Source organism: Sphingomonas fucosidasi (assembly GCF_036663855.1).
GTDB lineage: Bacteria > Pseudomonadota > Alphaproteobacteria > Sphingomonadales > Sphingomonadaceae > Sphingomonas > Sphingomonas faeni_B.
Window position 1 is genome coordinate 1 of record NZ_JAXOJR010000008.1, and the last position, 115343, is coordinate 115343.

Genomic DNA, 115343 nt, shown 5'->3' on the forward strand with positions numbered 1-115343 from the left:
CGAAAACCATCCGTACCGCCCGCTCGCGGACTTCGGGCGCAAACTTGTTCGTCGTCTTGCTCGTCATGGCTCCACCTTCTCAGGAGTTGGAGCCTCCGACAAACCCGGCGCGGTTCAAGCCACCTCCAACTTTCGGTTTAGGTGTTCGCTGTCGGCCAGCCGTTTCGGTCCAGTTTCGTCTTCATATACCGAGGCTGCATCCTTGTCGCGGATCCTGGGATGTAGGTCTCTAGGCTCTCACCCTTGCGGTCTACCGCTCGCCCAAGATACCGGGATGCGGTCTTCGACATGGACCACTGACATGCTCAGGTGCCGACGGTTCGAGGTCGGCGGTGCCCCAGGGCCCGGCGTGTGAAGCCGATAAACCCGCCCGCGTCACTCTGCACGGTTCACCGACAGGAACGTCACGGCCCCGTCCTCGAGCCTTGCGCACGTCAGCACACCGGTTTCATAGGCCCCGGTATCGACACCGATCCGATTGGCGAGGTGCTCCGGGCTGCTGCCGATCCAGGTATGACCATGGACCACGATCTTCTCATGGCGGTCTGATGAACCGAGGAATTCGTCTCGGATCCACAGCAGGTCGGCTTCGGATTGATTGGCTAGCGGCCTGCCCGGCACGATACCGGCATGCACGAAGGCATAATCGCCAACGGTCAGCATAAGATCGAGCTGCTCGAGAAAGCGTAGATGCGCGACCGGCATGCGTTCGAGCAGATCGTCTCGCGCGCGCAAATGCTCCAAAGCGGCGGCCTCGGGCGACGGCGGTGTGACCCCATAGGACTGCAGCGTTTCCACGCCACCGAACCGCATCCAGTCGCGCGTCTGCGCAGGATCGCGAACATAATCGAGCATCACGGCCTCGTGATTGCCCTTGAGAAAGCGCACATCATACGGGGCATGACGCTTGAGCCAGCACAGCGCGTCGAGGACGCGCGCGGTGTCGGGGCCGCGATCGACATAGTCCCCGCAAAAGATCAGGATTGGGGTCGCCGCATCGCTTTTTGCTGCGACGTCCTGCGCGATCTTCGCCAGCAGCGCACGCAACAGGTCGTAGCAGCCATGGATGTCACCGATGGCATAGACCAGCTGGACGTCGACACCACCAACGGACCGCGGCGTGACCGGGGACGTGTTCGCCGTCGACATCACCAATCGCTCCCGGCCGAGCGCTGCTCGTCGATGAGATCGAGAAGCTGCAGCCGCAAGTCGCGATAGCTGTCCAGAGTGTCGTCCGGGCGGTCGGTTGCGCGTCGCTGCACGTTGGTCCAGCGCCCTTGGATGCGCGCCAAGGCGTTCCTGTCGACACCGGCACGACGCGCCGCGTTATAGGTTGCGCGAAGCTGACGATGCGCCGCCAACAGGCTTGGGCGCAGGCACCATGCGCGCTCCTCGTCTTGCAGGTCGTCACAGCTGTTCGCCAACGGCGGCGCGCGGCCGGCGTCGGATCGCGTACGCGACACGGCGGGCTCGACGCGACGCTCGGTTTTGCGAAGAGGGGGCGGTGCCGGTCCAACCGATGCTGCCGACGAGGGCAGGGCGGGCGGCGTTGCGGGCGCCGTATCCGAAGTCGCCTGCGCCGTATCGACGGCTCCGACATCGACGGTTCCGACATCGACGGTTCCGACGGGAGAAGGCGGGATGGCGGCGCTCTTTTGCACGGGCAGGGTTTTCCGCGCCGCCGTCGTCGCGATCGGCCGATTTGGAGACACGTCGCCCACGAACAGCGCCACGCCGGCGGATGCGCCCGCCAGCACAAATACGCCAAGGCCCAGGAGGGTCGGCACAAACCATCGCCGCCGCCGAGCCGGCACCGTCTTGACGATGTCGGTCTGAACTCTGCCGGTCGCTGGAGGCGTACCGCGGCGGTTCGCGAAAATTGCGTCGAGATCGTGCGCCACGTCGGCCCGTCGGGTGGCCGACAGCGGGTCTCGCGCCTCGTGGGGATGCTCCATCATTTCCTCGTCGTCGGTCGATGTCCAGTTGGCCGCCGTATTGCCGCACCGATATGAACGGAGCGCTAATCCCGGCTCGACTTCGTTTTAGCCGATTACGTCGTCAGCCCAGGCCTTTACGGACGCGCTTCGAAAGACGGCTCGCGATGAACATGATGCAACCCACGGCGAGCGATCCTCCCCATACTATGAGGACGATGGTAAGTGCGATCTTCAACATGTCTATTCTCCTGGATGGGAGACTATCCGGAAGGGTCGACACGCCGCCTGAACATGGTTGTTATGCGGAGTTCAGGGTCATCGCTAAGGTTGGGTTTCGCCGACATTCCGAATGGTGCCACCCGCGGGCCCGCTGATAAGGCCGCTCGGTCGCACTGGCCGAGTGGCAGTCGGCCAAGGGACAAGATCCACCACGTCACAATCTACCCATAAGGGTAGCTTCGGTGCGCACCCTTGCGTGTGATCGCCGCGTCGAGACGATCGTCAGCGCTGTTTCTTTGTCGTGCTCGCGGTAAAGTCTGGGTCCTTGTTCGCGACCCAGTCGACGAACTTGCGCACTGCGCCGTTTGCCAAGATGCTTTCGACGTCCATCCCATAGCGCTGAAGCTCGGAATTGGTAAAATTGGCCGTCAACGTCTGCTGGCAGATCGGATGCATGGGGACAACATCCCGGCCGCCCCGGCTTTTGGGAACGGGATGATGCCAGACGATGGTCTCGCCGGTCGGCCGGCCGCAAAGCCAGCATTGTACCGCGACGGCCGGCACCGGATCTCCACGATCCGGATCGTCATAGGGGCCGTGTCTTGAATGCTTGCGCGCCATGTGTCCAACCAAATTCCTGATCCCGCTATGGTCTTTAGCGATCGAACAGGAATTTTACAGCGCGGTCGGCGTCGACCGGGTCTGGCGGGGCCGCATCATCGCGGCGGGCCAACGGCGGTGACCGGTCAGGATTTCGTCCTGGCGCTCGTCCGATCGATCGCCTCCTGCCACCCCGCCATCAGGAGCGTGCGTGCGTCGCCGGTTATCGCCGGGTTGAACACGCGGTCCTCTTTCCACGCATTGGCGATGTCGTCGGGACCGTTCCATACTCCGATCGCCATGCCGGCGAGAAACGCCGCACCCGCCGCCGTCGTTTCGATATTTGCGGGCCGAACGACGTCGGTATCGAGCATGTCCGCGAGAAACTGGCAGAACCAGTCGTTCGCCGCCATGCCGCCGTCGACACGGATCTGGCGGGCGTCGCGCGCACCATCGGCGACCATCGCGTTCATCAAATCGGCGGTCTGGTAGGCGACCGATTCGAGCGCGGCGCGGGCGATGTGCGATCCGGTCGCGGCGAAGGTGAGCCCGGTGATGCTCGCGCGCGCGTCGGGGTCCCAGTGCGGTGCGCCGAGGCCGACGAACGCCGGCACCATGTAGACGCCGTCGTTCCCGTCGAGCTTGGTCGCCATGTCGTTTGTGTCGGACGCCTGATTGATCAGGCCGAGCCCGTCGCGCAGCCACTTCACCGCCGCGCCCGCAACGAAGATCGAGCCTTCGAGCGCATAGGTGATCTCGCCGTCGAGCTGATAGGCGATCGTGGTGAGCATGCCGTTCTTGCTGGTCACCGCGTCCTTGCCGGTGTTGAGCAGCACGAAGCAGCCGGTGCCGTAGGTCGACTTGGCGTCGCCGCGCTGAAAACAGGCCTGGCCTACAATCGCCGCCTGCTGGTCGCCCGCCATCCCGCCGATCGGCACGGACGTGCCGAGTAGGTCGGCAGTGGTCTCGCCGAAGATCGTGCTGTTGTTCTTGACCTCGGGCAACAGGCTTTCCGGGATGTCCAGCATCCGCAGCATGTCGGTGTCCCATGCGCCCTTGTGGATGTCGAACAGCAACGTGCGCGAGGCGTTCGACGCGTCGGTCGCATGAACCTTGCCGCCGGTCAGCCGCCAGAGGAGGAAGCTGTCGATCGTGCCGAAGGCAAGTTCGCCCTTGTCGGCGCGGGCCCGGACACCGTCGACATTGTCGAGGATCCATTTGAGCTTGGTACCCGAGAAATAGGGATCGAGGATCAGCCCGGTCCGCTCGCGTACCAGCGGTTCGTTGCCGTCCGCCTTCAGGTGCGCGCAGAGCCTGGCGGTACGGCGATCCTGCCAGACGATCGCGTTGTGGACGGGCTTGCCGGTCTTGCGGTCCCATACCACCACCGTCTCGCGCTGGTTGGTGATGCCGATCGCGGCAACCTTGCCGCCGTCCGCTTCAGCCGCCTCTTTCAAGGTTGCGACGGTGTCGCGCCAGATGTCCTCCGGGTCATGCTCGACCCAGCCCGATTGCGGATAATGCTGGGCGAATTCGCGGCGTACCGTCTGGCGGGGGACGCCGTCGGTGCCGAACGTCATGCTGCGGGTCGAAGTCGTGCCCTGGTCGATCGCCAGGATGATGGTGTCGGTCACGCTTGCCCTCCTCGACTATTATGGCCAGCGACAGGGCCGTTGCGCAATGGCAAACGCTTGAACGACCGGAGTTGCCCGTAACGCGTAGTGCATCCGCGGTCTCGACAGCGCGCCTAACGTCGGGGCTACCCGGTTGGCCTGAGCCAGCTTCCTCGATACACAGGCGGAATGACGAAGCGACGCGCTAAATCCTCGCCTTCGCGCTCGCGGGGGCGAGGAACGCGGCGGACCCCGTCATCTGAACATTGGCTGTTGCTGCTCGGTGTCGTCGTCCTGGGCGCAGCGATCTTCGGCTCGCTCACCGACCTGCCATGGTCGGCGGCGACCCGAGACCAGCGACGGCCGCAACGCCTGACGATGGCGCAGGCCCGGGCATCTAATGCGCTGGTCCCGATTGCGACGCGGAAGCGCCGCTTCGCGGGGCGGTTCCGTTTCAAGGGTGGCCCCGCCGCGCGGGAGCAGGCGACCGAATGCCTCGCGACGGTCGCGCTGTACGAAGCCGGCAACGATCGCGACGGGCAGCGCGCGGTGATCCAGGTCGTCCTCAACCGTGTCGGCGCGCCGGGATTTCCCAAGACCGTGTGCGGCGTCGTGTATCAGGGCGCGAACCGCAAGACCGGGTGCCAGTTCTCCTTCTCCTGTGACGGATCGCAATTGCGCCGGCCCGAGCATGATGGATGGGCTCAGGCAAGGCGCGCTGCTCGTCGCGCCCTGAGCGGGTATGTCTACGCGCCGGTCGGTCGGGCGACGCACTACCACACCGACTGGATGGTGCCGTATTGGCGAGCGTCGCTGGTCAAGGTCGCGACGGTCGATTCGCATATCTTCTATCAACGGCGATGACGCTGCGGTCGTCGTGTCGCCGCTGCGATGGTACATAAGACGTGACGGTCAGACAGGATCCGACATGCTGAAGGTTTCGATATCCCGCCTCCTCGCTACGGGGCTGCTGCTGGTGATGATAACGGGATGCGCCGGTGGCAAGTTTCGGCCAGTCAGCGATACGCCCGTCAAGCTCGGTGCCCCCTATCGCGTCCGGGGAACGACCTTCGTGCCCGCCGCCGACGCGCGATACGACGTGCTCGGATATGCCAGTTGGTACGGATCGGAATCCGGCAATCGCACGGCGAACGGCGAACGCTTCCGTCCCGATTGGGTCACGGCGGCGCATACGACGCTGCCTTTGCCGACCTATGTCGAGGTCACCGCGCTCGATACCGGGCGACGGATCATCGTACGGATCAACGATCGAGGGCCGTTTGCCGGTCGCGCGCGCATAATCGACCTGTCTCGGGGGGCTGCGACCCGCCTCGGTATCCGGGCCGCCGGTCCTGCTGCCGTTCGCGTGCGCCGCGTCGAACCGACCGAGGCCGATCGCGCGCGCCTGCGCAAGGGAAAGCCCGCAGTGACGCTGCCGCCGGTTTCCGACCGCGAACGGCTCGACCTACGATCGCAACTCACTGCCGCCGGTTTCTGATATGGCGTGTCCTGGCGTTGTCGTTCGGCGTGCGAAGTTCTTCCTGCGGCAGTGCAGCAAGACAAAAGACGTTGATTTCAAGCAGTCATGCGAACGAATCTGGCGATGCCCAAGATAGGTGTTGTAACGATGGCGTATCTAATCTTTCGCACCTGCCGCATAGAGGTGTTGTCAGAGGCTTCCGAGGGGGCGGCTTCGTGTGGTCGTGGGGGGAGATGCACTGTATTTTCTCCATAATAGGGTTGCCAAGTGCTTGACCTGCGGGTTTTTAATTGCCCGTCGTGTGGCACCGTGCGAACCGCACATCATGAGGTTCTACAACTTATGCTAAGGCCGGGCGCATGAAGGCGGCACAATTCGGCGGCGGAGCGCACAAGCATGGTGTGCCCGCATCGATGTTCGACATGCCCGCTGGGCTCCATGTCCGCTACGAGGCGCCGGATCGAGCGCTCGCCGAATGCATAACCGGTTATGCGATCTATGCGGCGGAAGACCGGGCCGCGATGGTCAACTGGTATCTGCCGTCGCCCCCGATGCTTTCGATCGTGCTCGATGCCGGTCCGATCACCGTTTCCCTGGGCAATCATCGGTTCGGGCCCCTTGATCCGGTCAGTCTTTATGGACCGACCAGTCGCGCATTCCGAACGGTGACTCATGGCGGGATCGCCGTGGGGATCGGCATAAGTGCGCTTGGCTGGGCGCGTATGACGCAGCGCCATGCCGGCGATTTTCATAATCGCGTCGTCCCGGCGAGTGCGTTGCTCGGCGCAGATTTCGTGGAACGGCTGCGTGAGGGGCTCGACGTTCTGGACGACGAGACATCGATCAAGCCGTTGCTCGATGACATGCTGGCACCATTGTTTGCGACCCCGAACCCGCGCGAGCGCCTGATCCGGGCCTTCACCGCGCTGACGATTACCGATGGCGTGGTCGAAATGAAGGATGTTGCCGAGCGCCTGGAGGTGCCGACCCATGAATTGCGGCGCGTGGCGACGCGGTATTTCGGCATGCCGCCCAAGATGTTGCTGCGCCGTGCGCGGTTCCTGCGGTCGTTCATCGGGTTGATCCGCGACGGGGCGCTTGGAGATTACTCGCAGATAGACAGCAGCTATTTTGACGCGTCACATTTTCTGCGTGATGCCGGGACGTTTCTCGGCACTACGCCGCGGCGCTTCCTGGCGGCCGAAACGATCTTCCTCCAGGCAAGCCTGCGCGCGCGGCTGATGGTCCTTGGTGCTCCCACCGCGACGCTGCACGACGGCGTGCCCCGGATACGCGTGTCTCACCCCCACCGCGACGACGACCTCCGCGTTCAGCCCGAACTCTAGCGCCGCGCTCTCAAGCCGCGCGGGCCAGAGCCTTCTTCAACTTTGCGTGCGCCGACGCTTTTATCTGGCAGACCCGTGCCGAGCCTACGCCGAAGACTTCGCCGATCTCTTCGAGATTGAGTTCCTCGACATAGTAAAGCTGAATCACTTGCGCTTCGCGTTCGGGGAGTGCGGTGATCGCCTTGATCAGGGCTTCGCGCATGTCGCTGTCGGCGAGTTGCTCGAACGCGTCGGGCGTGTCGTCGGCGAACCACGGCAGGTCGTCGGCGTACATCTCGTCGATCGAGTCGAAGCGGAGCGCATCGGCGGTGACGTAGTCGGTGCGGAGTTTCTCGATCGTCACGCCGATATGCTCTGCGATCATGTCTTCTCCGGGTGCCTTGCCCGTGCGGGCGGTCAGCGTCGAGATCGCCTCGGCATATTGGCGGCGGCGACGCATCGCGCCGCGCGTGCTCGTTGCCTGGCGGCGCAGTTCGTCGATCATGCTGCCGCGCAGGCGCGTGATCAGGTAGGTCTTGAACGGCATCCCCCGCTCGTCGAAATTCGCGGCGGCCTCGACCAGCGCGACCAGGCCGACCTGGATCAGATCCTCGACCTCGACGCTGCTGCTCATGCTGCCATGGACGTGCCACGCGATCCGGCGGACCAGCGGGAGGTGCTGTTTCACGAGCTGGTCCACGTCGCCGCCAGGGCGTTGATGCGGGCGGTAGGTGAGCGGCTGGCCCGTGAAAGGCTGGGCATCGGCGAAGGCGCCGCGCATCGGGAGCGCGCTCATGCCGCGAGCGCCTGCTGGGACGCGCCGATCACCGCGACGACCTCGACCGCCTTTTCCTCGGGCACCTCGAAGAACGACAGCACCGGCGTATCTGGCAGGCAGGTCCGCACCAGCTTGCGAATGGCGATCCGGATGGCCGGCTGGACGACCAGCGCGAACGGTTTCGCCTCGGCGATCAGCGGTTCGGCGGCGCGTTGCAGCGCCTCGACGATGCGGCGGCCGAGATCGGGTTCGATGACGTGGCGGCGCGATTGATCGGCGCGCATCGCCTGGCCGAGCAGACCTTCCAATTGACCCTCCAACGTCATGACGCGCAGCGGTTCGCGCACGCCGCACAGTTTCTGGATGATGAGCGCGCCGAGCTCAGGACGGATCGTCTCGATGAGCTCCTCGGCATCCTGCGTGCGCTGCGCCGCGACCGCGATGGCCCCGGCGATGCGACGGAATTCCTTGAGCGGGACGTGCTCCGCGAGCAGTCCCTTGAGGACCTGAGTGAGCGTCGTGATCGGCAGCGGTGCGAGCGCGGCGACAAGCTGTGCAGCACGCTCCTTCAGGCCGTCGAGCAGCGCCTGGACTTCGTCCTGGCCGAGCAGCTCGGACGCGTTCTGGCCGAGCAGGTGGTTGAGGTGCGTCGCCATCACGGTGCCGGGATCGACCACGAGATAGCCCGCTCCGGTCGCGGCATCGGCGTCGCTCGCATCGACCCAGGTCGCGTCGAGCCCGAAGGTGGGGTCCTTGACCTTCTTGCCGAACAGGTCGCCGAATGCTTGGCCGGTGTCGAGCGCGAGCATCTCGTCGGGCGACACGGTGTCCTCGCCGACGACGACGCCGTTGACGAGGATGCGGTAGACGTAGGGCGCCAAATTGATGTCGTCGCGGACGCGGACCTGCGGCACGACGAAGCCGAGTTCCTTCGACAGCTGGCGGCGGACGCCGGTGATCCGGCTCATCAGCGGCGACCCGCGACGCTCGTCGGCGAGCGGCACCAGGCCGTAGCCGATGTCGAGATTGACCTGCATCCCGTCGGTGACTTCCTCCCAGCCGATCTTCGACTGGTCGATCGTCTCGACGGGCACGACCACGACGGGGGCGGGGCGCAGTTCGATCTGGCGCAGTTTCCACGCGGCGAACCCGGCGATCGCGGCGGCGGGCAGGATCACCATGTGCGGCATGCCGGGCAAAATGCCGAGCAGCGCGAGGATGACCGCGACCGGCGTCCAGGTGCGGGGCGACCCGAACTGGCCGCCGATCTGGCCGGCAAGGTCCTTGTCGGAGGTGACGCGGGTGACGATCGAGGCGGCGGCGATCGACAGCATCAGGCTCGGCAGCTGCGCGACGAGCGCGTCGCCGATCGCGAGCAGGATGTAGTTGTGCGCCGCATCGGCGATCGTCATGCCGTGGCTGACGGGCCCGAGGATCAGGCCGCCGATGATGTTGGCGGCGAGGATCAGCATCGCCGCAACCGCATCGCCCTTCACGAACTTCGACGAACCATCCATCGAGCCGTAGAAATCGGCCTCGGTCGAGACTTCGACGCGGCGCGCCTTGGCTTCGTCGGGGGTGATCAGGCCGGCGTTGAGGTCGGCGTCGATCGCCATCTGCTTGCCGGGCAGCGCGTCGAGCGTGAAGCGCGCGCTGACTTCGGACACGCGGCCGGCGCCCTTGGTGACGACGATCATGTTGATGATCATTAGGATCGCGAAGACGAAGATGCCGACGACGTAATCGCCGCCGATCAGGAACGTGCCGAACGCCTCGATGACGTGGCCCGCCGCGGCCTCGCCCTCATGGCCGTGGACCAGCACGATGCGGGTGGAGGCTACGTTCAGGCCGAGACGGAACAGCGTGGCGAACAGGAGGACGGTCGGGAAGGCGGAGAAATCGAGCGGTTTCTGCGCGTTGAGCGCGACCATCAGCACGGCCAGGCTGATCGCGATGTTCGCCACGAAGAAGATGTCGAGCATGAACGCCGGGATCGGCACGACCATGACGAGCACGAGCAACAGGATCGCGAGCGGCAGGACCGATGCCCTGGCGTTGGAGAGGATGCGGTTCATCGCTTAGCCGCCCAACCGTGCGAGCATCATGTACGCGAGCCGCGCGGTGTCGGGGGTCGGGCGGAGGATGCTGGCGGCGGCCTGCGTTGTCCGGCCCGTGAACTTGCCCATCGCCGTTGTGGCCCAGGCAAGTGCGTCTTCGGCGCTTTCGTTGCTGCCGGTGATGACCGTGCTGCCGTCCATGTCGAGCGCCTGTGACGCGAAGTTGGTGGGCGTTGCGGTGGCGCTTGCCCCTGCGGCGGCGCCACCGAGCTTGTCGGCGAACCGGTCGTAGATCGCCGACAGGGTGCGCGGCTGGTTGTTCGAATCGTAGAAGACGTTGTGGTTGGCGCGCGCGGCGGCGGGGAACAGCGCGGCGCCGCTCGCCTGCGGGTTGGCCTGCATCGTTTTCAGGAACTTGGTCGCGCCGCCGAGACCCATGAAATGCGCCATATAGAGGTCGGTGCCCGACGCCGGGCGGTTCAGCGTGTTTTCTAGCGAGGCCTTGTTGTCCGAGGCATATTCGGCGGCCATCAACGAGGCGGCGTTCGGATCGTTTCGCAGCGCGAGGATCGCCGCCTTGGTGCCGGCGTCGCCGACCGACAGGCGGCCGCTCGACGACTGGCCGATGCTGTTCGCGGCCCAGGCCATGCCGTGCTCGGCGCCGTGCTTCTTGACGACCGAGAGCCAGCTCTGTTCGATGAACTGATAGAGGCCGGATGCGCTCGACGTGCCGGCCTTGGCATTGGCGTTGAGCCCGCTCTCGAGCTTCGCCTGGCCCAGCAGATAATCGAAATCCACGCCCGTCTTGCTGCTCGCAAGCGCGATCGCGGATTGGATCCGGCCGGTAGTGATAGGATTGACGGTCATGCCCGTGTGCGGTGCCCCTGGTTCAGGGGATACTCAGCAAGGGGCGTGCCAGTTTCGACTTTGGGGCTCTGATCCCAAGATCGGCGATACGGCGCTTTCTCGGAGCCCCGTCCCAAAATTCCGTCACCCCAGCGAAAGCTGTGGTCTCCCGCGGCAAGGATGCGCCCTATCACGGGGATACCCCAGCTTTCGCTGGGGTGACGGTCATTCTGTGAGCCCTGTCAGGCGGTCACGCTGTTACGCGTACGCCGCCCTCAGCCCCGGCCGATACCCGGCAACGGCACCGTCGCCGGTCAGGGTTTGCAGGCGGCGGCGGACATTTGCCGCCATCAAATTGGTGTAGATCCGGCACGTCTCGTTGAGCCGGTTGGCCTCGTCGGCCAGCTCGCGGATCTCGGTGCCCGCCGGCCCGGTGCCGAGCGTCGCGATCTGTTCGATCCCGGCGAGCTTGTCCGCCGTCGCGCGCTCCAGGCTGGCGACGTCGTTCGACTTCAGCGCGTCGATCTCTGCGTGCAGCGCGTCGATCACGCGGATCAGGGCATCACGCCTTGTCATTCGAAGTCCAGTCCAGGCGGAACGCCATCAGCCGATCGGCGATGGTCGCGGGGAGGATCGGGAAATTGCCGCTGGCGATCGCCTTCTTGATCTCGGTGACGCGCGACGCATTGACCGGCGCGGCGGATGCCATCGACTTGGCGAGTCCGATCGACTCCGGCGGCACCGAAGCCTGCGCCTGGGGCTGTACCGGAGTCTGCACGGCCGTCGTCGGCGTCGCGGCGGCGACGCGCGCGACGGAGCGATCTCCTGCTACTGACGGCTTCGCACCGATCGAGTCCACCATGTCCGCATCCTTTGGTTTGCGATGACAACAGGAGGAACGGCAGCATGGCGAAAAGCTTTAGCGAAATTAATCTGTCTGCCAAATTTAGTTCGACCAACCCTAGTTCGACCAACCGGGCAGCGTCGCACGGCCCGCCTCGACGGCGATCGCCTGGACCGGCGTGCGCGTCGCGTCGACCTTGACCATGAAGCGGCCGCCGGGGGCTGCGTCGCCCATCGCGACGCCCTCGCGGCTGATCGAGAAGCCCTCGGTGCCGGCCTCGATCACGATCGGATCGCCGCGCTTGATGACCGGTGCGGCCTTGGCGACGGGGACGAACGACGCGGCGATCGCGGCGGGGGCGTTCGCCGGCCGGATGACCGGCACGAAGATCCGCCACGCCGGGCCGGCGCAGGAGACGACGACCGCATCATGCTGCTCCGTGCGCCACGACAGCGACACCGTCGGACAGGTCGCGAGGCGCAGTCGCGCGTCGACCGGCGTGCGCGCGCCACCCTCGGCGCCGGTCGGGCGGCCGGTAAAGGCGGCGACCGAGCGATCGAGCGCGGCGGTATCCTGGAAGCTGGCGGCGACGAGCAGGAGCGGGAGGATCATGGGGTTGTCCTAAGCGGTTCGCCGACAAAGGCGACGGAGACGATGGCGGCGCGGCGGCCGGGTTTGGTGGCGGTGACGATCGCGACCCGCGCCGGTGCGACCGCGGCGAGCGCGGCGGCGACGGTACGCGCACGGTCGGCGGCGAGGATCGCTGCGCTGCCGGTCACGCGGTCGATATCGGCGGGCGTGCCGTCGGTCGAGCCGGTGACGGTGAGCATCACGCGGGGATCCCGCGCGGCCTCGCGCGCCCAGGCGACCAGCGCGCCGGGCGTGGTCGGCAGGATCGCCGAGCCGGGCGCGAAATCGAGGATACCGGCGGCGGCGACGGGCATCGGCGCGGGCTCCGCATCGTTTGCGCCGAAGCCTTGGCGGATGCCCTTTCCACCGATATGCTGGGTCGCCTGCAGGAGCACGAGAAAGCCGACCAGCAACAGCGCGAGGTCGGCGAGCGTGATCAGCCAGAGCGGTTTGCCGGTCGGCGCGTCGGGGTATTCGCTGGCGTTCACGCGACGGTTGCCAGGCTTGGGGCAGCATGGGGTGCCACATACCCGCGCGGCGTCTCGCGTTCGGCAAGCGCCACGAGCGGCGCTTCGATCCGGGCGCGTTCGAACGCCTCGTTGCGGCCTTGTACGCGCAGGCGGTTGGCGATCGGCATGAAGAGCAGGTTGGCGAACAGCGCGCCGTACAGCGTGGCGAGCAGCGCGACGGCCATCGCACCACCGATCGCACCGGGATCGCTCATCGTCGCGAACATCTGCGCGAGGCCGATCAGCGTGCCGACCATGCCCATCGCGGGGGCGACCTCTGCCGCGCCGGCCCAGACGTCGGCGGCGGCGACGTGGCGCTCTATGCGGGCGCGCCGGCGATGCTGGACGAGCGTCGCGACGTCGGTGGCCGAGGCGCCGTCGACGATCGCGGCGATGCCCGCGGCGACGTCCCTGTCGGTGATGACCGAGCGATCGAGGGCCATCACGCCGTGACGCTTGGCGATGCGCGCGAGCGCGGTGATCTGCTGGAGCAACGGATCGGCATCGAACCGGCCGCGGGCGAGCGTCGTGACCGCAACGAGCGCGCGACCGAGATCGCGGAAGGGGGTGCGGAGGACGACCGCCAGCACCGTGCCGCCACCTACGATGGCGAGTGCTGCAGGATCGAGGAGTTGGGCGAGCGTGATCATGTGCGTGGGGCGATGCAAGGGGTGTGCCGGATTGTGGCGGCGGCCTTTACCGTGCCGGATATGAGCGCGTCCGAAACGGCACCACCCCGGCGAAGGCCGGGGTGGCGGAGAAAGCCAGCGACAGCCCTCGCTTCCTTGTTCTGCCGCGAAGGCGGGAGCCCAGGCTGGGTCCCCGCCTTCGCGGGGAAACATAGTGGGAGTGCGAGACAGAAGTTCGGTTTGCCGCCCTTGACGATTTAACCGGCAACGTACTTGCCGCTCACCCCTGCAACACCGGCAACCGCTTGCCGTTCGCCCTGCCGCCCCCTTGCCGCCACCCGGCAAAACGCCATCCGCCACCCTAACCGCCGAAACTGGCACGGCCATTGCTTATGTCCGGTTGCGCAATTGGTGCGCCAGGAGACGGGCTTGTGTCAGGCGACACGCTTTTCGGAGTTCATGGGGCGGCACTCGAGGTGCGCTCGCAGCGCATGGGTGTGCTGGCGTCGAACATCGCCAACGCGTCGACGCCCGGTTTCAAGGCGCGCGACATCGATTTCCAGGCGGCGCTCGCCGCGGTCGAGCACGATGGCGGCACCGATGCGGCAACCAAATACCGCATTCCGACGCAGACCTCGATGGACGGCAACACCGTCGAGCTGAGCCAGGAGCAGACCGCGTTCGCCGAGAACGCCGTCCAGTATCAGACGACGCTGTCGTTCCTGAACGGGCGGATCGGCCAGATCACCCGCGCGCTGAAGGGGGAATAAGATGTCCAACCAGCCCATGACGATCTTTCAGGTCGCCGGCCGCGCGATGTCCGCGCAGCTCGTCCGGATGAACACGACCGCGTCGAACCTCGCCAATGCCGGCGGCACCGCCGGGTCCGCGGAGGCCGCGTACAAGACGATGAAGCCGGTCTTTCGCACCAGCTTCGATGCGGCCAGCGGCATGTCGACGGTCGACGTCGAGCGCGTCGTCACCGCCGGCGAAGCGCCGACCAAGCGCTACGATCCCGACAATCCGATGGCCGACAAGGATGGCAACATCTTCGAGGCGGCGGTCGATGAAACCCGCGAGATGGTCGACATGATGGAGACCGCCCGCAGCTACCAGAACAACATCGAAGTGATGAACACGGCCAAGTCGCTCATCATCGATACCCTCAAGCTAGGTCGCTGATCATGGCATCCTCCTTCGATACCACGCTGTCCAACATCGGCATCACGCGCTCTTCGACCGCGGCCGCGCCGAAGACCACGACGGCCGCCGAGTCGGGCACGCTCAACCAGAACGACTTCCTGAAGCTGATGACCGCGCAGATGCAGAACCAGGATCCGTTCAACCCGGTCGACAACACCCAGATGGTCGCCCAGATGGCGCAGTTCTCTTCGCTCGCCGGCATCTCCGAGATGAACACGACGATGAAGGCGATCTCCGACAAGCTCGGCGCGACCAGCGCCAGCGATGCGATGGGGTATGTCGGCAAGACCGTCCTGACCGAGGGCAGCACCGCGTACGGGCGTACCGGTGGCGGGATCGCGGGTTCGGTCGAACTGGCGGGTGCCGCGACCGGCGTCAACGTCACGATCAGCGATATGAACGGCGTCGCGCTGAAGACCATGCCGCTCGGCGCGCAGGCCAAGGGCACCGTCGGCTACGACTGGGACGGCAAGGATTCGACCGGTGCGGACGCCGGCAGCGGCCCGTTCACGGTCAGCATCAACGCCCAGAACAACGGCACCGCGGTGGCCGCGACGGGGCTGGTCTGGGCACCCGTCCAGTCGGTCTCGACCACCACCGGTACCACCATCCTCACCCTTCCCGGGATCGGCGAAGTGCCGGTCAGCGCAGTCCGCCAGATCGGCTGATCGCACCCTCGATTTCAAGGAGTTAAACGCATGTCCTTCTACACTTCGCTTTCCGGCCTCCAGGCATCGCAGACCGAGATGTCGACGATCTCGCACAATCTGGCGAACGTCTCGACCAACGGCTTCAAGAAGAGCCGCACCGATTTCGCCGACGTGATCGCCTCCAGCGTGTCGGTCGCGCCGTCGCAGCAGGTCGGCTCGGGCGTGATGGTCAAGGGTAACCGCCAGCAGTTCGCGCAAGGCAATCTGATCCAGTCGGCGAACGCGCTCGATCTCGCCGTATCGGGCGACGGCTTCTTCGTGGTGAAGCCCGAGACCGGCTCGTCGCAGGTCAGCTTCACGCGCAACGGCGGCTTTCTGGTCGATGCGGACCGCTTCGTCGTCGATTCGAACGGCAGCCACCTCCAGGTCTATCCGGTCGACGGATCGGGCAGCGTCGTCGCCACCGGGCTCCAGTCGGCGATCAGCCTGCAGCTGCCCGAGACGAGCGGCACGGCGGCACCGACCAAGGCGGTCACGCTGGGCGTCAACCTCAACGCCAGCTCGAAAGTGCCGACCACGGCCACGTTCGATCGCTTCGATCCGTCGAGCTACAACCAGTCGGCGCAGACCACCGTCTACGACGCGTCGGGCAACGCGATGACGCTGACCAATTATTTCAAGCGCACCTCGGTATCGACCGACGCGACCACGCCGAGCACGTGGGAAGTCCACAGCTTCGTCGGCGACCAGGAACTGTTGAGCGGCGGCGTCGCGGGGGCGACGATGACGTTCGACGGAACCGGCAAGCTGACCGACCCGACCGCACCGATCGCGTATGACGAGTTCACCACGGCCGGTTCGGCGACCCCGCAGCAGATCTCCTTCAGCTTCGGCGGCGACGCGACCACGCAGAAGGCGAGCGCGTTTGCGGTGAACTCGCGGACGCAGGACGGCAAGGCGGTCGGCCAGATCCAGGGCGTGACGATCGACGAGAAGGGCATCGTCAAGGCGAGCTTCTCGAACGGCGACACGCAGGCGCTCGGCCAGGTGATGCTCGCCAACTTCTCCAATCCCGAGGGCCTGCGCCAGCTCGGCAACAGCTATTGGTCGTCGACCGGCGTGTCGGGCGAGGCGAAGCTCGGCGAGGCGGGCTCGAACGGGTTCGGCAACCTGATGTCGGGCACGATCGAGCGGTCGAACGTCGACATCACCGAGGAACTGGTCAGCCTGATCGCGGCACAGCGCAATTTCCAGGCGAATTCGAAGGCCCTGGATACCGCCAGCCAGATCTCGCAGACCATCTTCAACATCCGCAGCTGATCGATAGCGGGGCGGGGGGAACCTGAATGGACAAGCTGGTCTACACCGCGGCGACGGGCCTGCGCGCGCACATGGCGGCGCAGGCGGCGATCGCCAACAATATGGCGAACGCGTCGACGACCGGTTTTCGCGCCGACCGCGTGGTGTTCGACCGGCTCGACCTGAAGGGCGACGGCACTACGATCGAGGCGCGCGCGCCGACCTCGGAAGAGGTCACCGACGCCGATCGTGCGCCGGGTGCGATCCAGCTGACCGGGCGTCCGCTCGACGTCGCGATCACCGGCACCACCGCGTGGCTGGCGGTGCAGGCGTCGGACGGTTCGGAAGCCTATACCCGCCGTGGCGATCTGGAGGTTGCGCCGTCGGGCGTGCTCCAGACCGGCGACGGGCACCCGGTGATCGGCTCGGGGGGGCCGATCACCCTGCCGCCCTACCAGTCGCTGTCGATCTCCGCCGACGGGACGATCTCGATCATCCCGCAGGGCGGCGACGCGCAGAACCCGCAGGTGATCGACAAGCTCAAGCTCGCCGACACCAAGGGGTCGGACACCGTCAAGGGTCTCGACAACCTGCTGCGCGTGAAGGGCGGGGGGACGCTGCCCGAGGATCTCGATGCGAAGGTGCAGGGCGGCGCGATCGAGGGATCGAACGTCAACATGACGCAGGCGCTGGTCGACATGATCGAGAACCAGCGCAGTTACGAAGTCCAGGCCAACATGTTGAAGTCCGCCAAGGACATGGATGAAAGCGGTGCATCGCTGATGCGCCTGCCGAGCTAGAAGGAACCGACGAATGTCATCCGCAGCCATGCATATCGCGCGTACCGGGCTCGACGCCCAGGATACCCGCATGCGCGTCATCTCGAACAACCTCGCCAACGTGAACACGACGGGCTTCAAGAAGGACCGTGCGGCGTTCGAGGCGCTCGCCTATCAGGTCGTCACGACGCCCGGTACGCAGAGCACCGCGGAGACCAAATACGCGACCGGGCTCAACCTCGGCACCGGCGTCCGGCTCCAGGGCACGGCGCGGATCGACACGCAGGGCGCGATGCAGACGACCGGCAACAGCCTCGATCTCGCGCTCGACGGCGACGGCTATTTCCAGGTGCAGATGCCCGGCGGCACGCTCGGCTATACCCGCGCCGGCAATTTCTCGCGCTCGGCGGAAGGCCTGCTGGTCACCAGCGAGGGCTATCAGCTGCAACCCGGCATCACCGTGCCCGAGGGCACGACCGCGATCACGATCGGTTCGGACGGTACCGTGTCGGCGACCGTGCCCGGCCAGACCGAGGCGACGCAGATCGGCCAGATCCAGGTCGCCAGCTTCCCGAACGGTGCAGGGCTCCAGGCGACCGGCGACAACTACCTCGTCGAGACCGCGGCCAGCGGCACGGCCAATGTCGGCATCGCCGGGCAGGACGGCCGCGGCAACATCAAGCAGGGCATGCTCGAAGCGTCGAACGTCAACGTCGTCGAGGAACTCGTCGACATGATCGAGACGCAGCGCGCGTACGAGGTCAATTCGAAGATGATCTCGGCGACCGACGACATGCTCAAATACGTCAACCAGAACATCTGATCGCGGAGCGCAGCATGATCCGCTTATCCTTCATTTCGCTTATCGCCATCGCGGCGATCGCCGGCCCGACGTCGGCGGATGCCAGCATCTTCGGCAAGAAGGTGCCGCCCGAGGATTTCTCGGTCGCGCGGCCGTTGCCGGTCCAGCCGGTCCCGGTCGTCGCCACAGGCTCGATCTTCCAGGCGCAGGATGGCTACGCCGCGCTGTACGAAGGCTGGCGCGCGCGGAAGGTCGGCGATCCGCTGACGATCGTGCTGGTCGAGCGGACCGCCGCGTCGAAGTCGTCGGGGTCGAAGCTCGACAGCAACGGCGGGGCGAGCATCACGCCGCCGACCACCGGCGCGCTCAACCTGTTCAGCAAGAGCGATGCCTCGATCAGCGGCGGGCGCAATTTCAACGGCACGGGGGCCGCCGACCAGGCGAACTCGCTTTCGGGCGAGGTCAGCGTGACCGTCGCCGCAGTTTATCCCAACGGCACGATGCTGGTGCAGGGCCAGAAGCGTGTCACGCTCAACCGCGGCGACGAGTTCCTGAAGATCAAGGGTCTGGTCCGCACCGCTGATGTCGACGCCAACAACCGCGTGCTGTCGACCCGCGTGGCCGACGCGCAGATCTCGTACACCGGCAAGGGCGACGTCGCCCGCGCCGGCCGCCAGGGGTGGCTCGGCCGCTTCTTCTCCGTCGTCAGCCCGTTTTGATGCGCAATCACCAGCCGTTCGTCCTGAGTAGAGACCGAGTAGCGCCGAAGGCGCGTATCGAGGGCTCGTATCGAAGGACAGGTTGGCGCGCGGAACCCATGCTTCGATACGGTGAGCTGGTGAACATGCCCCCGGCATGTTCAGGATCTTCCGGGGGAAGATCCGACCAGCTCATCTCGATACGCCGCTGCGCGCCTACTCGGTCGCTACTCAGCACGAACGGTAAAGGACTAAAGACCGTGTTTCGTTTATTCGCAGGTCTCCTCGCCACTCTCCTCGCATCGCTCTTGATCGCCGCGCCGGCCTCGGCCGACCGGATCAAGGATCTTGGCGGGTTCCAGGGTATCCGGTCGAACCAGCTGACCGGCTACGGCATCGTCGTGGGTCTCCCCGGCACGGGCGACGACAATCTCGAATACACCGTGCAGTCGCTCAAAGCCGTCGCGTCGCGCTTCGGCCTGCAACTGCCGCCGTCCGCGAACCCGGGCATGAAGAACGCCGCCGTCGTGATGATCACCGCCGAACTGCCGCCGTTCGCCAAGCCCGGCCAGCGGCTCGACATCACCGTCGCGTCGATGGGCAAGGCCAAGTCGCTGCGCGGCGGCAGCCTGATCATGACGCCGCTGCTCGGCGCGGATAACCAGATCTACGCGATGGCGCAGGGCAACCTCGCGGTCGGCGGCCTGGGCGCAGAAGGTGCGGACGGGTCGAAGATCGTCGTCAACGTACCCTCGACCGGTCGCATCCCCGAAGGCGCCACCGTCGAACGCGCGGTCGCGACCGGGTTCGACAGCGCACCGACGCTCACCTTCAACCTCGCCCGCGCCGATTTCACCACCGCGCAGAATGTCGCCGGCGCGATCAACTCGAAGCTCGGCTTCGGCAGCGCGCAGGCGATCGACGCGGTCTCGGTAGCGGTGCGCGCGCCGTTCGGTGCCGATATCCGCGCCACGCTGATGTCGACGATCGAGAATCTCGACGTCGTCTCCGCCGAGCCGTCCGCCAAGGTGATCGTCAACGCGCGCACCGGCACCGTCGTCATCAATTCCGCGGTCCGGGTCGGCCCTGCGGCGATCACGCACGGCAAGATGACGGTGCGGATCGACGAGAAGCCGCAGGTCAGCCAGCCGGCCCCGTTCAGCGGCGGCCAGACCGTCGTCACCCCGAACAGCGCCGTCGCGGTCGAGGAGGAGCGTCGCCCGATGTTCCTGCTGAACCCCGGCCCCCGGCTTGCCGACATCGTCAAGGCGGTCAACGCGATCGGCGCATCGCCGGCCGACCTTGTCGCGATCCTCGAGGCGCTGAAGGAAGCCGGCGCGCTCAAGGCCGAGTTGATCGTCCTGTGAGCCCGCTCAACGCACCCGCCACGTTGACGACCACGCCGACGGCCACGCCGACGACTGGGCCAACCACCGGCATCTCGACCGACACGAGCCGCCTCAAGTCGAAGGACAATCTCGACAAGGCGGGCCAGCAGTTCGAGGCGGTCTTCACCGGCATGATGCTCAAGAGCATGCGTCAGGCGAAGTTGAGCGATCCGCTGTTCGATTCGAAGGCGATCGATACCTTCACCGATATGCAGGACGGTCTGGTCGCGAAGTCGATGGCCGAGCACACGCCGCTCGGCATCGGCAAGGCGATGACCGATTTCCTGGCAAAGTCTCAATCCGATCTTAACGAACCCACGGCAGGTTCGCCGCCATGAGCGATCTCCTCTCGATCGGCGCCTCGGGCGTTCGCGCCTACCAGACCGCGCTGTCGACGGTGTCGGAGAACATCGCGAACACAGGGACGGTCGGCTACACCCGGCGGACGACGACGCTCGCCGAGGTCTCGTCGGTCAATGGCGGGATCAACGCGCGCAACTCGGCGACCGGCAGTGGCGTGGTCGTGGTCGGCGTCGGCCGCAGCGCCGATGCGTATCGATCGCAGGCGGTCCGCTCCGCGGGCACCGACCTCGGCAAGACCGAAACGAGCGTCGCGTGGATGAGCCGGATCGAAGCCTCGCTCGGCGACAACAAGCTCGGCGACCGGCTCACCAGTTTTTTCGGTTCCGCGCAGACCTTGTCCGCCGACCCCACCTCGGTACCGGCACGCGCGGTGATGCTCGAAGCGGCGAAGACTGCGGCGGAGGCCTTTGCCGCGACCGGCAAGGCGCTGGATACCGCCGTGACCGAACTCGATTCGTCCGCAACGCAGGCGGTCCAGTCGCTCAATGCGCTCGGCACCGCGCTCGCCAAGGTCAATGACGGGCTCGCGCGCACGCAGCCGGGTTCGTCGAGCGCGGCACAGCTCGCCGATCAGCGCGACCAGCTGCTCGACCAGATGAGCACGCTGACCGATGTCAGCACGGCATTCGACGATCTCGGGCGCGCGACGGTGCGGCTCGGCAGCGCGACCGGCACGGTATTCGTGGCGGGTAACGAAAGCTGGCAGGCGTCGTTCGCCCGCAACGACGAAGGCGCGGTGCAGTTCGCGGTGACGCGCGGCGGCGTCACGTCCGACCTGTCGCCGACGGGCGGTGCGCTTGCCGGGATGGCCGACGGCGCGCAGCGGATCGCCGCGGCGCGCGAATCGCTCAACGGCATCGCCAGCGACTTCACCGCCCAGGTCAACGCGGTTCAGGCGCAGGGACGCGATCTCGACGGCAATCCCGGTGCCGCGCTGTTCGCGACCGGTACCAGCCCGACCGACATCTCCGTTTCGCTGACCGATCCGCGCGGGATCGCCGCCGCTGGCGCGACCGGCGGCGTGCGCGATGCCTCCAATCTGTCGGCGTTGCAGACGGTCCGCACCAGCGGCGGCTTCGAGACGCGGACGACCATGCTCGTTGCCGGCAACGCGGCCGCGCTCGAACAGCGCAAGACGGTCGCCGATGCGCAGGGCGCGATCCGCGATGGCGCGGTCGCGTCGCTTGCGTCCGCCTCGGGTGTCGACCTCGATAGCGAAGCGGTCGACCTGCTGCGCTTCCAGCAGGCCTATCAGGCGTCGAGCCGCGTGATCCAGACCGCGCGCGACACGTTCCAGACCATCCTCGATCTACGGTAAAGCCCATGCAGATCGCCACCAGCCTCTTCTACGATCGTGCCGCGAGCACGATGACGTCGCTCACCGGCAGGGCGGATGCGTTGCAGACCCAGATCGCGACGACCAAGCGCTTTTCCGCGCCGTCGCAGGACAGCGTCGCCTATCAGCGGCTCGCAACGCTCGCGCGCGATACCGCCGACGACAAGGCGTATGCGGCCAATCTCGGCACCGCCACGTCGGTGCTGAAGCAGGGCGACACGAGCCTCAGCGCGATCAGCGACCAGCTCCAGACCGCGACCACCCTCGTGACGCAGGCGCGTAACGGCACGCTCAACGCGACAAACCGCAAAGCCATCGGCGAACAGCTCGCCGGGATCGTCGCGACGCTTACCGGCCTCGCCAATGGCAAGGACGCACGCGGGCAGGCACTGTTCGGCGGTGGCGACGGCACGGCGGCGGTTGCCACCGACGGCAGCTACGCACTCGCCTCCAAGCCGGTGTCGGGTATCCCGATCGGCGATGGCCAGAGCGTGCAGGCGAACGAGACCGCAGCACGGGTCTTCACGGTCGGTGGCACGACGCGCCCCGATGGCAGCATCGAGGGCGGTACCAACACGCTGGCGATGCTCGCCGCGATCGCGACCGCACTGCAATCGGATGATTTCACGCCGGATGCGCTCGATACGTCGCTGGCCGACATCAGCGCGGCATCGGATCAGGTGTCGACCGTCCAGGCCTCGCTCGGTGCGCGCGCGGCGCGGGTCGATCTGGAGACGTCGCGGCTGAAGGATACCGGCGTCGACCGCGAAGCGACCCGCTCTGCGCTGGAAGATACCGATATTCCGACCGCGGTGGTCGAGCTGCAGAAGACGATGACGATCCTGTCGGCGACGCAGGCGAGTTTTTCGAAGCTCTCCTCCCTCTCGCTGTTCGATTATCTTCGCTGACGTTTCGACGACCGATATTTTTTAGTCAGGGCGCGGCGTCTGGTAACCGGTTGGCTACTAAATCCGGTTAATTCTCTGGCTACGTACCTGCCATTGTCGGCCCAGGGGGAATTTCCAGCACCATGTTTCCGGTCATCGGCATCGTCGTCCTCCTCGTCATGGTGTTCGGAGGATTCGCCTTTACGGGTGGCGCGCTCGGCCCCGTTCTGGAGGCGATCCCGCACGAGATGCTGATCATCGGTGGCGCCGCCGCCGGCGCGCTGATCATCGGCAATTCGGGCAAGGAACTCAAAGCGCTCGGCGCCGGCCTCGGCAAGGTCTTCAAAGGGCCCAAATACAAGAAGCAGGACTATCTCGACGTCATCTTCCTGGTCAGCAAGCTGATGAAGATGCTGCGGATGGACGGGCCGATCGCGCTCGAGCCGCATGTCGAGGACCCGCAATCCTCGGCGATCTTCGCGGAATATCCAAAGCTCCTTAAAGACCACGCCCTCATCGACCTGATCGCCGATACGCTGCGCTTGGTGGTGGTGTCGTCGGGGACGCTCGACGTGCACGCGGTGGAGGAGGTGATGGACCAGTCGATCAAGACGCATCACCACGAGGAGGAAAGCGCGCATGGGACGCTGACCAGCCTCGCTGATGCCTTGCCGGCGCTGGGCATCGTCGCGGCGGTGCTGGGCGTGGTCAAGACAATGGGTTCGATCGACAAGCCGCCGTCGATCCTCGGCTCGATGATCGGTTCGGCGCTGGTCGGCACGTTCATGGGCGTGCTGCTCGCGTACGGCATGGTCGCGCCGCTCGCCAACCGGTTGCGGCAGGTGCTCGACGCCGATGCGGCGATCTACGGCGTGGTCAAGCAGATCATCATCGCCTCGCTGCACGGTCATCCGCAGCCGCTGGTGATCGAGGCTGCCCGCTCGGGCATCGCGCACAAGAACCAGCCAGGCTTCGCCGAAGTCTTCGACGGTCTTCGCGGCAAGTAGGGGGCGGCAGACAGCATGGCCCGCGCGCCCCACGGCAACATCCAGCCACCGAAGATCATCGTAAAGAAGATCTATATCGAGGGGCATGGCGGCCATCACGGCGGCGCCTGGAAGGTCGCCTATGCCGATTTCGTGACCGCGATGATGGCGTTCTTCCTGTTGTTGTGGATCCTCGGTGCGACCACCGAAAAGCAACGCAAGGGCATCGCCGATTATTTCGCCCCCACGTTGATCGACACGCGCTCGCTGGGGATCGGCGGCGGCGCGCTGTTCGGGGGCGAATCGATCCTCGACAAGAACAAGATCGGTCCGAAGGCGGGCCAGACGAGCATGGCGCAGATCGCGATTCCCGATGCGGGCAAGGGCGGTCCGTCGATCGGGACCGGCGAGCAGGGATCGATCAAGAACCGCCAGGCGCTCGCCAGCGAGGATCGCAAGAATTTCGAGGCGATGCGCAAGCGCGTGCTGAGCCAGATCCAGGGATCGGCCAAGCTCTCGCGGCTGGCCAGTCATGTGCGGTTCGTGCGGACCCAGGACGGCATGCGGATCGACCTGGTCGACGACGCCGATTATTCGATGTTCGCGCTGGGAACGACCGCGCTCGATCCGCAGGCCAGCGAGCTGATCGGCATGATCGCGGGCTCGATTTCGGGCATGCAGAACCCGATCATGATCCGTGGGCATACCGACAGCGTGCCGTATGGCGATCCGCGGGCGATGAACAACTGGATGCTGGCATCGGGCCGTGCCGAGGCGACGCGTCGCCGACTATTGTCGGGCGGCACGCCGGAAGCGCGGTTCGAACGGATCGAAGGGGTGGCCGACCGCGAGCCGCTGATCGTCAAGGACCCGCACGATCCGCGCAACCGTCGCGTCGCGATCACGCTGCTGTATCGCCGCGGTTCGTTCGGCAAGTAACCCGTTCCCCCGGGAAAACTGCAGCATGCATGAAGAAGGGACCGACGCTCGGCGGCGCCGGTCCCTTTTCGCTGGTGCCACACATCATTGCTGATGCGCGCCGGGCTTATTCGGCGGCGGTAGTGTCCGTCTTGCGCTTACGCGTGGTTGCGGCGGGTGCAGGCGCTGCATCGGCTTTGCGCGCGCCGGGCTTGCGACCCAGGCCGATCTTCTTCGCCATCGCGCGACGGCTTTCCGAATAATTCTCGGCCACCATCGGATAGTCGGGCTTGAGGCTATAGCGTTCGCGATATTCGGCGGGCGTCATGCCGTGCGTGGCCAAATGGCGGCGCAAGGTCTTGTATGACTTGCCGTCGATCATCGAAATGATGTGATCCTTCGACGCCAGCGACTTTCGGACGGACACGGCCGGCGTGTATTCAGCGACTGCTTCGACCGACGGCGATTCGGTGGTAGCACCCAGCAGTGCCGCGACGGTGTCATGCATCTTGCCGAGAAAGGCAGGAACGTCATCGGCAGAGCTACGCGTATTAGGATTGCCAAGCCAAGCAATGGTCAGCTCAGTCGCAAGTTCGACGGCGCTCAGGTCGGTGGTATCTTCGGCCATGTTCAACTCCATTGACTGACGTCGCCGTAACAACGTGCGGGACTGGGTTCAACCGCTTGCGGAACAATTACACCGCAATTTTTGTAAAAACGTGCATGAGGAGATACGGTTTACATCACAAAGTCCCCTGCAATTGCTTTAGATTAAATCGCTTGCCCGGAAACGATTGCCTGGAAACGATGGCTTTGACGGAGATCGCCGTCCTGTTCGCCAGCGCCCTCTATGCGACGGCTTCGGCAGGCCGTATCCGACGTACACATTAGTCAGAAAAAAAGAGGGTTTCATGATCGCATCTCGGACCAAGGCCATTCTTGCACGTCTCCTTGCGGGCTCGGTCGTGATGAGTGTCGGCTTTGCAGCGCCCGCTATGGCGCAGACCACCAACAATGCGCCCGGTGCAGCGGCGGCGCGGACCGAGGCGCCCAAGGCACGGCTGTGGATGAATACCGCGCTGAACGCCGACGCACGGGTCGAGCTCATCCTCAAGGAGATGACGCTCGACGAGAAGCTGCAGCTGACTTTCGGCTATTTCGCGACCAATGCCGATTGGTTGAAGACGCCGGTCAAGAACTGGGTCTATCCGAAGGACGGCCTTCCCGCGTCCGCCGGGATCGTGCCCGGTATCCCGCGGCTCGGCATCCCGAACCAGTGGCAGACCGATGCCGGTGTCGGCGTCGCCAGCCAGCGCGGGCCGACGCCGCGCCTGCGCACCTCGCTGCCGTCGGGCATCGCGACCGCGGCGACCTGGAACCCGGAACTGGCGCAGGCCGGTGGCGCGATGATCGGCAGGGAGGCGTTCCTGTCGGGCTTCAACGTGCAACTCGCCGGCGGCATGAATCTCACGCGCGAGCCGCGCAACGGGCGCAACTTCGAATATGGCGGCGAGGATCCGTTGCTGGCGGGCGTGATCACCGGGCACGAGATCAAGGGCATCCAGTCGCAGCACGTCGTCTCGACGATGAAGCACTACGCCTTCAACGGGCAGGAGACGAACCGCTTCACGATGGACCACAGGATCGGCGAACAGGCCGCGCGACAGTCCGACCTGCTCGCGTTCGAGATCGCCAACGAGGTCGGCCAGCCGGGCTCGGTGATGTGCTCCTACAACCGAGTGAACGGCCATTATGCGTGCGAGAACGACTGGCTCTTGAACAAGGTGCTTAAGCGCGACTGGGGCTTCAAGGGCTATGTCATGTCCGACTGGGGGGCGGTGCACTCGACCAGCGAGGCGGCCAATGCCGGGCTCGACCAGCAGTCCGGCTGGGCGTTCGATCGCTCGGCGTACTTTGCGGATGCCCTGCGCGAGGCGGTCAACAACGGCCATGTCAGCGAAGCGCGCGCGACCGATATGGCGCGCCGCGTGCTCTGGGGAATGGTCTCGGTGGGCGCGTTCGACACGGTCGTGGCGGGCGACCAGGCGACCAGGATCGACTATTCCGCCCACGCCGCGGTGACGCGCGCGGACGCGGAAGAGGGCATCGTCCTGCTCAAGAACAGCGCCGGCCTCCTACCCCTCGCCAAGTCGGCCAAGTCGATCCTGTTGATCGGCGCACATGCCGATGTCGGCGTGCTGTCGGGCGGTGGTTCGAGCCAGGTCTATTCGCACAACGCGCCGACCAACGGCCTGATCGTGCCCGACGAATTCCCTAGCGGTTTTCCCGGTCCCAAGACCTATCACGCGTCGTCGCCGATGAAGGCGTTGCAGGCGCGAACCGGCGCGACCGTGACGTATCTCGACGGCAAGGACGTCAAGGCCGCAGCCGCAGCGGCACGCAAGGCGGATGTCGTCGTGGTGTTCGGCGAGCAGTGGACCGGCGAGTCGTTCGATGTTCCCGACCTGAACCTCCCCGACAATCAGAACGCGCTGATCGACGCGGTCGCGCGTGCGAACACGAAGACGGTGGTCGTGCTCGAAACCGGCGGTCCGGTGGTGATGCCGTGGCTCGGCAAGGTCGGCGCGGTGCTGGAGGCGTGGTATCCGGGCACGGCGGGCGGCGAGGCGATCGCGCGCGTGTTGACCGGCGAGGTCAACCCGTCGGGGCATCTGCCCGCGACCTTCCCCGCCTCGCTCGCGCAGACCCCGCGGCCCAAGCTGGAGGGCGATCCGAAGCTCGACCGCGACGCGCATCCGATGGGCAATTACGACATCGAGGGTGCGGCGGTCGGCTATAAATGGTTCGACAAGACCGGCGCCAAGCCGCTGTTCCCGTTCGGCTACGGCCTGTCCTACACCAACTTCGCGATAACCGGCCTGACCGCGGCGACGGCGGGCAAGGGCATCAAGGCCGACTTCACCGTCCAGAACACCGGGTCGGTGCAAGGCAAGGCAGTCGCGCAGGTTTACGTATCTGGCGCAGGCTGGGAAGCGCCCAAGCGGCTCGGCGCCTTCCGCAAGGTCGATCTCGCCCCCGGCAAGAGCCAGACCGTATCGGTCACGATCGATCCGCGCCTGCTCGCGACGTTCGACGTCGCCAGCGGCGGGTGGAAGATCGCTGGCGGCGACTACAAGGTCATGCTCGCAACGTCCGCTGCGGACATCGTCCAGACCGCAACGGTCCGTGTGGCCGCGCAGACGCTCGACGCCAAGGGACGCTAAACGGGTCCGGGGTTTTGTGCGGCTAAGCGCGAACCCCAGGACGAAATACGTGTCTCCCCGCGAAGGCGGGGATCCAGACTGGGCTCCCGCCTTCGCGGGAGAACAAGGATATGGTGGCGTACGATTGTAGGCCCCAAACTGAAACTCGAGACGTCCTGAATCTCGCGTTCCGTCCGGATCAGCGCAGCCGGCGCGGGTCTACGACGACGTATTTGATGTGCTTGCGATCATAGGTGTAGGTAATCCGGACCAGCCCGTCGCGAGTCTGGATCACCGCGGGATAGGCATAGCCGTCGGGCAGCGGCTTGCTTTCCAGCGTCAGCACCTGATGCCAGCGCACACCATCGTCCGACAGTGCGAGATTGAGCGGCCAGCGCGGTCCGTCGCCGGGGCGGTCGGGCCAATGACCGCTATGATTGTACACGATCAGCTGTCGCCCATCGCGCAGCGTCACCGCATCGGTCCCGGCATTGGGGTTGGGAAGGTCGATCGCAGCCAGTGGCGACCAGGTCCGACCGGTATCCTTCGACCAACTCATCGCCAGCGCACCCTGACGCGTGCGGGCGATCAGTTCGAGCCGCCCGTCGGGATAGGACAGCACGCTGGGCTGGATCGCCTCGATATGCATCGGCGAGGGGATCGGCGGCTCGACCGTCCAATGCGCGCCGCGATCGGTGCTGCGTTCCATGCGGAGCGACCAGCGATTGGACTCCGCGGTGCCTTCTTCGCGGCTCGATGGTGCAAGCCAACTGCCGTCGCGCAGCACGACGGGCTTGTTCTTGATCGGGCCGAGGACGCCATCGGACAGGCGCTCCGGCTTGCTCCAGCTACGGCCGTCGTCGGTCGAGCGGATCATCATCCCCCACCAGTCGCGCGGGTTCGGCCCGACCTTGTAGAACAGGCGCAGGTCGCCCGGGGCAGGCTGGAACAGGACGGGGTTCCATGTCGGAAGATGGCGACCATCGGCGCCGATGCCCGCCGCCACCGGTTCGGGCGCACTCCATCCGCCGTCCCCGCCGCTGATGCTACGCGACGTCCAGATGCGGACGTCGGCATTGCCTTCGCCCGATCCGGCGAACCAGGCCGCCATCAAGGTGCCGTCGGCGAGCTGCACGATCGTCGACGCGTGCGCCTGCGGATAGGGGGCGTGCGCGTCGATCAGTTCGGCCTTGAGGATGGCATCCGAGGCGGATGGCTGCGGGGCATTGCCGGGAGCACCAGCCCCCGACAGCATCGCGGCCAGCCCGATGATTGCCACTTTCATGAGCATTTACGCGCGCCCGCGAATGGCCGCGATCCGCTCGTCGACGCGGCGTTCCAGGATCGTCAGCGGCATCGCGCCCTCCTTCAGGATGTCGTGGAACTGCTTCAGGTCGAACCGGTCGCCCAGTGCCGCCTTCGCCTTCAGCCGCGCGCGCGTCCATGCCATGTGGCCGACCTTGTAGCTGCACGCCTGGCCGGCCTGCGTGCAATAGCGCTCGACCTCGCGCAGCGTCCTTGGCCGCGCAAAGCCGGTCGTCGCTACCATGTAGTCGGTCGCCTTCTCGCGGCTCCACTGCTTCGCGTGAATGCCGGTATCGACCACCAGTCGCGTCGCGCGGAACAGGAACGATTGGAGATACCCGGCACGCTCCAGCGGCGACGCATACGCGCCGAGTTCGTCCGCCAGCTGCTCGGCATACAGCGCCCAGCCTTCCGAATAGGCCGAGAAGAAGCCGATCTTCCTGAGGGTCGGGATATCCTTCGATTCCTGCGCGAGGCTGATCTGGAGGTGATGCCCCGGTACGCCCTCGTGATAGGTGAGCGAGGGCAGCGTGTATTTCGGCCAGTCGCCGACGTCCTTCAGATTGACGAAGTAGATCGCCGGGCGGCTGCCGTCGAGCGAAGCGCGGTTGTAATAGCCGTTCGAGGCGCCGTCCTGAATCTCCATCGGCACCGCACGGATTTCGAGCGGCTGCGTCGGCACCTCCGAGAACGCCTGGGGCAGCTTGGCATACATCGCTTTCACGCTGTCGTTGAGCCCCGCGATCAGCTCGGTGCGACCCGCCGCGGTGTTCGCATAGAGCTGATCGGGCATGACGTTCAGCTTGGCGAGCCGCTCGCCGACCGTGCCGGTCGTGAACCCTTGCGACTTCAGAATCGTATCGAGCTGCGCGGTGATCTCGGCGACCTGCGCGAGGCCGATGCGGTGGACCTCGTCGGGGCTCATCGTCGTCGTCGTCGCCTGGTTCAGCGCCATCGCGTAGATCGCGTCGCCGTTCGGCACGCGCCAGATCCCGTCGCCCGGCTTGGTGGTCGGCTTCAACCGCTCGATCAGCGCGATCTGGCGGTCGAGCGCGGGATAGACCTTCTCGTCGACGATCTTTGAAGCACGCGCCTGCCAGTCGCCGCCGATGCCCTTCGCCGCAGCGCGCTTAACGAGCGACTGGACGATGCTCGATGTCGCCGCCGGCTGACCGCGCAGCTTCCGCATTTGGCCCAGCGTCAGGTCGAGCGACCAAGCGGGGGCGAGCAGGCCACGCGCGGCTTCCACCTGCTGCATCGCGCTTTCCTGGTCGAGCACCGTGCCGAACTGGTCGAGCCGCGACAGATACGCCTCCGCGTCGGGCATCGCGTTGATCGTGTGTGCGGTGTTGAGGAAATCGGGCACCTGGAAATAGGCGCCGCCCTGCTGGAAGATCCGGTAGGGGCGGATCGGGCTGTCCATGCCGAATTTCTCGGGCGCGGCGATCTGCGTGTTCAGCGAATAGCGCACCACTTCGAGGTTCAGCTTGGCCGCCGGCGACAGGCCCGCGCCGTCATAGCGCGCAAGGCTCGCGATCGACGCCTTGGTCTCGGCAACGTCGCGTGCGCGCTTTTCGGGCGTCCGCGGCGAGAGCTGGCTCTTGAGGCCGGCGAGCGGTCCCTTGTCGAGGCCGAGCGAGGTCGCAAGCTCGGGCGACCGCGCGACGCTCTTCTGGAAGATCCGCTCGAACTCCGCATTGAGCGCGGTGTCGCCGGTCGACTGCGCGAACACGCTGGACGGCAACACGGTGGTGGCGAGCGCGGCGACACTCCCCGATGCGAGGAACTGGCGACGATCCATGACGAACTCTCCCTTTAACTGGCGCGTATCTTCGCGGATCGGGACGCGAACCGCCAGAGCCGAACCGACACCCAATCGACACAGACCGAAGCGAGACCACCGAAGCCAGCGGAACTACGACTGCGATCATAGGTTAGACAGGAGAACCCAGCGGTGTCTCCATCCCCCCAGGGACCCGCCGGGTTTCGTATGCGTAGGTGAGGTTGAAGTGCGAAACGAGACAACCAGGCGTGGAGCCGACGCACGTTTACAGGCCATCGGCGAGACTCTCCGTTCGTCCTGGCAGACGCCGACCGATACGATGATCACCGACGATATTCCGATGTTGCTGACGCGTTTGTCGCAGGTCCAGAGCCGCAAAAAGCGCTAGGAGCTTCGGTCCGGGCGCCCCGCAACGCGCCCGAACCCTGAAGCGTAAACCGTCAGTTCGCCGGGACGGCCTTCATGGCCTCGATCAATTTCTTGACCTCCTGGCTGCGACCACGCGGCATGATCAGCACGTCGTTGCCGCTCGCAACCACGATCAGATCCTCGACACCCACGAGCGAAATCCGGATGCCGTCGCTGCGGACGAAGCATTGTTTCGTGTCGATCGCCAGAACCGCGCCGTTGCCCTGGCTGCGATGGGCATTGCCCTTGTCGTCGACGTCGCTGATCGCGTGCAGCGCGTCCCAGCTGCCGACGTCGTTCCAGCCCATCGCGACCGGCACGACCGCGACCCGGTCCGCCTTCTCCATCACGGCGTAATCGATCGAATCGTCCGGCGAGGCGGCAAAGGCAGCCGCATCGGGATAGATCCGCGTGCCCTCGGTCCGCGCCTTGTCCATCGCCTCGCGCGTCGCGATCAGGATGCCGGGATTGAACTGCGCCAGCGCCTCCAGATACGCATCGGCCTGGAAGAGGAAAATCCCGCCGTTCCAGGCGTGATCGCCGCTGGCGAGCATCGACTGCGCCTTGTCGAGCGGCGGCTTCTCGACGAACCGGGCGACGCGATTGACGCCGGGCTGGAGCTCGTCGCCGATCTGTATCCAGCCATAGCCGATCTCGGGCGCGTCGGGAGCGATCCCGAAGGTGACGAGCCAGCCCTGCGTGACGAGCGGCATCGCCGCCTCGATGGCCGCATGGAACGCCGCGATATCGCCGATGACGTGATCCGAGGGCATCACCAGCAACGCGTCGCCACCACCACCTGCGGCGATTGCCGCGAGCGCGATCGCCGGCGCGGTGTTGCGACCGGCCGGCTCGAGGATCAGCGCCTGCGGCGTCGCCCCGGCATCGGCCAACTGCTGCTCGACCAGATCGGCGTGGCGCGCATTGGCGACGACGATCGGCGCCGCATAGCGTTCACCCTTGGCACGACCTGCCGTCAACTGGAGCATCGTCTCGTTCGCCGTCAGCGCCAGCATCTGCTTGGGCATTTCGGGGCGGGACATCGGCCAGAGGCGCGTGCCGGAACCACCTGAAAGTATCACGGGAACGATCGTACGTACGGTCATGGAGCCTCCTGCCCGATGCGCTATAGTGACGGGCTAAGGTTCGCAATCGCCGAGTGCCCCAAGCGGTTGCACGGTCTTCAGCCTTTTTTGGGGAATTGCTGCCAATCTGTGGGTGGCGTCGGTGCTTTTGCGGATGAGCGTCGGGAACGGTGGACGATGATACGGCTCTTCAAGCACTACGTGCCCCATGTGGTCCTGATGCTCGGTCTGGTCGATCTGGTCCTGCTTATCATGTCTGCGGAGATCGGCTGGGTCGTCCGCGCAAACCAGATCGGCATGCAGGTCGAGCCGATGCACACGCGTATCGCGCAATTGCTGACCTTCGCGATCGCCCTGCAAGTGTCGCTGGTCGCGGTCGGCGCGTATGGCGTCGCGTCGTTCCTGTCGTTGCGCTTCGCCGCCGCGCGGCTTGCGGTCGCATTGTCGCTCGGCGTGATGTTCCTCTCGTTGATCTTCTTTCTGGTGCCGCCGCTCGCCCTGTGGCGGTCCAACCTGTTATACTCGACCGTCATCGCAACCGTGTTGCTGGTCACCGTTCGCGCGCTGCTCGGCAAGACGCTGGGCGGCGAAACGTTCAAGCGGCGGATCGTCGTGCTGGGCGCGGGCGTGCGTGCGGCACGGATCCAGAGCCTGTCCGCACAGCCCGGCATCAATTTCGTCGTCGCCAGGTTCGTCCTGATGGGCGAAGCCGAGCCGGCCGTTCAGGGCGCGCTGCCGCGGGGCGAAATTCCCAACCTCGCGACCTATATCGTCGACCAGAACGCCAGCGAGGTCGTGCTCGCGCTCGACGAGCGCCGCAATGCGTTGCCGATGAAGGATCTGCTTCGCGTCCGTACCACGGGCGTGCAGGTGAGCGAGATATCGAGCTTTCTCGAACGCGAAACCGGCCGCATCGATCTCAAGAGCGTCAATCCGTCCTGGCTGATTTTTTCCGACGGGTTCGCATCGAGCCGGATGCTGTCGAGCGTCTTCAAGCGCGCGTTCGACATCATCGCCAGCGGGCTGCTGCTGACGGTAACCCTGCCGATCATCCTGGTCACCGCGATCGCGATCAAGCTCGAGTCCAAGGGCCCCGCCTTCTACCGCCAGCGTCGGGTCGGTCTCTACGGCGAAGGGTTCGATATCCTGAAACTGCGCTCGATGCGGCAGGACGCCGAAGTGTCGGGCAAGGCGGTGTGGGCCGCCGAGGACGATCCGCGGATCACCCGTATCGGCCGGTTCATCCGCAAAGTCCGGATCGACGAACTGCCGCAGACCTGGACCGTGCTGAAGGGGGAGATGAGCTTTGTCGGCCCACGCCCCGAACGGCCGCAATTCGTCGAACAGCTCGACGAGCAGCTGCCATTCTACGCCGAGCGCCACATGGTCAAACCGGGCATCACCGGCTGGGCGCAGATCAACTACCCTTACGGCGCGTCGATCGAGGATGCCCGGCACAAGCTCGAATACGACCTCTATTATGCAAAGAACTATTCGCCGTTTCTGGACATGCTGATCCTGTTGCAGACCCTCCGCGTCGTGCTCTGGCCGGCGGGGGCACGATGAGCGTAGCGGTGCTCCCGACATGATCACGACGCTGGTGCTTTGGAGTCACGCGCTGGCGGCGCTGTCGTTCGGCGCCCTGGCGCTGGCGCAGGTGCGACGACCCAGCGGGCAATGGCCGCATGCCGCGTTCGTCATCGCGCTCGCGGCGACCAGCCTGTGGGCGCTCGCGGTCGCCGGCATCGATACGCGCGATGTTGCGACGCGGATCGTTATCAGTGCGCGCGACATCGCGTGGCTCGGCTTCATGCTCGCGCTCGTCCGGCGCGATCGTGCCGGCAATTATGCGCTCGGTGCCGTGTATTTCGTGGTCATGGCGCTTGCCGGAACCGCCGCGTTGCTTGCGATCGCCGGCCGGATGGGGCTCGACGCCGAGGCGTTGCGCGCAGTCGAGACCGCCCGAACGGTGTTCCGGATGATGAGCGCGGTCAGCGGCCTGGTGCTCATTCACCACCTGTACCAGGCGGCACCCCCCTCGCGGGGCGGCATCCGCCTCGTCGTGCTCGCGCTTGCCGCGATGTGGGGCGTCGACCTGTTCGTCTCCGCCGGCGTGTATTTCGCGATGCCCTGGATCCCGGTGTCGATCCTGGTGCGCGGCGTGGTGATGACCGGCGTCGCGGCGCTGCTGGTCGTCGGGGTGCATCGCAGTGGCGACTGGACGCTCGCCTTGTCGCGGCCGATCACGGCGCGCGCGCTGTCCGCGGTGGCCTTGATCGTCTACGCCGGCCTTACCGCACTCGCGACCAGCATCGCCGCCAGTTATGCAGGATCCTATGTCCGCGTCGCACAGACCGCGATCGTGTTCGGCGCAACCGCCGCCGCGCTGACGCTGCTTTCGACCCCGTGGCTGCGTGCCTGGACCAAAGTGAAGGTCGCCAAGCATCTCTTTCGTCACCGCTATGACTATCGTGCGGAATGGCAACGTTTTACCGACACGCTGGGCAAACCGGCTGTCGGCGCCGACTCGCTCCATGCCCGTGTCGTAAAGTCGGTTGCCGACCTGACCGACTCGCCGGGCGGGCTTTTGCTGGTCCATGACGGCGCCTCGCTTGGACCCGGCGCGACATGGAACTGGTTTTGTGCCGCCACCGGTCCTCAGGATGAAACGCTGGCCCGGTTTCTCGCCGGTGATGCGCGGATCGTCGAACTGGACCGTGTGCGCGCAGGCACCGCGCCGCCAGCCGATATAGCCAGCGTTCCCGCCTGGCTCCACGACTGCCCGGACGCCTGGGCGATCGTGCCGCTCATGCATGGTGGCACGCTGGCCGGCGCGATCGTGCTTGCCCGCCCGCCGGTCGACCGGGCGCTCGACTGGGAGGATTTCGACCTGCTCCGGGTGGCCGGACGGCAGGCGGCGAGCTATCTTGCCGAGGATCGCGCGCATGCGGCACTGGCCGATGCGGCGCGGTTCGACGAGTTCAACCGCCGCTTCGCGTTCATCCTTCACGATATCAAGAATCTTGTCAGCCAATTGACCCTGGTCGCGCGCAACGCCGAGCGACACGCCGACAACCCCGAATTTCGCATCGACATGGTTGCTACCCTCAAGGATTCGTCAGACCGCATGAACGCGTTGCTCGCCCGCCTCTCGCAGCACGGCCCCGTCCGCGGCGAACCGCTCCAACCGGTCGAGGTTGCGGCGATCGTCGAGCGCGTCGCGACCAGTCGGCGCGGCCAGCACCCGATCGCCGCCCGCGCTGCGCCGATCCTCGCGCTTGGTCATGCGGCGCGTCTTGAGCAGGTGCTCGGTCATCTCGTCCAGAACGCCATCGAAGCCAGCGGCGCCGACGACCCCGTCCTGATCTCGGTCGAACCGGTCGGTGACCGTATCGCGATCGACGTCATCGACCACGGTGTTGGAATGGCGCCGGGCTTCGTGCGCGACCAGTTGTTCCGCCCTTTCGTATCCTCGAAACCGACCGGCTTCGGTATCGGTGCCTTCGAAGCGCAACAACTCGTCCACGCGATGGGCGGTGCGCTGGAGGTCGTCAGCCGCGAAGGTGAGGGGACCCGGTTCCGCGTCCTGCTTCCCGCGATCGCGTCGCTGGAAGCGGCAGCGTGAGCGGCGGCCCGAGTGGCGGCCCGAGTGGCGGCCCGAGTGGCAGCGTACGGCCGGTTCTCCTGATCGTCGAGGACGACGCCGGGCTTCAGCGTCAGCTTCGCTGGGCCTATGAAGGGTATGAGATCGTGGTCGCAAGCGATCGGACGCAGGCGCTCGATGCGATCCGCGCGCATGAGCCCGCGGTCGTCACGCTCGACCTCGGCCTGCCGCCCGATCCGGACGGGGTCACCGAAGGGTTTGCCACCCTGCGCGATATTCTTGCGATGAAGCCCGATACGAAGGTGATCGTGGCGTCGGGACACGGCGCACGCGAAAGCGCGTTGCAGGCGATCGCCGACGGCGCCTGGGATTTCTACGCCAAGCCGATCGATATCGACGCGCTCGGCCTGATCGTCAGCCGTGCGTTTCATGTCCATGCGCTGGAGACCGAGAACCGCCGTCTCGCCGCGCGGATGGAAGCGGGCGGGTTCGGCGGTCTGATCAGCGCCTCCCCCGAGATGGCGGCGGTCACGCGCACGCTGGAACGGGTCGCACCTGCCAACGTATCGGTGATGCTGCTGGGCGCCAGCGGCACCGGCAAGGAACTGCTCGCGCGCGGGCTGCATGACGCGTCGCCGCGGTCGCGGGGCAATTTCGTCGCGATCAACTGCGCGGCGATCCCCGAGACCCTGCTCGAAAGCGAGCTGTTCGGTCATGAAAAGGGCGCCTTCACAGGGGCGGTAAAGACCACCGAGGGCAAGATCGAACAGGCTGCCGGCGGCACGCTGTTCCTCGACGAAATCGGCGACGTGCCGCTCGCGCTCCAGGTGAAGCTGTTGCGGTTCCTCCAGGAGCGCGTGATCGAACGCGTCGGCGGGCGGAAAGCGATCCCGGTGGACACGCGAATCGTCTGCGCGACGCACCAGAATGTCGACGCGATGGTCGCCGACGGGCGGTTCCGCGAGGACCTGTATTACCGCCTCGCCGAGATCGTCGTTCGAATCCCGGCGCTGGCCGACCGGACCGGCGACGCGGTATTGCTCGCGCGCCACTTCGTCACGCGCTACGCCGCGTCGATGAACCCCGTCGTCACCGGCCTTGCTTCCGACGCGCGCGCTGCGATCGATAGCTGGGGCTGGCCGGGCAATGTCCGCGAGCTGGAGAACCGGATCAAGCGCGCGGTGATCATGGCCGACGGCAAGCTCGTCACCGCGATCGATCTGGATCTGGACGCGAACGCATACGAGGCGGTTTCGCTCAACCTGCGCGCGGCCCGCGAACTCGCCGATCGCAAAGCGATCCGCCAGGCACTGGCAAGGACCGACGGTAACATATCGAGCGCGTCGCGGCTGCTCGGGATCAGCCGGCCGACGCTGTACGACCTGCTGAAAAGCTACGATCTTCATGCGTGACGCGACCTATCCTTTGTTGCGGCGGCGCAAGCGGCGGCGACGGTTCAAGCTGCCTGCGATGATGGCCAGCAGCCGAGCACGCGTTCTCGCGATCGCAACGCTGTGCCTGATCGTCGTCGCGATCGGCGTCGCGATCGCGATGCGATCGCCGCGGCCGGATGCGCGACGGTCGCTTGCGGATAGCCTGGCGACACTGGACGCCGGCAATTACAGCGCAGCACGCAGCAACGCGCAGGCGGCGATCGCGGCGCAACCGAACTGGGCGATCGCGCATGCCGTGTTGGCGCGTGCGTACCTCGAACTCGGCGAGGGGCTGGCCGCGGAAGCGGAACTCGCGCGCGCGGAAAACGCCGGATTGCCGGCGGGCCGCCTGTATCAACTGCGCGCGCATGCCAGCCTGTTGCAAGGCGATCCGGACGCTGCGCTCGATCAAGCTGCCGACGCATCGCCGCGCTATGCAGCATATGCCGCGCGCATCGTCGCGCGGGCACTTGCCGCACAGGGCAAGACCGTCGAGGCACGTGCAGCCCTGGAGGGGCTGGTCGCCCGCGCGCCGGACGATGCGGCAGCCTGGACCGATCTCGGCCGGCTTCGCCTGACCATCGGCGATGTCGGTGGCGCAGCCGTTGCGGCGACGCGGGCCGTTGCATTGGCCCCGCGAGATCCTGCGGCCCTGACGTTGCAGGGTGAAGTGATTCGCAGTCGTTACGGCCTGATCGCGGCGTTGCCATGGTTCGAGCAGACGTTGACGCGCGATGCCTATTATCATCCCGCGCTGATCGAATATGCGGCGACCCTCGGCGATGCGGGGCGCAATGTCGAAATGCTTGCCGTCACGCGTCGTGCGCTGCTGGCCCGGCCCGGCAGTCCTCAGGCGTTGTATCTGCAGGCGGCGCTTGCCGCGCGCGCGGGCCGGATCGATCTTGCCCGGTCGCTTCTGAGAGGCGCGCGTGGCGCGGCCAACGGGCTTCCCGGAACGCTGCTGCTGTCCGGCAGCCTCGACTACGCGCAGGGCAAGTTCGAGCAGGCGGCGACGACATGGCGGCAGCTCGTCGGTATCCAGCCGCTGAACATCGCCGCACGGCGGCTGCTCGGTGCGGCGTTGCTTCGGTCGGGCGATCCGCGCGGCGCGCTCGGCATGCTGCGGCCGATCGGTGAGCGTGCCGACGCGGACACCTACTCCCTGACGCTGATCGCGCGGGCGTTCGAAGCCGTCGGCGATCGTACGTCTGCGTTGCCGTTCCTCGATCGTGCGGCCGCAGGACCCGTCGCGCCGGCTTCGGCGTTCGCGACCGACGCGGCGATCGGCGCATTGGTGGCAGAGGCGGCGACCGCGCCGGGCGATCCCACCTACGCGCTAGGCGTGATCCGCGGACAGATCGCCCAGCGCGACACCGCCGGCGCGATCGCCCGTGCCCGGTCACTCGTCGCGGCGGCGCCCGGTGCGCCGGCCGCGCATCTTGCGCTGGGCGATGCGCTCGTCGCCGCCGGACGCTACGCCGAAGCGGCGCCGGTTTTCGCACGCGCCGCGGATCTGTCGTTCGACGAGCCGACGATGCTTCGCCTGATCGATGCCCTGAGTCGGGCCGGTCGAGCCAAGGACGCGGCGACTGCGTTGGCGCTATACCTGTCGCAAAATCCGCAAAGCCTGGCGGGGCAACGCGTGCTCGGGCACTGGCAGGTCGCGGCGGGCGACTGGGATTCCGCGATCGAGACGCTGGAGGGTATCCGACGCCGGGTCGGCAACCGCGATGGCGGAGTCCTTGGCGACCTCGCGCTCGCCTACGCAGGAAGCGACGATGGCGCGATCGCGGTCCGCTATGGTCGTGCCGCCTATCTGCTGTCGCCGATGAGTGCGGCCGCCGCCGATGCCTATGGCATCGCGCTTTCGGCAAACGGTGACGATGATGGGGCCTGGCAAATGCTGACCAAGGCCAATCGCCTCGCACCCGGCGACACGGTGATCGCGGGGCATCTTCGTCAACTGCGCTAGATGCCGGCGACCGGCCCTGTGTTGGCTAGGGTGTTGGCTAAGGTACTGGTTGGGCGCTTGTCACGACCGGATCACGCGGCCAAGAGCATGCCATGACCGACCCGCTGGACCGTATCGCCGCTGCGCTCGAACGCCTTTCGCCGCCGCCATCGCCGCCGGTCGATCTGCGCGCTCACCCGGCCTATGTCTGGCGTGACGGTGCGCTGGTCGTGGCGCGTGGGTTCGCGCCGCTACCCCTCGACAGGCTGATAGGGATTGATCGGCAGAAGACGTCGCTGGCCGCCAACCTCGACCGTCTCGCCAAGGGACATGCCGCGCAGGACGTGCTGCTATGGGGTGCGCGCGGCACGGGAAAGTCCGCGCTCGTAAAAAGCGCGATCGCCGCGATCCAGGCGGGCGACGGTAATCTCGCGCTGGTCGAAATTGCGGCGCTCGATAGCCTGTCGACGCTGTTTGCGATGCTCGCGACCATCGATCGTGCGTTCGCGGTGTTTATCGACGATCTCGGTTTCGACGTTCCTGCCGACGCGCGCGCGCTGCGGTCGGTCTTGGAAGGGGGCGCCGAACCGCGACCTGCCAACGTGCGCCTGCTGGTAACCGCGAACCGCCGGCATCTTGCGCCACGCGATATCGCCGAACAGGAAAGTGCGATCAATCCGCGCGATTCCGCAGACGATCATCTGGCCTTGGCCGACCGATTCGGTCTGAGCCTCGGATTTCATGCGATGGACCAGGAGACGTATCTTGCGATCGTCGCGGCGTACGCAGCGCTTTACGATCTGAGTTTCGAGCCGGGCGACGCCATCGGCTGGGCGACGCGACGTGGCAGCCGTTCGGGCCGGGTCGCGTGGCAGTATGTCATCGATCTCGCGGGGCGGATGGGAAAGAGCGTTTAAGTCGCCCGCTTTCCAAATGATTTCCGGCCGAACGAACGGGCCGGCGCCGAGGCGCCGGCCCTGACAACCTTAGTTGCTGTCCGAATCGTCGTTGTTGTCGTCCTTGACGATCGCGATGACGCCGATCGCTGCAACGCCTGCTGCGATCAGGATGGCGAAGATGCCGCCGCCGCCGCCGCCCAGTTCGCTCTTACCGGCGGTTGCCGACCCGACGCGTGCGTTCGCGACCGACAGGCTCGCAGGAGCAGCCGATGCCGCAACCGAGGTGGTCATCATTGCGACAGCAAGTGCGCTGCCGGTAAGGGCCTTGAGCTTCATAAACATCTCCACAATAAACGAACCGAACTGCCGCAACGCAACAGTCACACAGTGGTTCCGCTATTGAACAAACGCCGAAAAGTCCAGATAAATCTAGTTTAAGCGGCGCCGTCGACCATTTCTGCAAGTTCGAGCCAGCGCAGTTCCGCCGCTTCCTTCTCTGCGCGGGCCTGCTCGATCGCCGCGGTCAGTTTCGCGAACGTCGCGTGGTCGCGCATGTACAGATCGGGCTTGGCAAGCTTGGCCGCATCCGCCGCCATCTGCGCGTCGAGTTCCTCGATCCGCTTCGGGAGCAATTCGTAATCGCGCTGGTCCTTGTAGGTCAGCTTGGCACGCGGGGCGGCCGCGACCGGGGCGGTGGCGGAGACCTTCTTCGACGCACGCTTGCCGGTCGTCGTCGACACGCGACGCTTTTCCCAATCCTCATAGCCGCCAGCGACCACGTCGACCGTGCCCGAGCCGTCGAGCCCGAGCGTGATCGTGACGGTCCGGTCGAGGAAGTCGCGGTCATGGCTGACGATCAGCACGGTGCCGTCATAATCGCCGATCACCTCCTGCAACAGGTCGAGCGTCTCGAGGTCGAGATCGTTGGTCGGCTCGTCGAGCACCAGCAGGTTCGACGGCTTGGCGAACTCACGCGCGAGCAGCAGGCGTGACCGCTCGCCACCCGACAGCGAGCCGATCTTTGCGTCGACCATGTTCGGGTCGAACAGGAAGTCCTTCAGATAGCCGTGGATATGCTTGCGCACACCCAGCACATCGATCCACTCGCCGCCGTCGACGACGACTTCGCGGACCGTCTTCTCGGGCGCCATCAGGCTGCGCTGCTGGTCGATCACCACCGCATCCAGGGTCTGCGCCAGCTTGATCGTACCGCTGTCGGGCTGGATCTCGCCGGTGAGCAGCTTCAACAGCGTCGACTTGCCCGCACCGTTGCGGCCGACGATGCCGATACGGTCGCCTCTGGTTACACGAAGCGTCAGGTCGCCGATGATCGTGCGGTCGCCGTAGGCCTTGGTAACGTTCTTCGCGTCGATCACGACCTTCGACTTGGTGTCGTCGCTGCTCGTGGTCAGGTTCGCCGAGCCCTGCGGCCCGATCATCGACGCGCGTTCGGCGCGCATCTCGTGCAGCTTGGTCAGGCGCCCCTGGTTGCGCTTGCGCCGACCGGTGACGCCGCGAAGCAGCCAATGCTCCTCGAGCTTGAGGCGCGCGTCGAGCTTCTCGGCCTGGCGCTGTTCCTCGGCATAGACCTGCTCGGTCCACGCCTCGAACCCGCCAAAACCGATTTCCGCCCGCCGGATAGCCCCGCGATCGAGCCACAGCGTCTGCTTGGTGAGGCGCGTCAGGAAGGTACGGTCATGGCTGATGACGACGAACGCGCCGCGGAAGCGCTTGAGCCAGTCCTCGATCCATTCGATCGCGCCGATGTCGAGATGGTTGGTCGGCTCGTCGAGCAGCAGCATGTCGGGGTCCTGCGACAGCGCGCGGACGATCGCCGCGCGGCGCCGTTCGCCGCCCGATGCGGAGGCTGCCTCGCGCGACAGGTCGATGCCGAGCTGGTCGGCGATCGAATCCGCCTCGTAGTTCACCGGCGCATCGTCGCCCGCCATCACGTAATCGCGCAGCGTCGCGAAGCCGCGCAGGTCGGGCTCCTGCTCCAGGATCACGACGCGGGTGCCGGGGACGATCACCCTGCGGCCCTCGTCGGCGATCACGCTGCCGCCGAGCAGCTTGAGCAGGGTCGTCTTGCCGGCGCCGTTGCGGCCGATCAGCGCGAGCCGGTCGCGCGGTCCGATATGGATGTCGAGATTGCGAAAGAGCCAGCCGGAGCCCTGGACGAGCCCGAGGCCTTCGAATGCTAAGATTGGTGCTGCCATGTCCGCGCCACGTAGGGGGGCGAAGTGATGCAGGCAAGTTACACCTCGCAGGGCTTCGTGCTGTCGCGCGCCTGTCGCGATCATTCACAGGCTGTTCAATGCCGGGGCCCTATGCCACGGCCATGAAGATGTTGCTATTTCTTGCGACCCTGGCCGCGGCGCCTTTGCTGATGGGTGCCGCACCGATGCTGGCGGGCGACCCTCCACAGCGTCGCAGCGACCAGATGTCGGCATTGCAGGCGCGCCGGACCGGTGCCCCGTCCCTGCGCGAGATAGAGTCGCGCGTGATCCCGACGATGAAGGGCGCGCAGTATCTCGGCTCGGACTATGATTCGGGCAGCGCCATTTACACGCTGAAATTCCTGCGCGATGGAACCGTCATCTGGGTCGACGTCGATGGCCGCAACGGCCAGATCGTCGGCCGCACGGGTCGCTGAAAACCCCAATCGAGAGGATAATCATGCGCGTTCTGATCGTCGAGGACGAGCCGAATCTCGGCCAGCAGTTGAAGAATACCCTGGAGGGGGCCGGCTATGCGATCGATCTGGCGGTCGATGGCGAAGAGGGACATTTCCTCGGCTCGACCGAGAATTACGACGCGGTCGTGCTCGATCTCGGTCTCCCCGAGATCGACGGGCTGACCGTGCTCGATCGCTGGCGCAAGGAGGGCAAGACGATGCCCGTGCTGGTGCTGACCGCACGCGACAGCTGGTCCGACAAGGTCGCCGGGCTCGATGCGGGCGCCGACGATTACGTCGCCAAGCCGTTCCAGAGCGAGGAACTGATCGCGCGTCTGCGGGCGCTGATCCGTCGTGCATCCGGCAATGCCTCGTCCGAGCTGACCGCGGGCGATATCCGCCTCGACACGCGCAGCGGCAAGGTCACGCGCGCCGGCGAGCCGGTGAAGCTGACCGCGCAGGAATACAAGCTGCTGAGCTACCTGCTTCACCACAAGGGCAAGGTCGTCAGCCGGACCGAGTTGATCGAGCACATCTACGACCAGGATTTCGACCGTGATTCGAACACGATCGAGGTGTTCGTGACGCGCATCCGCAAGAAGCTCGGCCAGGACGTGATCACGACGATCCGCGGCCTCGGCTACAGCCTCGAAGATCCGGACGCCTGATCGTCCCACGATGGAAACGCCGCCGCTGACAGAGACGCCGATCCGCGTGCCGGCGGCCGTGAAGGGATCGCTGTCGCGGCGGATGATCCTGATCGCGGCGGTGTGGATCGTCGTGCTGCTCAGCGGCGGCGGGTTCGCGCTCGACCGCGTGCTGAGCCAGGCGGTGACGCGCAATTTCGACGACCAGCTCGAATATGTCCTTCGCTCGCTGCTGAACTCGGCCGAGATCGGACCCGAGGGCGAAGTGATCTTCTCGCGCGATGCCGCGGCCGACCAGCGCTTCGTCGAACCCTATTCGGGTCTCTACTGGCAGGTGTCGGGCAAGGGGCGCGAGGATTTCCCGTCGCGGTCGCTGTGGGATCGCAAGCTCGCGTTCGGCGGCCCGCACGACGACCGCAACGCGCATTTCTACGACAGCAACCAGTTTCCCGACGAAAAGCTGCGAATCGTCGAGCGCGACGCGGTCATTCCCGGCTCCCAGGTGCATTGGCGGTTCCAGGTCGCGCAGAGCCGCGACGGGCTCGATGCGCAGATCACCACCTTGCGCCGCACGCTGGTCCGCAGCTTCGCGTTGCTGGGGCTCGGACTGATCATCATGGCGGCGCTCCAGACCTTCTACGGGCTCTGGCCGCTGCGGCGGGTGCGCGAGGAGATCGCCCGGATGCGCGCCGGCCAGTCGAACCGGGTGTCGAGCGCGATGCCTGTCGAGGTCGCGCCGATGGTCGAGGAACTCAACGCGCTGATCGAGCATAACGAGCGTCAGGCCGAGGAGGCGCGGCGGCATGCCGGCAACCTTGCGCATGCGCTCAAGACGCCGTTGACGGTGATCATGAACGCCGCCACTGCGCAGTCCGACGACCTCGCCGATACGGTGATCCGGGAAGCCCGGACGATGCGCCGGCAGGTCGACCACCACCTCGCGCGAGCCCGGGCGGTCGGGCGGCGTGGATCTGCGCATAGTCGTGCGGATGTGTGGCCGAGCCTCGAATCGGTCGAGCGTGCGGTTGGGCGGCTGTACCGGCATGTCCGGATCGACGTGACGGGGCCGCGCGGGCTTCAGGTCCATGTCGAACGGCAGGATCTCGACGAGATGCTCGGTAACCTGATCGAGAACGCTGCGAAATATGGTGGTGGCAGCGTGTTCGTGACGGTCGGCGCGCAGTCGGGCTTCGTCGAATTCCTGGTCGAGGATGACGGCGTCGGCATTCCTGAAGAGGAACGTGTCCGAATCTTCGACCGCGGCGTGCGGCTGGATACGGGGAAGCCGGGGACTGGGCTGGGGCTGGCGATCGTTCGGGACGTCGCGGAAATCTATGAGGGAACGGTCGCGCTTGAGGAGAGCGAAGACCTGGGCGGCCTGCTCGTGCGGCTGAGACTACCCGCGGCCAACTGACCTTCTCACGATCCTCCCCCTGGCGGGGGAGGATCAAGGTCAGGTCACCCCCGCGACCGCGCCTGGCGGTAGGTGCCCAACACCCGCAGCCATTTCGAATGGAATCCCAGTTCCTCCAGCGCATGGTCGAGGTTCGCGTCGCCCGGCTTGCCGACCACGTCCGCATAGAATTCCGTCGCCGAGAAACTACCGTTGCGCTGGTAGCTCTCCAGCTTGGTGATGTTCACCCCGTTGGTGGCGAACCCGCCGACCGCCTTGTAGAGCGCGGCGGGGACGTTCTTCACCTCGAAGATCAGCGTCGTCATCCATTCGCCGCCGACCGGCTCCTGCGCCGCGGGCGGCTTGCCGCCGCGCGCCAGCACCACGAACCGCGTCGTGTTGTGATCCGCGTCGGCGATGTCGGTCGCGAGCAGCTCCAGCCCATACAGCCCGGCAGCGGCAGGCGGCGCCAATGCCGCGATCGCAGGATCGGCGAGTTCGGCGACCTTGGCCGCAGCCCCGGCGGTGTCGGGATAGCTTACCGGCTCGATTCCGTGCGCCTTCAGCCAATGCCGGCACTGCCCGAGCGCCTGCGGATGGCTCATCGCCTGGCGGATGCCGTCGCGTGGCCCAGCGCCCATCAGCGCATGGCGGATCGGCAGGAAATGCTCGCCGGTGATAACGAGCCCCGATTCGGGCAGCAGGAAATGAATGTCGGCGACCCGGCCGTGCAGCGAATTCTCGATCGGAATGATCGCGCAATCGGCGCGGCCGTCCTTCACCGCGTCGATCGCGTCGGAGAAATCGAAGCAGGGCAGGGGCAGGCCGTCCGGGAATGCCTCGACTGCCGCGACATGGCTGTTGGCGCCCGGCGCACCCTGGAACGCGACGGCGCGCGCGGGGTCTGCTGCAGCGGCGTCGGTCATCCGCGCGACGATCGGGCGGGCGGGTACGGCGAAGTTTTCCATGCCCCCAGCGCCTAAGGCGCGCTGCTTGCCTGTTCAACCCGGGTAAAAGGGCCGCCGTGCGCCATACAAGCGCAGCTTGCGGTGCGCGCCCGCCTTTTCTATGGCTGTCCCAAACAGAACAGGGCGGATGCGCAAGATGGACAATCGGACCAATACGATCGCCGGCTGGGTGCTCGCAGGCTGTGGTGCGGCGCTCGGGCTGTCGATCGTCGGTGGGATGTTGTTCCACGGCGAGCGACCCGAGAAGATGGGCTACGCGATCGAGGGCGTCGTCGAGGAAGGCGCTGGCGGTGCCGCCGCCGACGTGCCGATCGCCTCGCTGCTGCCGACCGCTGACGCCGCCAAGGGTGCCGAAGTGTTCAAGAAGTGCGCGGCCTGCCACACCATCAACCAGGGCGGTGCGAACGGTGTCGGCCCGAACCTGTACGGGACGCTCGGCGAAGCGATCGCCAAGGGCAAGGGCGGGTACGCCTTCTCCGCGGCGCTGGCCGGCGTCGGCGGCACCTGGGACTTCGACAAGATGAATGCGTGGCTGACGTCGCCGCGCAAGTTCGCCAACGGCACCAAGATGACGTTCGCGGGCTTGGGCAACGCGCAGGACCGCGCCAACGTGATCCTGTACCTCAACCAGCAGGGTTCGAACCTGCCGCTCCCGGCGGCCCCCGCCGCGGGCGCTGCGCCGGCGGCTAAGGATGCGGCGGCGGAGGGTCAGCCTGCGACCGCGAATGCGGCGGAGGCCGCAGCCACCGAAGGTGCGCCGACCGCCGACATCGCCAACACCGGCACGCCGGCGTCGGGTGCACCGTCAGTCGATCCCGAAGCAGCCCGCAAGGGTGCCCGCTCGGAGAAGTAGAGCGACCGACTCCCTCTCCCCTGCGGGGAGAGGGCTGGGGTGAGGGCTGTTCCGGGCGCTGCACTGCTTGGCAGCCCCTCACCCCGACCCTCTCCCCGGAGGGGAGAGGGAGTAGAAAAGGGGTGCCTTCACACTCCGGGAAACTCAGCTCTCGGCGGCTTCCTTCTCCGCCCGCTCGCGGTAGAACGACTGCACCGCGTCCCAGGCCTCGTCGGCCGTCTCGACGTAGCGGAAGATCCCGAGATCCTTCTCGCTGACGACGCCTTCCTCGACCAGCGCATCGAAATTCACGACCCGCTCCCAGAAGCTCCGCCCGAACAGCAGCACCGGGATCGGCTGGATCTTCCCCGTCTGGATCAGCGTCAGCAGCTCGAACAGCTCGTCGAACGTCCCGAACCCACCCGGAAACGCCGCCAGCGCGCGCGCGTGGAGCAGGAAGTGCATCTTGCGCAGCGCGAAATAGTGGAACTGCACCGAAAGCGACGGGGTCACATACGGGTTCGGCGCCTGCTCGTGCGGCAGGACGATGTTCAGGCCGATCGATTCGGCCCCCACGTCGTCCGCGCCGCGGTTCGCCGCTTCCATGATCGACGGACCGCCACCCGAGCACACCACGAACTGACGCCAGCCCCGCTCGTCGCGCGGCAGCACGCTGACCTTGGCCGCGAGTTCACGCGCGACGTCGTAATATTTCGACTTCTCGACCAGCCGCTCGGCGATCTTTTTCGACTTCTCGTCGGTCGCCAGCGCCAGCAGCGCCTGAGCCTTCGACGGCTCGGGAATGCGCGCGGAGCCGTAGAACACGAAGGTCGAACCGATCTTCGCCTCGTCGAGCACGAGTTCGGTCTTCAGCAGTTCGAGCTGGAAGCGCACCGGCCGCAGGTCTTCGCGCAACAGGAAGTCCATGTCCTGGAAGGCGAGCCGGTAATGCGGGTGCTGCGTCTGCGGGGTGGAGACGGAGTCCTTGGCGGTCTCGGCGTCCTGGCTGGCGTTGGGGAAAACGCGTGTCGGTATACGTGTATCGGTCATTCAGGCGCGATTACAGGAAAGGGGCAGGGAGGGCTAGACTGAGTCACCCAAAGTCCTGTCATTCAAGCAACCGTCATCCCAGCGAAAGCTGGGATCCAGGGTTGCGGACCGCAACGCTTTTGGCCCTGGATCCTGGGTCAAGCCTAGGATGACGGAGTTGTTCGGGCTAGCGGCAAAACCCCGCGCGATCGTCTTCGAGATGCAGGTGGTTGCGGTGCGCGGCGTTGTAGTCCGGGCTGAGCACGGTCCCGAACCGCTTGCACGCCGACGCGCGGACCGTCTGGAGGAATTGCCGGACCTGCGGATCGGACGAATTCCAGTCGTTCAGCACGGTGATTCGCCGCCCGTCCTTCAGCACGAACCCGCCGACATCGATCGCGTTGGCGATCGCATGCCCCGACCGCCGGCTCGCATTGCGTGCCGAACCGACGACGTTGCGGCAGGAATAGCTCCCCATGCTGTCGATCCGCGCGAGTTCGCTGCCGAGCATCTGATAGGCGGCGGGTGCCACCGCGTTGCGCGTCCAGCCGATAAACGTGCGTGCCGCGCCGCACCGGACCGCGGTGAGGTTGGCGACGGGCACGCCGATATCGACTAGCTTGACGGTGCCTGCGAGCCCGCAACCGGGGCCAGTCTCGCGGTCGGGCAGGAGCTGGAACGATACGTGGAGTTGGCGGAGATCGGCAAGGCACTGCGCGGTCTCGCGGTTGCTCGGGACGGAGAGGTTGGGGCGTGTCTGAGTAGGGGCAGTGGGACGATCGGCACGTCCGCACGCGACTAAGGTGAGCGTGAGCGCAACCAGTACCACCCACTCCGCCATGCCGGGCCTGTTCCGGCATCCACCCATCATCTTGTCCCCCATGCCGATGGTCGTGCGGCACCGTAGACCCCGGAACAAGCCCGGGGTGACGGAGTGAGTTTGGCGCACGGTAGGGCGAGTCCCATCGCCACGTGCGCTGGGTCGAACGCGGTTGACACCCCCGCGAACGCCGCTAGGGCCGGCGACGGGCCACGCGGTCCCAACGCCGCGCGTGCTCTCTGTGAGGAGAGATACATTGACGAATACGACCTACGCACCCGCTACAGGTGCGCCTGCGCTGCCTGCTACGAAGCCCGCACGCCCCTTTTTCAGCTCCGGTCCCTGCGCGAAACCGCCTGGTTGGTCCGCGGACAAGCTCGCCACCGATTCGCTCGGTCGCTCGCATCGCTCGAAGATCGGCAAGACCCGCCTCCAGTACAGCATCGACCTGATGCGCGAGCTGTTGAAGCTCCCCGATACGCATCGCATCGGCATCGTCCCCGGCTCCGACACCGGCGCGTACGAGATGGCGATGTGGACGATGCTGGGCGCCAAGCCCGTCACCGCGCTCGCCTGGGAAAGCTTCGGCGAAGGCTGGGTCACGGATGCCGTGAAGCAGCTCAAGATCGACCCGACCGTCGTGCGCGCCGATTACGGCCAGCTGCCCGATCTGGGCGCGGTCGACTGGTCGAACGACGTGCTGTTCACCTGGAACGGCACCACCAGCGGCGTGCGCGTGCCAAATGCGGACTGGATCCCGGACGATCGCGAGGGTCTCTCGTTCGCCGATGCGACGTCGGGCGTGTTTGCCTACGATATCGACTGGACCAAGATCGATGTGGCCACCTTCTCGTGGCAGAAGGTGCTCGGCGGCGAGGGCGCGCACGGCGTGCTGATCCTTGGGCCGCGTGCGGTCGAGCGGTTGGAGACGTACACCCCCGCATGGCCGCTCCCGAAGGTCTTCCGCCTCGTCTCGAAGGGCAAGCTCACCGAGGGCGTGTTCAAGGGCGAGACGATCAACACCCCGTCGATGCTGGCGGTCGAGGATGCGATCTTCAGTCTCGAATGGGCGAAGTCGCTTGGTGAAGATGGCTTGATCAAGCGGTCGGATGCGAATGCTGCTGCGTTGGACAAGATCGTAGCGGAGCGGGACTGGCTCGGCCATCTCGCGGTTGATCCGGCGACGCGGTCGAAGACCAGCGTGTGCCTGACGGTCGAGGGTGCCGACGAGGCGTTGATCAAGGCGATGGCGTCTGCGCTGGAGAAAGCGGGCGCGGCCTACGACGTGGCGGGCTACCGCGACGCGCCCCCGGGCCTGCGGATCTGGTGCGGCGCGACCGTCGACACCGCCGACATCGTAGCGCTCGGGCCCTGGCTCGACTGGGCCTACGCGACCGCCAAGGCGGCCTAACCACAATCTACCGTCACCCCAGCGAAAGCTGGGGTCTCCCTCCGCATACCGTGCCCTCGCGGCACGAGATCCCAGCGTTCGCTGGGATGACGAAAGTAGCTGAACCATGCCTAAAGTCCTCATCTCCGACAAAATGGATCCCCGCGCCGCCCAGATTTTCCGCGAGCGCGGCGTCGAAGTCGACGAGATCACCGGCAAGACTCCGCAAGAACTGATGGCGATGATCGGCGAGTATGACGGCCTCGCGATCCGCAGCTCGACCAAGGTTACAAAAGAAATCCTCGAGCACGCCACCAATCTCAAGGTCGTCGGCCGCGCGGGCATCGGCGTCGATAACGTCGACATCCCCGCCGCCTCGGCGAAGGGCGTGGTCGTGATGAACACGCCGTTCGGCAACTCGATCACCACCGCCGAGCACGCGATCGCGCTGATGTTCGCGCTCGCCCGCCAGCTGCCAGAGGCTGATGCTTCGACGCAGGCCGGCAAGTGGGAGAAGAACCGCTTCATGGGCGTGGAGCTGACGTCGAAGACGCTCGGCCTGATCGGCGCGGGCAATATCGGTTCGATCGTCGCCGACCGTGCGCGCGGCCTGAAGATGAAGGTGGTCGCGTTCGATCCGTTCCTGACGCCCGAGCGCGCGATCGAGATCGGCGTGGAAAAGGTCACGCTCGACGAACTGCTCGCCCGCGCCGACTTCATTACCCTGCACACGCCGCTGACCGACCAGACGCGCAACATCCTTTCGGCCGAGGCGCTCGCCAAGACCAAGAAGGGCGTGCGGATCATCAACTGCGCGCGCGGCGGCCTGATCGACGAGGTCGCGCTGAAGGCGGCGCTCGACTCGGGCCAGGTCGGCGGCGCCGCGCTCGACGTGTTCGTCGAGGAGCCCGCCAAGGCGTCGCCGTTGTTCAACACGCCGAACTTCGTCAGCACGCCGCATCTCGGCGCGTCGACCACCGAGGCGCAGGTCAACGTCGCGATCCAGGTGGCCGAGCAGATGGCCGACTTCCTGATGTCGGGCGGCGTTACGAATGCGCTCAACATGCCGTCGCTGTCGGCCGAGGAAGCGCCGAAGCTCAAGCCGTATATGGCGCTGGCGGAGAAGCTGGGGTCGCTGGTCGGTCAGCTGACCACCGGCGCGGTGTCGCGGATTTCGGTGCATACCGAGGGGGCCGCGGCTGAACTCAACGCCAAGCCGATCGTGAGCGCGGTGCTCGCCGGCTATCTCCAGACGCAGACTGCGACCGTCAACATGGTCAACGCGCCGGTGCTGGCGCGCGAGCGTGGTCTGGAAGTCCGCGAAGTCCGCACCGAGCGCGAGGCGGATTACCACACGCTGCTGCGCGTCTCGGTGAAGACCGAGGATGGCGAACGATCAGTGGCGGGGACGCTGTTCGGGGATTCGGCACCGCGGTTGGTCGAACTGCTCGGGATCAAGATCGAGGCGGATCTGGCAGGGCCGATGCTGTATGTCGTCAACGAGGATGCACCGGGGTTCATCGGTCGTCTCGGGACGGCGCTGGGCGAGGCCGGGGTGAACATCGGGACGTTCCATCTCGGCCGTCGTTCGGCAGGCGGCGAGGCGGTGCTTCTCCTCTCGGTCGACGAAGCCGTGACGCCGGAGCTCCTCACCAAGGTCCGCGCGCTCCCCGGCGTGAAGACCGCGATGGGCCTCAACTTCTAAGGCTCGCGAACGGGGGGCGAAGTGGTTAGAGGCACGCGTATGACTGCTTTGCTCCCTGAAGGCTTCCGAGATCGCCTCCCTCCGTTCGCCGATTCGGCGGCGGCGCTGGAAGCCCGCGTGCTTGAAGCCGCTCGCCTCCACGGCTATGAACGTGTCGATCCGCCGTTGGCCGAATTTGCCGACGGTTTGGAGATGCGGCTCAAGGCCGGCGGCCTCCACGACGCGGTGCGCTTCGTCGATCCGGTGTCGCAGCGCACGCTCGCGATCCGCCCGGACATTACCGCACAGGTGGCGCGGATCGCCGCCACTCGCATGGGGCATCACCCGCGGCCGGTGCGGCTGAGCTATGCGGGGTCGGTGCTTAAGCTGCGCGCGTCGCAACTCGCGCCCGCCCGTGAGACGCGGCAGATCGGGTGCGAGCTGATTGGCCTCGACTCGGTCGCCGCCGCGCAGGAGCTCGTCGCGGTCGCGGTCGACATGATCGCCGCCGCCGATGTCGCCGGCGCCTCGATCGACTTCACGCTGCCCGATCTGGTGTCGACGCTCGCCGCGGGGCCGCTTCCCGTGGCACCCGAGCAGATCGCCACCTTGCGCGACCGCCTCGACGCGAAGGACGCCGGGGCCGTCGCCGCACTCGCCCCCGCCTACCTTCCCCTGATCGAAGCAGCCGGACCGTTCGCGCAAGCGATGGACCGCCTCCGCGCCTTCGACACCACCGGCGCGCTGGCCTCGCGCCTCGACGGTCTCGCGCGGATCGCCGAAGCACTCGACGGCCGCGTCGCGCTGACGCTCGACCCAACCGAACGGCACGGTTTCGAATACCAGACCTGGCTCGGCTTCTCGCTTTTCGCCGACGGCTCGTCACGCGAAGTCGGCCGCGGCGGCACCTACACCGTCGTCCACGAGACCGGTGCCGAGGAAGCCGCCACCGGCTTTTCGCTGTTTACCGACGCACTGGTCGAGCGCACCGCCACCGTCGACCGCCGCCGCCTGTTCCTGCCGTTCGGCACGCCACCCAGCGAAGGCGCAGCAATGCGCGCGCAAGGCTGGGTCACCGTTGCGGCACTCGAAGCCGGCGACACCCCCGAAGCACAAGTCTGCACGCATCAATGGGTAGCAGGCGAGCCCCGCGCGCTGTAGGCGCTGCGCGTAATCCTCAGGAGATAGAGTTTGGCCAACGTAGCAGTCATCGGCGCGCAATGGGGCGACGAAGGCAAGGGCAAGATCGTCGACTGGCTCGCCGAGCGTGCCGACATGGTCGTCCGGTTCCAGGGCGGCCACAATGCCGGCCACACACTGGTCGTCGGCGAGAACGTCTATAAATTGTCGCTGCTGCCGTCGGGTATCGTCCGCGGCACGCCGTCCTTCATCGGCAACGGCGTGGTGCTCGATCCGTGGGCGCTGAAGGACGAGATCGCGCGGCTCGGCGCACAGGGCGTCACCGCAACACCGGAGACGCTGCGGATCGCCGACACCTGCGCGCTGATCCTGCCGTTCCACCGCGATCTCGATGGTCTGCGCGAGGACGCCAGCGGCGCCGGTAAGATCGGCACGACGCGGCGCGGCATCGGGCCGGCGTATGAGGACAAGGTGGGTCGCCGTGCGATCCGCGTGTGCGACCTCGCGCATCTCGACGATCTCGGCCCGCAGCTCGATCGCCTTACCGCGCATCACGATGCACTCCGCGCTGGCTTCGGCGAGCCGCCGATCGATCGCGCGCGCCTGATCGCCGAATTGCGCGAGATCGCCGGCTTCGTGCTGCCGTTCGCCAAGCCCGTGTGGCGCGATCTCAACGCCGCGCGTTCGGCCGGCAAGCGGATCCTGTTCGAGGGCGCGCAGGGCGTGTTGCTCGACGTCGACCACGGCACGTACCCGTTCGTCACCTCGTCGAACACGATCGCAGGCGCAGCGGCCGGTGGGTCCGGCCTCGGGCCATCGGCGGTCGGCTTCGTGCTCGGCATCGCCAAGGCGTACACGACGCGCGTCGGCTCGGGACCGTTCCCGACCGAGCTCGAGAACGAAACCGGCGAGCGCCTCGGCGTCCGTGGCCACGAATTCGGGACGGTCACCGGGCGGAAACGTCGTTGCGGCTGGTTCGACGCGGTGCTCGTGCGTCAGGCGGCGGCGGTTGGCGGCATAACCGGGATCGCGTTGACCAAGATCGACGTGCTCGACGGGTTCGAGACCGTGTCGATCTGCACCGGCTACAAGCTGCGCGGCGAGACGCTCGATTATTTCCCGGCGCACGCGGCGGACCAGGCGCTGGTCGAGCCGATCTACGAGACGATGGAAGGCTGGCAGGAAACCACCGCCGGTGCGCGAAGCTGGGCCGACCTGCCGGCGCAGGCGATCAAGTACATCCGCCGCATCGAAGAGCTGATCCGCTGTCCGGTGACGTTGGTGTCGACCAGCCCGCAGCGGGCCGACACGATCCTCGTCCGCGATCCCTTCTCGGACTGATACGCAAAAAGCCGGGCGATCGCTCGCCCGGCTTTTCATTCACGTGAGAACGGTTGGATCAGCGCGGCGTGGTCGTGCCGGTCGTTCCACCCGTGGTCGAACCCATCGTACCGGTGGTCGTGCCACCCATGGTACCTCCGGTCGTGCCACCCATCGTGCCGGTCGTGGAGCCCGTGGTGCCGCCCATGGTGTCGGCGCCCATCGTGCTGCCGGTCGTGCCGGACATCGTGCTGCCCGTCGTACCGGTATCACCCGTCGTGCCGCTCATGGTGCCCGACGTGGTGCCGCGCGTACGGCTCCGTGCCTTGGTGCCACGCTGCGTGCGTGTCGTCGTGGTCGACTGCGTGGTCGTCGAGGGATTCGCCTGATCCATCGTACCGCCCATGGTCGAACCACCCATGGTGCCGCCGCTCATCGTTCCACCGGTGGTGCCGCCCATCGAGCCAGTGGTGCCCGTCTGAGCCATCGCCACGCCTGGAATGATCAGGGCTGCGGCTGCGATCGAAGTTAGAATACGCATTATCACTCTCCTAAGTTATTGAAGAGCAAGCGCTTCAGCGCCGCGTATGTTCCGTCGTCAGCCGCACTGGCCCCGATGCAGCAACGCCTGGTCGGCTAGCACGAGCGCCACCATCGCCTCGACGACGGGGACTCCGCGGATGCCGACGCAGGGATCGTGACGCCCCTTGGTGGCGATCGTCGCGGCTTCGCCGGTGGGGCTGATCGTCTCGACCGGGGTGAGGATCGAACTGGTCGGCTTGAACGCCACACGCAGGCGGATCGGCTGGCCGGTCGCGATCCCTCCAGCGATTCCGCCCGCATGGTTGGCGAGGAACTCTGGGCCATCAGCACCCGGACGCATCGGATCCGCATTCGCTTCGCCCGACAGCGCGGCGGCGGCGAACCCGTCGCCGATCTCGATGCCCTTGACCGCATTTATGCTCATGCAGGCGGAGGCGAGTTCAGAATCGAGCTTGGCATAGAGCGGTGCGCCCCAGCCTGCGGGCACGCCGGTCGCCTCGCATGCGATCACTGCGCCGAGCGACGATCCCGACTTCCGCGCGGTATCGACGAGTATCTCCCAGCGGGCGGCGGCGGCGGCGTCCGGGCAGAAGAACGGGTTCTGGTCGATCTGCGCATCGTCGAAGTTGGCCGGATCGATCGCGTCTCCGCCGATCGCCTCGACCCAGGCACGGACACGGACTTGCGGGACGACGAGCCGCGCGACCGCACCGGCGGCAACGCGCGCTGCCGTCTCGCGCGCCGACGAGCGTCCACCACCACGGAAGTCGCGGAACCCGTATTTCGCATCATAGGCATAGTCGGCGTGGCCGGGACGATACGCCTTGGCGACGTCGGAATAGTCCTTCGAGCGCTGGTCGACATTCTCGATCATCAGGCTGATCGGCGTGCCAGTGGTGCGCCCTTCGAACACGCCCGAGAGAATGCGGACGGTGTCGGGCTCGCGTCGCTGCGTGGTAAAGCGGGACGTGCCGGGGCGGCGTTTGTCGAGCCAAGGCTGGATATCGGCCTCGGTGAGCGGGATGCCGGGAGGGCACCCGTCGACCACCGCACCAAGCGCAGGCCCATGGGATTCGCCCCAGGTGGTGAAGCGGAACAGCCGTCCGAACGTGTTGAAGCTCAAAACCCTCTCCCCTTGGGGGAGAGGAAGGGGCCCGCCGCAACGCGGTGGGAGGGTGAGGGTTCGTTGGCGACCGCAACAATCGTCGCAGCCACGCCATCGATATTGGTCATCACGTCATCGTTCCCGAAGCGGCATACCCGGTAGCCTTCGGTCTCTATTAGCGCGGTTCGCCGTTTGTCATAGTCCTGTGCTTCAGGTGAGGCGTGCGTGTCGCCGTCGACCTCGATGACCAACCGGGCTTCGGCACAGAGGAAGTCGACGATGTAGGGGCCAAGCCATACTTGTCGGCGAAACTTCAGGGCGCAGACCTGACGGTTGCGCAGGACTTGCCATAGCCGGTGTTCGGGTTCGGATGGCATCTTTCGCGCATCGCGTTGACGATCGCGTGGGGCGTTGCCGGGTGGCCGTTTCATTCCCTCACCCTCCCATGCTTCGCATGGGCCCCTCCCCCTCCCCTGAAGGGAGAGGGGTAGGTCGACGCGGTCGCTCTCGGTTTATGCCAGCGCGATATCGGGGGCGTCTTCGGCCTTCATGCCGATCACGTTGTAGCCGGCGTCGACGTGGTGCGTTTCACCCGTCACGCCAGAAGCCAGGTCGCTCAGCAGGTAAAGCCCCGCGCCGCCGACGTCGTCGATCGTCACGTTGCGCTTCAGCGGCGAGTTCAGTTCGTTCCACTTCAGGATCAGGCGGAAATCGCCGATGCCGCTGGCTGCCAGCGTCTTGATCGGACCCGCCGAGATCGCATTCACGCGGATGTTGTCGCGCCCGAGATCGACCGCGAGATACTGCACGCTGGTCTCGAGCGCCGCCTTCGCCACGCCCATCACGTTGTAATGCGGGATGACCTTCTCGGCGCCGTAATAACTGAGCGTCAGCATCGCGCCGCCCTCGGTCATCATCTTGGCGGCGCGCTGCGCAACCGCGACGAACGAATAGACCGAGATGTTCATCGTCATCAGAAAGTTGTCGAGGCTGGTATCGACGAACCGCCCGCGCAGCTCGTTCTTGTCCGAAAAGCCGATCGCGTGGACGACGAAGTCGATCGTCGGCCACTCCTGCGCCAACTTGTCGAAGGTCGCGTCGAGCGCGCCCATGTCCGACACGTCGCAATCGAACAGCCGTGCGACGCCCAGCTGCTCGGCGAGCGGGCGAACGCGCTTCTCCATGGTCTCGCCCTGATAGCTGAACGCGAGTTCCGCGCCCGCCTCGGACAGCTTCTTGGCAATCCCCCAGGCCAGCGACTTGTCGTTCGCCAGGCCCATGATCAGCCCACGCTTGCCCGCCATCAAACCGTTCACGCCATCCCCGCCTATACCTGCATATCCGTAGCGGGTTGCTCTAGCGTTGTTTCGGGTGGTTCCGCCAGTGCCGCGTTGAGATGGGCGCCGAATACCAGCCCGAGCCCGATGACGTAGAAAAACAACAGCATGATGACGACGCCCGCCAGACTACCATAGGTCAGGTCGTAGCCGCCGAGCCGCGACAGGATCACCGGCAGCAACGCCGTCGCGCTGACCCACCAGGCGGTGGTGAACAAGGCGCCCGGCCATTTGGGACATTTCGAATAGCGATAGCGCGACGGGGTGACCGAATAGAACAGCAGGTACAGCGCGCCGAACATGAGCAGGCCGGGGATCAGCCGCGACAGTCCGACCCAGCCCGCGGCATCCTGCGCGAAGGGCACGAGGCGGTAGATGAACTGCTCGGCCGCGGTCAGGATACCCTGCACAAGGAACGAGAGCAGCGCGATGATCACCGAGCAGACGATCACGAACGACGAGCCGAGCCGCGATTTCCAGAACGGCGCCGTCGCCTTGTTGCCATAGGCGCGATGGAAGATGTCGCGGATAGTCTCGACGAAGCTGCCGACGGTCCACAGGCCGACCAATGCGCCGAGCCACAGCAGCGATCCGGTGCGCGCGGCGAGCACGTCGGCGATCGGCTTGCGTAACAGGTCTGCGACGTTGGGCGGCAGGACGTTCAGGAAGGATTCGACAGCGCGCACCGTCTCGACGCTCTGCCCGAAGATCGACAGGATCGCGGCCGCGACGATGAAGAACGGAAACACCGTCATCAGCGCGAGATAGGCAAGGTTCCCGGCATGGATGAACCCGTCGTTGAACACGCCGATCGCCGCCCGCTTGAAAACCTCGAACGCATAGCTGCCCGGCCTGACCTTCGCCATGCCGCGGTTCAGTCGGGTACGGGCCGCGCTATGGTCGTGCGAGCGGGCTTCGGGGGTAAGGCTGTTATCATTCACAAGGCGTTCAGACGCCCATGGACCCCCGCGGGTTCCCAGCCTCGCGCCCATCCCAGCTCTCGACGAACGCGGTGAGCGCCGCATCGCTTGCCGGAATGTCGATAATCAGCGTGACCAGCTGGTCGCCCCGCGTGCCGCCTTTCTTGTGGAAACCCTTGCCCTTGAGGCGGAGCGTCTTGCCCGACGTCGTGCCCTTGGGGATCGTCAGCATCACCGGCTTGTCGACCGTCGGCGCCTTGATCGAACCGCCCAGCACCGCCTCGGCCAGCGTGATCGGCAGGTCGAGACGGACGTCGTCGCCGTCGCGGGTGAAGAATTTGTGCGGCTGGACCTCGATCGTCAGGATCGCGTCGCCAGCACCGCCCGGACCTTGCTCGCCCTTGCCGGCAAGCTTCATCTGCGTACCGGTCTCGACGCCGGCGGGAAGCTTGAGGTCGAGCGTCTTACCGTCTGCGAGCGTCACGCGCTGCGGCTCCAGCGTCGCCGCCTCGACGAACGGGACCTGCAGGCGGTACGCGGCATTCTCACCCCTGGGCTGTGGACGCCGGCCAAAGCCGCCGGAAAACCCGCCACCGCCGCCACGCTGCGCGCCGCCGAACAGGCCTTCGAAGATGTCGCTCATGTCGGCCCCGCCGGCACCGCTCTCATACCCCTCGCTGCGGAAGCCGCCGCCCGGTTGGGGACGCCCGCCACCACCGCCGCCGAAGCCGAACGGCGACGCCGGGTTGCCGTCGCCATCGATCTCGCCGCGATCGAAGCGTGCGCGCTTGTCCTTGTCGTTCAGCAGGTCGTACGCGTTGGTGACCGTGCTGAATCGCTCCGACGCCTTCGGATTGTCCTTGTTGCGATCCGGGTGAAGCTCCTTTGCAAGCTTGCGGTACGCCTTCTTGATGTCGGCTTCGGTCGCGTCGCGCGCTACACCCAGAGTCTTGTACGGATCGGCCACTTACGTCCCCATTCTTACTTGCGCGTCTATGTGGGGGGAGCGCCCGCGCAACGCAATTGCGCGCGTGCGGAACACGTCCGCCGCCGACGCATCCTAGACTGCCGCGAACTCGTCCAACGGCGCCACATCCACGCTGACATCCATGTTCTGCGCGCCCGACCCGAGCACCACGCCATCCACGGGTGCGATCTCCGCATAATCGCGGCCGACCGCCATCACGATATGGTCGCTCGCCATCCAGATTCCGTTGGTCGGATCGACTCCGACCCAGCCACGCACCGGCCCGCACCACAGCAGCACCCATGCGTGGGTCGCATCCGCGCCCACCAGCCGCGGCTGGCCCTCGGGCGGGATCGTCCGGATATAGCCCGATGCGTAGGCCGCGGGGAGGCCCGCCGCGCGCAGCCCGGTGATCATGATCTGCGCGAAATCCTGGCATACGCCCTTGCGCTGGAGGAACGCCTCGTGCGGGGGGGTGTCGACCAGCGTTGCGTCCGCGTCGAACTCGAACTCCATCTGGATCCGCCGGGCGAGCGCGATCCCGGCCTCCAGCGCACCCCGCGACGGATCGAGATCGACTGCGCAATAGTCGGCGATAGCTTGGTCGAGCGGGATCAGCGGTGAGGGGTAGATATAGTTCGCCGGGCTCGCCGCGGACAGGTCGGTGCTCGCGCGCGCCATCGCCGCGATCTCTGCGAGGGTAGGGTCGCTCGTGTCGGGCACCGGGACGAGCCGGTCGACCGTCATCCGCGATCGGCTCTCGATAGTCAGGTGCCGCACCGGGCTGTCGACCACCAGCCGCGTCACGTTGGCGAGCCCCGCCTCCGCGCGCGCGGCGCTGGTGCGGCCGGCGGGGTGGACCGACAGCGTATAGGAATCCAGGTGTTGGCCCGGCCAGTCGATCGGCTTCAACCGGAGGTTGCAGCGAGCGAACTTGACGCTGGCGCCGTAATCGAACGTCGTTATGTGGCGGATATCGTAGATCATAATAATCCTCCCCGGTACGGGGAGGGGGACCGCCAGCCGCTTGCTGGTGGTGGAGGGGGGGCACCACGAACGATACGCTGGTGGAGAGCCCCCTCCACAATGCGCTGCATGGTCCCCCTCCCCGTGCCGGGGAGGATTTGCAGGTCTACCCTCACGCCGCCCCTCACGCCGCCCCTCACGCCGCCCCTCACGCCAACGTCAGCCCACTGGTCCGCAACGGCTCAGCACCCTGCAGGAAATACCGCCGCGCCAGCGCATCCGACACCGCCCCCAAGCGCCGCTCGATATCCCCCAGCGTCTCCGCATTCAGTTCCGCCGCGGTCGCGGTCATCACGATCGCCTGCAACCCGGTCGCTTGCGCCTGTTGCGGCTCGGCCATCTCGTCATCGCTCAACACCGGCAGTTCCGCCAGCCGCGCCGCGATCCGCTCCGCCGAAAACGCTAGGCTGCGCGGATTGCCCGGATCGAGTGCGACCAGATCGATCACCGGCACGCGGGCGATCCCCGTCGGATAGCGCTGGCGATAACTGATCTGGCTGTCGGCCAGGTCGAGCAGCACGGACAGGTCGTCCGGCGACGCGCCCGGCATCCCGAACAACCGGATCGCCCGCGCCATCGCCATCGCCCGCTCCACCCGCCGCCCGAGATCGTGGAACCGCCACGCCGCCGTCCGCCCCATATGCTCGGCCGACAGCCCGGCGATCGCCGCATAGCGGCGTTGCAACGACCCGGCACGCTCCAGCATCCCGCGATGCGTGGGGAAGGGCGCTTCGAGCAGTCGCACCATGTCCGCCGAAAGCCGATCGCGCGAGCCTTCGCCGATCTCTCTCGCATGGCGGTTGAGCGTCAGGATCGACTGCCACCGCTCGTCCTCCATCGCGGTGCGGGCGAGGGCGGTCAGGTCGGCGCGGCGCAGGCTCGGCGGGTGCGGCGCGCTGCCTGCGCCGACGATCAGCCCCACCAGCTTGCCGACCGTGGTGGGCGACAAGACGGCCCCCCCATCCACGTCGATCGAATTGCCGAGCATCACGCGGATTGCGCCGAGCAGCGCTTCGCCGCGCTCCAGATAGCGCCCGAGCCAGTAGAAATTGTCCGCCACCCGGCTCGGCAACGTGCCCGGATTGCGGCGGACGTGGAGCGAATCGGGTGCGGTCAGCAGGGACACGGGCGCGACAGGCTCGGCGCCGTAGATGCAGACGTCGGCGGACCATATGCCGTCGCCCATGACGGCCGCGCGGGCGTCGGGATGTTCCCCAATCCTTGCGAATCCCCCCGGCAAGACGGTCCATTCGCCGTCGCCACCGCGCGCCGCGAACACGCGCAGCGTGAAGGGGCGGGGGACCAGCGCGTCGCCGACGACGACCGGCATGGTCGAGAGCTGGACGAGTTCCTGCCCGACGTAATCCTGCGGCCTGTTCGCCATGTCGGCGAGCAGGCGGGTCCGGTCTTCGCCGGTGATGTCGGCGCCGGTGGTCGGGCCGCCGGTCATGCCGAGCGGGCGCGCGTGGAACGCCGGGCCGATCAGCAGTCGGTCGAAATTGGCTTCGACCTGCGCGCGTGCGCCGTCCTGCCCACACCACCAGGTCGCGATGTTGGGGAGCAGCAAGTCTTCGCCGAGCAGCGATTTCGCCAACTGCGGCAGGAACGCCGAAAACGCCGGCGCCTCGAGCACCGCCGAGCCCGGCGCGTTCGACAGCACGACGTTGCCGGCCGCGTACGCGTCGATCAGCCCGGGCACGCCGATCTGCGAATGCGTGTCGAACGCCAGCGGATCGAGCAGCCGCGGGTCGAGCCGCCGCCACAACGCATCGATCCGCTTGAGCCCGCCGATCGTGCGGACATAGACCTTGTCCTCGAGCGCGGCGAGATCGGCGCCCTCGACCAGCAACAGCCCCAGATAGCGTGCGAGGTGTGCTTGCTCAGGATAGCTCGGGTTGAACCGGCCGGGCGTCAGCAGCCCGATCCGCGGATCGGTCCGCCTGCACATCGCCGCGATCCCGGCGCGGAAGGCGGCGAAGAACGGCGCGTGGCGCTGGACGTTGAGCCGATCCTGCAACCCGCCGAGCGTCCGGCTGACGGCGATACGGTTCTCCAACGCGTACCCTGCGCCGGCGGGCGCGCGCAGGTGATCGGCGAGCACGCGCCATTCGCCGGAGGGGCCGCGCCCGAGATCGATCGCGATGAAATCGAGATGCCGGCCGCCCGGCGGATCGAGCCCGACCATCGGCCGCAGGAAGAACGGACTGCCGGTGACGAGCGCGGCGGGGATGTGGCCGTCGGCGACCAGCTTCCCCGTGCCGTACAGGTCGGCGACCACCGTCTCCATCAGCGTCGCGCGCTGGATCACGCCGCGCTCGATGCCGGCCCATTCCCCGGCCTCGATCAGCAGCGGGACGGGCGAGACGGGCCAGGGGCGCTCATCGGGTTCGTCGGCGATGCGGAAGCCGGTGCCGATGTCGACCGCATGCCGCTGGACGCGTTCGCGGATGTGGCCGAGGTCGTCGGAGGCGACGGTCGCCAGCTCGGCGAACATCGCCGCCCAGGCGGGGTCGGCGCTACCGTCATCGGCTGGGCAGAGCACGTCGGCGCGGGTGCTGCGCGCGCAATAGTCGGCAATCCAGCGCTCGGCATGGACCGTCGCGTCGAACGCCGTATTGGCGGCGGGGGTCGCCGGTTGCGTCGCGGTTTCCAATGTTTCGAGCCCCTGAATGCTGGCGGCGGTGTTTCACCTTTCAACGCGGCGGTGCAACATAAAAGCGTGCTGGGGAGGCCTCACCTCACTGTTCCCTCGGCAGTATCTGCCTCATCCCCCGCCACACCCGTCATCCTAGCGGAAGCTGGGATATTCCGCTTGGTGCACGTGACGCTCGCCCCATTGAGATCCCAGCGTTCGCTGGGATGACGGGGAGGGGAAGCGATGGGGGCAAAGCGAGGGAGAAGTGAAAGACTCTCCCCACGACTATAGCACCACCCCGGCGGAGGCCGGGGCCCAATTGGGAACGGCGCTAATGAGGGGCATCGCTCCGTTACGACCACCTTTCCAATTGGGCCCCGGCCTTCGCCGGGGTGGCGTTCGAGAGGATGGCGAGGCTCACAAATCCGGTAAAACCTGATCCGCCACGCCCCAGCCGGCCAGCGCCCGCGACCCGGCCCGCGCGATCAACTCCGCTTCATCCTTCACGCCCCAGCGCGACGCCGTCTCGATATCCCGCAACTCGCTCCACGACACCGGTGCCGCCACCGGCGCGCCGGCTCTCGCCCTTGCCGAATACGGCATCACCGCGGTCGCCCCGCGCTGGTTGCGCAGCCAGTCGATGAAGATCCGCCCCTTGCGCTTGGCCTTCGCCATCGTCGCGACGAAGCGCTCTGGTTCCGCCCCCGCCATCGCCCGTGCAAACCGGTCCGCGAAGTCCTTCACCGCGGGCCATTCGGCGTCAGGCGTGAGCGGCACGACGACATGCACACCCTTGCCCCCCGACAGCATCGGGAAGCTGACCAGCCCCAGTTCTGCAAGCTGGTTCTTCAGATGCTCCGCCGCCTTCTTCGTGTCGCCGAAGTCGAGGCCCTCGTCGGGATCGAGATCGAACACGAGGCGGTCGGGCTTCTCCAGCGTCGCGTTCGACGATCCCCAGCCGTGGAACTCGATCGTCCCCATCTGCACGCACGCGACCAGCCCGTCGGCGTCGTCGACATAGAGATAGTCTTCGGTCGAGCCGTCCTTCTCGCGGATCGGCACTTTGTGGACCGCGTCGCCGAAGCTGCCGGCGTCGTGTTTCTGGAAGAAGCACGCGCGCGAGCGGCCTTGCGGGCAGCGGACGAGGCTGATCGGGCGGTCGGCGGCGAACGGCAGCATGATGCCCGACACCGCCACGTAATAGTCCGCGAGGTCGCCCTTGGTGACGTCCGACTTGTCGAAGATCACGCGGTCGCGGCTGCTGATCTTGGTCGTCGTCTCGGGCGCGGCATCCGGCAACGGGGCTGGGGTTTCGGCGACGACGTCCTTCGCCGCCTTGTCCTCGCGCAGACCGATGAAGCTGGAATGGCGAAGCACGCCGTCCGGGGTGACCTCCGCGAAGGCGATCTCGGCGACCAGTTTCGGGGTGACCCATTTCGCGCCGCGAACGGCGGCTTTCGGGGCCTCGACCGTCGGCGTTTTCCGGTCGAGCGCGTCGAGCGTGTCGCGGATTTCGTCCATCAGCGCCTGGTCGAACCCGGTGCCGACCTTCCCCGCGTAGCGATAGCCCTTCCCCTCGCGGACGCCGAGCAGCAGCGACTTGAACCCGCGTTTCTTGTCCGAGGGCAGCCAGCCGACGATCACGAACTCCTGGCGATGCGTGCATTTGACCTTGAGCCACGCCTTGGTGCGCTTGCCGACATAGGGGGCGTCGGCGCGTTTCGAAACGATGCCTTCGAGGCCTTCGCGACACATCGTCTCGAACAGTTGCTCGCCCGCGCCGATGACGTGGTCGGAATAGCGAAGGCGGTCCTCGTCCTCTGGGATTAGCGGTTGCAGGCGTGTTTTGCGGTCGAGGTTGGAGAGGCCGGTGAGGTCTTCGCCGTCGAGAGCGAGCAGGTCGAATGCGAATAGCGTCATGTCGCCGCTGCTGGAGATGGCGTCCTTTAGCGTCGAGAAATCGGGGTGGCCGTCCTTGAACGCGACGATCTCTCCGTCGATCAGGGCGGATTTTACGGGGAGTTTCGCGGCAGCCTCGGCGATCGCGGCGAACTTGTCGGTCCAGTCGAGGCCGGTTCGGGTGAAGACTTTCGCCTTGCCGTTCGCGACGGAGACAAGCGCGCGGTAGCCGTCGTATTTGACTTCGTGCAGCCACGCGCAGCCGGTGGGGACGGCGTCGACAAGCGTGCAGAGTTGCAGGTCCTGAAATTCCTCCCCGGCACGGGGAGGGGGACCGCCGCGACCTTTCGCGGTGGTGGAGGGGGGCTTGCCCCGACCGTCCCCCTTATTTCGCGCGGTACTCTTGCGGCCCGCCCCCTCCACCAGCTTCGCTGGTCCCCCTCCCCGTGCCGGGGAGGATTTACCCTCTTCGATCTCGATCATCGTGCGGCCGGTCGAGACGCTGGTCAGCGCTTCCTCGACCAGTGTATCCGTGCCGCCGGCAGCTGCGTCGTCGATCTTGCGGAGAAGCCAGTTCTCGCGCTTCTCCTTTGCGCGGGGCTTCAGGCGGATGAGCAGCCATTCGCCTTTCATCCGTTCGCCATCGAGGACGAAGTGGAGGTGGCCCTTGTCGAGATCCTTCGCCGACTTGCCCTTGATCGGCGACCACGTGCCGCGGTCCCACAGCATCACCGTACCGCCGCCATATTCACCGGCGGGGATTGTGCCCTCGAAGGTGGCGTAGCTCAGCGGGTGGTCCTCGGTGCGGACGGCGAGGCGCTTTTCGTTGGGGTCGAGGCTGGGGCCGCGGGTGACGGCCCAGCTTTTTAGGACGCCATCGATTTCGAGGCGGAAATCCCAGTGGAGGCGCGTGGCGTCGTGCTTCTGGACCATGAAGCTGTTGCCGTTGTCGGGGGCCAGCGTGCCGGCGGGTTCGGCGGTCTTCGTGAAGTTCCGCTTGGCATTGTAGAGCGCGAGGGGATCTGGGGGCGTGGCCATCAGCAGCGTCCCGTCTTCGTCATCCCGGCGAAAGCCGGGACCTCGCGCGGCGAGGGGCCGGGCTGCAACGGAGAGATCCCAGCTTTCGCTGGGATGACGGGGGAGGGGGCCCAAATATACGTCATCCCAGCGAAAGCTGGGATCTGGTGCGGCAAGGGCGACCTCGCCAACCGGGATATTCCAGCTTTCGCTGGAATGACGGTGAGGGGGGCGGGGGCGCTATGCACGTTTTTTTGCAGGAGCTTTGGCAGCCGTTTTCGCCGGCGCGCGCTTGGCGGGCGCTTTCTTCGCTGGTGCCTTCTCCGCCGCCGCACTCCCTCCGCTCTTCTCCATCGACTTCTTCAACGCCGCCATCAAATCGACCACGTTGGAGCCCGTCTTCCCGCCGGTGTCCTTGTCCTCGATGATCTTCTTCCCGTTCGCCTTGCGCTTGCGTTCGATCAGGTCCTTCAGCGCGTCCACATAGCGATCGTGGAACTCCTGCGGGTGGAAGTCGCCACTGCGCTTCCCGATCAGCGCCTCGGCCAGTTCCAGCAGTTCCTCGGACGGCTTGTCGTCGGGAATATCGCGGAAATAGCCCTGCGCCTTGTGCACCTCGTCGGCGTAGCGGAGCGTCTCCAGCACCATACCGCGCCCGCACGGCTTCAGGCTCACGACATATTCGCGGCCGCGCATTGCGAGCTGCCCCAAGCCGACCTTCTTGGTGCGCTTCAACGCCTCGCGCAGAACGATGAACGCCTCCTCCGCCAAGTCGTCCGCGGGCACCACGAAATACGGCTTCTCGTAATACAGAACGTCGATCTCGCTCGCGTCGACGAACTGCGTCAGCTCCAGCGTCTTCTTTGACTCAAGCTTCACCGCGTCGATCTCGTCCTGCTCGAGCAGCACGTATTCGCCCTTCGAGACCTCGTAGCCCTTCATGATCTCGTCGGCATCGACCGGACCCACGCCGGTGACGACCTTGTCGTAATGGATCGGCTGGCCCGACGGCTCGTGGATCTGCTTGAACGACACCGCCGCGCCGGACTTGGTCGCGGAGTAGATCTCGACCGGGATCGAGACGAGGGCCAGCCGGATCTGCCCCTGCCAATACGCGCGCGCTGCCACCGTGGATGTTCCTTCGTTGCGGAAACGATTCGAGTTCGTAATCAATCATCGGCGAGGCGGAGTCGTTCCCTCGCGCGGTTTCGCTCGGGCCGAAGTTTCGCTATGGCGCAGCCATGTCCGAAGATCCGATTGCCCTGTTCGACGCCTGGTATGCCGAGGCGCGGGAAACAGAAATCAACGACTCCAACGCGGTAGCGCTCGCCACCGCGGATGCGGAGGGTCGTCCGTCGGTGCGGATGGTGCTGTTGAAAGGGCACGGTCCCGACGGTTTCGTGATCTACACCAACCGCGAAAGTCGCAAGGCGGGCAACCTCGCCGTCAATCGCTACGCCGCCTTGCTCTTCCACTGGAAGTCGCTGCGCCGGCAGGTCCGCATCGAAGGCCCCGTCAGCTTGGTCAGCGATGCCGAGTCGGACGCCTATTTCGCCTCGCGCGGTCGCGATTCGCAGCTTGGCGCCTGGGCGTCGGACCAATCCCGCCCGCTCGATTCGCGCGAGACGTTCGAGCAGCGGTTCGCCGAGATGCAGGCGCGGTTCGAGGGCGGCGACGTGCCGCGCCCGCCGCATTGGGGCGGCTACCGGATCGCCCCCGACCGCATCGAGCTGTGGCGGGACCGCGAACATCGCCTCCACGAGCGCCGGCTGTTCGTGCGCGACGGCGGCGGCTGGAGCGAAGGGCTGCTGTTCCCATGACGCAGGACGAACGGCGTAGGGTCATACCCCTCGCAACCCGTGCGGCGCTCGCCAGTGTCGCGATGGCGTGTTTCCTGCTGCTGCTGAAGGGCTTTGCGGCGTGGTCGACGGGCTCGGTGGCGATGCTCGGCTCGCTCGCCGATACCGCGCTCGATCTGCTGGCATCGCTGGTGACCTTGTACGGCGTGCGCCTCGCGGCGACGCCCGCGGATCACGACCACCGCTTCGGCCACGGCAAGGCGGAGGCGCTCGCGGCGCTGTTCCAGGTCATGCTGATCACCGCCTCGGCGGTCGGCATCGCGTGGCGCGCGATCCTCGCGTTCGGCGATCCGCAGCCGACCACCGGCGCCGAGTTCGGTATCGGCGTGTCGGTGATCGCGATCGTCGCCACCGTGTTCCTGCTCGCCTATCAGCGCCGCATCATCCGCCAGACCGGATCGGTCGCGATCCTCGCGGACAACGTCCATTACCAGTCGGACGTGCTGCTCAACGGCTCGGTGATCGTGGCCCTCGTGCTCGATCAATATGTCGGGTGGAGTGGCGCGGATCCGATCTTCGGCATCGTCATCGCGTTGTGGCTGGCCTGGGGTGCGTTCCAGGCATCGTCGAACGCGATCGACCAGTTGATGGACAAGGAATGGCCGGAGGATCTGCGCACGCAGTTCCTCGACGTGGCGGCGCGCCAGCCGGGCATTCGCGGTATCCACGATTTCCGCACGCGGCGTTCGGGCAGCCACGACTTCGCGCAGTTCCACATGGAGGTCGCGCGCGACCTGACGGTGGCCAACGCGCACGACATCGTCGAGGCGGTCGAGCGCAACCTGCGCACCGCCTTCCCCAAGGTCGAGGTGCTGATCCACCTCGATCCTGAGGGGCATGTCGACACCGACAATCCGCTGGTCGAGGCGGACGTGACGCCGCATTGGTTTGGCAAGCGCGTTTAAAGGCTCCCCGATATGAGAATACCGTTCGCGCAGATCGATGCGTTTTCCGACACGCCGTTCGGCGGCAACCAGGCGGCGGTGATGCCGCTGTCGGCGTGGCTCGACGACGCCGTGCTGCTGGACATCGCGCAGGAAAACAACCTGAGCGAGACGGCTTTCATCGTTGCGTCCGACGAGGAGGGCGTGGATTTCGACCTGCGCTGGTTCACGCCCGGGGCGGAGGTCGCGCTGTGCGGCCACGCGACGCTGGCGAGCGGGCATTTCGTGCTGTCGTCGGACACCGCGCTCAACCGGGTGCGGTTCCGGACGCGGCAGGCGGGGATGCTCGAGGTCGCGCGGGCGGACAGCGGCTATACGCTGGAGTTGCCGGCTTGGGGTCCGAGCCAGAAGGCGATTCCGGAGATCGTCGCGGCGCTGAACGTCGCCGAGCCGGTCGAGACGTTGTGGCACGAGAAGGGCTATGCGCTCGTGATCGTCGATGACGAGGCGGTGGTGCGCAACCTGAAGCCGGATTTCGCCGCGCTGGCGAAGTTCCCGATCGTCGCGATCGTCGCCGCGCGGGGGGCGGCGACCGACATCGTCAGCCGGGTGTTCACGCCGTATTACGCGATCGACGAGGATTCGGTGACGGGCTCGGCGCATGCGGTGATGGTGCCGTATTGGGCGCAGACTTTGGGGAACAGCTTCACCGCGTTTCAGGCGAGCGCGCGGGGCGGGAAGTTGACTTGCCGGCTCGAGGGCGACCGTGTGGTGTTGGGCGGGTCGTGCGTCACGACGATCGAGGGCACGTTCCTGCTTCCGTAACGGTGCCTAGTGCCTAGCTCATCCGCGGGAGCTGTCACCCGCCTCCATCCGTCACCCGCCTCCATCCGTCACCCCAACGAAAGCTGGGGTCTCCCACGGGGCAGATGACGGGGGTCCCATGCTGATATCCCAGCTTTCGCTGGGATGACGGGGTGGGGATGACGGGGTTGGGGGATGACGGGGCTGGGGGATGACGGGGCTGGGATGGCGATGTGGTGGGGGTGGCGACTTCTACCCTCTCCCGTGCCCTACCGCTTCCGCCCCTTGGTCATCGGATCGGGCTTTTTCGGTTTCACCCAGCCCGGGGGTGGGGTCATGCGCTGCTGGCTGGTGCCGAGGCCCATCGCGCCCGGCTGTTGCCGCGTCAGCCCGGCGGTGTCCGTGACCTCACCGCCACCGCGCAACACGCTGATCTGATCGCGCAGCCGACTGGCCGTTTCGAAGTCCATTGCAGCGGCGGCGGCTTCCATCTGGCGGCGAAGGTCTTCGATATCCATCCCGCCCCAACGCGTCAGGCGGCGGCGAGTGCCGCCTCGGTATCCGCGATCCAGCCACCGCCGAGCACGCGCTCGCCGGCATAGAGTACCGCCGCCTGGCCGGGCGCGACGCCGTATTCGGGGGCGTCGAACACCACGCGGTCGCCGACCAGGCGGGCAGGGACGGGCTTGGCCATCGACCGGACCTTGGCGGTCAGCGGTCCGGTGAAGTCGCCGCCGAGCCAGTTGATGTCGGTCATCCGCGCCGCCTCGACCGCGAGCGCACGCCGCGGGCCGACGACGACGCGCTTAGTCTCCGGCTCGACCCGGACGACATAGAGCGGCTCGGGACTTCCCCCGATCTCCAGCCCGCGACGCTGGCCGACGGTGAAGTGGATCAACCCGCGATGCTCGCCGAGCTTCACGCCGCCGAGATCGACGATATCGCCCGCGGTTTCCGCCGCCTCGGGCCGCAGCTTCTTCACCAGCCCGGCATAATCGCCATCGGGGACGAAGCAGATATCCTGGCTGTCCGGCTTGGCCGCGACGCCGAGCCCGAGTTCGGCCGCGATCTCGCGTACGCGCGCCTTGGGCAGGCCACCCAAGGGAAACCGCAGGTAATCGAGCTGCGCCTGCGTCGTCGCGAACAGGAAATAGCTCTGGTCGCGCGCCGGATCGGCACCGCGGTGGAGTTCGGCACCGTGCGTGCCCTCGACTCGGCGGACGTAATGTCCGGTGGCGAGGCAATCCGCGCCGAGATCGCGCGCCAGCTTCAGCAGGTCGGTGAACTTCGGCCCCATGTTGCACTGGACGCAGGGGATCGGCGTCCGCCCGGCGAGATATTCGTCGGCGAACTTGTCGACCACCTGCTCGCGAAAGCTGGTTTCGTGATCGAATACATAATGCGCGATCCCGAGTCGGTCGCATACCGCGCGGGCGTCGCGGATGTCGCGCCCGGCGCAGCACGAGCTAGCGCGACCGATCGCTTCGCCGTGGTCGTAGAGCTGCAACGTCACGCCGATCGTCTCGGCGCCGGTGGCATGCGCGAGCGCGGCGACGACCGAACTGTCGACGCCGCCGGACATCGCCACGACGATGCGCTTTCCGGCCGTGTCCGACCCGAGCTGAAAATCGGTCTGATCCATGATCGCCACATAGGCGCGACGGCGTGCGGTTGCAAAAAGATGCGGCGGTTAACGTATATCAGGACGAGTTGACGGAAAAACGCGACCAGCGATTGGAATAAAGCGACAAGTTCACGAACTCTTTCCTCGAGTTTTACGGTCCCTTCACCCCCTCGCGATATAGCGGGCCTCCCAAGAGTTTTCGCGAGTATCCCGTTGGACCTGAGTTTTCCCCGTTTCGATCGCGATGCCGAGGTCACCGTTCTACCGGGCGACCTCGCTGTCCTGATCGTCGGTATCGCCGCCCGCCAGGCAGCGAGTCCGACCGCGGTGGTACAGGCCAGCTTCGCGCGGACGACGATCGATCCCAAACTGTTCGCGCCGCTTCACGGTGCGTTCAACGGTCCGATGGCAACGGCTTTAACCCGGTGGAAGGACGAGTGAAGATGCGGTTTACCGCGGCGTTTCAGCCGATCTTCAAATCCTGCGACTATGTGTCGTGCGTGCGTATCGATAGGGGGCCCCCCGCCCCGATCAGAGGTTTCAAATGATCGAGAACCAGAAAATCCGTCCCGGCAAGGTCATCGGACCACTCGGTGAGCAACTGACGCTGGATACGCTGCCGCCACCCAGCACCACGCGGTGGGTGGTGCGTCGCAAGGCCGAAGTGGTCGCAGCGGTGAATGGCGGTTTGCTCAGCGTCGACGACGTCTGCGCCCGCTATGGCCTGACCGTCGAAGAGTTCGCCAGTTGGCAGCGCGCGATCGACCGGTCGGGCATGCCCGGGCTCCGCGTCACGCGCATCCAGCACTACAAGTCGTTGTACGAGCGTCAACAAAAGTACTGAGACCTAAAACTCAAAACGCGGGCGGAACAAAAATCCCCGCTCGCTCGTCTTTCCGCCATCGCCCGGATACGGGTTCAACGGAGGGAAAATATCATGGGTCTCATTCTTTGGCTGATCATCGGCGGCGTCATCGGCTGGATCGCCAGCATGATCATGCGCACCGACGCGCAACAGGGCATTTTCCTGAACATCGTCGTCGGCATCGTCGGCGCATTCATCGGCGGCCTGGTCCTGTCGGGTGGTTCGATCAACAACGCACCGCTGACGCTGACCTCGTTCCTGGTCTCGCTGCTCGGCGCAGTCGTACTGCTCGCGATCGTGAACCTCGTGCGTCGCGGTAGCGTCCGCTAAGTCTCGCATCGTCACGCGAAATGAAAGGGCCGTCCGGGCGACCGGGCGGCCCTTTTTTCGTGTGTGGAGATGTTCGCTGGATCTCAGTGGCCCTCTCGATCCTCCCCCGCCAGGGGGAGGTGGCTGTCTCTTGCCAGACGGAGGGGGAGGAAAGGGTAACCCCTGTTCCGTGTCCTCCCCCTCCGTCACCTTCGGCGCCACCTCCCCCTTGCGGGGGAGGATCGAAGATGCGGGGGAGGATCGTAATGCGGGTCAGTTCAGCAGGAACCGCACCGAGAGCGTGACGGTCACGTCCTTCTCGCCCGGCGCGATCTGCGTGCTGTCCTTGGCCATCGACGCGCGGGCCATGAACATCGGCTGCGGCGAGCCGCCGGTATCCTGCCCTGATTCGGCGATCGACACGATCCGCGACACGCGCAAGCCCGCCGCCTTCGCGTAGAGATCCGCGCGACGCTTGGCCTGCGTGATCGCGTCGGCCCGCGCTTCGTCGAGCGCCGTCTCGGGCTTGTCGATCGACAGGTTCGGCCCGTCGATCTGGTTCGCGCCCTCCGCCACCAGTGCGTCGAGGATCGTCCCCGACTTCGCCACGTCGCGGAACCGGATCGAGACGGTGTTGGTCGCCTGGTAGCCGGTAATCACCGGCGGCTGGTTGTCGGCATAGCGATATTGCGGCGCCAGCTGGACCGACGACGTCGCGATGTCGCGCGGCGCCACGCCTGCCCGCTTCAGCGCCGCGAGCACCTTCGCCATCCGCTGCGCATTGTCGGTGAGCGCGGCTGCGGCGGTGGTCGATTGCGAGACGACGCCGGCGCGGATCGTCGCGAGATCGGGCACGCGGGTCGTGCGACCCTCCGCCGTCACGTCGAGCACGGTGCCCGCCGCCGGGATCATCGGCTCGACCGTGGTCGGCGCGGTCTGCGCGATGGCGGCTGTTCCCGGCAACGCGACGGCGATGCCGGCCAGCGTGGTGAGGAACGTTGCGATCTTCATGATTATGTCTCCCGTGTAGCCCCGTGTGGCCATAGGTCGGCGTGTGGCGCCGGGGACGTCAACGCAAGCTGAACGTCTACCAAATTCTCCGATCCTCATTGCGAATAGATCGGATTCGAAGCATGTCTTCGAGTCCGTGCTCGTCGAGGGGCTTGAGCACGGTGACTTATTCAGATAACACAGCGAATGAACGGCGAAGCGGGTCGAGACAAGACCGGTCGAAATTGGGATTGTGACGCGCATGAATTACGAGACGAAGATGGTCGGTGGCGAGAGGGAAGAGCCGCTGGCGTTGCCGGACTATAGCGCGCCCTCGCACCGCCGCCGCAATGTCATCATCGCCGTGATCCTGGTGGTGGCGATCGCGGTGGCGGTCTATGCCTTCAAGTCCGGCAAGAAGGACGTCGCGGCCGCGACGCCGGGCGCGCAATTGCCGACCGTGTCGGTAGTCGTCCCGGGCCGGCAGGCGGTCGACCGGACGATCTCGGCGACGGGCACGCTGGCGGCGCGCCGCGAGATGCCGGTCGGCGTCGCGGGCGAGGGCGGGATGATCACGCGGGTGCTGGTCGAACCCGGCACCTGGGTCGCGGCGGGCCAGGTGCTCGCGACGGTCGATCGCTCGGTCCAGAACGAGACCGCGGCGTCGCTCGCCGCATCGGTCAGCGTCGCGCGCTCGGACGAGACGATCGCGCAGGCCGAACTCGATCGGGCCAAGCAACTCGTCGACCGCGGCTTCATCTCGAAGGCCGATCTGCAGCGCAGGGCGGCGACCCGCGATGCCGCGGCGGCGCGCGTGAAGGTGGCGCAGGCGACGCTCGGCGAAGCACGTGCGCGCAACGGCCGGCTCGATATCCGCGCGCCTGCCGCCGGCTTGGTGCTGACCCGCGGCGTCGAGGCCGGCCAGATCGTCGGGCCATCGGCGGGCGTCCTGTTCCGCATGGCGATGGGTGGCCAGATGGAGATGCGCGCACAGTTGAGCGAAGCGGACCTGACCGGGCTGCACGTCGGGGCGCGCGCGACCGTCGTGCCGGTCGGCACCACGCAGGGCTATCCCGGCGAAGTATGGCAGGTTTCGCCCGTGATCGATCCGCAGACCCGCCAGGGCATCGCGCGCATCGCGGTCAAATACGATCCGGCGCTGCGCCCCGGCGGGTTCGCCGCGGCGACCATCGTCGGCGGCGTGACGCAGGCGCCTTTGCTTCCCGACTCCGCGTTGCAGAGCGACGAGAAGGGCAATTACGTCTATATAGTCGGCCCGGGCGACAAGATCGTCCGGCGCAATGTGAAGATCGGCCAGGTCTCCGATGCCGGCGTGACGATCGTCGGCGGCCTCGACGGCTCGGAGCGCGTCGTACAGTCCGCGGGTGGCTTCCTGGCACCCGGGCAGACGGTCAAGCCGATCACCAAGAAGGCGAGCTGAGCCCATGAACTTCCGCAACATCTCGGCCTGGTCGATCCGCAACCCGGTTCCGCCGATCGTGCTTTTCCTGGCCCTGATGCTTGCGGGCGTCGTCAGCTTCATGCGGATGGATGTCAACCGTGACCCCGACATCGACTTCCCGATCGCGATCGTCGTCGTCAACCAGCCCGGCGCCGCGCCGACCGAGATGGAGACGCAGGTCACGCAGCGCGTCGAGGCGGCGGTGCGCTCGCTTCAGGGCATCGACGAGATCAACTCGACCGTCACCGAAGGCAATTCGGAAACGGTGATCCAGCTCACCATCGGCACCCCGATCGACCGCGCAGTGAACGACGTGCGTGACGCGATCGCGCAGATCCGCAGCGACCTGCCCGACGGCATCCTCGAGCCACAGGTCTACCGCGCGAACACCAGCGGCAACGACGTCGCGAGCTTCGCGGCGATCACCACCGACATGACCGTCGAACAGCTCTCCTGGTACATCGACGACACCGTCACCAAGGAATTGCTGTCGATCCCCGGCATGGCGACGATCAGCCGCAACGGTGGCGTCAGCCGCGAGATCCGCGTGATCCTCGATCCGCTGAAGCTCCAGAGCCAGGGGCTGACCGCAAGCCAGGTCAATTTGCAGTTGCGTCAGGTCAATCTGAACGCGGCGGGCGGGCGTGCCGAGATCGCCGGATCCGAACAGTCGATCCGCGTGCTCGGCAACGCGCGCGACGCGAGCGATCTCGGCCAGACGCAGATCAACGTCGGCAATGGCCGCACGGTGCGGTTGGCGGACATCGCGCAGGTCCGCGATCTCTACGCCGAGCAGCGCAGCCGCGCGACGGTCGACGGCCGCCAGGCGATCACCTTCGATTTCCAGCGGGCCAAGGGCGCGTCCGACGTCACCGTCTATCATCAGGCCGTCGACAAATTGCGCGCGCTCGAAAAGCGCAATCCGTCGGTCAAGTTCGTCCAGCGCTACACCACCACCGAGTATACCGAAGCGCAGTATGAAAGCGCGATCCATGCGATGATCGAGGGCGCGATCCTCGCCGTCATCGTCGTCTTCATCTTTCTGCGCGACTGGCGTGCGACCGCGATCTCGGCGCTGGCGATCCCGTTGTCGGCGATCCCGGCCTTCTGGTTCATGGACCTGCTCGGCTTCGACCTGAACGGCATGACGCTGCTCGCGCTCAGCCTGGTTGCAGGCGTGCTGGTCGATGACGCGATCGTCGAGATCGAGAACATCGTCCGACACATGCGGATGGGCAAATCCGCCTATCAGGCGTCGATCGATGCCGCGGACGAGATCGGTCTCGCCGTGCTGGCGACGACGATGGCGATCGTCGCGGTGTTCATGCCGGTCGCGCTGATGCCGGGTATCGCAGGCCAGTTCTTCAAGAATTTCGGCCTGACGGTGGTCGCGGCCGTGCTGATGAGCCTTGCGGTGGCGCGGCTCGTGACGCCGATGATCGCGGCGTATTTCCTCAAGTCGTTCGGCCATGCCAGCCACGGCGAGGGCAAGATCATGGACTGGTATGTCCGCACGCTCCACTGGACGCTCGACAGCCGCAAGGCCGCGGCATGGCGCGCGCGCGGCGGCATCCGGAAGATGTTCAACCGCGTGATGGATCACCGGATGTGGGCGATCGGCGCGGGCTTGGTCGCCTTCGCGCTGACGCTGTTCATGTTCACCGTCATCCCCTCGCAGTTCCAGCCGACCCGCGACGAGGATGATTCGACCGCGCAGATCGAGATGGTGCCCGGCACCACGCTGGCGCAGACCGATGCGGTGGTCGCGCGGGTCGGCGACATCCTCAGCCAGCAACCCGAAGTCGCCACCGTCTATGCCCGCACGCGAGTCGGCAGCGGAATCGTGACCGCGAACCTGCGCCCCGATCGCAAGGAGAAGTCGGTCGATTTCGAACGCCGGCTCGCACCGCAGATGACCGCGATCCCCGACGCGCGCGTGTCGTTCCGGTCGCAGTCGGGCTGGGGCGGCAGCGGGCGTGACGTGACGATCGTCCTCGGCGGCAGCGATCCCGCCAAGCTGCAACAGGCGGCGGACAAGATCGTCGCCGAGATGGGTTCGCTGAAATCGCTGACCGCACCGCGCGTCTCGGGCGGCATGCAGCGCCCGGAAATCGTCATCCGCCCGCGCTTCGATCTCGCCGCCAATCTCGGCGTGACCACGCAGGCGCTGTCGTCGGCGATCCGGATCGCGACGCTCGGCGATATCGACCAGAACTCGGCGCGCTTCTCGCTCTCCGATCGCCAGATTCCGATCCGCGTCGCGCTCGATCAGTCGGCGCGGACCAGCCTGTCGACGATCCAGAACCTGCCCGTATCGACCGCATCGGGTGGCTCGGTGCCGCTCAACCTCGTCGCGGATATCGGCCTCGGCTCCGGCCCGACCAAGATCGACCGCGTCAACCAGCAGCGTCAGATCACGCTCGGCGCCGATCTCGCGCCCGGCGTGGTGATCTCGGACGCGATGAAGCAGGTTCACGCACTGTCGTCGATGAAGAACCTGCCGGTCGGCGTCAGCGAACTCACGCTCGGCCAGAGCAAGTGGCAGGCCGAGATGATCACCAACTTCATCACCGCGGTGATCGCGGGGACGTTCCTCGTGTTCGCGGTGCTGGTGCTGCTGTACCGCCGCGTGCTGCCGCCGTTCGTCAACATGGGGTCGCTGCTGCTCGCGCCGCTCGGCGGGTTGCTCGCGCTGTGGGCGACCGGCCAGCCGCTGTCGCTGCCGGTATATATCGGCCTGCTGATGCTGCTCGGCATCGTCGCCAAGAACTCGATCCTGCTGATCGACTTCGCGCTCGACGAGATGAGCAAGGGCGTCGATGCCTTCACCGCGATCATCGATGCCGGGCATAAGCGCGCGCAGCCGATCGTGATGACCACGGTCGCGATGGTTGCTGGCATGGTGCCGACCGCGATGTCGCTCAGCGGCGATTCGTCGTCGCGCGCGCCGATGGGCACGGTCGTGATCGGCGGCCTCGCGCTGTCGACGCTGCTGACGCTGCTGATCATCCCCGCGGCATTCAGCCTCGCGGTCGGGATCGAGCGCTATGTCGGGCCGCGGCTGAGCCGTCGCCTGCTCACCTATCGTCCGGGCGACAATGGCGACGACGTGATCGAGATCGCCGGACCCAATCCGGGGCCGTTGCTCGGGCCGGCGACCGGCAAGCTCGGTCACGGCCGCGATCGGGGTGACGGCACGCAACCCGCCGAGTGAAACCCCTGAGGCACGCCTCTCTGCACCCGGGCACCCGAACCGCCGCAGCGGCGTGAACATTCGGGGCGCCCGGGGATTGTTACGGGCATGACGCTTTTACCCCGTATGCGCCCGGCCGGCGAAGCCCCTCCACCGGCGCTCGTCCGCATGCGGATCGTCGCCACCGGCCTGCTCGTGTTCATGGCCGCGACGTTCTTCGTCAGCCGCGCGCTCGTCCCCGTCCACCCGGCCTTCGGGTTCGTCCGCGCGTTTGCCGAGGCGGCGATGGTCGGCGGTCTGGCGGACTGGTTCGCAGTTACCGCGCTGTTCCGGCACCCGCTCGGCCTGCCGATTCCCCACACGGCGATCGTGCCGCGCAACAAGGACCGGATCGGCGACACGCTCGCGCAGTTCCTCCGCGCGAACTTCCTGATCCCGGTCGTGATCGCGCGGCACACGCGCCGGCTCGACGTCGCGGGGGCGATCGCCCGCTGGCTGACCGATCCGCCGGAGGGGGCAGGGGGGCGTTTTCGGCAGGGCGCGTCGAAGCTGGTCGCACAGGTCTTGGAAGGGCTCGACCCGGCGCGGCTTGGCGGGATGGTCAAGGCGGGGATCGGCGCACGCCTGCGCGCCACCGAAGTCTCGCCGATCCTTGGCCAGCTGCTGAAGGCCGCGATCGCCGAGCGCCGCCACGCGCCGCTGCTCGAAAGCGCGATCCGCTGGGCGGCGAAGACGCTGGCCGCGAACGACCACCTCGTCCGCGCGATGGTCCATGACAAGGCCGGCTCGATCCTGCGCTGGACCGGGCTCGATACGACCGTCGCGGACAAGCTGATCAGCGGCTTCGACAAGCTGCTCGCTGAGATGGCCGAGGACCCCGAGCATCCCTTGCGCCTGAAGGCGGAAGAGGGGCTCGATCGCCTCGCCTGGGATCTCCAATACGACCGCCGCATGCGCGAGCGCGTCGAGACGATGAAGAACGACCTGCTCGACAATCCGGCGATGCAGCGCTGGCTCGACGGCCTGTGGGAGCAGGCGCGCGGGGCACTCCTCGCAATCGCCCGCGATCCCGAGCGCGCGATGGCCGGCAAGCTCGGCGACATCCTCCGTCAGCTCGGCGAAACGCTGCAGCACGACCCCCGCATGTCGCGCACGATCAACCGCTTCGTGCGGCGCGCGGCAGTCGGCGCGGCGGCGGATTACGGCGACGGCATCGTCAAGCTCGTGTCCGAAACGGTGCGCAGCTGGGACGCCGACACGATCACCAGTCGCTTGGAAAACGCGGTCGGCCGCGACTTGCAGTATATCCGGGTGAACGGCACGATCGTCGGCGGGCTGGTCGGACTGGTAATCCACAGCGTCGATGTGCTGTTGTGACCGGGGAGCGTAGGATCTTTTAGATCGTACGGGGAAGGGCGGTTTTACAGGTATCGTCCGGTCGTTTGTGGCTGTCCGGGTTAAGTAAGACCTGGACGGGTTGGCTCTGAAAACAGATCGAGATGGGACGGCGCTTGCCGACATCGAATGTCTGGGTTGAAGAGGATAGCGGCCCGTCCGCTGTTGAGAAGGCGGGTGGCGTTAGCCGATGTCGCCTGACGCTGCTGCCGGTCCCGAAAAGGACCGGAAATTGGGAAAGCCAATGCGGTAGAGATGATCGGGATCTTTCCGCCAGCGATTATGAAGGGCGGGCTTTGATAGAGATGAACAGCAGCCACCCCACCAAACCTGCTACAACCCCAAGCGTACCGCCGAGGATATATGCATCGACCGCCCCGTTCGGCGCGAACAAGCCTCCAGTCATATATCCAAGAATACCCGCGCTGCTTGTGCTGGCGCTATAGATCGCGGCGACTTTGCCTTGCGCGTTAGCCGGAGCCTCACGTTGCAGCATCGTTCGGACCGCGACGTTGTGGGCGCTGTTAGCTGCACCCCCGATTACGAACGCAATCCCCACGAAGGCGATGCTGCCAATCGTTGTGGATATGCTGATACCGATCGCGAGCATGATTCCGCCCATCACAGTTCCGGAAACGAAGGCGATCGGTGCCGGCCGCTTCATCGCCATCATTCCCGATGCAGCAGCCCCCGCCATCATTCCTCCAGCCCAGCAGGCCGTCAGCAAACCAAACACGGTCGGGCCGGCCGCCAATGTAACGGTCACGAGAAACACGAATGCTACATCGGCAATGGCGGTCGCATAGACCTCTAGCGTCAGCGCGCTGATCATGATCGTAATCCTACGATCACGCAGGACCGGCAAATATTCGGACAGCAGGGTTCGGGCCTCGCCGTCTTCGTCCGCTTCAACGGGGCGGCGAAGGCCACTCGCCAGCACGACGGCGGCTAGAAGCGCGAAGCTGGCAGCATCGATCAGCAGCGCGTTCCCGGTCCCGCCCCACGCCACCAGCGCGCCGCCCACGACCGGCCCGGCAAGCATCCCCGCACTGCGCACGACCTCCAACACCGCATTGGCGCGTGGCAGCGTCATGCCCAGCCCTGCGGCTAGGACGGGGATGAGGGCGAAACTGGCCGTCCCGCCGATGGCGAACGCCACGCTAAGGATACTAGCACCGACGATGGTAGAGGTTAGATCAGGATGCCAAGCCATCCACGCGATGATGACGGCATTGGTCAGTGCCGTTGCCACTAGCAGCTTGGCGGCATCGCGGGAGTCGACAAGCCTACCGATAAGAGGTGTGGCCAACAGGCCCGGCAGCAGCCCGGCGACCAGTAGCATCGGCACAGCGAATGGTGTGCGATCACCGGCTGTACGAAGCATCAGGGTTATGAGCGAGATTTCATCGCCGATGGTTGAAAGCGTGAGCGTGGCTAGAAGCAGCCAACCCCAACCTCGCCTAAGCCTTACCCCCGCCAACGCGCCGACCCCTCATATCGGCAGCCTTATGCCTGACTTGAGCCACGTTGCGAAGCGAACGGCATTCCTGATTAGGATCGAGTTGCGGGAATGCCCAGGATGGAAAGGAAGGCGGACCTTCCGCTTAGGGACCGGATCCCGGGAAGCGGACGTTGGCCTATGTCTTCGGTGGCCAATCTACGGTATCAAAATCAGGGTGTTGGAATGATATTATTCCGGCCAGATGAGCAGCGGCTCGCGGCTCATCTGTTGGGTGTTCCGGCAAATTTGCCAGTGCCTTAAAATCCGCGATGCGCTCAGGCGAAGCAAGCTGCTCGCACAGATTGATCGAGTGCGGTTTGTCCATGGCGCCAAGCGCGAAACTGATGTTTCCCTCACCGTACTCGAAGGTTAGGGGCGTGCCACAATCACGGCAAAACCCACGACGCACTTTATTTGAACTTCGAAAATAACCGGGCAGGCCTCGGGTCCAGATCACCGCGGTGAAGGCCGCTCCGACGTAGGGTCCGAATAACCCGCCAGTTGCCTTCTGGCACATTCGACAATGGCAGATGGATGCGTCTTCAAGTTCGCCCTCAACCCGGAACCGCACTGCTCCGCACTGACATCCTCCGGTACTGATCGTCATGACTAGAGGGTTTCATATTAGTTATAGATTCGCAACGGTGCGGAAGTGGAACGGGCGAGTTTGGTTCATGGGCGGACGATACGCCGGGATCTGGCGTCCGCAATTGGGAACATCAAACCGATGTTTGAATGGCAGAGATTGGGCGATAGTTATTAAGTAGGTTCTGGCAGCTGTCACCGGTCGCGCAACGGACCTACCGCTCCCAATCCGGCATCGGCCAGCCCTTAGCCTTCGCCAACAACCGCAAAGGCCCATGCGCATTCACCGCGAAGGGTTCGTCCGCCCATTCGAAGGTCGGGGCGTCCGAGACGTGGTCGGAATAGAAGCGGATATGGGCGTGGTCTCGGGCGATGCCTTCGCGGTCCATCCAGGCCTGGATCATCCGCAGTTTCGCCGGGCCGTAGCAATTCTCGCCTTCGATGCCGGCGAGCAGCACGCCGTCGCGATCGCGCAGGCTCTCGGTGCCGATCACCGCGTCGAAACCCAGTCGCCGCGCGATCGCCTCGACGTAGAATCGGTACGACGCGGTCGCCATCACCAGCCGGTAGCCGGCGGCGCGGTCGGCCTCGATCTGCGCGCGGGCGCTCGCGAACACGCCGTCGCGCATCACGCGGTCGGCGAAGGCTTCGGCCGCCCGGCGTTCTTCGGCGGGGGTCATGCGCTTGCCGAGCATCATCCGCTGCATCAGATATTTGAGGCGGCCGCGGCTGATCAGCTTGCCGACATAGCCGAGCGCCGCCACCCCCGCGAACGGGACGAGCGCCAACCGCCACGGCGCGCCGCTCTTCCGCGCGGTGTGGAGCAGGAACGGCGTCCAGGTCGGCGCGTGCGTGATCGTCTTGTCCATGTCGTAGATAGCAAGGCGAACGCTTGGCCGGGCGGGCGTATCGGCGGGCGGCGGGCCTGATGGGCGGGCAGGAGGCAATTCGGTCATCGTCGCGACTTACGCCGCATTCATCTTGCCGATCCAGTCACTTTGCCGCAAAGGTGCCCCCGATGAGCGCGATGGCCGATTTTCAGCAGGACGGTGCCGATACCGGCACGCTTCGCTTTACCGGCGATCTGTCGCTCGCAAAGATCGGCAATCTGCCCGATCGGCTCGAGGCGGTCGATGCGTCGTCGGTCAAGCGTGTCGACCTGAGCGGGGTCGACCGGATCGACACGATCGGGGCCTGGATCGTCCACCGCTTTGCCGCGCGCAACGATGCGACGATCGACGGGCTAGACGCCAACGACCAGGCGCTGTTCGACCAGGTCGTAGCCTCAGACCAGCCGCTCGCGGCCCGGCCCGCCAAGGTCAACGCTGCCAGCCGCGTGCTCGGCGAGATCGGCGATGCGGTCGTGCTGTCGGGCAAAACGATGCTCGGGCTGCTCGGCTTTCTCGGCGCGACCACGGTCGCGTTCGGCAGCGTCATCCGTCATCCGCAGCGCTTTCGCTTCAACGCGGTCGTCCAGCGCTTCGAGGTGGTCGGCGTCGCCGCGCTCGGCATCGTCGGGCTGATGAGCTTCCTGATCGGCATGGTCATCGCCCAGCAGGGTGCGGTCCAGCTCCGCCAGTTCGGCGCCGAAGTGTTCACGATCAACCTCGTCGGCCGTCTGACGATCCGGGAGCTCGGCCTGCTGATGACCGCGATCATGGTCGCCGGTCGCTCGGGTTCGGCGTTTGCGGCCCAGCTCGGCACGATGAAATTGACCGAGGAGATCGACGCGATGCGGACGATCGGCGTGTCGCCGATGGAGGCGCTGGTGCTGCCTCGCGTGCTCGCGGCGATCGTGATGATGCCGCTGCTCGGCTTCTACGCGTCGGTGATCGCGATCATCGGCGGCGGGCTGCTCTGCTGGGTCCAGCTCGGCATTCCGCCGGTCACCTTCATCGCGCGCATCCGCGAAGTCGTACCGATCACCGATCTCTATATCTCGCTGATCAAGGCGCCCGTGTTCGGCGCGATCATCGCGATCGCCGGCTGCTTCCAGGGCATGCAGGTCGAATCGGACGCCGAACAGGTCGGTCTGCGCACCACCTCCGCGGTCGTCCAGGGCATCTTCCTGGTGATCGTCCTCGACGCGTTCTTCGCGGTCTTCTTCACCTGGCTGGGTTGGGACTGATGCCCCGCAATACTGACGATACCAGCGACAACATCATCTCCGTCCGGGGATTGAAGAACGCATTCGGCGATTCGGTCGTGCACGAGGGGCTCGATCTGGACGTCCGGCGCGGCGAGATCCTCGGCGTGGTCGGCGGCTCTGGCACCGGCAAGTCGGTGCTGATGCGCTCGATCATCGGTCTCCAGACCCCGGTCGCGGGCGAGGTCACGGTCTTCGGCGAGCCCAATATCGGCCGTGAAGAGACCGAAGCGACCGAGATTCGCAAGCGCTGGGGCGTGCTGTTTCAGGGCGGTGCGCTGTTCTCGACCCTGACGGTGGCCGAGAACGTCGAAGTGCCGTTGCGCGAGTTCTACCCTGATTTGTCGCCCGCGTTGCTCGCGGAAATCGCGTCGTACAAGGTGGTGATGACGGGCCTGCCGGCGGATGCCGCCAACAAGTTTCCCGCCGAGCTGTCGGGTGGCATGAAGAAGCGTGCCGGTCTCGCCCGCGCGCTGGCGCTCGATCCCGAACTGCTGTTCCTCGACGAGCCTACCGCGGGGCTGGATCCGATCGGTGCGGCGGCGTTCGATGAGCTTACCCAGTCGCTGCAGAAGACGCTCGGGCTGACGGTGTTCCTGATCACGCACGATCTCGATACGCTGTACGCGATCTGCGACCGGGTCGCGGTGTTGGCCGACAAGAAGGTCATCGCGGTGGGCACGATCGACGAACTGATCGCGCTCGATCACCCGTGGATCGAGGAATATTTCAAGGGGCCCCGCGGCCGTGCCGCGGTCGCGACTCAGAAGGCGCACGAGCGCGCCGACGACGAAGCAGCCCGACATCCTACTGAAGTCCAGTCCAAGCAGTCCGCGCCGGACGACGCCGACGCGACATACGCCGAGAAAGAAGCAAGGACGCGCTGATGGAAACCCGTTCGAACCACGTCCTAGTCGGCGCCGTCGTGCTGATCCTGCTGGCCCTGCTGGCGCTGTTCACCGTGTGGATCGCGCGGCTGGGCGGCAAGGAAGAGAAGGAATACGACATCTTCTTCCGCCAGTCGGTCGACGGGCTTGCGCGCGGCTCCGCCGTCGTGTTCTCGGGCGTGCCGTCGGGGCAGGTCAAGACGATCTCGCTGTGGAAGAACGATCCGCAGTTCGTCCGCGTCCGGATCAGCGTCAACGACGAGACTCCGGTGCTGCAGGGCACGACCGCGTCGATCTCGGGCGTCGGCTTCACCGGCGTCAGCCAGGTGTCGCTCGATGGCGCGCGCAAGGGCGCGCCCGCAGTCTCCTGCCCCGATGTCAATGGCCAGCCTTGCCCGTACGGTGTGCCGGTCATCCCGACCAAGCAGGGCGGCCTCGGCGCGATCCTGAACTCGGCACCGCAGTTGCTCGAGCGCCTGTCGACGTTGACCGAGCGCCTTACGGGCTTGCTGACCGACCGTAACCAGGCGTCGATCGCCGGGATTCTCGAGAACACCAACCGGCTGACCGATGCGCTCGCCGATCGTGGTCCGGAGATCGCCGCGACGCTCGCGCAGACCCGCGTCGCGATCCAGCAGGCGGGCGATGCCGCGCAGCAGTTCGGCGTGCTCGCCAAGACCACCAACGGCGTCCTGTCCGAGGACGTGAAGCCGGCGATGGCGAACCTGAACAAGGCGATTACGTCTGCGCAGCAGAGCGCCGAGACGCTCAACGCCGCCATCGGCGATGCACGGCCGGGCCTGCAGGCGTTCTCGAAGACGACCATTCCCGAGGCCAACCGTCTGGTCCACGATCTGCGGACGACCGCGGCGGCATTGTCGTCGGTCGCCGAGAAGGTCGACCAGCAGGGTGCGAGTTCGCTGATCGGGCAGCAGAAGCTCCCGGATTACAAGGGTAAGTGAGGCACGCCATGAAGACACCGCTCATCCTGATCGCGATGCTGCCACTCGCCGGGTGCATCAGCTTCGGCGCGAAACCGCCCCCCACGCTGTTGACGCTGACGAGCGTTTCGTCGGTGCCGGTCGGCCAGAACCAGGACTCGGCGACCGCCAAGTCGATTACGATCCAGACGCCGGTCGTGCCGCAGTCGCTCGCAACCGCGCGCGTGCCGGTCCAGGCGACGCCGACCTCGATCGCATACGTCACCGATGCGCAGTGGGCGGAGCCACCGGCGCGCCTGTTCGCACGGCTGGTGTCGGATACGGTCTCGTCGCGGACTGGGCTGGTCGTGCTGTCGACGGCGCAGTCGATCGGCGATCCGGGCGGTCTGCTCGGCGGCGAACTGCGGTCGTTCGGGCTGGATGCGACGACTCGCGAGGCGGTCGTGACGTACGACGCGTCGTTGATGCGCGCGGGCAAGACGTCGGTCGAGAAGCGCCGCTTCGAGGCGCGCGTGCCGGTGTCGGCGATCGATGCCACGTCGGCTGCGGCCGGGATCAACCAGGCCGCGAACCAGGTCGCGACCGAAGTGGCGGACTGGATCGGCCGCTGAACGACCTGTTGTTCTGAGCGTTGAAGCTCTCTGACGAGGAGAGCGGCGATGCCACAGGGCGACAAGGACGCGTACACCGACAAGCAGAAGCGCAAGGCCGCGCACATCGCGGATGGCTATGAGGCGAAGGGTGTTCCCGAGCCTGAGGCCGAGGCGCGGGCCTGGGCTACGGTGAACAAGGATTCGGGCGGAGGCAACAAGTCCGGCTCTGGTCGGGGCAAGCCCGATACGCAGGCGTCTGCGCGGAGTGGTGGGAAGCAGGCGGCGGGGCGTAGCGATGCGGCGAAGTCTGCTGCGGCGAAGAAGGGTTGGGAGACCCGACGGAAGAAGGCAGGGTAAAGACGGCGCGCGTTATCGAAGCGATCCGTCATCCTGACGAAAGTCAGGATCCAGGGTTATAGGTGGTGCGCTTCATGGCTCTGGATCCTGACTTTCGTCAGGATGACGGAGGCAATCGGCAAGCCCCGCCTTTAGTCGACGCTAGCTAGCATTGCTTCCGCCTCGGCCAGATGCAGCCGCTCGACCATCTGGCCATCCAGCCGGATCGCGCCCTTGTCCGCATTCTCGGGCTTGGCGAACGTGGCGACGATCGCCCGCGCCCACGCCAACTCCTCCTCGCTCGGACCGAAACCGGCGTTCGCCGCATCGATTTGCGACGGATGGATCAACGTCTTGCCGTCGAACCCCAGCATCGCCCCCTGCGTGCACTCGTCCGCGAAGCGCGCAGGATCGTCGAGCGCGTTGCACACGCCGTCCAGCGCCACGATCCCTGCCGCTCGCGCGGCCATGACGGTTGCCGTGAGCGCGGGGATCAACGGCATGCGATCCGCCCCAAGACGGCACCGCATGTCCTTGGCGAGATCGTTGGTACCGGCGATCAGTGCCGTCAGCCGTAACCCCCAAGCCGCTTGTGACAGCGCAGGGAGCGACAGGATCGCGGCACAGGTCTCGATCATCGCCCAGATCGGCGGGCCAGCCTCGCCCAGCGACATGCGGATTGCCTCCAGATCGGACGGGTACGACACTTTGGGTACGAGCACGGCGTCGACGCCTATGCCGCGTACCGCAGCGATGTCGTCTGCATACCATGGCGTACCGAGGCCATTGATCCGTACCACGAGTTCGCGCGTGCCGAACCCGCCTTCGCGTACCGCGTCGACGACCCGGTCGCGCGCGGCGGCTTTTTCGTCCGGCGCGACCGCATCCTCCAGGTCGAGAATGACGACGTCGCAATCCAGCGTTCGCGCCTTGGCGATCGCCCGCGCATTCGACGCGGGCATGTAGAGCGCGCTGCGGCGGCGGCGCGTCATGGGCGATCCACCATCAGCGCGCGCGTGACCCCGTTGGTCCAGCCGAAGCCGTCCTGATTGGGGTATTCGCCGCCACCGCCGGGCTTGCGCTCGACCACGTCGTATTTCTCCAACAGCTTGCCGCTCGCCTGATATTCGCGATCGACCGACGCGAGCCAGGCCGTGGTGATCCGGTCCGCAAGCGCGGTCTCGCCGTAGCCGCGCAGGCCCTGAATCGCGATCCATTGCAGCGGCGCCCAGCCGTTCGGGTCATCCCATTGCTGGCCGCTGCCGATCAGCGTCGTGCGCAAGCCGGCTTCGCCGACGAACGGGCGGAGTGCGGTGGCGGTCGCGCGTGCCTGATCGGGCGTGGCGATCTTGGCAAATAGCGGGAACGCCATCGCGGCGCTGGCGAAGTCGTTCCCGCGGTTGGTGTCGAGGTCGTAGTCAGCGAAGAACCGCCCGTTCCACAGGTGCTGGCGGATCGCGGCGGCGCGCGCGGTCGCTTGGGCGGTGTAAGCCGTTGCGCACGCGGTATCGCCGAGCATCCGGCAGTTCGCGGCGATCGCCTGCTCCATCCCGACCATCAGGCTGTTGAGGTCGACCGGCGCGAGCCGGGTGGTGCGGATCGTCGCGAGCGTGCGGCCGTCGGCCAGCCAGCGCGACGAGAAGTCCCAGCCGCTTTCCGCTGCGGCTCTCAAGTCGCGGAAGAGTTCTCCGCGATTACGCGACGGCGTACGGTCGGCGAGTTCGACGTCCTCGCGATAACTCTCGTCGCGGGGATCGTTGCGGTCGTCCCAATAGCGGTTGAGCAGCGCCCCGTCGGGCAGGCGGACGGCGCGGCGCGATTGCTGGCCGGGCTTGAGCGTCTCGGCGCCGGCCATCCAGAATGCGTGTTCGGCACGAAGCTGGCGGTTACGGGTTGCGAGCGTCCTGGGATCGCGCGACAGGCCGGCGATCAGGTAGAAGAACGGCGGTTGCGAGCGGCTGAGATAATAGGTGCGCGTGCCGTTGGGGATATGGCCGTAGCGGTCGATCAGGCTGCCGAAATCGACGACCATGTCCTCGACCAGATCCTGCCGCCCGGAGCGCTGCACGCCGAGCATCGTGAAATAGCTGTCCCAGTAATACATCTCGCGGAAGCGGCCGCCGGGGACGACGTAACGCTTCGGCAGGGTCAGCGCGGACGAGCCTGTCGGGACGGTCCTCTGCGTCCGTGTCAGTTGCGGCCAGAGCGCGTCGATGTGCGCCTTCAGCGTCAGCCGCTCGGCCGATGGCGGTGCGGCGGGCGTCGTCGGGATCGTGAAGTTCGCCGCGACGAACCGGCGCAGCGCGGGTTCGGCGTCGCAGCGGCATTTCGCATAGTCGGCGAGGATGGCCTTCGCCGGCCGCTTGGGCGTCGCGTCGGCGAAGGTCTTCGAATCCGGGAACAGCCCGCGCATCTGCACCGCCTTGTAGAGCGGGCCGAACATCTGCGCGGGAGACTGCGGCGCGGGCGATGCCGCAACCAGTAGGGTCGATAGCGCGAGCAGCCCGTAACGGCGCATCAGGTGACGACGTCCGGTGCGTTACGGCCGGTGTGTTGTTCGATGCCGGCGATCGACTCCGCCGCCGCGACGATGCTGGCGAGCATCTCACCGGTGTCGCGGTCGAGATCGCCGCCGAGCGGCTCGTAGCGTTCGAGGTACACGCGCAACGTAGCGCCGGTGGTGCCGGTGCCCGACAGGCGGAACACCACGCGGCTCCCGCCCGCGAACAGGATCCGGACGCCCTGGTTGCGGCTGATCGAGCCGTCGGTCGGGTCGGTATAGGCGAACTCGTCCGCGGTCTCGACGGTCAGGTCGCCGAACTGCTGGCCGGGAAGGGTGGCGAGGCTGGCACGCAGGGCCGCCATCAGCACGTCGGCGCGCGGGGTCTCGACGCCTTCGTAATCGTGGCGCGCGTAATAGTTGCGGCCGAACTTCGCCCAGTGGTCGCGCGCGATCGCGTCGACGCTTTCACCGCGTACCGCGAGGATGTTGAGCCAGAGGAGCACCGCCCATAGGCCGTCCTTCTCGCGGACATGGTCGGAGCCGGTGCCGGCGCTTTCCTCGCCACAGATCGTCGCCATGCCGACGTCGAGCAGATTGCCGAAGAACTTCCACCCGGTCGGCGTCTCGTAGGCGGGGATGCCGAGCGCTTTTGCCACGCGGTCGGCGGCGGCGCTGGTCGGCATCGAGCGGGCGATGCCCTTGAGGCCACCGGCATAGCCCGGCGCGAGGTGCGCGTTCGCGGCCAGCATAGCCAGGCTGTCCGAGGGGGTGACGAAGCGGTGCTTGCCGATGATCAGGTTGCGGTCGCCGTCGCCGTCCGACGCGGCGCCGAAATCTGGCGCATCGGGTGCCATCATCGTCTCGTACAGTGCGTGCGCGTGGACGAGGTTGGGGTCGGGGTGGTGGCCGCCGAAATCGGGGAGGGGCGTGCCGTTGCGCACCGTGCCGGGCGCGAAGCCGAGGCGACGTTCGAGGATTTCGGTCGCGTACGGCCCGGTGACGGCGCTCATCGCGTCGAACGCCATCGTCAGCTTGGCGGCGCGGATCGCGTCGAAATCGAACAGCGTTTCCATCAGGGCGGCGTAATCCTCGACCGGGTCGACGACCTCGACGGGCATGCCGCCGACCGTGACTTCGCCGTCGGTGTCGAGGTCGATGTCGTCGGCGTCGACGGTCAGCCAGCGGTCGATCTCGAGCGTGCGCGCGTTGATCGCGTCGGTTACGGATTCGGGCGCTGGGCCGCCATTGGCGATGTTGTACTTGATCCCGAAATCCTCGTCGGGACCGCCCGGATTGTGGCTGGCCGACAGCACGAGCCCGCCGATCGCGCTCCGCTTGCGGATCATGTGGCTGGCGGCAGGCGTCGACAGGATGCCGCCGCGGCCGACGATCACGCGACCGAAGCCGTTCGCCGCGGCCATGCGGATCGCGACCTGGATGACTTCGCGGTTGAGAAAGCGGCCGTCGCCGCCGATGACCAGCGTTGCGCCGGCCTTGTCCGCCACCACGTCGAACACGCTCTGGACGAAATTCTCGGCATAGTTCGGCTGCTGGAAGACCTTCACCTTCTTGCGCAGGCCCGACGTGCCGGGCTTCTGATCGGTGTAGGGCGTGGTCGAAACAGTGCGGATCATGCGGGCTCCAGAAGGCTCGAATAGAGGTTTGCGTAGCGGCGGCCGCTCTCGTCCCACGAGAAGTCCGCGCGCATCGCGTTGCGCTGCAACATGGCCCAGCGATCGGGGCGTGCATAGAGGGCGAGCGTTCGGCGCAGCGCGTGGCTGAGCGCTTCCGGCGTGACCCCGTCGTGCTGGATGCCGGTGGCGACGCCCGCGGCGATCGCAGCTTCGTTGGCGTCGATCACGGTGTCGGCGAGCCCGCCGGTGCGCGCGACGACGGGGATGCAGCCGTAAGCGAGGCCGTAAAGCTGCGTCAGGCCGCAGGGTTCGAACCGCGACGGGATCAGGATCGCGTCGGCGCCGCCTTGGAGCAGGTGCGAGACGGGTTCGTCGTAGCCGATCCGGACGCCGATCCGGCCGGGGTGGCGCTCGGCGGCGGCGAGGAACGCGCGCTCAAGGTCGGGGTCGCCAGAGCCCAGCAATGCGAGCCGGCCGCCGAGCGCGACCAATTCGTCGAGCGCGCCGGCGAGGACGTCCATCCCCTTTTGCCCGGTAAGGCGGCTGACGACGGTGAAGAGCGGGCCGTCTTCGGTCTCGAGGCCGAACAGCGTCTCGATCGCGCGCTTGTTGACGCGACGGCGGGCGAGCGTGCGCGCGGTGTAGCGGGCGGGCAGGGCTGCGTCGGTCGCGGGGTTCCAGACGGCGGGGTCGATGCCGTTGACGATTCCCGTCACGCGGCTGGCGCGATCGTTGATCAGGCCTTCGAGGCCCATGCCGAATTCGGCGCGGCGGATTTCGGCGGCATAGGTCGGGCTGACGGTAGTGATCGCGTCGGCGGCTTCGAGCCCGGCCTTGAGATAGCCGACGCCGCCATAATATTCGACGCCGTCGAGCGCGAAGGCGATGTCGGGCAGCGCGAGGCCGGCGAAGATGTCGTAGCCGTAGCGCCCCTGGAACGCGATGTTGTGAATCGTCACGACGGTTCTGGCGGGCTTGGCCGGGCCGGGGGCGTAGCGGAGATAGGCGGGCGCCATCGCGGCCTGCCAGTCGTGCGCGTGGAGGATGTCGAACGCGTAGCCGGGGACCGCGCCCGAGGCGAGGTCGGCGGCGGCGCGGCTGAACGCGGCGAAGCGGCGCCAGTTGTCGGGCCAGTCCGCGCCAACCGCGTCACCGTAGGGGCCGCCGCCTCGGGCGAACAGCGCAGGCGCGTCGAGGACGAGGAGCGGGTGGTCGCCGATCTTCGCTTTCAGGATGCGGGCTTCGGCGCCGAGCAGGTCGGTATAGCGGTGGACGACTTTCGCGCGCTTGGTAACGGCGGCGAGCGCGGGGTAGCCGGGGAGGAAGGTGGTCAGCGCCACGCCGTGCGGTGCGAGCGCGGCCGGCAGAGCGCCGACGACGTCCGCGAGACCGCCGGTTTTTATGAGCGGATAGGCTTCGGAAGCGACGGAGAGGACGCGCATCAAATCCTCCCCGGAACGGGGAGGGGGACCGTTCGCCACTGGCGAATGGTGGAGGGGGCTCGCCGCCACCGTACCGCTTGTGGAAGCCCCCCTCCACCATGCGATGCATGGTCCCCCTCCCCGTGCCGGGGAGGATTTGCCTTGATCATCACGCGGTCAGCCGGTCGATCATGGATTTGGTCACCAATACCACGCCGCTGTCCGTCCTCCGGAAGCGCTGTGCGTCCGACTCGGCATCTTCGCCGACGATCAAACCGTCGGGAATTTCCACGCCGCGATCGACGACCACCTTCGACAGTCGTGCGCCGCGGCCGATGACGCAGTGCGGGAGGATCACCGCCTGATCGAGCATCGAGTAACTATGCGCGCGCGTGCCGGTGAAGATCAGGCTGCGGTGGATCGAGGAGCCGGAGATGATGCAATCGCCCGATACCAGCGAAGACACCGCCTCGCCCCGCCGCCCATCGTCCGCGTGGACGAACTTCGCCGGCGGCGTGACCTCGGAGTAGGTCCAGAGCGGCCAGCTGCGGTCGTACAGATCGAGCTTCGGCACCACGTCTGTGAGGTCGATGTTCGCCTCCCAATACGCATCCACCGTGCCGACGTCGCGCCAATAGGCCTCGACCTCGAGCCCCGACCGCACGCAGCTGTCGGAGAAGCGATGCGCGACCGCCTTGCCGTGCTTGACGAGGTAGGGGATGATATCCTTGCCGAAATCGCGCGCGGAGCCGGGCGTTTCGGCGTCGCGGCGCAGTTCGTCGAACAGCAGCTTGGTATGGAAGACGTAGATCCCCATCGATGCTAGCGCGATGTCCGGATTGCCAGGCACGGCGGGCGGATCGGCGGGCTTCTCGACGAAATCGGTCACGTTGTCGTGCTCGTCGACCGCCATCACGCCGAACGCGACCGCTTCCATCCGCGGCACTTCGAGACAGGCGATGGTGACGTCCGCGCCGGTCTCGCAATGCTGTTGCAGGATCAGCTCGTAATCCATCTTGTAGATGTGATCGCCCGCCAGGATGACCATGTATTCGGGCGCGTGGCTCTCGATGATGTCGATGTTCTGGTAGACCGCGTCGGCGGTGCCTTCATACCATTGGAACTCGCTGATCCGCTGCGAGGCGGGCAGGATGTCGAAGCTCTCGTTGCGTTCCGAGCGGAGGAAATTCCAGCCGCTCTGCAGGTGGCGGATCAGCGAATGCGCCTTGTACTGCGTCGCGACGCCGATCCGTCGGATGCCGGAATTGATCGCGTTGGACAGCGCGAAATCGATGATCCGCGCCTTGCCGCCGAAATACACCGCGGGTTTCGCGCGCGTATCGGTCAGCTCCATCAAACGGCTACCACGGCCGCCTGCCAGCACGTACGCCATTGCGTCGCGCGCGAGAGGCTGTCCTCGCCGTTCTACCATTTTCGCTCTCCAGTCTCTGTTATCAGGTCGTAATAATAACGTCCGGCAACCCCGATCTGGTTCCGATGCCTACCAGATCGCGTTACTCTTCGAACTCCAGCATGATCGTCGCGAGCGGGGGCAAGGTGACCCAGGCCGCGCCGTCCTGTGCGACGACGCCGCCGAGATTGCCGAGGCCGCTGCCCCAATATTCATGCGCGTCGCTGTTGATGATCTCGCACCAGCGGCCGTCGATCGGCAGCGGAATGCGGTAGGGCGCGCGCGCGATCGGCGTCATGTTGGCGATGATCGCGACCGGCTTCGCGCCGGGGGCTTTGCGTAACCATGCGAACACCGAATTGGCGGCATCGTCGGCGATCAGCCACTCGAACCCTTCGGCCTCGCAATCGCGGGCGTGGAGCGCGGGCTTCTCGCGGTAGACGGTGTTGAGATCGCGGACGAGGTTGCGGATACCCTCGTGGCTGCGCGCGTTGCGCAGGCCCCAGTCGAGCGCACGGTCCTCGGACCACTCGCGACGCTGCGCGAATTCCTGGCCCATGAAGAGCAGCTTCTTGCCCGGATAGCCCCACATGAACGTGTAATAGGCGCGCAGATTGGCGAATTGCTGCCAGTCGTCGCCGGGCATCTTGGTCAGCAGCGAACCCTTGCCGTGGACCACTTCGTCATGGCTGAGCGGCAGGACGAAGTTTTCGCTGAACGCGTAGACGAGGCCGAAATTGATCTCGCCGTGGTGGTGCTTCCGGTGCAGCGGATCGCGCGCCATGTACTGGAGCGTGTCGTGCATGAACCCCATGTTCCACTTGAACCCGAACCCGAGTCCACCGCTCTTGCCGTCGTCGCCGACCGGCGCGGAGACGCCCGGCCATGAGGTCGATTCCTCGGCGATCGTGAAGACGCCGGGGTGCTGGCCGTAGATCTCGCGGTTCATGTCGCGGAGGAACGCGACGGCTTCCCAATTCTCGCGGCCGCCCTGCTCGTTGGGGATCCATTCGCCGGCCTTGCGCGAGTAGTCGCGGTACAGCATCGACGCGACGGCATCCACGCGGAGGCCGTCGATGTGATAGCGCTCGGCCCAGAACAGCGCGTTGTTGACGAGGAACGACGCGACTTCGCGCCGACCGAAATTGTAGATCGCGGTGTTCCAGTCGGGGTGGAAGCCGAGCCGCGGGTCTTCGTGTTCGTACAGCGCGGTGCCGTCGAAATGCGCGAGCCCGAACGCGTCGGTCGGGAAATGCGCGGGCACCCAGTCGAGCAACACGCCGATCCCGGCAAGATGCGCGCCGTCGACGAACCGCGCGAACCCTTCGACATCGCCGAACCGGGCGGACGGCGCATAGAGGCCGGTGGTCTGGTAGCCCCAACTCGGGTCGTAGGGGTGTTCGCTGATCGGCAGGAATTCGATGTGCGTGAAGCCCATCTCGACCACGTAGGGGATCAAGCGGTCGGCGAGCGCGTCCCAGGTCAGGAACCAGCCGTCGGCGTCGCGGTCCCACGATCCGGCGTGCACCTCATAGATGCTGATCGGCACGCGGCGGGGATCGACCGAGGACCAGTGTTTGCGGTGATCGGTATCGGCCCAGTCGTGCGCGAGTTTCCGCGTGATCGAGGCGTTGGCGGGGCGGAGTTCGGATGCGAACGCGAACGGATCGGCCTTGAGCGGTTGAAGCTGGCCATCGGGGCCGACGATCTCGAACTTGTACGCACGATATTCGCCGATGTCTGGGATGAAAATCTCCCACACGCCGACGTCGCCGCGCTTGCGCATCGCGTGGCGGCGGCCGTCCCAGTCGTTGAAGTCGCCGACCACCGACACGCGCTGCGCGTTGGGGGCCCAGAGCGCGAAGTGGACGCCGTGTGCGCCTTCGTGCTCGATCAGGTGCGCGCCCATCTTGTCGTGGAGGCGGCGGTGCGTACCCTCGGCCATCAGCAGGTCGTCGATCGGGCCGAGGACGGGGCCGAAGCTGTAGGGGTCGGTGACCCACCACGATGTGTCGCCCGCCTCCGCGTGGTATTTCACGGGCTGCGGGTCACCGTCTATCGGGCCTTCGAACAGGCCACGATCGTCGATGCGGGGGAGCGTGCCGAGCGCGGTGCCGTCGAGCGCATGCGCCTCGGCCTTGTCCGCGCCGGGCAGCCATACACGTGCGAATACACCGGTCGGGCCGTTGTGAACGCCGAGCAGCGAGAACGGATCGTCGTGACGCCCTTCGAGGAGGGCAACGATGGCGCCTTCGGATGGCTTCACATCACCGTCCAGATTTCCCGCGCATATTCGCGGATCGTGCGGTCTGACGAGAACCAGCCGACGCGCGCGACGTTGCGGACGGTCGAGGCGACCCACGCGTCGCGGTCGTTCCAGCGCGTGTCGACCGCGCGTTGTGCGGTGGCGTAGCTGTCGAAATCGGCGGCGAGCATGAACCAGTCGCCCTCGTACAGCCCGCCCATCAAGCCGGCGTAGCGCGTCTTGTCGTCGGGTGAGAACACGCCGGACGCGATCGCCGACACTGCCTGGCGAAGTTCGTTCGAGCCGTCGATTACCGCGCGCGGATCATAGCCATTGGCGCGCTTCGCCTCGACCTCGTCCGCGGTCATGCCGAAGATGAAGATATTGTCGTCGCCGACGCGGTCCTTGATCTCGATGTTCGCGCCGTCGAGCGTACCGATCGTTAGCGCGCCGTTCATCGCGAACTTCATGTTGCCGGTGCCAGACGCCTCGAGGCCGGCGGTCGAGATCTGTTCGCTGAGGTCGGCGGCGGGGATGATCTTCTCCGCCAGCGACACGTTGTAGTTGGGCAGGAACGCGACCTTCAGCAGGCCACCGACCGACGGGTCGGCGTTGATCCGGCGGGCTACGTCGTTCGCCAACTTTATGACGAGTTTCGCGTTGTGATAGCTCGAGGCTGCCTTGCCCGCGAACAGCTTCACGCGCGGCGTCCAGTCGCGTTCGGGATGGCTGCGGATCTGGTCGTAGAGCGCGACCGTCTCGATGATGTTGAGCAACTGGCGCTTATATTCGTGGATGCGCTTGATCTGCACGTCGAACATCGCGTCCGGGTCGATGCGGAGCCCCATCGTCTCCTTGATGTGATTAGCCAGTGCCACCTTGTTCGAACGCTTCACGCTCGAAAAGCGCTCCCTGAAACCGGAATCGTCCGCGAAAACATCCAGATCGACGAGCTTTTCGGCATCGTCGAGGAAGCCATCGCCGATCGCGTCGCGGATCAGTGCGGTGAGGCCGGGGTTGCACTGCTGGAGCCAACGGCGCGGCGTGATGCCATTCGTCTTGTTGTTGATCCGTGTCGCGTAGAGCTTGTGGAGATCGGCGAAGACCGTCTTCTTCATCAGCTGCGTGTGGAGCGCGGCGACGCCGTTGACGCTGTGCGAGCCGGCAAAGGCGAGGTTCGCCATCCGCACGCGCCGCTCGCCACCCTCGTCGATCAGGCTGATCGCCGCGATCGCGCGGTCGTCTATGCCGTCCGTACCGCGCGCCTCGCGGAGCAGCTTGGCGTTGATCGCGTAGACGATCTGCATGTGGCGGGGGAGGAGGCGTTCGAACAGCGGCAGGGGCCAGCTCTCCAGCGCCTCGGGCAGCAACGTGTGGTTGGTGTAGCCGAAGGTGGCGCGCGTGATCTTCCACGCCTCGTCGAACGCGAATTCGTGATGGTCGATCAGCAGCCGCATGAGCTCGGCGACCGACACCGCGGGATGCGTGTCGTTGAGCTGGATCGCGGCCTTGTCGGGCAGCGTGCGGATGTCGCCGAAATACTGGATGTGGCGGCGGACGATGTCCTGGATCGACGCGGACGAGAAGAAATACTCCTGGCGCAGGCGGAGCTCCTGGCCGGCGGCGGTGGAGTCGTTGGGGTAGAGGACGCGCGTGAGCGTCTCCGCGCGCAGCTGGTCGGCGAGCGCGCCGGTGAAATCGCCGGCGTTGAAGCGGTCGAGCTTGATCGGATCGAACGCGCGGGCAGTCCACAGCCGGAGCGTGTTGACGTGCTTGCCGCGCCAGCCGACGACGGGGGTGTCGACCGCGGTCGCCTCGACCGCCTCGGACGGGCTCCAGTGGACCTGGCCGTTGTCCGCGACGGTCACTTCGCCGCCGAAGCCGACGAAATACGCGCTCTCGCGGCGTTCGAACTCCCAGGGATTGCCGTGCGCGAGCCAGTTCTCCGGCATCTCGACCTGCCAGCCATCGTCGATCCGCTGGCGGAACATGCCGTTTACGTAGCGGATGCCGTAGCCGTAAGCGGGGAGCGCGAGGCTCGCCATGCTTTCCATGAAGCACGCAGCGAGACGCCCGAGGCCGCCATTGCCGAGCGCCGCGTCGGGCTCGATCTCTTCGAGTTCGGCGAGGCCGACGCCGTGGATCTTCAGGGCCTGCGTGACCTCGTCGTTGCGCTGGAGGTTGGTCACCGCGTCGCGCAGCAACCGGCCGATCAGGAATTCGAGGCTGAGATAATAGACGCGCTTGGCGCCGGCCGCGTGGGCCGCCTTGGTCGACGCCATCCAGCGTTCGACGATGTCGTTGCGGACGGTCAGGATCGTCGCGGCGAGCCAGTCGTGGGGACGAGCAGCCTGCGCATCCTTGCCGATGCGGTGGACGAGCGTGTCTAGGATCGAGTCGGCGAGATCTTGAACGGCGGGCTGCTGTACGGCGGGGTCTGAGGTCACGCGGCTTCCGAAATCGTTACGGTCGCCGTGATCCTAACCCTCCGCGAGCCGATGTCACGCGGACTTCCTTCCGCGATCGGAAGAACTTGCTCTGCTGATGCTTTGGGATCTTGTGCATCACCGCGCTCGGGCGGTGGTGGACAGGGTAGGGTTCGAACCTACGTAGGAGAAACTCCGGCAGATTTACAGTCTGCTGCCTTTAACCACTCGGCCACCTGTCCAGGCCGCTCTTGCGAACGTCGCTCTCTCAAGCGAGGCGGCTCAATGGCGAAGCGCGCCCGGTGTGTCAACGCAGCTTTTGCGAAGTTTCGCGCTTCGGTGTTGCCGCAGAGGCCGAATGCCGACAAGGACGCGTGCATACACAGACACGATAGAGAGCGAATATGGCACGCAAGGGACACAGGCCGAGCAAGGCACCGGCAGGCCGCCCCCGCTTCTGGGGCAAGCACGCGGTGGGCGCGGCGCTCGCCAATCCGGAGCGGACGGTGCGGAAGATCCTCGGCACGCGCGAGGCGCTGGCCGGGTTCGACCTGCCGGCCGACGTGCCGGTGACCTATGCCGAGGCGATGGATCTGGCGCGGCTGGTGCCGGGCGACGCGCCGCACCAGGGCGTGGTGATCGAGGTCGAGCCGCTCGAGGACATGTGGCTCGCCGACCTGCTCGAGCACGGCAAGGACGATAATCGCCCGCTGGTGATCCTCGACGGGGTGACCGATCCGCATAATGTCGGCGCGATCCTGCGCTCGGCGGCTGCGTTCGATGCGCTGGGGATTATTACACCGGATCGTAATGCACCGCCGGAATCGGGGACGATCGCTCGGGCTGCGTCCGGGGCGCTTGAGAGCGTGCCTTGGATCCGGGTGGTGAACCTTGCGCGCGCTCTGGAAGAGATCGCGGCGGCTGGCTTCTGGCGGATCGGGCTTACGGGCCACGCGACGCAGACGCTGTCGGAGGCGATGGGGACGCAGCGGATCGCGATCGTGCTCGGCGCCGAGGGCGAGGGCATGCGGCAGAATACGGAGCAGCATTGCGACGAACTGGCGAAACTGCCGATCTCGGAGAAGGTGGAGAGCCTGAACGTGTCGAACGCCGCAGCGATCGCGCTGTATGCGATAACGACGCGGTGACCTGAATTCCCTCTCTTCGACGGGGAGAGGGAAGGGGCCCGCCGCACTTGCGGTGGGAAGGGAGAGGGGCGTGAGGCTCGGGACGTTCCATCCTAACAGCCCCTCTCCCTTCCGTCGCCTACGGCTCCTCCCTCCCTCTCCCCGGAGGGGCGAGGGACTGGGGCTTAATCCTCGGCGGCGATCCGGACTTTCAGGCCGTCGAGGCCCTCGGTCAGCTCGATCTGGCACGACAGGCGCGAGAACTCGTCGCGGTCGCTGGTCGAATCGAGCAGGTCGTCCTCGTCCGGCCCCATCGGCTTGAGTTTGCCCGCAAACTCCGGGTCGACATGGACGTGGCAGGTGGCGCACGAGCAGCAGCCGCCGCATAGCGCCAGGATCTCGTCGATCCCGGCGTCGCGGATGACTTCCATCACCGAAAGGCCGGATTCGCCCATGATTTCGCGTTCTTCCCCTTCGCGCGTCACGACGATAAGCTTGGGCATGCTGTCCTCCGAAAAACTTCCGCCGATCCATGGCGTTACCGCCGCGCGCGATCAAGCGTCTTGGCGCCCGACATGGGGCTGAGCGCAGACCAACTCGACACCGCGATGGCGGCCCTGTGCGCGATCGAGCCCGCCTTCGCGGTCGCGGTCGGCAATGCCGGCCACCCCGCGCCGCGGATCAGCGAGCGCGGCTTCGCGACGTTGCTGCGGACGATCGTCGGCCAACAGGTGAGCGTCGCCTCGGCGGCGGCGGTGTGGACCAAGCTCGACGCGGTGGTCGGCGGCGCGGGCGATCCGTTGAAGATCGCCGCCGCCAGCGACGAGACGCTGCGCAGTGCCGGCCTCTCGCGCCAGAAGCTCGGCTACGCGCGCAGCCTTGCCGACGAGGTGACGAGCGGCCGGCTCGACCTGACCAACCTGCCCGAGGACGACGAAGAGGCGATCGCCGCGCTGGTCCGCGTGAAGGGGATCGGCCGCTGGTCGGCGGAAATCTACCTGCTGTTCGCGGAAGGGCGGACGGACATCTGGCCGGCGGGCGATCTCGCGATCCAGATCGAGGTCGGGCGGATCCTTGGCCACGAGACGCGGCCGAGCGAGAAACTGACGCGCGAAGTAGCAGAGGCCTGGCGCCCGCACCGCGGTGCTGCGGCGATCTTCGCGTGGCATCATTACCAGGCGGACATGAAGGTGATCTGATCTCCTTCTTCGCTTCTGTTCCACACCCCACTCCATCCGTCATCCCACCGCACCCCACCCCACCCCACCCCACCCCACCCGTCATCCCAGCGAAAGCTGGGATCTCCCCGTTCGAGTCGTGACACCCGCCAACCGGGATACCCCAGCTTTCGCTGGGGTGACGGACGGGGGGCGACGGGCGGAGAGCGACGGGCGGGGGACGGACGGAGGGCGACGGACGGGGGCGACGGGTGATGTGCGGGGGCGGGATGACGGAACCGGGGGCGGGTAGGGCTGCTTTGGCAGCGTTCGGGACACGGGCGCTTGTTCCCCATCGCCCGTTCCGGCAAAGCAGCCCCCGATGTCAGCCCCCAATCTTCCCGCCTCCGACTTCGCCAACTCGCTCGCCGAGAGCCACCGCACCGTCGTCGTCCCCGAAGGTGCGTCGTTCTGGCGGCGTCTGTTCGCGTTCGTCGGCCCGGGCTATCTCGTCGCGGTCGGTTATATGGACCCCGGCAACTGGGCGACCGACATCGCCGGCGGTTCCGCCTTCGGCTACACGCTGCTGTCGGTCGTGCTGTTGTCGAACCTAATGGCGATGGTGCTGCAAGCCCTGTCCGCGCGCCTTGGCATCGTCGCCGGCCTCGACCTCGCCCAGGCCTGTCGCGCGGAGTATTCGAAGCCGGTCTCGCTCATACTCTGGTTCCTCTGCGAGATCGCGATCATCGCCTGCGACCTCGCCGAAGTGCTCGGTACCGCGATCGCGCTGAAGCTGCTGTTCGGACTGCCCTTGGTCTACGGCGTCGTCCTCACCGCGCTCGACGTATTCCTGATCCTCGCGCTGCAACGCTTCGGGTTCCGCAAGCTGGAGGCCTTCGTCGTCGCGCTGCTGGTGATCATCGCCGGCTGTTTCATCTTCGAGCTGTTCCTCGCGCAGCCCGAATGGGCGGGCGTGCTCGGCGGGCTGGTGCCGACCACCGAGATCGTGACCAACCCGGCGATGCTCTACATCGCGATCGGCATCCTCGGCGCGACCGTTATGCCACACAACCTCTACCTCCACTCGTCGATCGTCCAGACCCGCGCTTTCGCCAAGGACGCTGCGGGCAAGCGCGACGCGATCACGATGGCGACGATCGACGGCACCGTGGCGCTCGGCCTCGCCTTCTTCATCAACGCCTCGATCCTGATCCTCGCCGCCGCGACCTTCCACGTCGCCGGCCGCACCGACGTCGCCGAGATCGACCAGGCCTATGAACTGCTCGCGCCGATGCTCGGCATGGGCGCGGCAAGCGTGCTGTTCGCGGTGGCGTTGCTCGCCTCGGGGCAAAACTCGACGGTGACGGGCACACTCGCCGGCCAGATCGTGATGGAGGGCTTCCTCAACCTGCGCATGCCCGTCTGGGCGCGGCGGCTGGTGACGCGGTTGCTCGCGATCGTCCCCGCCGTGTTCGTCGTCGGAGCGACCGGCGATTCGGGCGCGACAAAGCTGCTCGTGCTGAGCCAGGTGGTGCTGAGCCTGCAATTGCCGTTCGCGGTCGTCCCGCTGGTGAAGTTCACCGGCGACCGCACGATCATGGGCGATCTGGTGAGCCCGGTCTGGTTGAAAACGCTTGCCTGGGTGATCGCCGCAGTGATCATCGGCCTGAACGGCACGCTGCTCTACGGGATGCTCTAAAAACTTCCGGAGCGAAGGTCAGGCGACCGGCGCACCGGCGTTGGGCAGTGCAGCTTCGTCGGCCTTCGGCTTCTTGCTAAACAGCGCGCGGTCGGCAGGGCCGAACGCGTATTTCCACAGAATGTAGAGATAGGTTGCGGCGATTGCGGGTTCGCCGACCGCGAGTTCGACCCATTCATAGTGATCAGGTAGCGCGGTGAACCCAGCTCCGACGACGATCGCGGCGAGCGCGGCCCAGACCAGCGGCCAACGCCACGGAGACACGTTGGCACCGAGCAGATGGCCGAGCAGCTTCGCCTTGATGATCGAGGTCACGCCCACCGATAGCATCAGTGCGATCGCTGGGCCTGCAGCCTGGTAATTGACCGGGTAGCCAAGCGCGCGGATCGCGAAGATCAGCGCGAAACTGAGCCCGACCTGGAAGGCGAGCATCGCCGCGGAGATCATCAGGTTGCGGTGTCGGGCGATGTAGACGAGCGCGGATTCGCTGACCGCGCCGGTCGAGGCGAGCACCTCGGCGGTCAGCAGGAATGCGAGCGCGGCGGTGCCGGCGACGAACTGCGGGCCGACCACGCCCATCACCGCTTCGCCGGGGATCGAGCCCATCAGCGCGAGTCCGCCTTGCGCGGCCATGATCCAGAACGCGACCTGTCGCACCTGATTGGCGATGGCGGCGCGGTCGTTGATCGCGAGGCTGTGGGTTATGACGGGCCCGAGGATCGGGTCGAAGCTGGTCTTCAGTTTTTGCGGCAGGGAGGCGACCTGTTGCGCCATGTAATAGATGCCCACGACCTTCGGCTCGAACATGACGCCGAGGATGAAGCGGTCGACGTTGCGGCTGCCCCATTCGAGGATGTCGGCGCCCGCCAGCGGCACGTTGGCGCGGGCGAGCGCATACAACGGGCGGAGCTGGGGTTTCCAACCGCGCGGAATACCGTAGCTGCGCAGGAACGGCACGAGGCTGGCGATCAGCGCCGCGGTCATCGACGCGACATAGCTGAGCACGAGGCCGTCGCGGATCGTGAAATAGGAGAATGCCCAGGCGGCGATCGAGATCGTCCACGGCTCTACGACCGCGCGCGCCGTCACCGCGGCCTTGACGTTGAGGCGATAGGCGAGCGCGGCGAGGCTGACGTCCGACCAGGCGATCGCGACGATGATCAGCGGCAGGAACCGGTCGAGCCCGGTGATTGCGCTGTTCGGATACATGATCTGCGGGAACGTGCAGAGCACGGCGCTAGCGATCAGCGAGGCGATGAAGGCGACCGCCATCGCGTCCCACACGACATTGGCGTGCGGACGGTCGGCGCTGCTGAGTGCTTGGGCGAGGCCGCGTTTCAGGCCGAGCGTTGCAAGGAGCGCGGCGAGTTCGACGACCACGACGGCGATCGCGAACCGGCCGACGAGGTCAGGGCCGTAGATGCGGCCGGCGATGAACAGGAACGGGATTCGCGCGGCGAGGCGGAGGACGAAGCCGGCAATGTTGGTGCGACCACCCTTGGCGAGCGTGTCGATATCCTGCGTGGCCTCGGTCACTGCCGATAGCCTCCGTCACCCCGGGCTTGTTCCGGGGTCCACCGTTCCGCGCACTCATAGGCTGGCGAATACGCGGAACGGTGGATGCCGGAACAAGCCCGGCATGACGGGGGGGGCTGGATCAATGCGCCGCGCCCCAGCTGAGGCCTGTGCCGATCTCGATGCCGAGTGGTACGTCGAGCGTCACCGCGGGTTGCGCGGCGGTCGCCATCACGCGTTCGATCACGGGTTTGGCCGCTTCGACGTCACCTTCGGGCAGTTCGAACACGAGTTCGTCGTGGACCTGGAGCAGCATGCGGACGTTCGGCAGGCCCGCCTCGAGCAGCGCGGGGCCCATGCGTACCATCGCGCGCTTGATAATGTCGGCACTGGTGCCCTGGATCGGGGCGTTGATCGCGGCGCGCTCGGCGCCCTGGCGTTCGTGCTGGATCTTCGAGCGGATGCGCGGGAAGTGGGTTTTTCTCCCGAACAGCGTGGTGGTGTAGCCCGTGGCACGGACGCTTTCGGTGGTCTCGACGATGTAGGTCGAGATGCCGGGGAAGCGATCGAAATAGCGGTCGATCATCGCTTGTGCCTCGTCGGCGCTCACGTCGAGACGCCCCGCCAGGCCCCAGCGCGAGATGCCGTAGAGAATCGCGAAGTTGATCGTCTTCGCTCGGCCGCGGGTGTCGCGGTTGACCTCGCCGAACAGTTCCTGCGCGGTGAGCGAATGGATGTCGTCGCCGTTTGCGAACGCAGTTTTCAGCGCGGGGATGTTGGCCATGTGCGCCGCCAGACGCAGTTCGATCTGCGAGTAATCGGCGGCGAGGATGACGTTGCCGGGCTCGGCGACGAACGCGTCGCGGATCTGGCGGCCGATCTCGGTGCGGATCGGGATGTTCTGGAGGTTCGGATCGGTCGATGACAGCCGGCCGGTCTGCGCGCCGGTCAGCGAGTAGGACGTGTGGACGCGGCCGGTTGCCGGGTTGATCTGCGCCTGCAACGCGTCGGTGTAGGTCGATTTCAGCTTCGACAACTGGCGCCAGTCGAGCACTTTGCGCGCGATAACTGCGCCGGTCGAATCCTTGTCCGCCGCGATCCGCTCGAGTTCGGTGACGTCGGTCGAATAGACGCCGGACTTGCCCTTTCGGCCGCCCTTGATGCCCATCTTCTCGAACAGCACGTCGCCAAGCTGCTTGGGGCTGCCGATCGTGAACGGCGCGCCGGCGAGCGCGTGGATTTCGGTTTCGAGGCTCGCCATCTGGCCGGCGAACTCGGTCGAGAGTTTCGACAGTTTCGCGGCGTCGACCTTGATCCCGTGCATCTCCATCTGCGCGATGACGGGGACGAGCGGGCGGTCGACCATCTCGTAGACGCGGGTCGAGCCCTCCGCGGGAAGCCGGCGCTTGAACCGGCGCCACAGGCGGAGCGTCACGTCGGCGTCCTCGGCGGCGTAGCGGGTCGCGGCCTTGAGGTCGATTTCGTTGAAGGTGCGCTGCGTCTTGCCGGTGCCGACCACGTCCTTGAACGCGATGCAGGTGTGCGAGAGGTGCGTGGCGGCGAGTTCGTCCATGCCGTGGCCGTGGAGGCCGGCGTCGAGATCGAAGCTCATGACGATCGTGTCGTCGAATGGCGCGATCTGCACGCCGCCGGTCGACGCATAGGCGCGACCGAGGACGATCATGTCGTATTTGAGGTTGTGGCCGATCTTCAGGATGCTCGGATCCTCCAGCAACGGCTTCAGTTTTGCGAGCACGAGCGCGCGATCGAGCTGGACCGGGTTTTCCGCGAGCAAATCCGTCCCGCCATGCGCGATAGGTACGTAACAGGCGAGGTTCGGATGCAGCGCCATGCTGATCCCGACGAGATCCGCGCGGGTCGCGTCGATGCCAGTCGTCTCGGTATCGATCGCGATCCAGCCCTGGTGCTTGGCCACGGTGATCCAGCGATCGAGTGCGGCTTCGTCGACCACGGTCTCGTAGTCATCGTGCTTGCAGGGCTCGTCGTCGTCCATGTCCGCGACGACGGGCGATTCGGGAACCGGCGCGTCGGCGACCGCGGAGAGCTTGGCGAGCAGCGACTTGAACCCGTGATGCTCGAGGAATGCACGCAGCGGCGCGTCGGGAATGCCCTTGAGTTCGAGATCCTCGAGCGGTTCGGGCAGCGCGACGTCGCATTTGAGCGAGACCAGCACCTTCGACAGCCGCGCCATCTCGGCATGCTCGATCAGATTGTCGCGCAGTTTGCTCTTCTTCATGCCGTCGGCGGCGGCGAGGACGGATTCGAGATCGCCGTGTTCAAGGATCAGTTTCGCCGCGGTCTTCGGGCCGACACCGGGAACGCCCGGCACGTTGTCGACGCTGTCGCCCATCAGCGCGAGCACGTCGCCGAGCTGCGCGGGCGTGACGCCGTGGAATTTCTCCGCGACATGCTCCGCGCCAAGCCGGCGGTTGTTCATCGTGTCGTACATGTCGAGGCCGGGCTCGATCAGCTGCATCAGGTCCTTGTCGGAACTGACGATCGTGACTTCCCAACCCTGCGCTAGCGCGGCCTTCGAGTAGCAGGCGATGATGTCGTCGGCTTCGAGTCCCTCGGTTTCGATGCATGGCAGCGAGAAGGCACGCGTGGCGTCGCGGATCATCGGGAACTGGGGTACGAGATCCTCGGGCGGCGGAGGGCGCTGCGCCTTGTACTTGTCGTAGAGATCGTTGCGGAACGTCTTCGACGATTTGTCGAGGATGACCGCCATGTGGGTCGGGCCATCGGCGGCGTGGACCTCGTCGGCGAGCTTCCACAGCATCGTCGTATAGCCATAGACCGCGCCGACCGGCTCGCCATGCTTGTTGGTGAGCGGCGGCAGCCGGTGATAGGCGCGGAAGATATAGCCGGAGCCGTCGACGAGATAGAGATGGGGCATCGCGCGCGGTCTAGCGGATGCGGCGGCGCGGACCAATGGGCGAAGCGTGGTTGTTGGGTATCAGGTGGGGAGAAAAGCGGTGGGGGGATGGGGCGGTCGTGTCCCGAGGGAGGCACCACTCCGGCGAAGGCCGGGGCTCAATTGGAAAAGTGGTCGTAACGGCGCGCTGCGCTTCGTTATTACCGTCCCCCAATTGGGCCCCGGCCTTCGCCGGGGTGGAGAAAGAGGTGGTAGCGGAGGTTTGGGGCGTGCCCGTCTTCTCAATCCTCCCCCGCCAGGGGGAGGTGGCACCGAAGGTGACGGAGGGGGAGGTTACGGAACATCGGTTACCCCTTACCTCCCCCTCCGTCTGGCAAGGGCCAGCCACCTCCCCCTGGCGGGGGAGGATCGTTCGCGCCCCTTACTTCTTGATCAGGCCGATCTCGACGAGGCGCTCGTACAGGTAATCATGCGCGGTGATCGGGTTCGGATAGCGGTTCGCGTTGTCCGGCGTGATCGTGCCCGGCAGCGTCTCGATCAGGAAATCCGGCGCCGGATGCAGGAAGAACGGCATCGAATAGCGCGAGTGACCGCGGCGTTCGGGGGGCGGGTTGACGACGCGGTGCGTGGTCGAGGGCAGCGCGTTGTTGGTCAGCCGCTGGAGCATGTCGCCGACGTTGACGACCATCGCGCCCTCGGGCGGCTTGATCGACAGCCAGCGGCCGTTGGCGCGATCGAGCAGTTCTAGGCCGGCTTCCTCGGCACCGAGCAGCAGCGTGATGAGGTTGATGTCCTCATGCGCCCCGGCGCGGACGCCTTCCGCATCGGCGGGGATCGGGGGGTAATGGAGCAGGCGGAGGATGCTGTTGCCGTCCTTCACCGCCGGGTCGAACCAGTCGGGCTTGAGCTTCAGGTGGCGCGCGATCGCGGACAGGAGCTTGTCGCCCGCGCGGTCGAACGCGGCGAACAGTTCGAGGAAGACCGGCTTGAAGCCCTCGGGCTGCGTCGGCCAGACGTTCGGCGCCATCGTGTCCGCATAGCGATGACCCTCGGGCAACTCACGGCCGACGTGCCAGAATTCCTTGAGGTCGACGACCTTGGCATCCTTGGCGATCTCGGTCTTGAACGGCGTGTAGCCGCGCGCGCCGCCGCCGCCGGGAATGTGATAGCCGCGCTTCTCGTCCTCGGGGAGGTCGAACAACAGCTTGGTTTCGGCCCAGGCGCGCTCGATCAGGTCGGCGGGAATGCCGTGATCGGCGACGATCGCGAAGCCGAACCGCTCGAACGATTCGCCAAACGCGGCGGCGAAGCCGTCGGGGTCGGTGTCCTGGGTTGCAAGGCTGAGCGTCGGGACCTGGGCGGCGGGGGTGTCGAGCATGGGGTTCGTGTCCGGATTGGGGTTGCACCCGATATAGGGGGTCGGGGAGGCGGTGCCAAATGCCTGGGTTAGGGTTGGTTTACATTTTGAACGATCCTCCCCCGCCAGGGGGGGGGCGCCAAAGGCGACGGAGGGGGAGGACACGGAACGCACGTTGCGCATGCCTCCCCCTCCGTCTGGCAAGCGCCAGCCACCTCCCCCTGGCGGGGAAGGATACTAGGGCTGCCACTCCGTCACCCCGGGCTTGTTCCGGGGTCCGCGGTTCCGCGCCATCACGTCTTTCGGGTTTGCGGAACGGTGGATGCCGGAACAAGCCCGGCATGACGGAAGGGGAGCGTTAGCCGCTGATGACGATCGTGCCGGTCGCCTTGTCGGTGCCGTCGGGGGCGAGTTCGAGGCGGAAGGGTTTGTTTTCGTCGGTCGTGCCGATCAGGTTCGCACCTTCCGCATGGACTTGGTAGCCGACCTTGCCGAGCCGCTCGGCGAACCAGTCGCGGACGATCGTCGGGGTGGCGGGGCTGGCGAAGGCTACGCGGAGCCCGCTGGCCTTGTCGCCGCCGACGATGTTGAGCGTCTTGATCGACGACCCCGGGTACAGCCGCACGCCGTTGAGATCGAAATTGCCGGTGTCGATCCTGATCTTCGGCAGCTTCACCGAGCCCTGGAAGCCGGGAACGTCGATCTTCATCTCGCCGGTCTCGCCGTTGATCGCGCCGAGGACGTTGCCGCCATCGGCGTTGATCGACACCGACGCGCCCTCGTTCGAGCGGTCGCAGGCGGCTAGCGCGAGCATGCCGACGAGACCGACGGTAACGAGAAAGAGCGGGCGGATCATGGATGCCTCCGAAGTGTATTGTTATGACAATACAGATAGGAGGCATCGGCGTATCGCGCAATCATCTCCGAACCGCGCCGGTTAGCGGGTTTCGCGCGACCGCCCGAGCGGGTAAACGCGCTGGCATCATGCAGACCCAGGACCAACACTCCGACGCGCCGGCGATGCGTGGCGCGCCGATCGGCTTCGTCGAATTCGTCGCGCTCGTCGCCTCGCTGATGTCGCTTACCGCGCTCGGGATCGACTCGATGCTGCCCGCGCTGCCGGCGATCGGCGACTCGCTCGGCGTCGCGTCTGAGAACAGCCGCCAGTTCGTGGTGACCGCGTTCGTGATCGGCTTCGGCCTCGCGCAGCTCGTCCACGGGCCGCTCGCGGATCGGTTCGGGCGGCGGACCGTCCTGCTCTGGTCGCTTGTGCTCTACGTCATCGCAAACGTCGCGTGCGCGACCGCCGGGAGCTTTGCGCTGCTGCTGGTGGCGCGGGTATTCGGCGGCGCGGTGATCGCAGCGGCGCGCGTGGCGACGATCGCGCTGGTCCGTGACTGCTATCACGGGCGGGCGATGGCGCGGGTCATGTCGATCGCGTTCATGGTCTTCATGATCGTGCCGATCCTGGCGCCGACGTTCGGCTGGGCGGTGCTCCAGTTCGGGGACTGGCGGACGATCTTCTGGACGGTCGCGGTGCTGACGCTGGGCGTGCTTGTCTGGTTCTATGTGCGGATGCCGGAGACGCTGGCGCCGGAAAACGTCCTGCCGATCACGCCCGGGCGGATCTTGAGCGACTGGCGGCAGACGCTCGTCGACCGCAATTCGCTGGGCTACACGCTCGCGTCGACGGCGCTGCTGGGGTCGCTGTACGGCTATCTCAATTCGATCCAGCAGATCATGGCGGACGTGTTCCACAAGCCGACGCTGCTCGCGCTGATCTTCGCGACGACGTCGGTGACGATGGCGGCGTGCAACCTGCTCAACTCGCGGATCGTGATGCGGCTGGGGACTCGGCTGATCAGCCACGGCGCGCTGTCGCTGCTGATCCTGGTATCGCTGGTCCACCTGTTCGCGATTCAGATCGGGTTCGAGACGCTGGTCAGTTTCGCGGTATTCCAGGCGCTGACGCTCGGCTGTTTCGGCCTCGCCACGTCGAACTTCTCGGCGATGGCGATGGAGAATATGGGGCGGATCGCCGGCACCGCGTCGAGCGTGCAGGGGTTCCTGAGCGTGACCGTCGGCGCGGTGATCGGCGCGCTGATCGGGCAGGCGTTCGACGGCACGACCGTGCCGCTGGTCGCGGGGTTCCTCGGCGCAGGGTTGGCGGCGTTGCTGGCGATCCTGGTCACCGAGCGGGGTCGCTTGTTCCGGCCTGCATCCACCGCGCCCAAGCGCGCTTGAAGGAACCACCGCGCACGTCCACCGTTCGCATCCCGTAGGCTCGCAACACGCGGGCGTCCTGGAACGAGGGAGTGTGACCATGGGCGGACATCAGGTGCCGAGTGCCGGTTCGGGCGACGACGGTTATGACGAAGAGGGCTATGACGAGAGCCAGCGCGCCGAGATCCTCGAGGCCACGCGCAACGGGCCGAGCGACGGCATCATCCTGACCGACCTCGAACCCGATCTGGGCGAAGACGACACGGACGACGAGTCGATCGACGATACCAAGATGGACTCCGAAGAGGTCGGCGAGACCGACGCCTCCGTCACGATGGACGAGGACGACATGGACGAAGACGACGTCCAGGACGAACTCGACGATGGCAGCATCGACGACGACGAAGACCTGGACGATGCCGACGACGTCGCGCTGAAGCCCTGACCCGTACGCGACGCGCTCAGGGTGGGCGCGTCGCTATCCGCCTGCGTTCGCCAACACGGCGAGATCGCGGGCGTCGAAGGCTGCACCCGTTGCATCGGCCGGTTGCGCGGCGGCCATTCCCGGTGGTGCTTTACGTCGGCGGTCCCGGAGCATCGGCCGCGGCGTCATAGGCAGTCCACAGGATCCCTGCGGACCAGAGCAGCGCTGCCCAGCGGCTGCGGAAAAGATGCGAAAACCCCATTTATGCTGCACTGCACACAGGATTTCGCTGTTCCGTGAACGGACAGGCTTAACATGCGTCCCCGCTGCTTTTTGCCACTTTTCCGCTGTATTTTGGCAGCTTGAGCGCCGTTATTGACATGGTTCGTTCATCCAACTGACAGGAACCGTTGCTGTAACGCAACACCTGGGAACAGTTCCCTGAATGTGACATTTTTTGTGCAACCATGTGCCCGCCGACCTGTTTCGACATGCCTGGACCAAACCGACGCACCGTGCAGTCGGGGATCCACGCAACACACGGTATAAGGTCAAATTCACATGCGTAAGCTTTCCCTGGCAATCGCCCTCGCCGCTGCAACGGTCGCAGTTCCCGCCTTCGCGCAGGACATGTCGGCACCGGCCCCCGTCGACAACAGCGCGCAGCCCGGCGAGGCAGCGGCTCCGGACGGCTCGAAGGCATTCGGCATCGAGCCGTACTTCGGCGTCATGGGCGGTTGGGAGCAGTTCGACAACGAGCGCGGCCACGGCATCCCGCAGGCGCTGAACGCCGACAACACGCTGCGTAACAACTATCGTCCGTCGGGCTCGCTGGTCCAGGGCGTCCTCGGCGTGAACGTGCCGCTCGGCCCGGTTTTCGTCGGCGCTGAAGGCAACGTCATCAAGGGCATCGAAGGCAACATTGATTGGGAATATGGCGCAGCAGGCCGTTTCGGCTTCCGCGCTGGCGACAGCGGCCTGATCTACGGCAAGGTCGGCTACCAGTGGGTGAACTTCGACAAGTTCTCGGCACGGTCGACCAACGGTGGCGACACCGGTCGTGACTACAGCGCGATCACCTACGGCATCGGCGCAGAAGTCGGTCCGCAGAGCATCGGCCTGAAGGGCATCACCGGCAACGCAGGCTTCCGCATCCGCGCCGAGGTCAACACCTTCGGCGACGCGCAGAGCTTCCGTCCGATGCTCGGCATCATCACGCACTTCTAAGCCCTTGCCTCGCAAGAGGTATAAGCTGGACGCGTAACGGGGGCGGGGAGTGGCTAGGGCCATTTCCCGCCCTTCGTGCGTCTGGCGTTCGCGGCGTGTCGAGTGGGTGCCGTGTCGGAAGTATGGGGCTCGCACGGTTCCGGGCATGGGTCCCCGAGCATGGTGCCCCGAACATGGGACTGCGAGCATGGCGGTGCTTGCGGCGGGATCGATGACGGGTGCGATTTTCGGCACCGCGTCGGCCGGGATGTGCGGGAGCGGTGCCGCGGGCCGATCCGGGCCTGACCGACGCATGCAGGACAACGAGTTCGCCGTATCCGGCCGGTACTGCCCGGCATCGACCTGCTAGCTGGCTCGCGCGCGTTGGATTGGCATATCAGAGGGTGGGCAGATAGTTCGGCATCTGGCCGGCTTTTTGCAGACTAACCGACCGGTTTGACGGCCCCCCGGTGGGCGCACCTGAGGTTTCGGGACGGAAAGTTTACCGCGTCTCACGGTCGGCAACCCCATCCGGCACCTGGCGAACATCGGCATCGGGTCGGCAGCGCGGAATCGTCCTTGGCCGGCTTGCGTCGGGTGAGAGATGTTCACGATGCGTTCGCCTCGTTTACGACTCCGCTCGCCGCAACGCTGAGGCTGGCGAGGGTGACATCCTCGCGCGCGCGCGTACGCGCGGGGGACGATGGAGTATGTGTTTGATTTCATGCGGTTGCTGGGCGGCGATCGCGCCGGCGCCGCGCGCCGCGGTGGGGCGGCGCGCCGTCCAGCGCCCGGAGTCCTGCTGCAACTACGTCTGGTGTTCTACGGCGTGCTGCTCGGGCTGATGATGCCGGTGATCCCCCAGATCGACTGGTCGGCGCTGGTGCCGCCCGGATTGAAGATCGAATGGCCGACCGGGTTCGGCATCGCCTGGCCCGCCGGGCATTTCCGCGTGCCCGGCGGCTGGGGCGGGGCCGAGGATGGTGCCAAGGCGGAGGCGTCGTCCGCTGCGGCGGCCGCCAGCGCTTCGGCCAACGCCGGTGGCGCGACCGCCGCTACCGGCACGCTCGCCACCGCAGCGGGTATCGCCAGCACGGCGTCGACCGCCGCCGCTGCCGCATCCGCGCTGTCGGGCGGCAAGCCCGTATCGGCACGCTTCACGATCTGCGGCCATGCCAAGCGGATCGACTGCATGGTCGACGGCGACACGTTCTGGATGGCGGGCACCAAGATCCGCATCGCCGACATCGACACCCCCGAAACCCACCCGCCCCGCTGCGCGCACGAAGCCCGCCTGGGCAAGGCCGCGACGCTGAAGATGCAGGCGATGTTGAATGCCGGCCCCTTCAAACTGGTCCCGATCAAGCGCGACTTCGACCGCTACGGCCGAAAACTCCGCATCGTCGAACGCGACGGGGAGTCGCTGGGCGTGGTCCTGGTCCGCCACGGCCTCGCGCGCCACTATGGCGGCGGCAAGCGCTCGCCTTGGTGTTAGAGGGCGTGAGGTGCTTCTTATGGTGATCTCCCTCGAGGTATATTCTCCAACGGATGGTCCGCGAGAATCCCCCGTTTGATACGAGCGATCCGGCTGTGGGGGCTGAGGCCGACGCTCGCGCAGACGCGGATGTGCGCAACGAGCGGTTGATCAGCCACGACGCAGTCAAGCGCTGGCTATTATGGAGGTCGACCAAACCTCTACCCAGACCCCGTGTCGGCGATTAAATTAGGAAACTAGTGGCAAACCATTCCCAATGTGGATGTCGACTCCACGTTTGGGTAAATCGTTATGCAATAATCCGACAACCAGCGTACTTTTGCGGCAACGCTTGACGTCGGCGCCGGCTGGTTCTCAATGCGAGTAAGCGCCTCTTGGACTAGAGCTTCTCCAGCGCCACGTAGATAATTAACAAAGGAATATCCATCTCGATCAGTTACGATTGGGAGTTCGTCGGTCTTGAATAGCTCCAAGAGATCGGCGGATAGCAAAACTCTTGGATTTTGAGCGATACTAGACTCAATTCGATAAGCCTCGACAAGTGCCTGACTGAATAAAATATCGTTTTCTTCGGTATGCTTTCCGTGAGCTATGCCCCCACGGCATAAAATCTGCTTTTTAAAAAGCGTAATTTGCAATGATGAGACAAATTCGAGAAATTGCTTAAATATCTCTTTGTCAGCAGAGAACTTTCGAGAAAGGATTATAGAGTCAGAGAATTGTATTGCTCTAAATTCACCAGGCGGAAGCATTTCCCGGGTTTCTGTCAACGCTTCTCTGATGCGGGGCAAAAAGACCGGGCCAGAATTTCCTGAATGGCAATCGCTTCGTACCATTTCCGCGAAGCCAAGTATGTCGATAAAAGCTACATAATAGTACTCAAGATCCATCTTTCATGGACTCCACTATTTCAGCAAGGTGATCGAATTCATTGCTGAATTCCTTCATTCTAGCGACTTTATCCTGCCACACGTTTCCTTGCCACTGAGGGCCAATAGCCTTAGAGTCCTTCTGCTCTATTCCAAAAACTGGTTTTCCCAGTTCCTGCATTAGCGGGGCGAGGCTTACAAAATCCGGTATGCTGGCGACAATGCAGCTTTCGGCGTTATACCCTGAGCTTAAATCTCGCTGCTGCGAGGAATGCTTAATTAGTACAGGCCGCAACTTATCAAAAAAACGAACGGGTAGTTTGTCGATCCAGAACTTATAACCTTTTTTAGGCTCTCCACTGAGCTTCTTGAAGTTCTGAACGATCATTCCCAGGAATCGAGGTTTTCCGATGCGTATTGGTAGGCCTAGAGTGCTAAAATCATCATATACTTGGGCATGTTCTTTAAGCCATCTATCAAAAATAGAGGATAGCGTACCTAATGCTTGAACATTAAATCTGTCAGGCACTGTCGGCACAAAAAACCGTCGCATGCTAAGAAACACGCGCGAGTGATAGCGCCGGAACTTGGTCCCACATCAATCAGAATGTAATCGATACCTCTTTGGGCAGAAATTCTGACAAAGAAATCACCGATTGCAACATAGGTTCGTTTTTCGTGAATCTTATCAGAGAAACGCTGGCTGTGGGATTCAGATAACGCGTCCTCAATATCGCTCAGCCCAACATCGCCACGAAGCAAAAACAAACGATCTTTTGCCTCGATAAGATCAACCTTATCAATATCAATTTCTGAAGTGGTGCCTTCAATTCTAGGTTTGAGCGCCTGCAATAAGGTGCTTCCGGGCAGCTCTTGCTCTACTCCAATTTTCTCGGATGCCTCGTCGAGCTCTGTTATTCGTTGAGCAAGCATCAATTCGGTCATGTTGCATTGAGGGTCCTCATCCACAACCAAAACCCGATGGCCACGATCCCTCAACTTATGAGCAAGGTTAAAGGTCGTGGTCGTCTTAGACACACCGCCTTTGTGATTGTAGAATGAGAGTACCTTCATGGTATTCACTCCGCCGCCACTGAGTCACTGAACATATCCCGAACTTCGCTCAGGTCCACGTTCGCAGCAGGCCCCTTCTTCGCGGTCTGGCGCTTGTCGAACGAGTCCCAGACGTCGTTCCACTGGCCCTTCGTTGCGGCCTTCGAATACTCCGTGGCGCGCTGTTCGAAGAAGTTGGCGTGCTCGACGCCGTTGAGCATCGGCGCAAGCCACGGCAGCGGGTGCTCGTCGATCATGTAGATCGGCTTCAGGCCGAGCTGAGTCATGCGCCAGTCGGCGATGAAGCGGATGTACTTCTTGATCTCCTTGGGGGTCATGCCGTTGACCGGGCCCATCTCGAAGGCGAGGTCGATGAAATTGTCCTCGAGGCGGATCGTCGTCTGGCAGACGTCGGCGATGTCGTCCTTGACCGCCTTGGTCAGGCACTGGCGCTCCTGACAGAAGGTGTGGAACATCTTGATGATGCCCTCGCAGTGGAGGCTCTCGTCGCGGAT

At 66.0% G+C, this 115343-nt stretch carries 104 protein-coding genes and 1 tRNA gene (1 of these 105 running past the window's edge); 51 read left to right on the top strand and 54 right to left on the bottom strand.

Annotated features, from left to right (window positions below):
- Positions 1–375: 375 nt before the first annotated feature.
- The 4 genes from U1737_RS14875 to glpK all read right to left on the bottom strand — a co-directional run bounded on the left by U1737_RS14875 (position 376) and on the right by glpK (position 4390).
- The gene (locus U1737_RS14875) at positions 376–1149 is read right to left on the bottom strand and encodes a metallophosphoesterase family protein (RefSeq protein WP_332797300.1); all 774 of its coding nucleotides are present in this window, start codon (positions 1147–1149) and stop codon (positions 376–378) included.
- A complete protein-coding gene (locus tag U1737_RS14880) occupies positions 1149–1958 on the bottom strand; it encodes a hypothetical protein (RefSeq protein WP_332797301.1) in 810 nt (269 codons plus the stop codon). Before U1737_RS14880 ends, U1737_RS14875 begins: the two co-directional genes overlap by 1 nt.
- A gap of 480 nt (positions 1959–2438) precedes the next feature.
- Positions 2439–2777, bottom strand: coding sequence for a hypothetical protein (locus U1737_RS14885; protein ID WP_332797302.1), 339 nt, complete (start codon positions 2775–2777; stop codon positions 2439–2441).
- Positions 2778–2902: 125 nt separating this feature from the next.
- Entirely contained in the window at positions 2903–4390 is a 1488-nt protein-coding gene (gene glpK, locus U1737_RS14890) for a glycerol kinase GlpK (RefSeq protein WP_332797303.1), read from the bottom strand.
- 252 nt (positions 4391–4642) lie between these two features.
- On the opposite strand from glpK, the gene U1737_RS14895 reads away from it, so the two are divergent.
- From U1737_RS14895 to U1737_RS14905, 3 genes are all read left to right on the top strand, one after another.
- Positions 4643–5233 carry a cell wall hydrolase gene (locus tag U1737_RS14895; RefSeq protein WP_248523600.1) on the top strand — a complete coding sequence of 197 codons (591 nt, stop codon included), beginning with the start codon at positions 4643–4645 and terminating at the stop codon, positions 5231–5233.
- Between the two features lie 64 nt (positions 5234–5297).
- Positions 5298–5867 (top strand): septal ring lytic transglycosylase RlpA family protein, encoded by a 570-nt coding sequence (locus tag U1737_RS14900; RefSeq protein WP_248523598.1) that lies wholly within the window; start codon positions 5298–5300, stop codon positions 5865–5867.
- A gap of 341 nt (positions 5868–6208) precedes the next feature.
- Entirely contained in the window at positions 6209–7195 is a 987-nt protein-coding gene (locus U1737_RS14905; protein WP_332797304.1) for a hypothetical protein, read from the top strand.
- A gap of 10 nt (positions 7196–7205) precedes the next feature.
- On the opposite strand, the gene U1737_RS14910 is transcribed toward U1737_RS14905, so the two are convergent.
- The 8 genes from U1737_RS14910 to U1737_RS14945 all read right to left on the bottom strand — a co-directional run bounded on the left by U1737_RS14910 (position 7206) and on the right by U1737_RS14945 (position 13488).
- Positions 7206–7970, bottom strand: coding sequence for a FliA/WhiG family RNA polymerase sigma factor (locus tag U1737_RS14910; RefSeq protein ID WP_248523594.1), 765 nt, complete (start codon positions 7968–7970; stop codon positions 7206–7208).
- A complete protein-coding gene (flhA, locus tag U1737_RS14915; protein WP_332797305.1) occupies positions 7967–10027 on the bottom strand; it encodes a flagellar biosynthesis protein FlhA in 2061 nt (686 codons plus the stop codon). The genes U1737_RS14910 and flhA overlap by 4 nt, the downstream gene beginning before the upstream one ends.
- A 3-nt stretch (positions 10028–10030) precedes the next feature.
- On the bottom strand, positions 10031–10876 hold the full coding sequence (locus U1737_RS14920; protein WP_332797306.1) for a lytic transglycosylase domain-containing protein: 846 nt from the start codon (positions 10874–10876) through the stop codon (positions 10031–10033).
- 237 nt (positions 10877–11113) lie between these two features.
- Positions 11114–11431: a flagellar protein FlgN gene (locus U1737_RS14925; RefSeq protein WP_332797307.1), complete on the bottom strand. Its 318-nt coding sequence runs from the start codon at positions 11429–11431 to the stop codon at positions 11114–11116.
- Entirely contained in the window at positions 11418–11717 is a 300-nt protein-coding gene (gene flgM, locus U1737_RS14930) for a flagellar biosynthesis anti-sigma factor FlgM (RefSeq protein WP_332797308.1), read from the bottom strand. The genes U1737_RS14925 and flgM overlap by 14 nt, the downstream gene beginning before the upstream one ends.
- Before the next feature lie 99 nt (positions 11718–11816).
- Positions 11817–12311, bottom strand: a complete 495-nt coding sequence (locus U1737_RS14935; protein ID WP_248523586.1) for a flagella basal body P-ring formation protein FlgA — start codon at positions 12309–12311, stop codon at positions 11817–11819.
- Positions 12308–12817, bottom strand: coding sequence for a hypothetical protein (locus U1737_RS14940; protein WP_332797309.1), 510 nt, complete (start codon positions 12815–12817; stop codon positions 12308–12310). The genes U1737_RS14935 and U1737_RS14940 overlap by 4 nt, the downstream gene beginning before the upstream one ends.
- Positions 12814–13488 (bottom strand): motility protein A, encoded by a 675-nt coding sequence (locus tag U1737_RS14945; protein ID WP_332797310.1) that lies wholly within the window; start codon positions 13486–13488, stop codon positions 12814–12816. The genes U1737_RS14940 and U1737_RS14945 overlap by 4 nt, the downstream gene beginning before the upstream one ends.
- Positions 13489–13898: 410 nt before the next feature.
- Here U1737_RS14945 and U1737_RS14950 point away from each other — a divergent pair, with 410 nt between their 5' ends.
- The 13 genes from U1737_RS14950 to U1737_RS15010 all read left to right on the top strand — a co-directional run bounded on the left by U1737_RS14950 (position 13899) and on the right by U1737_RS15010 (position 24797).
- Positions 13899–14237 carry a flagellar basal body rod protein FlgB gene (locus U1737_RS14950; RefSeq protein ID WP_332797311.1) on the top strand — a complete coding sequence of 113 codons (339 nt, stop codon included), beginning with the start codon at positions 13899–13901 and terminating at the stop codon, positions 14235–14237.
- Between the two features lies 1 nt (position 14238).
- A complete protein-coding gene (flgC, locus tag U1737_RS14955; RefSeq protein WP_056485088.1) occupies positions 14239–14649 on the top strand; it encodes a flagellar basal body rod protein FlgC in 411 nt (136 codons plus the stop codon).
- Positions 14650–14651: 2 nt separating this feature from the next.
- A complete protein-coding gene (locus U1737_RS14960; protein WP_332797312.1) occupies positions 14652–15338 on the top strand; it encodes a flagellar hook assembly protein FlgD in 687 nt (228 codons plus the stop codon).
- 30 nt (positions 15339–15368) lie between these two features.
- Positions 15369–16640 carry a flagellar hook protein FlgE gene (locus U1737_RS14965; RefSeq protein WP_248523576.1) on the top strand — a complete coding sequence of 424 codons (1272 nt, stop codon included), beginning with the start codon at positions 15369–15371 and terminating at the stop codon, positions 16638–16640.
- A 26-nt stretch (positions 16641–16666) separates the two neighbouring features.
- Complete coding sequence (gene flgF / locus U1737_RS14970; RefSeq protein WP_248523574.1) at positions 16667–17419, top strand: flagellar basal-body rod protein FlgF; 753 nt, start codon at positions 16667–16669, stop codon at positions 17417–17419.
- A 13-nt stretch (positions 17420–17432) separates the two neighbouring features.
- Positions 17433–18221: a flagellar basal-body rod protein FlgG gene (flgG, locus tag U1737_RS14975; RefSeq protein WP_332797313.1), complete on the top strand. Its 789-nt coding sequence runs from the start codon at positions 17433–17435 to the stop codon at positions 18219–18221.
- A gap of 14 nt (positions 18222–18235) precedes the next feature.
- On the top strand, positions 18236–18919 hold the full coding sequence (locus U1737_RS14980; protein ID WP_248523572.1) for a flagellar basal body L-ring protein FlgH: 684 nt from the start codon (positions 18236–18238) through the stop codon (positions 18917–18919).
- 239 nt (positions 18920–19158) lie between these two features.
- On the top strand, positions 19159–20265 hold the full coding sequence (locus tag U1737_RS14985; RefSeq protein ID WP_432715084.1) for a flagellar basal body P-ring protein FlgI: 1107 nt from the start codon (positions 19159–19161) through the stop codon (positions 20263–20265).
- Positions 20262–20624 carry a rod-binding protein gene (locus U1737_RS14990; RefSeq protein WP_432715083.1) on the top strand — a complete coding sequence of 121 codons (363 nt, stop codon included), beginning with the start codon at positions 20262–20264 and terminating at the stop codon, positions 20622–20624. The genes U1737_RS14985 and U1737_RS14990 overlap by 4 nt, the downstream gene beginning before the upstream one ends.
- A complete protein-coding gene (flgK, locus tag U1737_RS14995) occupies positions 20621–21967 on the top strand; it encodes a flagellar hook-associated protein FlgK (RefSeq protein WP_332797314.1) in 1347 nt (448 codons plus the stop codon). Before U1737_RS14990 ends, flgK begins: the two co-directional genes overlap by 4 nt.
- A gap of 5 nt (positions 21968–21972) precedes the next feature.
- Positions 21973–22893: a flagellin N-terminal helical domain-containing protein gene (locus tag U1737_RS15000; RefSeq protein WP_332797315.1), complete on the top strand. Its 921-nt coding sequence runs from the start codon at positions 21973–21975 to the stop codon at positions 22891–22893.
- 122 nt (positions 22894–23015) lie between these two features.
- On the top strand, positions 23016–23879 hold the full coding sequence (gene motA / locus U1737_RS15005; protein WP_187504688.1) for a flagellar motor stator protein MotA: 864 nt from the start codon (positions 23016–23018) through the stop codon (positions 23877–23879).
- A 15-nt stretch (positions 23880–23894) separates the two neighbouring features.
- On the top strand, positions 23895–24797 hold the full coding sequence (locus U1737_RS15010; RefSeq protein WP_248523566.1) for a flagellar motor protein MotB: 903 nt from the start codon (positions 23895–23897) through the stop codon (positions 24795–24797).
- 106 nt (positions 24798–24903) lie between these two features.
- Here the strand turns inward: U1737_RS15010 and U1737_RS15015 are convergent, their stop codons facing one another.
- On the bottom strand, positions 24904–25404 hold the full coding sequence (locus U1737_RS15015) for a Ros/MucR family transcriptional regulator (protein ID WP_248523564.1): 501 nt from the start codon (positions 25402–25404) through the stop codon (positions 24904–24906).
- Positions 25405–25687: 283 nt separating this feature from the next.
- Between U1737_RS15015 and U1737_RS15020 the strand changes: the two genes are divergently transcribed.
- Positions 25688–28000: a glycoside hydrolase family 3 C-terminal domain-containing protein gene (locus tag U1737_RS15020; protein ID WP_248523562.1), complete on the top strand. Its 2313-nt coding sequence runs from the start codon at positions 25688–25690 to the stop codon at positions 27998–28000.
- 178 nt (positions 28001–28178) lie between these two features.
- Here the strand turns inward: U1737_RS15020 and U1737_RS15025 are convergent, their stop codons facing one another.
- From U1737_RS15025 to U1737_RS15035, 3 genes are all read right to left on the bottom strand, one after another.
- On the bottom strand, positions 28179–29270 hold the full coding sequence (locus U1737_RS15025; protein ID WP_332797316.1) for a sialidase family protein: 1092 nt from the start codon (positions 29268–29270) through the stop codon (positions 28179–28181).
- On the bottom strand, positions 29271–31085 hold the full coding sequence (locus tag U1737_RS15030; protein ID WP_332797317.1) for a DUF885 domain-containing protein: 1815 nt from the start codon (positions 31083–31085) through the stop codon (positions 29271–29273). It lies immediately after the preceding gene.
- 422 nt (positions 31086–31507) lie between these two features.
- Positions 31508–32581, bottom strand: a complete 1074-nt coding sequence (locus U1737_RS15035) for a mannose-1-phosphate guanylyltransferase/mannose-6-phosphate isomerase (protein WP_332797318.1) — start codon at positions 32579–32581, stop codon at positions 31508–31510.
- Between the two features lie 156 nt (positions 32582–32737).
- Between U1737_RS15035 and U1737_RS15040 the strand changes: the two genes are divergently transcribed.
- The 5 genes from U1737_RS15040 to U1737_RS15060 all read left to right on the top strand — a co-directional run bounded on the left by U1737_RS15040 (position 32738) and on the right by U1737_RS15060 (position 40465).
- Complete coding sequence (locus U1737_RS15040; protein WP_332797319.1) at positions 32738–34126, top strand: TIGR03013 family XrtA/PEP-CTERM system glycosyltransferase; 1389 nt, start codon at positions 32738–32740, stop codon at positions 34124–34126.
- Positions 34127–34145: 19 nt separating this feature from the next.
- Positions 34146–36185 carry an XrtA/PEP-CTERM system histidine kinase PrsK gene (gene prsK, locus U1737_RS15045; protein ID WP_248523554.1) on the top strand — a complete coding sequence of 680 codons (2040 nt, stop codon included), beginning with the start codon at positions 34146–34148 and terminating at the stop codon, positions 36183–36185.
- Positions 36182–37576, top strand: a complete 1395-nt coding sequence (prsR, locus tag U1737_RS15050) for a PEP-CTERM-box response regulator transcription factor (protein WP_332797320.1) — start codon at positions 36182–36184, stop codon at positions 37574–37576. Before prsK ends, prsR begins: the two co-directional genes overlap by 4 nt.
- Positions 37569–39569, top strand: a complete 2001-nt coding sequence (locus tag U1737_RS15055) for a tetratricopeptide repeat protein (RefSeq protein WP_332797321.1) — start codon at positions 37569–37571, stop codon at positions 39567–39569. The genes prsR and U1737_RS15055 overlap by 8 nt, the downstream gene beginning before the upstream one ends.
- Before the next feature lie 92 nt (positions 39570–39661).
- Positions 39662–40465 carry an ATP-binding protein gene (locus U1737_RS15060; RefSeq protein WP_332797322.1) on the top strand — a complete coding sequence of 268 codons (804 nt, stop codon included), beginning with the start codon at positions 39662–39664 and terminating at the stop codon, positions 40463–40465.
- Positions 40466–40534: 69 nt separating this feature from the next.
- On the opposite strand, the gene U1737_RS15065 is transcribed toward U1737_RS15060, so the two are convergent.
- Both U1737_RS15065 and U1737_RS15070 read right to left on the bottom strand, forming a co-directional pair.
- The gene (locus U1737_RS15065; RefSeq protein ID WP_248523546.1) at positions 40535–40783 is read right to left on the bottom strand and encodes a hypothetical protein; all 249 of its coding nucleotides are present in this window, start codon (positions 40781–40783) and stop codon (positions 40535–40537) included.
- 98 nt (positions 40784–40881) lie between these two features.
- Positions 40882–42663, bottom strand: a complete 1782-nt coding sequence (locus tag U1737_RS15070; protein ID WP_332797323.1) for an ABC-F family ATP-binding cassette domain-containing protein — start codon at positions 42661–42663, stop codon at positions 40882–40884.
- A 122-nt stretch (positions 42664–42785) separates the two neighbouring features.
- On the opposite strand from U1737_RS15070, the gene U1737_RS15075 reads away from it, so the two are divergent.
- The 3 genes from U1737_RS15075 (at position 42786) to U1737_RS15085 (ending at position 45182) form a co-directional block, all read left to right on the top strand.
- Positions 42786–43100 carry a hypothetical protein gene (locus U1737_RS15075; protein ID WP_248523542.1) on the top strand — a complete coding sequence of 105 codons (315 nt, stop codon included), beginning with the start codon at positions 42786–42788 and terminating at the stop codon, positions 43098–43100.
- A gap of 23 nt (positions 43101–43123) precedes the next feature.
- Positions 43124–43789, top strand: coding sequence for a response regulator transcription factor (locus U1737_RS15080; protein WP_056061146.1), 666 nt, complete (start codon positions 43124–43126; stop codon positions 43787–43789).
- Positions 43790–43871: 82 nt separating this feature from the next.
- Positions 43872–45182 carry a sensor histidine kinase gene (locus U1737_RS15085; protein WP_432715086.1) on the top strand — a complete coding sequence of 437 codons (1311 nt, stop codon included), beginning with the start codon at positions 43872–43874 and terminating at the stop codon, positions 45180–45182.
- A gap of 44 nt (positions 45183–45226) precedes the next feature.
- Here the strand turns inward: U1737_RS15085 and U1737_RS15090 are convergent, their stop codons facing one another.
- Positions 45227–46129 (bottom strand): prephenate dehydratase, encoded by a 903-nt coding sequence (locus U1737_RS15090; protein WP_332797324.1) that lies wholly within the window; start codon positions 46127–46129, stop codon positions 45227–45229.
- A 136-nt stretch (positions 46130–46265) separates the two neighbouring features.
- Between U1737_RS15090 and U1737_RS15095 the strand changes: the two genes are divergently transcribed.
- A complete protein-coding gene (locus U1737_RS15095) occupies positions 46266–46982 on the top strand; it encodes a c-type cytochrome (RefSeq protein WP_332797325.1) in 717 nt (238 codons plus the stop codon).
- 144 nt (positions 46983–47126) lie between these two features.
- On the opposite strand, the gene U1737_RS15100 is transcribed toward U1737_RS15095, so the two are convergent.
- Positions 47127–48011, bottom strand: a complete 885-nt coding sequence (locus U1737_RS15100; protein WP_332797326.1) for an LOG family protein — start codon at positions 48009–48011, stop codon at positions 47127–47129.
- Between the two features lie 166 nt (positions 48012–48177).
- On the bottom strand, positions 48178–48831 hold the full coding sequence (locus U1737_RS15105; protein ID WP_443027140.1) for an extensin family protein: 654 nt from the start codon (positions 48829–48831) through the stop codon (positions 48178–48180).
- Positions 48832–49066: 235 nt separating this feature from the next.
- Between U1737_RS15105 and U1737_RS15110 the strand changes: the two genes are divergently transcribed.
- The 4 genes from U1737_RS15110 to U1737_RS15125 all read left to right on the top strand — a co-directional run bounded on the left by U1737_RS15110 (position 49067) and on the right by U1737_RS15125 (position 54365).
- Entirely contained in the window at positions 49067–50221 is a 1155-nt protein-coding gene (locus U1737_RS15110; RefSeq protein ID WP_332797328.1) for a phosphoserine transaminase, read from the top strand.
- A 106-nt stretch (positions 50222–50327) separates the two neighbouring features.
- Positions 50328–51905, top strand: a complete 1578-nt coding sequence (gene serA / locus U1737_RS15115; protein ID WP_248523530.1) for a phosphoglycerate dehydrogenase — start codon at positions 50328–50330, stop codon at positions 51903–51905.
- A 39-nt stretch (positions 51906–51944) separates the two neighbouring features.
- Positions 51945–53045, top strand: coding sequence for an ATP phosphoribosyltransferase regulatory subunit (locus U1737_RS15120; RefSeq protein WP_332797329.1), 1101 nt, complete (start codon positions 51945–51947; stop codon positions 53043–53045).
- Positions 53046–53075: 30 nt separating this feature from the next.
- Positions 53076–54365: an adenylosuccinate synthase gene (locus tag U1737_RS15125; protein WP_248523526.1), complete on the top strand. Its 1290-nt coding sequence runs from the start codon at positions 53076–53078 to the stop codon at positions 54363–54365.
- Positions 54366–54423: 58 nt separating this feature from the next.
- Here the strand turns inward: U1737_RS15125 and U1737_RS15130 are convergent, their stop codons facing one another.
- The 10 genes from U1737_RS15130 to ku all read right to left on the bottom strand — a co-directional run bounded on the left by U1737_RS15130 (position 54424) and on the right by ku (position 66921).
- Complete coding sequence (locus tag U1737_RS15130) at positions 54424–54885, bottom strand: hypothetical protein (protein WP_248523524.1); 462 nt, start codon at positions 54883–54885, stop codon at positions 54424–54426.
- 57 nt (positions 54886–54942) lie between these two features.
- Entirely contained in the window at positions 54943–56010 is a 1068-nt protein-coding gene (gene aroC / locus U1737_RS15135; RefSeq protein WP_332797330.1) for a chorismate synthase, read from the bottom strand.
- Positions 56007–56423 carry an endonuclease domain-containing protein gene (locus U1737_RS15140; RefSeq protein WP_332797331.1) on the bottom strand — a complete coding sequence of 139 codons (417 nt, stop codon included), beginning with the start codon at positions 56421–56423 and terminating at the stop codon, positions 56007–56009. Before U1737_RS15140 ends, aroC begins: the two co-directional genes overlap by 4 nt.
- A gap of 81 nt (positions 56424–56504) precedes the next feature.
- Positions 56505–57308: an enoyl-ACP reductase FabI gene (gene fabI / locus U1737_RS15145; RefSeq protein ID WP_328805595.1), complete on the bottom strand. Its 804-nt coding sequence runs from the start codon at positions 57306–57308 to the stop codon at positions 56505–56507.
- An 11-nt stretch (positions 57309–57319) separates the two neighbouring features.
- Complete coding sequence (locus tag U1737_RS15150; RefSeq protein ID WP_248523519.1) at positions 57320–58195, bottom strand: YihY/virulence factor BrkB family protein; 876 nt, start codon at positions 58193–58195, stop codon at positions 57320–57322.
- An 82-nt stretch (positions 58196–58277) separates the two neighbouring features.
- Positions 58278–59216 (bottom strand): DnaJ C-terminal domain-containing protein, encoded by a 939-nt coding sequence (locus tag U1737_RS15155; RefSeq protein ID WP_332797332.1) that lies wholly within the window; start codon positions 59214–59216, stop codon positions 58278–58280.
- A gap of 93 nt (positions 59217–59309) precedes the next feature.
- Positions 59310–60203 carry a transglutaminase family protein gene (locus U1737_RS15160; protein ID WP_332797333.1) on the bottom strand — a complete coding sequence of 298 codons (894 nt, stop codon included), beginning with the start codon at positions 60201–60203 and terminating at the stop codon, positions 59310–59312.
- A gap of 187 nt (positions 60204–60390) precedes the next feature.
- On the bottom strand, positions 60391–62895 hold the full coding sequence (locus U1737_RS15165; protein ID WP_332797334.1) for a circularly permuted type 2 ATP-grasp protein: 2505 nt from the start codon (positions 62893–62895) through the stop codon (positions 60391–60393).
- A 399-nt stretch (positions 62896–63294) separates the two neighbouring features.
- Positions 63295–65814 carry a DNA ligase D gene (ligD, locus tag U1737_RS15170; RefSeq protein WP_332797335.1) on the bottom strand — a complete coding sequence of 840 codons (2520 nt, stop codon included), beginning with the start codon at positions 65812–65814 and terminating at the stop codon, positions 63295–63297.
- A gap of 219 nt (positions 65815–66033) precedes the next feature.
- Entirely contained in the window at positions 66034–66921 is an 888-nt protein-coding gene (ku, locus tag U1737_RS15175; protein WP_332797336.1) for a non-homologous end joining protein Ku, read from the bottom strand.
- Positions 66922–67034: 113 nt separating this feature from the next.
- On the opposite strand from ku, the gene pdxH reads away from it, so the two are divergent.
- From pdxH to U1737_RS15190, 3 genes are read left to right on the top strand one after another with little or no spacing between them, the layout of a single operon-like run.
- Complete coding sequence (gene pdxH, locus U1737_RS15180) at positions 67035–67613, top strand: pyridoxamine 5'-phosphate oxidase (RefSeq protein WP_332797337.1); 579 nt, start codon at positions 67035–67037, stop codon at positions 67611–67613.
- On the top strand, positions 67610–68557 hold the full coding sequence (locus U1737_RS15185) for a cation diffusion facilitator family transporter (protein ID WP_248523505.1): 948 nt from the start codon (positions 67610–67612) through the stop codon (positions 68555–68557). Before pdxH ends, U1737_RS15185 begins: the two co-directional genes overlap by 4 nt.
- A 12-nt stretch (positions 68558–68569) precedes the next feature.
- The gene (locus U1737_RS15190; RefSeq protein WP_332797338.1) at positions 68570–69361 is read left to right on the top strand and encodes a PhzF family phenazine biosynthesis protein; all 792 of its coding nucleotides are present in this window, start codon (positions 68570–68572) and stop codon (positions 69359–69361) included.
- Positions 69362–69609: 248 nt separating this feature from the next.
- Here the strand turns inward: U1737_RS15190 and U1737_RS15195 are convergent, their stop codons facing one another.
- Positions 69610–69858, bottom strand: a complete 249-nt coding sequence (locus U1737_RS15195) for a UvrB/UvrC motif-containing protein (protein ID WP_332797339.1) — start codon at positions 69856–69858, stop codon at positions 69610–69612.
- A 14-nt stretch (positions 69859–69872) separates the two neighbouring features.
- Positions 69873–70982: a tRNA 2-thiouridine(34) synthase MnmA gene (mnmA, locus tag U1737_RS15200; RefSeq protein WP_332797340.1), complete on the bottom strand. Its 1110-nt coding sequence runs from the start codon at positions 70980–70982 to the stop codon at positions 69873–69875.
- Between the two features lie 195 nt (positions 70983–71177).
- Between mnmA and U1737_RS15205 the strand changes: the two genes are divergently transcribed.
- The 3 genes from U1737_RS15205 (at position 71178) to U1737_RS15215 (ending at position 72159) form a co-directional block, all read left to right on the top strand.
- Positions 71178–71405, top strand: a complete 228-nt coding sequence (locus U1737_RS15205; RefSeq protein WP_128453948.1) for a hypothetical protein — start codon at positions 71178–71180, stop codon at positions 71403–71405.
- A 103-nt stretch (positions 71406–71508) separates the two neighbouring features.
- Positions 71509–71808, top strand: coding sequence for a CtrA inhibitor SciP (gene sciP / locus U1737_RS15210; RefSeq protein WP_056412261.1), 300 nt, complete (start codon positions 71509–71511; stop codon positions 71806–71808).
- Between the two features lie 93 nt (positions 71809–71901).
- Positions 71902–72159, top strand: coding sequence for a GlsB/YeaQ/YmgE family stress response membrane protein (locus U1737_RS15215; protein WP_055881539.1), 258 nt, complete (start codon positions 71902–71904; stop codon positions 72157–72159).
- A gap of 252 nt (positions 72160–72411) precedes the next feature.
- On the opposite strand, the gene U1737_RS15220 is transcribed toward U1737_RS15215, so the two are convergent.
- Positions 72412–73149, bottom strand: coding sequence for an SIMPL domain-containing protein (locus U1737_RS15220; protein ID WP_332797341.1), 738 nt, complete (start codon positions 73147–73149; stop codon positions 72412–72414).
- A gap of 241 nt (positions 73150–73390) precedes the next feature.
- Between U1737_RS15220 and U1737_RS15225 the strand changes: the two genes are divergently transcribed.
- From U1737_RS15225 to U1737_RS15235, 3 genes are all read left to right on the top strand, one after another.
- Positions 73391–74569: an efflux RND transporter periplasmic adaptor subunit gene (locus tag U1737_RS15225; protein ID WP_332797342.1), complete on the top strand. Its 1179-nt coding sequence runs from the start codon at positions 73391–73393 to the stop codon at positions 74567–74569.
- Positions 74570–74573: 4 nt separating this feature from the next.
- Positions 74574–77804: an efflux RND transporter permease subunit gene (locus U1737_RS15230; protein WP_332797343.1), complete on the top strand. Its 3231-nt coding sequence runs from the start codon at positions 74574–74576 to the stop codon at positions 77802–77804.
- Positions 77805–77891: 87 nt separating this feature from the next.
- Positions 77892–79160, top strand: a complete 1269-nt coding sequence (locus U1737_RS15235; protein ID WP_332797344.1) for a DUF445 domain-containing protein — start codon at positions 77892–77894, stop codon at positions 79158–79160.
- A gap of 298 nt (positions 79161–79458) precedes the next feature.
- Here U1737_RS15235 and U1737_RS15240 read toward each other — a convergent pair whose 3' ends face one another.
- From U1737_RS15240 to U1737_RS15250, 3 genes are all read right to left on the bottom strand, one after another.
- Complete coding sequence (locus tag U1737_RS15240) at positions 79459–80520, bottom strand: MFS transporter (RefSeq protein ID WP_443027137.1); 1062 nt, start codon at positions 80518–80520, stop codon at positions 79459–79461.
- Between the two features lie 295 nt (positions 80521–80815).
- Positions 80816–81286, bottom strand: coding sequence for a GFA family protein (locus U1737_RS15245; RefSeq protein ID WP_332797346.1), 471 nt, complete (start codon positions 81284–81286; stop codon positions 80816–80818).
- Between the two features lie 193 nt (positions 81287–81479).
- A complete protein-coding gene (locus tag U1737_RS15250) occupies positions 81480–82220 on the bottom strand; it encodes an HAD family hydrolase (RefSeq protein WP_332797347.1) in 741 nt (246 codons plus the stop codon).
- A 62-nt stretch (positions 82221–82282) separates the two neighbouring features.
- On the opposite strand from U1737_RS15250, the gene U1737_RS15255 reads away from it, so the two are divergent.
- The 5 genes from U1737_RS15255 to U1737_RS15275 are packed head-to-tail and all read left to right on the top strand — an operon-like array spanning position 82283 to position 86188.
- Complete coding sequence (locus U1737_RS15255; RefSeq protein ID WP_332797348.1) at positions 82283–83392, top strand: ABC transporter permease; 1110 nt, start codon at positions 82283–82285, stop codon at positions 83390–83392.
- On the top strand, positions 83392–84297 hold the full coding sequence (locus tag U1737_RS15260; RefSeq protein ID WP_332797349.1) for an ABC transporter ATP-binding protein: 906 nt from the start codon (positions 83392–83394) through the stop codon (positions 84295–84297). The genes U1737_RS15255 and U1737_RS15260 overlap by 1 nt, the downstream gene beginning before the upstream one ends.
- A complete protein-coding gene (locus tag U1737_RS15265) occupies positions 84297–85259 on the top strand; it encodes an MlaD family protein (protein WP_132895582.1) in 963 nt (320 codons plus the stop codon). The genes U1737_RS15260 and U1737_RS15265 overlap by 1 nt, the downstream gene beginning before the upstream one ends.
- 8 nt (positions 85260–85267) lie before the next feature.
- Positions 85268–85849, top strand: a complete 582-nt coding sequence (locus tag U1737_RS15270; protein WP_187504560.1) for an ABC-type transport auxiliary lipoprotein family protein — start codon at positions 85268–85270, stop codon at positions 85847–85849.
- Positions 85850–85897: 48 nt separating this feature from the next.
- Positions 85898–86188: a plasmid stabilization protein gene (locus tag U1737_RS15275; protein WP_332797350.1), complete on the top strand. Its 291-nt coding sequence runs from the start codon at positions 85898–85900 to the stop codon at positions 86186–86188.
- 131 nt (positions 86189–86319) lie between these two features.
- On the opposite strand, the gene U1737_RS15280 is transcribed toward U1737_RS15275, so the two are convergent.
- The 8 genes from U1737_RS15280 to U1737_RS15315 all read right to left on the bottom strand — a co-directional run bounded on the left by U1737_RS15280 (position 86320) and on the right by U1737_RS15315 (position 98049).
- Complete coding sequence (locus tag U1737_RS15280) at positions 86320–87159, bottom strand: HpcH/HpaI aldolase/citrate lyase family protein (RefSeq protein WP_332797351.1); 840 nt, start codon at positions 87157–87159, stop codon at positions 86320–86322.
- On the bottom strand, positions 87156–88685 hold the full coding sequence (gene treA / locus U1737_RS15285; RefSeq protein ID WP_332797352.1) for an alpha,alpha-trehalase TreA: 1530 nt from the start codon (positions 88683–88685) through the stop codon (positions 87156–87158). Before treA ends, U1737_RS15280 begins: the two co-directional genes overlap by 4 nt.
- A complete protein-coding gene (locus tag U1737_RS15290) occupies positions 88685–90304 on the bottom strand; it encodes an alpha-D-glucose phosphate-specific phosphoglucomutase (RefSeq protein ID WP_332797353.1) in 1620 nt (539 codons plus the stop codon). The genes treA and U1737_RS15290 overlap by 1 nt, the downstream gene beginning before the upstream one ends.
- Positions 90301–91746 carry a glycogen synthase GlgA gene (gene glgA, locus U1737_RS15295; protein WP_332797354.1) on the bottom strand — a complete coding sequence of 482 codons (1446 nt, stop codon included), beginning with the start codon at positions 91744–91746 and terminating at the stop codon, positions 90301–90303. Before glgA ends, U1737_RS15290 begins: the two co-directional genes overlap by 4 nt.
- A 148-nt stretch (positions 91747–91894) precedes the next feature.
- A complete protein-coding gene (gene glgC / locus U1737_RS15300) occupies positions 91895–93157 on the bottom strand; it encodes a glucose-1-phosphate adenylyltransferase (RefSeq protein WP_248523469.1) in 1263 nt (420 codons plus the stop codon).
- Between the two features lie 82 nt (positions 93158–93239).
- A complete protein-coding gene (gene glgB, locus U1737_RS15305) occupies positions 93240–95402 on the bottom strand; it encodes a 1,4-alpha-glucan branching protein GlgB (RefSeq protein WP_248523467.1) in 2163 nt (720 codons plus the stop codon).
- A complete protein-coding gene (locus tag U1737_RS15310; protein WP_332797355.1) occupies positions 95399–97828 on the bottom strand; it encodes a glycogen/starch/alpha-glucan phosphorylase in 2430 nt (809 codons plus the stop codon). Before U1737_RS15310 ends, glgB begins: the two co-directional genes overlap by 4 nt.
- 134 nt (positions 97829–97962) lie before the next feature.
- Positions 97963–98049 (bottom strand) — tRNA-Tyr (locus tag U1737_RS15315).
- Between the two features lie 162 nt (positions 98050–98211).
- On the opposite strand from U1737_RS15315, the gene rlmB reads away from it, so the two are divergent.
- On the top strand, positions 98212–98955 hold the full coding sequence (gene rlmB / locus U1737_RS15320; protein ID WP_056055070.1) for a 23S rRNA (guanosine(2251)-2'-O)-methyltransferase RlmB: 744 nt from the start codon (positions 98212–98214) through the stop codon (positions 98953–98955).
- Positions 98956–99119: 164 nt separating this feature from the next.
- Here the strand turns inward: rlmB and U1737_RS15325 are convergent, their stop codons facing one another.
- Positions 99120–99437 (bottom strand): 2Fe-2S iron-sulfur cluster-binding protein, encoded by a 318-nt coding sequence (locus U1737_RS15325; protein WP_248523463.1) that lies wholly within the window; start codon positions 99435–99437, stop codon positions 99120–99122.
- Positions 99438–99509: 72 nt separating this feature from the next.
- On the opposite strand from U1737_RS15325, the gene U1737_RS15330 reads away from it, so the two are divergent.
- Together U1737_RS15330 and U1737_RS15335 are read left to right on the top strand one after the other, a co-directional pair.
- Complete coding sequence (locus U1737_RS15330; protein ID WP_332797356.1) at positions 99510–100133, top strand: DNA-3-methyladenine glycosylase family protein; 624 nt, start codon at positions 99510–99512, stop codon at positions 100131–100133.
- Positions 100134–100473: 340 nt separating this feature from the next.
- The gene (locus U1737_RS15335; protein ID WP_248523460.1) at positions 100474–101790 is read left to right on the top strand and encodes an Nramp family divalent metal transporter; all 1317 of its coding nucleotides are present in this window, start codon (positions 100474–100476) and stop codon (positions 101788–101790) included.
- An 18-nt stretch (positions 101791–101808) separates the two neighbouring features.
- Here U1737_RS15335 and U1737_RS15340 read toward each other — a convergent pair whose 3' ends face one another.
- The 4 genes from U1737_RS15340 to U1737_RS15355 form a co-directional block, all read right to left on the bottom strand.
- Entirely contained in the window at positions 101809–103326 is a 1518-nt protein-coding gene (locus U1737_RS15340; protein ID WP_248523458.1) for a lipopolysaccharide biosynthesis protein, read from the bottom strand.
- Between the two features lie 121 nt (positions 103327–103447).
- A complete protein-coding gene (gene polA, locus U1737_RS15345; protein WP_248523456.1) occupies positions 103448–106222 on the bottom strand; it encodes a DNA polymerase I in 2775 nt (924 codons plus the stop codon).
- A gap of 400 nt (positions 106223–106622) precedes the next feature.
- Positions 106623–107579: an isopenicillin N synthase family dioxygenase gene (locus U1737_RS15350; protein WP_248523454.1), complete on the bottom strand. Its 957-nt coding sequence runs from the start codon at positions 107577–107579 to the stop codon at positions 106623–106625.
- Between the two features lie 337 nt (positions 107580–107916).
- Positions 107917–108414, bottom strand: a complete 498-nt coding sequence (locus tag U1737_RS15355) for a hypothetical protein (RefSeq protein WP_332797357.1) — start codon at positions 108412–108414, stop codon at positions 107917–107919.
- Positions 108415–108542: 128 nt separating this feature from the next.
- Between U1737_RS15355 and U1737_RS15360 the strand changes: the two genes are divergently transcribed.
- The 4 genes from U1737_RS15360 (at position 108543) to U1737_RS15375 (ending at position 112906) form a co-directional block, all read left to right on the top strand.
- Positions 108543–109802 carry a multidrug effflux MFS transporter gene (locus U1737_RS15360; RefSeq protein WP_332797358.1) on the top strand — a complete coding sequence of 420 codons (1260 nt, stop codon included), beginning with the start codon at positions 108543–108545 and terminating at the stop codon, positions 109800–109802.
- A 79-nt stretch (positions 109803–109881) separates the two neighbouring features.
- Positions 109882–110226 (top strand): DNA primase, encoded by a 345-nt coding sequence (locus U1737_RS15365; protein WP_332797359.1) that lies wholly within the window; start codon positions 109882–109884, stop codon positions 110224–110226.
- A gap of 540 nt (positions 110227–110766) precedes the next feature.
- Positions 110767–111432, top strand: a complete 666-nt coding sequence (locus U1737_RS15370) for an outer membrane protein (protein ID WP_332797360.1) — start codon at positions 110767–110769, stop codon at positions 111430–111432.
- Between the two features lie 691 nt (positions 111433–112123).
- Positions 112124–112906 carry a thermonuclease family protein gene (locus U1737_RS15375; RefSeq protein ID WP_332797361.1) on the top strand — a complete coding sequence of 261 codons (783 nt, stop codon included), beginning with the start codon at positions 112124–112126 and terminating at the stop codon, positions 112904–112906.
- Between the two features lie 236 nt (positions 112907–113142).
- Here U1737_RS15375 and U1737_RS15380 read toward each other — a convergent pair whose 3' ends face one another.
- The 4 genes from U1737_RS15380 to U1737_RS15395 all read right to left on the bottom strand — a co-directional run.
- Positions 113143–113796, bottom strand: coding sequence for a hypothetical protein (locus U1737_RS15380; protein WP_332797362.1), 654 nt, complete (start codon positions 113794–113796; stop codon positions 113143–113145).
- On the bottom strand, positions 113786–114163 hold the full coding sequence (locus U1737_RS15385; protein WP_332797363.1) for a hypothetical protein: 378 nt from the start codon (positions 114161–114163) through the stop codon (positions 113786–113788). The genes U1737_RS15380 and U1737_RS15385 overlap by 11 nt, the downstream gene beginning before the upstream one ends.
- 110 nt (positions 114164–114273) lie before the next feature.
- Positions 114274–114849: a ParA family protein gene (locus tag U1737_RS15390; RefSeq protein ID WP_332797364.1), complete on the bottom strand. Its 576-nt coding sequence runs from the start codon at positions 114847–114849 to the stop codon at positions 114274–114276.
- A gap of 5 nt (positions 114850–114854) precedes the next feature.
- A protein-coding gene (locus U1737_RS15395; RefSeq protein WP_056060836.1) for a ribonucleotide-diphosphate reductase subunit beta crosses the window boundary here: on the bottom strand, positions 114855–115343 show its 3' portion. Its footprint extends 564 nt past the window's final position; only the last 489 of its 1053 coding nucleotides appear in the window; its start codon lies off the right edge, out of view — the gene reads right to left on this strand; the stop codon is at positions 114855–114857.

Bases quoted from the DNA above. Each gene is read 5' to 3' on its own strand.
- U1737_RS14875 (WP_332797300.1), bottom strand. From the start codon at position 1,149: ATGTCGACGGCGAACACGTCCCCGGTCACGCCGCGGTCCGTTGGTGGT.
- U1737_RS14880 (WP_332797301.1), bottom strand. From the start codon at position 1,958: ATGATGGAGCATCCCCACGAGGCGCGAGACCCGCTGTCGGCCACCCGA.
- U1737_RS14885 (WP_332797302.1), bottom strand. From the start codon at position 2,777: ATGGCGCGCAAGCATTCAAGACACGGCCCCTATGACGATCCGGATCGT.
- U1737_RS14900 (WP_248523598.1), top strand. From the start codon at position 5,298: ATGCTGAAGGTTTCGATATCCCGCCTCCTCGCTACGGGGCTGCTGCTG.
- U1737_RS14905 (WP_332797304.1), top strand. From the start codon at position 6,209: ATGAAGGCGGCACAATTCGGCGGCGGAGCGCACAAGCATGGTGTGCCC.
- U1737_RS14910 (WP_248523594.1), bottom strand. From the start codon at position 7,970: ATGAGCGCGCTCCCGATGCGCGGCGCCTTCGCCGATGCCCAGCCTTTC.
- flhA (WP_332797305.1), bottom strand. From the start codon at position 10,027: ATGAACCGCATCCTCTCCAACGCCAGGGCATCGGTCCTGCCGCTCGCG.
- U1737_RS14920 (WP_332797306.1), bottom strand. From the start codon at position 10,876: ATGACCGTCAATCCTATCACTACCGGCCGGATCCAATCCGCGATCGCG.
- U1737_RS14925 (WP_332797307.1), bottom strand. From the start codon at position 11,431: ATGACAAGGCGTGATGCCCTGATCCGCGTGATCGACGCGCTGCACGCA.
- flgM (WP_332797308.1), bottom strand. From the start codon at position 11,717: ATGGTGGACTCGATCGGTGCGAAGCCGTCAGTAGCAGGAGATCGCTCC.
- U1737_RS14935 (WP_248523586.1), bottom strand. From the start codon at position 12,311: ATGATCCTCCCGCTCCTGCTCGTCGCCGCCAGCTTCCAGGATACCGCC.
- U1737_RS14945 (WP_332797310.1), bottom strand. From the start codon at position 13,488: ATGATCACGCTCGCCCAACTCCTCGATCCTGCAGCACTCGCCATCGTA.
- flgC (WP_056485088.1), top strand. From the start codon at position 14,239: ATGTCCAACCAGCCCATGACGATCTTTCAGGTCGCCGGCCGCGCGATG.
- U1737_RS14960 (WP_332797312.1), top strand. From the start codon at position 14,652: ATGGCATCCTCCTTCGATACCACGCTGTCCAACATCGGCATCACGCGC.
- U1737_RS14965 (WP_248523576.1), top strand. From the start codon at position 15,369: ATGTCCTTCTACACTTCGCTTTCCGGCCTCCAGGCATCGCAGACCGAG.
- flgF (WP_248523574.1), top strand. From the start codon at position 16,667: ATGGACAAGCTGGTCTACACCGCGGCGACGGGCCTGCGCGCGCACATG.
- flgG (WP_332797313.1), top strand. From the start codon at position 17,433: ATGTCATCCGCAGCCATGCATATCGCGCGTACCGGGCTCGACGCCCAG.
- U1737_RS14980 (WP_248523572.1), top strand. From the start codon at position 18,236: ATGATCCGCTTATCCTTCATTTCGCTTATCGCCATCGCGGCGATCGCC.
- flgK (WP_332797314.1), top strand. From the start codon at position 20,621: ATGAGCGATCTCCTCTCGATCGGCGCCTCGGGCGTTCGCGCCTACCAG.
- U1737_RS15000 (WP_332797315.1), top strand. From the start codon at position 21,973: ATGCAGATCGCCACCAGCCTCTTCTACGATCGTGCCGCGAGCACGATG.
- motA (WP_187504688.1), top strand. From the start codon at position 23,016: ATGTTTCCGGTCATCGGCATCGTCGTCCTCCTCGTCATGGTGTTCGGA.
- U1737_RS15010 (WP_248523566.1), top strand. From the start codon at position 23,895: ATGGCCCGCGCGCCCCACGGCAACATCCAGCCACCGAAGATCATCGTA.
- U1737_RS15015 (WP_248523564.1), bottom strand. From the start codon at position 25,404: ATGGCCGAAGATACCACCGACCTGAGCGCCGTCGAACTTGCGACTGAG.
- U1737_RS15020 (WP_248523562.1), top strand. From the start codon at position 25,688: ATGATCGCATCTCGGACCAAGGCCATTCTTGCACGTCTCCTTGCGGGC.
- U1737_RS15025 (WP_332797316.1), bottom strand. From the start codon at position 29,270: ATGCTCATGAAAGTGGCAATCATCGGGCTGGCCGCGATGCTGTCGGGG.
- U1737_RS15030 (WP_332797317.1), bottom strand. From the start codon at position 31,085: ATGGATCGTCGCCAGTTCCTCGCATCGGGGAGTGTCGCCGCGCTCGCC.
- U1737_RS15035 (WP_332797318.1), bottom strand. From the start codon at position 32,581: ATGACCGTACGTACGATCGTTCCCGTGATACTTTCAGGTGGTTCCGGC.
- U1737_RS15040 (WP_332797319.1), top strand. From the start codon at position 32,738: ATGATACGGCTCTTCAAGCACTACGTGCCCCATGTGGTCCTGATGCTC.
- prsK (WP_248523554.1), top strand. From the start codon at position 34,146: ATGATCACGACGCTGGTGCTTTGGAGTCACGCGCTGGCGGCGCTGTCG.
- U1737_RS15055 (WP_332797321.1), top strand. From the start codon at position 37,569: ATGCGTGACGCGACCTATCCTTTGTTGCGGCGGCGCAAGCGGCGGCGA.
- U1737_RS15060 (WP_332797322.1), top strand. From the start codon at position 39,662: ATGACCGACCCGCTGGACCGTATCGCCGCTGCGCTCGAACGCCTTTCG.
- U1737_RS15065 (WP_248523546.1), bottom strand. From the start codon at position 40,783: ATGAAGCTCAAGGCCCTTACCGGCAGCGCACTTGCTGTCGCAATGATG.
- U1737_RS15070 (WP_332797323.1), bottom strand. From the start codon at position 42,663: ATGGCAGCACCAATCTTAGCATTCGAAGGCCTCGGGCTCGTCCAGGGC.
- U1737_RS15075 (WP_248523542.1), top strand. From the start codon at position 42,786: ATGAAGATGTTGCTATTTCTTGCGACCCTGGCCGCGGCGCCTTTGCTG.
- U1737_RS15080 (WP_056061146.1), top strand. From the start codon at position 43,124: ATGCGCGTTCTGATCGTCGAGGACGAGCCGAATCTCGGCCAGCAGTTG.
- U1737_RS15085 (WP_432715086.1), top strand. From the start codon at position 43,872: ATGATCCTGATCGCGGCGGTGTGGATCGTCGTGCTGCTCAGCGGCGGC.
- U1737_RS15090 (WP_332797324.1), bottom strand. From the start codon at position 46,129: ATGGAAAACTTCGCCGTACCCGCCCGCCCGATCGTCGCGCGGATGACC.
- U1737_RS15095 (WP_332797325.1), top strand. From the start codon at position 46,266: ATGGACAATCGGACCAATACGATCGCCGGCTGGGTGCTCGCAGGCTGT.
- U1737_RS15100 (WP_332797326.1), bottom strand. From the start codon at position 48,011: ATGACCGATACACGTATACCGACACGCGTTTTCCCCAACGCCAGCCAG.
- U1737_RS15105 (WP_443027140.1), bottom strand. From the start codon at position 48,831: ATGGCGGAGTGGGTGGTACTGGTTGCGCTCACGCTCACCTTAGTCGCG.
- serA (WP_248523530.1), top strand. From the start codon at position 50,328: ATGCCTAAAGTCCTCATCTCCGACAAAATGGATCCCCGCGCCGCCCAG.
- U1737_RS15120 (WP_332797329.1), top strand. From the start codon at position 51,945: ATGACTGCTTTGCTCCCTGAAGGCTTCCGAGATCGCCTCCCTCCGTTC.
- U1737_RS15130 (WP_248523524.1), bottom strand. From the start codon at position 54,885: ATGCGTATTCTAACTTCGATCGCAGCCGCAGCCCTGATCATTCCAGGC.
- U1737_RS15140 (WP_332797331.1), bottom strand. From the start codon at position 56,423: ATGAAACGGCCACCCGGCAACGCCCCACGCGATCGTCAACGCGATGCG.
- U1737_RS15150 (WP_248523519.1), bottom strand. From the start codon at position 58,195: ATGGCGAAGGTCAGGCCGGGCAGCTATGCGTTCGAGGTTTTCAAGCGG.
- U1737_RS15160 (WP_332797333.1), bottom strand. From the start codon at position 60,203: ATGATCTACGATATCCGCCACATAACGACGTTCGATTACGGCGCCAGC.
- ligD (WP_332797335.1), bottom strand. From the start codon at position 65,814: ATGGCCACGCCCCCAGATCCCCTCGCGCTCTACAATGCCAAGCGGAAC.
- pdxH (WP_332797337.1), top strand. From the start codon at position 67,035: ATGTCCGAAGATCCGATTGCCCTGTTCGACGCCTGGTATGCCGAGGCG.
- U1737_RS15185 (WP_248523505.1), top strand. From the start codon at position 67,610: ATGACGCAGGACGAACGGCGTAGGGTCATACCCCTCGCAACCCGTGCG.
- U1737_RS15190 (WP_332797338.1), top strand. From the start codon at position 68,570: ATGAGAATACCGTTCGCGCAGATCGATGCGTTTTCCGACACGCCGTTC.
- U1737_RS15195 (WP_332797339.1), bottom strand. From the start codon at position 69,858: ATGGATATCGAAGACCTTCGCCGCCAGATGGAAGCCGCCGCCGCTGCA.
- mnmA (WP_332797340.1), bottom strand. From the start codon at position 70,982: ATGGATCAGACCGATTTTCAGCTCGGGTCGGACACGGCCGGAAAGCGC.
- sciP (WP_056412261.1), top strand. From the start codon at position 71,509: ATGATCGAGAACCAGAAAATCCGTCCCGGCAAGGTCATCGGACCACTC.
- U1737_RS15215 (WP_055881539.1), top strand. From the start codon at position 71,902: ATGGGTCTCATTCTTTGGCTGATCATCGGCGGCGTCATCGGCTGGATC.
- U1737_RS15220 (WP_332797341.1), bottom strand. From the start codon at position 73,149: ATGAAGATCGCAACGTTCCTCACCACGCTGGCCGGCATCGCCGTCGCG.
- U1737_RS15225 (WP_332797342.1), top strand. From the start codon at position 73,391: ATGAATTACGAGACGAAGATGGTCGGTGGCGAGAGGGAAGAGCCGCTG.
- U1737_RS15230 (WP_332797343.1), top strand. From the start codon at position 74,574: ATGAACTTCCGCAACATCTCGGCCTGGTCGATCCGCAACCCGGTTCCG.
- U1737_RS15235 (WP_332797344.1), top strand. From the start codon at position 77,892: ATGACGCTTTTACCCCGTATGCGCCCGGCCGGCGAAGCCCCTCCACCG.
- U1737_RS15240 (WP_443027137.1), bottom strand. From the start codon at position 80,520: ATGCTACTGGTCGCCGGGCTGCTGCCGGGCCTGTTGGCCACACCTCTT.
- U1737_RS15245 (WP_332797346.1), bottom strand. From the start codon at position 81,286: ATGACGATCAGTACCGGAGGATGTCAGTGCGGAGCAGTGCGGTTCCGG.
- U1737_RS15250 (WP_332797347.1), bottom strand. From the start codon at position 82,220: ATGACCGAATTGCCTCCTGCCCGCCCATCAGGCCCGCCGCCCGCCGAT.
- U1737_RS15255 (WP_332797348.1), top strand. From the start codon at position 82,283: ATGAGCGCGATGGCCGATTTTCAGCAGGACGGTGCCGATACCGGCACG.
- U1737_RS15260 (WP_332797349.1), top strand. From the start codon at position 83,392: ATGCCCCGCAATACTGACGATACCAGCGACAACATCATCTCCGTCCGG.
- U1737_RS15265 (WP_132895582.1), top strand. From the start codon at position 84,297: ATGGAAACCCGTTCGAACCACGTCCTAGTCGGCGCCGTCGTGCTGATC.
- U1737_RS15270 (WP_187504560.1), top strand. From the start codon at position 85,268: ATGAAGACACCGCTCATCCTGATCGCGATGCTGCCACTCGCCGGGTGC.
- U1737_RS15275 (WP_332797350.1), top strand. From the start codon at position 85,898: ATGCCACAGGGCGACAAGGACGCGTACACCGACAAGCAGAAGCGCAAG.
- U1737_RS15280 (WP_332797351.1), bottom strand. From the start codon at position 87,159: ATGACGCGCCGCCGCCGCAGCGCGCTCTACATGCCCGCGTCGAATGCG.
- treA (WP_332797352.1), bottom strand. From the start codon at position 88,685: ATGCGCCGTTACGGGCTGCTCGCGCTATCGACCCTACTGGTTGCGGCA.
- U1737_RS15290 (WP_332797353.1), bottom strand. From the start codon at position 90,304: ATGATCCGCACTGTTTCGACCACGCCCTACACCGATCAGAAGCCCGGC.
- glgA (WP_332797354.1), bottom strand. From the start codon at position 91,746: ATGCGCGTCCTCTCCGTCGCTTCCGAAGCCTATCCGCTCATAAAAACC.
- glgC (WP_248523469.1), bottom strand. From the start codon at position 93,157: ATGGTAGAACGGCGAGGACAGCCTCTCGCGCGCGACGCAATGGCGTAC.
- rlmB (WP_056055070.1), top strand. From the start codon at position 98,212: ATGGCACGCAAGGGACACAGGCCGAGCAAGGCACCGGCAGGCCGCCCC.
- U1737_RS15325 (WP_248523463.1), bottom strand. From the start codon at position 99,437: ATGCCCAAGCTTATCGTCGTGACGCGCGAAGGGGAAGAACGCGAAATC.
- U1737_RS15330 (WP_332797356.1), top strand. From the start codon at position 99,510: ATGGGGCTGAGCGCAGACCAACTCGACACCGCGATGGCGGCCCTGTGC.
- U1737_RS15335 (WP_248523460.1), top strand. From the start codon at position 100,474: ATGTCAGCCCCCAATCTTCCCGCCTCCGACTTCGCCAACTCGCTCGCC.
- polA (WP_248523456.1), bottom strand. From the start codon at position 106,222: ATGCCCCATCTCTATCTCGTCGACGGCTCCGGCTATATCTTCCGCGCC.
- U1737_RS15350 (WP_248523454.1), bottom strand. From the start codon at position 107,579: ATGCTCGACACCCCCGCCGCCCAGGTCCCGACGCTCAGCCTTGCAACC.
- U1737_RS15355 (WP_332797357.1), bottom strand. From the start codon at position 108,414: ATGATCCGCCCGCTCTTTCTCGTTACCGTCGGTCTCGTCGGCATGCTC.
- U1737_RS15360 (WP_332797358.1), top strand. From the start codon at position 108,543: ATGCAGACCCAGGACCAACACTCCGACGCGCCGGCGATGCGTGGCGCG.
- U1737_RS15365 (WP_332797359.1), top strand. From the start codon at position 109,882: ATGGGCGGACATCAGGTGCCGAGTGCCGGTTCGGGCGACGACGGTTAT.
- U1737_RS15370 (WP_332797360.1), top strand. From the start codon at position 110,767: ATGCGTAAGCTTTCCCTGGCAATCGCCCTCGCCGCTGCAACGGTCGCA.
- U1737_RS15380 (WP_332797362.1), bottom strand. From the start codon at position 113,796: ATGGATCTTGAGTACTATTATGTAGCTTTTATCGACATACTTGGCTTC.
- U1737_RS15385 (WP_332797363.1), bottom strand. From the start codon at position 114,163: ATGATCGTTCAGAACTTCAAGAAGCTCAGTGGAGAGCCTAAAAAAGGT.
- U1737_RS15390 (WP_332797364.1), bottom strand. From the start codon at position 114,849: ATGAAGGTACTCTCATTCTACAATCACAAAGGCGGTGTGTCTAAGACG.